Source organism: Photobacterium sp. ABD4_091, from assembly GCF_056160145.1.
This window is the reverse complement of record NZ_JBSWWQ010000001.1, coordinates 1,358,634-1,471,940: the sequence shown is the minus strand read 5'-3', so window position 1 is coordinate 1,471,940 and position 113,307 is coordinate 1,358,634. Positions and strand designations below refer to the sequence as shown.

Sequence of the window (113,307 nt, the reverse complement as noted above, 5' to 3'; positions counted from 1 at the left end):
CAACCGCCGCCGAACTGCAGGATAGCCACGCCATCTTCAGTGATTTCAGCCAGGGAAACATGGCCACCGTGGCCAGCTAGCTGTGGGTTAACCTGAGTTTGGATCACGTAGTCAACGCGTTCCATCAATGGTGCGTCATCAGATACTTTGCGTACCTTGGCATTTGGTGCCTTCAGCGTTAGCTGCGAGCCCATTTTGTCGGTAACAAAGTCAATCTCAGCATCTTCAAGGAAAGGTAAGCTTAGCTCATCAATGAAAGCAGAAAACAGTTCAAGTTTGATTTCGGTGTCACTGGCTTCCACTGCTTCCGGTGGACAGTAGGACACGCCGCACTCTGCATTTTGTGTTCCTGGGTTTACCACGAATACACGGATGTTAGTCCCTTCTGGCTGCTGGGCCAGAAGCTTGCCGAAGTGCTGTTGAGCATTCTCAGAAATAGTAATCATAGACACGACGTAATACCTGACTTATTTAGTAAGATTAATTCTATTCTACTCTTTGCTGCCCTTTCTATCACCCATTAATCGCAGCAACTATGATTTCGGCACGGATCTTGGCGGATTTTCTGCAGTTTTATCTGCCGGGGTAAAGCTCAGGCAGTATACATCTATCCGTTTTACACCTGCTTGTCGCAACAGTGTGGCGGCTTCTGCAACGGTCGAGCCGGTGGTGACGACATCATCGACAAGGGCAACATGGCTCGGCAACTTTTCACCTTTAAGTATAAATGCCTGCTCGAGGTTATGCTGGCGCTGCGCCTTGCTCAGGGTGTGCTGGGGTGGGGTGTAGCGCTGGCGTTTGAGTCGTCGGGTATCAAGCTGGCTTCCTGTCTGCCGGGCAACGGCCTGGGCTATGAGGCTGCTTTGGTTAAAGCCGCGTTGGAACAGGCGCAGGGGGTGCAAAGGGATAGGTAGCAGCAAGGGGGCGGGTTCATCGATCTGTTGTGCCATGAGTTCGCCAAGCGGTTGGGCCAACCAGAATTTACGCTGGAATTTCAGCTGGTGGATCAGGTGGCGCAGGGGGAACTGGTATTCCCCTAGGCGGTAGAAGCGCTGCCAGGGCCTAGGAGCTGTCAGGCATTGGCCGCAATGGTCAGCATCTGCTGCTAGTGTATTGCCGCAGTGGCGGCAATACGGTCGGCAGGGAAAGCGGGCAAGACAGTGGCTGCACCACAGTGGATGGGAGCCGTTAGCGGGCAGGTGGCATAACGGGCAGCGGTGGTAGCGGCGCAGAAAGTTGGTGAATTGGTCAAATAGCGATACCATCCGTGTTATCCCTGGTGGCAAATATAGGAAATATAGATGACAGCTGAGCTTCACTGGCAAACGCAAGGACAAGGTTCCGATCTACTTCTCATTCATGGCTGGGGAATGAACGGTGCCGTGTGGCAGCAGGTAGTGCCTGTGCTGGCACAGCACTACCGGGTGCACGTGGTGGATCTGCCGGGTTACGGCCACAGCCAACACCTCCCGGCTGCCGATGTTGATGAGATGGCCCGCCAATTATTGGCGCAGGCACCGGAGCAGGCAATTTGGCTTGGCTGGTCTCTGGGCGGTTTGGTGGCTAAGTCTGCCGCTCTGCAGGCGCCGGACAGGGTGAAACAACTCGTCACGGTGGCTAGCTCTCCTTGCTTTGCCGCGGAAAAAGATTGGCGTGGGATCAAACCGGCAGTGCTGGATGACTTTCGCAGCCAGCTTGATTCGGATTTCAGGGCGACTATCGAACGGTTTATGGCTTTGCAGGCGATGGGAAGTAGGACCGCCCGTCAGGATATCCGCCAGCTCAAGGAAGCTGTGTTATCCCGTCCCGAGCCAAATCCTGATGCGCTGGCCCTCGGGCTAGATATGCTAGGTCAGGTTGATTTACGCCCATTGCTAGCGACGATTTCCCAGCCTTGGCTGCGGTTGTATGGCCGGTTGGATGGCTTGGTGCCAGCCAAGGTTGCCCGCGAGCTTGATAAGCTTGCCCCGCAGTCGCAGCAACATGTGTTTGCAGGCGCTTCCCATGCACCGTTTATCTCCCATCCTGATGAATTTATCGATACGCTAAAAGCCTTTACGGGTTAATATGGGGATCTGCTGGTGAAACGCTGGCGCGAGAGCACGCGGCCTAAACTTATTCTGCTTTAGGCCGATAGCAATATTGAGACGTGAATTTCAATGCTAGGCGGAGAGGGAATATCAATATGACAGTTGGCACTATTAATCATTCGGCGACATACACCCCGGCGAGCTTGCAGCCTGCGGCAGCAAAGGCGGCTAGCCAATCAAATGATACGCCAGCAACTCAAACCCCAGCAGCTCAAATTCCAGCAACTCACGCCTCGACAGTGGAGACCAAGGTCTCCATCTCCGACGAAGCGCGCAAGCTCCAGGCTGATTATCGCGCGGCGCAGAATACCAAAACCCAGGGCGCCAAAGCCCCGGAAACAGAAAAAGACATGGGCGATAAGGCGGAAGCCTTTGCCTATGGCGCGCTGGGTATGGATCATCCGGAAGATGTGAAAGCCAACAGCGATGGTTTTTATAATGCAGGGCAGTGGCTGGCAGCAGCAGGCACAGTTGCGACCGTACTGCTCGCCGTTGCCTAATTTAGACAATTTGTAGGAGAGAGGCGCCAACATGCTTGTCACTCCCGTACAGGTGGGCGCACCAGCCGTGGCCCCGACGATAAACCCGCCCACCGAGCAGACGGCGCGGGATAATCGTGTACGTGAGAAAATTGTCCCTACCACTGAAATGCAGTCTTCAGCCCAGGAGCGTGCCCTGAGCAGCGAAGAGAAACAGCTCAAGAAACCTTCCTGGGACCCGTCCGAACACCCCGATTACCAGCAAGCTGTTGAAGAGAAGCATTACGGCTACCAGGAATCGATGGAGATGCTGGTCAAGGCACTGTCAGCCGAAAGCTATATGGCAGATGTCAGCGATCTCGGTTATTCCATGCACATCAAACTCCCGCGCGAGCTGCTCGAGGCGCTGGAGCAAATCAGCCAGTCGGAGCGCACCAAGGGTGTCGTTGCCCACAAGTATGCCCAGGCCACCGTGCCCAACCCGCCAACGGAGTATTTGGTGGTGTTGTAAACGGGCTGAAAGCCCTTAGGCTCTGGGAAGAGCGGGAACTGGGCCCTTGGAAAAGCAAGAAATGGACAAATTGTCACTAGAGAGCAATGACCTAAATGGTCTTGCAGAACCTAGAACCGAAAAACAAAAAGAGCCGGCATTAACGCCAGCTCTTTTTTGTTTAACAGGTTATCAACGCTTTACTTCTTCTTCGCGTTGGCAAACGCGGCGGCAAAGGCGCCACCCATCGCGCTGTTGCCGTTGCCCGACTGGCGGTCTTGGCGCTGACGCGGTTGCTGGTTGCGCTGGTTACCCTGAGGGCGGTTTTGCTGCGGCTTGCGGGCAGGCTTGTTGTCCTGGCCTGGCTCGTCGCTAAGGCGCATCGACATCCCGATACGGTTACGCTGCAGATCTACTTCCATCACCTTGACCTTGACGATATCACCTGCCTTGACCACTTCGCGTGGGTCGGAGACGAACTTGTCCGACAGGGCAGAGATATGCACCAGGCCGTCCTGGTGGACACCGACATCGACGAAGGCACCGAAGTTGGTGACGTTGGTGATCACCCCTTCAAGCACCATGCCCGGAATCAAATCTTTGACCTCGTTAACCCCTTCGGCGAAGGTCGCCGTCTTGAACTCCGGTCGCGGGTCGCGGCCCGGTTTGTCGAGCTCGCTGATGATATCGGTTACCGTCGGCAGGCCGAATTTCTCATCGGTATATTCCGCGGCCTTGATGCTGCGCAGGAACTCGGTGTTGCCGATGATAGCATCGAGCGCCTTGTCGTTGGCTGCGGCGATGTTCTTGACGACGGCGTAGGATTCCGGGTGGACCGCCGAACTATCAAGCGGGTTCTTGCCGCCCATGATACGCAGGAAACCGGCACACTGCTCGAATGCCTTTGGCCCGAGGCGGGCAACTTTCTTCAGAGTGGTACGGCTGTCGAAGCGGCCGTTCTCATCACGGTAGTTCACGATGTTCTGGGCGATGGTGCCGTTCAGGCCCGCTACTCGGGTTAGCAGCGCAGGAGAGGCGGTATTGACATCAACTCCGACGGCGTTTACACAGTCCTCGACCACGGCATCCAGGCGCTTGGCTAGCATGCTCTGGCTGACGTCGTGCTGGTACTGGCCCACACCGATCGATTTCGGGTCGATCTTCACTAGCTCTGCCAGTGGGTCTTGCAGGCGGCGGCCAATAGAGACAGCGCCGCGCAGCGACACATCCAGCTGCGGGAATTCGTTGGCAGCCAATTCTGACGCCGAGTAAACCGATGCGCCTGCTTCGCTGACCATCACGCTCTGGATCTTGAGATTATTGTCTTTGAGCAGGGTGGCAACAAAGCTGTCTGTTTCACGTGAAGCAGTACCGTTACCTATCGCTATCAAATCAACGTTGTGCTTGTTCAGCAGAGCCAGCAAGGTGGCTTCGGCTTCTGCCACGCGGGCACGGGCGGTGTGCGGGTAGATAGTAGCAGTATCGAGCAGCTTGCCGGTTGCATCGACAACCGCGACTTTACAGCCGGTACGCAGGCCCGGGTCAAGGGCCAGCGTGACGCGCGGGCCCGCCGGGGCGGCCATCAGCAAATCTTTCAGGTTATCGGCAAACACCTGCATCGCGCCGTCTTCGGCTTTTTCCTTCAGTGCTGCCATTAGCTCGGTTTCCAGATGCATGGCAATCTTGATGCGCCATGCCCAGCTGATCACTTGCTTGCGCCAGGTATCAGCGGCCTGGGTGCCGAGCTTCACACCAAGGTGGTCGGCAATCATCACTTCGCAGTAGGAGCCACGCACGCCTTCATCCTGGTTAGGATCGGCGTTAAGGCTGATCTGCAAAAAGCCTTCGTTGCGGCCGCGGAACAAGGCCAAAGCGCGGTGGGAAGGAATATTCTTGAAGACTTCGTTGTACTCGAAGTAGTCCTTGAATTTGGCGCCTTCCTGCTCCTTGCCTTCAACCACGCGTGAGGTCAGTTCGGCCTGGGACAGTAAGTGGCGGCGGATTTTCTCCAGCAGCGACGCATCTTCGGCAAAACGCTCCATCAAGATAGCGCGGGCACCGTCGAGCACGGCTTTGGTGTCGGCAAAGCCTTTGTCGCTATCGACGTAAGCCGCGGCGCTGTCTTCCGGCGTTTGGCTCGGGTCGTTCCACAGTGAGTCGGCCAGTGGTTCAATGCCTGCTTCAATAGCGATCTGGCCTTTGGTGCGGCGCTTGGGCTTGTAAGGCAGGTAGAGATCTTCAAGGCGGGTCTTGCTGTCGGCACCCGCGATGGCCGCTTCGAGCTCGGCCGTTAATTTGCCCTGCTCGGTAATGGATTTGATGATCACCTGGCGGCGGTCTTCGAGCTCGCGCAGGTAGCCGAGGCGAGATTCCAGGTTGCGGAGCTGGGTGTCATCCAGCCCACCAGTGACTTCCTTACGATAACGGGCCACGAAAGGCACGGTGTTACCATCATCGAGCAAAGTGATTGCGGCTGTGACTTGTTCCTGGCGAACATTCAGCTCAGTGGCAATCATCTGGTTGATCGTATTGCTCATCCGTTCATTTCTCTTGTTGTCTGGTATAGGCCCATTTTACGGGCGATTGGTATGCAGGCAAGGCATCGCGTGTTAGCGGACTGTCAGTAACTGACGGCGCTTTCACACCTTGGGGCTAAAGCCTCGCTTTATTGATAGCGAATGCTGTTGACGAACCACTCTTTCTTGCCAGCAGGTGTATTGACCTCGACGTCGTCATCGACTTCTTTTTTCAGCAGCGCCCGGGCCATCGGCGAGTCAATCGAGATGTAGTCGTTACGGCCGTAGATTTCATCCGGGCCGACAATGCGGAAGGATTTGGTTTCGCCGTCGTCGTTCTCGATTTCGACCCAGGCACCGAAGAACACCTTGCCATCTTGCTGGGGAGAGTAATCGACGACCTGTACCTGCTCGAGCCGTTTGCGCAGGTAGCGGACCCGGCGGTCGATTTCGCGCAGGCGTTTTTTGTTGTACTGGTAGTCGGCGTTTTCTGAGCGATCGCCGAGGCTGGCTGCCCAAGTCACCTTCTTGGTGACTTCGGGGCGCTCTTCCCTCCATAGGAAATCGAGCTCGTTTTTCAGTTTGTCATAGCCCTCGCGGGTAATGAGGTTGGTTTTCATCGCAGGATCCGGTTTCTATCGGGTTGCTGGAAGCTGAATGTCTCTGTTGCTGCCAATAGTCGTTCGGCACGAGGCACAGATCAAGTCTCAACCACTCAGAATGCGTATTGTTTTGGATAGTTCCTTGAATTTAGGTTAGTTTAAAGGGTAGGTAAACAAAGAATGTTGTCACACTCGCAGAGGGAAGCCAGGCGAAAACGGGCTATGCTGACATAAACGGTAACAATTTAGTGGTTATTTTAGCGGCAAATTTCAGCTAACCGCTGGGAACGTCGAGTAAAATACGCCCAAAGCACGATAACCTCAGTCGATGCAAGTAAGGTGAGATATGCAGGAAAATTATAAGATTCTAGTTGTTGATGATGACATGCGCCTGCGTGCGCTGCTGGAGCGTTACCTGTCTGAGCAGGGCTTCCAGGTGCGTAGCGTGGCCAACGGTGAGCAAATGGACCGCTTATTGTCCCGTGAAACCTTCCACCTGATGGTATTGGATTTGATGCTGCCGGGCGAAGATGGCTTGTCGATTTGCCGCCGCTTGCGTAATGCCAACAACATGCTGCCAATCCTGATGCTGACCGCCAAGGGTGACGAAGTAGACCGTATTGTTGGCTTGGAAGTCGGTGCTGACGACTACCTGCCTAAGCCATTCAACCCGCGTGAGCTGCTGGCACGTATCCGTGCTGTACTACGCCGCCAGACGGTGGAAGCGCCGGGTGCACCGAGTGTCGACAGCAAGATCATCGAGTTCGGCGAATTCCGCCTGAACCTGGGTACCCGCGAAATGTTCCGTGGCGAAGAGTCGATGCCACTGACATCGGGTGAATTTGCGGTATTGAAGGCACTGGTAACCAATGCCCGCGAACCAATGTCCCGCGACAAGCTGATGAACATGGCCCGTGGCCGTGAATACTCGGCGATGGAGCGTTCGATTGACGTTCAGATCTCCCGCCTGCGCCGGATGATCGAAGAAGACCCTAGCCGCCCACGCTACATCCAGACCGTATGGGGACTGGGCTACGTATTCGTACCGGACGGCAGCGAGGCGTAAGCCATGCGACTGTCACCACGCAGTACCTTTACCCGGACTCTGATCCTTCTGGCTGGCTTGCTGATAGCCAGCCAGATTTTTTCCTACTTGGCTGTCCTCAACTACGCTTTGCTGCCAAGCTTGCAGCAGTTCAACCGGATCCTCGCCTACGAGGTACGTTTGATGCTCAAGGAAGATGTTGAGCTCGCCGACGGTAACACCTTCCATCTTGATACTCCGCTGAGACGCCAGTTGCTCGAGCAGCTCGGGGTAACCCTGCATGCCGAGGACGGGAGTGATCCTGACCACGATGATGAGCTGCAGGAGTTCGCCAAAGCCACGGTGATTGAATACCTCAGCGAGGAGATGACCCAAGAGCTTGAGTCGCCAACCGAGGTGCGTTTGGTGCTGGGGGCCGACAGCTATGTGCTATGGCTCAGGAGTGAATCGATACCCGGTTTCCTGATGCGGATCCCGTTGTCTGAATTGCAGGAAGACGACTTCTCGCCGCTGTTCCACTACAGCCTGATTATCGCCTTTATGGTGATAGCCGGCGGCTGGTTGTTTATCCGGATCCAGAACCGCCCGCTGGTGGCACTGGAGCAAGCGGCCTTGCAGGTGGCGAAGGGAGAAACACCACCGGTATTGCCTGAACGTGGTGCGTCGGAAATTCGTGCGGTGACCAAGGCATTCAACCGGATGTCGGCGGGGATCAAGCAGCTCGAAGATGACCGCGCCCTGCTGATGGCCGGTGTCAGCCATGATTTGCGTACACCTCTGACCCGCATTCGCCTGGCAACCGAAATGATGTCGCCGGAAGATAGCTATTTGGCCGAGAGCATGATCAACGATACCGAAGAGTGTAACGAGATCATCAGCCAATTCATGGACTACCTGAAGTCGACCAAGAAGCAGGCGGAAGAAGAGCTTGAGCTCAACTATTTGCTGGAAGAGGTAGCTGAAGCCGAAGGTGGATACGAGCGCCAGATCGAGCTGGAGCTGGCGGATATCCCTGGTGTGATTATCGGCAACGGTGTTTCCATCAAGCGCTCTATCACCAACTTGGTGGTCAACGCCCAGCGCTATGGCAATGGCCTGGTCAAGATGTCCAGCGGTACCGCTGCAGACCGCAAGAGTGCCTGGTTCTGTGTCGAGGATGATGGCCCGGGTATCGACCCTGATCAGGTGGCGAGGATGTTCCAGCCGCTGACTCGCGGGGATACTGCCCGCGGTACTGATACCGAAGGTACCGGCTTGGGGCTGGCAATCGTCAAACGTATCATCGACCAGCATGAAGGGGTGATCCAAGTGTCCAACCGCCGTGAAGGTGGCCTTCGGGTACAGATCAGCTTGCCGCTGCATGCCAAGAAATAGCTTCTGAGCAAGCTTCTCCAATGATAAAAAAAGCGAGGCTGATGCCTTAATGCCGATCAGTTAAGCCTAAAATGATCGGTTGAACGATCCTTGGAGCATGTCAAAATCCGTGTGTATTCAATGCACTCGGATTTTTTTATGTTTCTCAGACAAGCACTCAATACTGTTCATAACTTCTCAACCGAACAGCTTTCAGGACTATCCGATCTTCTCTCTCCAGAAATGATTGATGAATGCCTCAAAGATACTGGTATCGCTACTATCAGAAAACGCCGTTTACCGATGGAGATGATGGTATGGAGTGTTGTCGGTATGTCTTTATATCGGCACTTATCTATGGAAAAAGTTGTCTCTCAACTCGATATTCTCCTTCCGGGTAAAAAGCCTTTTGTCGCACCGAGTGCGGTTATCCAAGCGAGAAAACGTCTGGGTTCAAATGTAGTCAAAGCGGTGTTTAACAAGACCCAGAAGTTATGGCATGCGAAAACGCCCCACCCAGATTGGCACGGCTTAACATTACACGCTGTCGATGGTGTTGTTTGGCGCACTCCTGAGACACCAGATAATGACCAGCACTTTGGTCGCACAGGAAATAAAACAACCATATCGGACTACCCGCAAGTTCGTATGGTCTGCCATATGGAACTCACCAGCCATTTACTGACAAGTGCCGCTTTCGACTCAGTATCAAGCAGTGAGATCGATTTAACCACTCAGCTTGTCGACCGTTCTCCGTCAAACAGCCTAACCATTTTTGACCGAGGCTTTTATGCTCTTGGTCTACTTCACCGTTGGCGAAGCAGTGGAGATGAGAAGCATTGGTTAATCCCGCTTCGTAAAGGAGCTCAATACACGACAGTAGCCAAGTTAGGGCGTGGGCAAGAACTTGTTGAACTCAAGTTATCACCTCAAGCCAGAAAGAAATGGTCGGATGCGCCGGAAACACTGCAAGCGCGGCTCATCACGAAGAACATCAAGGGTAAAGAAGTTCGCTTGCTTACATCAATGACAGACCCATTAAGATACCCGGGCGCAGACATCGCAGAGCTATACAGCCACCGTTGGGAAATAGAGCTAGGTTACAGAGAAATGAAGCAATACATGCTCCAAAATAACCTTACCTTAAGAAGCAAAACACCAGAACTAGTGACCCAAGAACTATGGGGAATGCTACTCGCTTACAACCTATTAAGGTTTTTGATGTGCCAAATGGCCTATGACCAGAAGAGCGTCATGCCATACCAAATCGGGTTCAAACAAGCCTCTTTGTTCCTAGTAGGCCAGCTTCAATTACTGCCCGCGGTGGCTCCTGGCAGAATCCCGGAGGTGATGAATTACATATTAGATATGGCAGAAAGTTTTACGCTGCCGGAGAGAAGGGAAAGAAGCTACCCAAGAGCAGTAAAGAAAAGGCCTAGCCGCTATACGACCAGGCCCCCAAAAAGGCGTTAAGTTATCTTAACTTACATGCATTAAGGCTGATGCCTCGCTTTTTTATTGCCTGCTTTCAGGGATTGGCCCTGTTTTTAAGCATTAGAATAGTTCTCCCGCTGGCCGAGCCAGCGGTCGATGATGGCCTTGGCGTTGTCCGGGTAGTTGTCGTGCAGGTAGCGGGCCAGCTTCTGGACTTGCGGGATCAGGTGCTGGTCACGGACCAGATCGGCAACCTTGAATTCGGCAATACCGGTCTGCTTGGTGCCCAGCAGTTCGCCGGGGCCGCGGATTTCCAAATCACGCTGGGCAATGACAAAGCCATCACTGCTCTCGCGCAGTACCCCGAGGCGTTTCTGCGCAGTTTTCGATAGCGGTGCATGGTAGAGCAGTACACAGTGGCTGGCGACGCTGCCCCGGCCAACCCGGCCGCGTAACTGGTGCAGCTGGGCCAGGCCGAGCCGCTCTGGGTTTTCGATCACCATCAAACTTGAGTTGGGTACGTCAACACCGACTTCGATGACGGTGGTGGCAACCAGCAGGTGCAACTCTCCATCTTTGAAGCGCTTCATCACTTCTTGTTTTTCAGCTGGCTTCATCCGGCCGTGAACCAGCCCGATATTAAGCTCCGGAAGCTGGGCGGTCAGCTCGTCGGCGGTATCGGAGGCAGCCTGTGCCTCCAGTACTTCAGACTCATCAATCAAGGTACAGACCCAATAGGCCTGGCGTCCTTCATTGAGGCAGGCCGAGCGGATGCGCTCGATGATTTCCTGGCGGCGCGAGTCGGGCAGGGCGACGGTTTGGATCGGGGTTCGGCCCGGTGGCAGCTCATCGATGACCGAGGTTTCCAGATCGGCATAAGCGGTCATTGCCAGGGTACGCGGGATCGGGGTGGCGGTCATGATCAGCTGGTGCGGGTAGCAGCCACCGTTGGCGCCTTTTTCGCGCAGCTCAAGGCGCTGGTGAACACCAAAGCGGTGCTGCTCGTCAATAATCACCAAAGCGAGGTTATCGAATACAACCTGCTCCTGGAACAGGGCATGGGTACCGACTACCATCTTGGCTTCGCCGCTTTCGATGCGTGCGAGCTCCTTGTCGCGGGCTTTGCCCTTGAGCTTGCCGGCCAGCCAGCCGACCTCAATCCCCAGCGGGTTGAGCCAGGCGGCGAAGTTGATGGCGTGCTGCTCGGCCAGCAGCTCGGTTGGCGCCATTAGCGCGACCTGGTAGCCATGTTCGATGGCACGCAGGGCAGCAAGTGCCGCGACGAGGGTTTTGCCCGACCCGACATCGCCCTGGACCAGGCGCATCATCGGGTGGGGTACGGCAAGGTCACGCTCTATATCGGCTACCACCCGCTGCTGGGCACCGGTCGGGCTAAATGGCAGGCTGGCCAACAGTTTGTCTTTGAGCGTATTGCTCGCGGCAAGCGGCCAGGCAGCATGGCGCTGGCTTTTGTGGCGTACTGCCAGCATCGACAGGTTCTGTGCCAGCAATTCTTCGAGGATCAGGCGTTGCTGGGCCGGATGCTTGCCTTCCTCGAGCTGGTCGAGGGAAACATCCGGTGTCGGCCGGTGCATCATATGCAGGGCCTGCGACAAGGTCATCTGGCGGTCGTACAAGCCTTCGGGCAGCAGCTCGCGCACCGCCGACCTGTCGAGCAGGCGCATGGCCTGGTCGGTCAGGTTGCGCAGGGTCAGCTGGCGCAGGCCGTCGGTGGTCGGGTAAACCGGTGTCAGGGTTTCCTCGGTGCTAAGCTCGGTCGGCTCAGAGAAGACTTTGTAGTCGGGGTGGATGATCTCCAGCCCGTACTTGCCGCGCTTGATTTCGCCATAGGCTTTGACCTGTTTGCCTTCACTGAGGCTGTTCTTCATCGCAGCATTGAAGTTGAAAAAACGCAGGGTAGCACTACCACTCTGGTCGCTGATCTTGACGGTCAGCATCCGGCGTTTGCCGAAAGTGATATTGCTGCTCAGCACTTCGCCTTGAACAGTGAGGTGCTGGCCCGCCATGGCACTGGCAATCGGCCAGATCCGGGTGCGGTCTTCGTAGCGGAGCGGCAGGTGGAAGAGCAGGTCCTGCACCGTATGCAGGCCGATTTTTTCCAGTTTTTCTGCCATTTTGGCACCAACACCCGACAGTTCGGTCAGGGCTATAGTATCGAGAAGTTGTCCGCTCATTACTACTCCATTATGGCCACATCCGTTATGGCTACATCCGTTTAAGGTAAGGTCTTTTTCTTTTTCGGCTCGGTCGCCTGCATGATGCTCCACCACTGTTCGTCAGCAGCGATCTGGCCGTGCTCGTCCAGCGGCGGGTAAGGCAGCCCCTTGCGGCGGGCAACTTTTGCCAGCACCGGGTGGCCGCGCTCGAACAGGATGCGGTGAACCACCTCGTCCGGCAGCAGGGTTTTCTCCCGGCTGTACATACCGGCGTTCTGGCGCTGGCGCTGTGCTTCGTACAGGATCAGGGCGCTGGCGACTGAGACATTCAATGACTGTACCATACCTACCATCGGGATGATGATATCCTGATCCGCCATCGACAGAGCTTCAGCGGTGATCCCGTTTTTCTCGCCGCCTAGGATAACCGCAGTCGGCTTGGTGTAATCCACCTCACGAAAATCAATCGCGGTGTCCGACAGGTTGGTGGCCAGTACCTGCATGCCCTGTGCCTTGAGGGTGCCGACCGCATTGACCATCGAGTCGTGGGTTTCCAGCTCAACCCAGTTGCGGGCGCCTGCCGAAGTGTTGCCCAGCATCCGCATACCGCTGCTTGGCCAGACGGCATGGACCTTGTGGATCCCGACGGCATCGGCGGTGCGGACAATGGCCGAGACGTTATTGGGCTTGTGGACTTCTTCCATGCACACCGTCAAGTCTGTCTGGCGGGTGGCAAGGACCTCATGGATACGTTGGAAGCGTTCTGGGCTCATGTTCTGTTACCTAAAGAAAACGCCCGCGAGCGGGCGTTTTGTATTCTGTGACGAACCAGTTTGATACTGGCGCGGTTTAGTTTTTCTGGCGAGAAACACGCACCACGTTGGGCATTACCCGGATCCGGCGCATGATATCGGCCAGGTGGATACGTCCCTTGGTGGTCAGGCGCACGGTAATGGTATACAGGCGGCCGTCTTTCTCTTCCGTTGCCAGCCCCTGGATATTCGACCCGGTAGCGGCAATGGTATTGGTCAAGTCTGCCAGTGCACCCTGGTGGTTCTGCATGTCTACCTTGAGTGAAGTGACGAATTCTTGCTCGAAGTCCTCGCTCCATTCTACCGCCATGTACTTGTCCGGCTCTTTTTGGTAGCCGCGGATGTTGGCACATTCTTCACGGTGAATAACCAGGCCTTTACCCGGGCTGACATGGGCCATGATTGGGTCACCGTGGATAGGGTGGCAGCAGTTGGCAAAGGTCAGAAGAATACCGTCGGCACCGCGAATAGGCAGGCGCTGGTCGGACTCCTTCGGCGTCAGTTCATCGGCACTGCCAAGCAGGCGGCGGGCAATCACTACACTCATCAGTTCACCGAGGCCAATCTCGGCCAGCAGTTCTTCGAGGCTGGTCAGACGCAGGTCAGTCAATACCTGCTGCAGGTTACCTTCATCGATCTGGTCGATGTTGATAGCCCCCAGGGCATGGTTGAGCAGGCGGCGGCCAAGGGTGATCGACTCTTCGCGACGCATGGTCTTGAGCACTTGTCTGATCTTGGTGCGGGCGCGGGAGGTCACCACGTAGTTGAGCCATGCCGCGTTCGGGCGGGCACCCGGCGCACTGATGATCTCAATGGTCTGACCGTTTTTCAGCGGCTTGCTCAGCGGATAAGGCTGGCGCTCGACCCGGGCTCCGACGCAGGCGTTGCCGACATCGGTATGTACGGCATAGGCAAAGTCGACCGCGGTAGCACCGACAGGGAGCTCGACAATCCGGCCCTTCGGTGTGAAGACATAGATTTCATCTGGGAACAGATCGGACTTAACATTCTCGATGAACTCGAACGAGCTACCGGCGCTCTGCTGCAGCTCAAGCAGGCTCTGCATCCAGCGCTGGGCCTTGACCTGCGCGGTGGTGCCTGAGCTTTCGCCATCTTTGTAGGCCCAGTGGGCCGCAACCCCTTTGTCAGCCATCTGATCCATATCTTCGGTACGGATTTGGACTTCGACGGGCACCCCATGCGGGCCGACCAGCGAGGTATGCAGCGACTGGTAGCCATTGGCCTTCGGGATAGCGATGTAGTCTTTCATCCGGCTCGGGCGGGGCTTGTACAGGTTATGGACCTGTCCCAGAACGCGGTAGCAGGTATCCAGATCCTTGACCAGCACGCGGAAAGCGTAGATGTCCATGATCGAGTGGAAGCGCTGCTCCTTGTTCTTCATCTTGTTGTAGATGGAGTACAGGTTCTTCTCGCGGCCTTGTACCGTGCCTTCGATCCCCGCGTCTTTGAGGCGGCCCTCAATTTCGGCGTGGATCTTGTTAATCATTTCTTTACGGTTACCCCTCGCGGCAGCCACCACTTCCTTCAACACACGGTAACGGTTTGGATACAGGGCTTCGAAACCCAGCTCTTCCAGTTCGGTTTTGATGTTGTGGATACCCAGGCGGTGCGCCAGCGGAGAGAATATCTCCAGCGTTTCGCGGGCAATACGGCGGCGCTTGTCCGGACGCAGGGCACCCAGGGTGCGCATATTGTGCGTGCGGTCGGCCAGCTTGATGAGGATAACGCGGATGTCATGGGCCATGGCCATGATCATCTTGCGGAAGTTCTCGGCTTGCGCTTCTTTGCGGTCGCGGAACTTCAGCTTGTCCAGTTTGGAGACTCCATCTACCAGCTCAGCCACGGTAGAGCCAAAGCGACTGTCGAGATCGTCTTTGGTGACCTCGGTATCTTCGATGACATCGTGGAGGAGGGCTGCCATTAAGGTTTCGTAGTCAAGGCGCATTTCGGCCAGGATACGGGCAACGGCAATGGGGTGGATGATGTAAGGTTCGCCACTGGAGCGGGTCTGCCCTTCGTGGGCATCGCGCGCAACGAGATAGGCCTGCCTGAGTGCCTCTATTTGGGGCTCAGGCAGGTATTCGATCGCGACTTCTTTCAGGCTATCAAAAAGATACAATTCGCCCGGTTCCCTGAATTAACGGTTGTCGCCGGCAATAGCGCTAACAGCTGCTAGCTCTGCTGCTTCTTGCTCTTGAAGTTCCTGACGCTCGCGAGCATCTAGGATATCTTTGGTGATCAGGCCTTCTTCGATTTCACGAAGCGCGATCACTGTGTACTTGTCGTTTTCTTCTGGAACCAGTGGATCCTTACCGCCAGTTTGCATCTGACGAGCGCGGCGTGAAGCAATTTGGATTAGATCGAAACGGTTGCCAATTTTATCAACAGCGTCTTGAACGGTTACGCGTGCCATGGAGGACTCCAGTGGTTATATAAATAAAGATGGAAAATTGTACAAAAATACTTACTGTTCTGCCAGTAGAGCATTGAGCATGCTGTTATATTTAGCAGCTTGCTTGTCTTGCTTCAATCGTTCTGCACGGATAATGGCTTTGAAATCCATTAGCGCAACATCGAAATCATCATTAACGATCACATAATCGTATTCGTTGTAATGGGAGATTTCTGAACGGGCTTCCTCCATGCGGCGGGCGATAACAGCATCGCTGTCCTGGCCACGGGCATTGAGGCGGCGCTCCAGCTCTTCTTTCGAAGGCGGCAGGATAAATAGGCTTTTTGCTTGTGGCATCTGCTTGCGGATCTGGCGGGCACCCTGCCAATCGATATCGAGGAATACATCGATACCCTTGTTCAGTTGCTGCTCGATCCAAGGGCGAGATGTGCCGTAGTAGTTGCCGAAAACTTCAGCGTGCTCAAGGAATGCACCTTGCTCTACTAGTTCTTGGAACTCTTCTACGCTAACGAAATTGTAATGAACACCGTGCTCTTCGCCCGGACGCATGCCGCGGGTCGTATGAGAGACGGATACTTTCATGTCATAGACCGGGTTGGTTTCCAACAGGGCGTTAATCAGACTGGATTTGCCTGCGCCGCTCGGGGCCGACACAATGTATAGAGTACCTTTGCTCATTGCCTATTTTCACTCAGTGATAGAAGGGCGCGCAGATTATCATGATCCGCGCGCAAAAGAAATTAGCTGGTTGCTTGAAAATTCAACTTTTTGCTCGAGTTAAAGTTAAGCCTAGTTGGAATTTATGATCATTTCATGCCAGTGCAATGATCACCCCGAGCTTTAGCGCTGCCCGGGGCGCAATGGGAGGTTACTCGATATTCTGGATCTGCTCGCGCATCTGCTCGATAAGCACTTTCAGCTCAACGGCAGCAGCAGTGATCTCGGTATTGATCGATTTCGAGGCCAGGGTGTTCGACTCGCGGTTGAATTCCTGCATCATGAAGTCCAAGCGACGGCCGCAGGCGCCGCCTTTTTTCATGATTTTCTGGGTTTCCTTGACGTGAGAGTCCAGGCGGTCCAGCTCTTCGGCGACATCGCTCTTTTGTGCCAGCATGATCAGCTCCTGCTCGACGCGGTTGGCGTCTAGCTCGACCTTAGCTTCTTCTAGGCGGGTCATGATACGCTCACGCTGCCAGTTCAGTACTTCCGGCATCATGCTGCGAACCTTGGTTGCCTCGACAGAGATCGCTTCAAGGCGCTGGTCGATAAGCGCTTTCATATTTTCGCCTTCGCTGGCGCGGGCGGCAATGAAGTCATCAACCGTGCTATCGAATGCAGCGAGCAAATCTTTGTTGATGGCATCGAGATCTTGCTCCGGCGCTTCCATCACACCCGGCCAGTTTAGGACCTGGAATGGGCCAACACTGCCTTCGCCAGAGGTTTCTTTGACCCACTTGGCAGCATTGATCACCTGTTTGGCCAGCTCTTCATTTATTTTCAGCTCGGTATTGGCCGCCGGGTTCACTTCGAAACGCAGGTTGCATTCTACCTTGCCGCGGGCCAGACGCTTGCGGAAACGCTCACGCAGAACAGGCTCCAGGCTGCGGAATTGCTCAGGCATACGCAGGTAGGTTTCAAGGTAGCGTTGGTTTACCGAGCGGATTTCCCAAACGGCTGTGCCCCAGTCGGCTTTGACTTCGCGACGGGCGTAGGCGGTCATGCTATGAATCATTGGCTAGTGGCCTCTAATAGTGGTGGTTGATAACTGCTTTGGGTGGAGTGCCTTGGGCAAGCCACCGTCATCGATGTGCAAGTGGTGCGCAGTTATCTGGATGTCACGATTATACTTAGCCTTAAGCATATACCCAAGTAACTTCAAGTGGTTTGGATCTGCAAGTGCCTCTTGATGGGGAGCTGGTGATTCTGCCAGCAGTCAGTGCCATTAACACCGTGCTGGTTGGGTTTCACGTGCACAACGGGTTGGTTGTGGCTATAATCGCCGGTTAATGTCATCCAGCCAGAGGGAGCCACTGATGCGTCCAAGCGGAAGAAGCAACAACCAAGTTCGTCCTATTACTATTACCCGCAATTTTACTGCCCATGCCGAAGGCTCGGTATTGGTAGAGTTTGGTGATACCAAGGTAATTTGTACTGCAAGTGTGGAAGAGAACGTGCCACGCTGGCTGAAAGGCAAAGGGCAAGGTTGGGTGACGGCAGAATATGGCATGTTGCCGCGTGCGACCCACTCGCGCAACCGCCGTGAAGCAGCTGGTGGCAAGCAGGGTGGCCGCACCATGGAAATCCAGCGCCTGATCGCCCGTAGCCTGCGTGCCGCGGTTGACCTAGAAGCGCTAGGCGAGCAGATGATCACGGTTGACTGTGATGTTATCCAAGCCGATGGCGGTACCCGCACTGCGTCTATTACCGGTGCGATGGTTGCCCTGGTTGATGCTATTAACTACATGCTGGAGAAAGGCATGCTCAAGGCCAGCCCGCTGAAAGGCATGGTCGCGGCAGTGTCGGTCGGTATCTACAATGGTGAAGCCATTTGTGATCTGGAGTATGTTGAAGACTCGGCAGCGGAAACGGACATGAATGTGGTTATGACCGAAGAAGGTAAGATGATCGAAATCCAGGGCACGGCAGAAGGCGAAGCCTTTAGCCACGAAGAATTGCTGGCGATGCTGGCTCTGGCGAAAGACGGCATTGCCGATATTGTTAGCGTTCAGAAGCAAGCGCTGGAAAGTTAGTTTTTTAAAGCGGTTCCTATTGGAGCCGCTTTTTTTTGGCCTGGGTTTCGTGTTGCCTGGCAATGCAGTCTAGGCCTTAGATTTAAATCGTGTAATCACAAGTTGCATCTAGTAAGGAGAAACCATGAAAGCATATCAGCGTCAGTTCATCGAATTTGCCTTGGAGAAAGGGGTACTGAAGTTTGGTGAGTTCACACTGAAATCTGGCCGCAAGAGCCCGTACTTCTTCAACGCGGGTTTGTTCAATACTGGTCGTGACCTTGCACGCCTAGGCCGTTTCTACGCTGAGGCTTTGGTTGATGCCGGTATCGAGTACGATGTGTTGTTCGGCCCTGCGTACAAGGGGATCCCAATCGCGACGACAACAGCGGTGGCACTGGCGGATCACCATGATGTGGACACCCCATACTGTTTCAACCGCAAGGAAGCCAAAGCCCACGGTGAAGGCGGCAACCTGGTAGGTAGCGCACTGGAAGGCCGCATCATGCTGGTTGATGATGTGATCACTGCCGGTACGGCCATCCGTGAGTCGATGGAAATCATCAAGGCTAACGGTGCTGACCTGGCTGGTGTATTGGTGGCCATCGACCGCCAGGAAAAAGGCAAGGGCGAGCTGTCTGCTATTCAGGAAGTCGAGCGTGACTTCGGCTGTGCGGTGATCTCTATCGTGTCATTGGGCGATGTGGTGAATTACCTAGCAGAGCAGGACGGTATGGAGCAGCACCTGGAAGCGGTGAAAGCGTACCGTGCAGAATACGGGGTATAAGGTTTTAGAACCTAGATCCTAGTTCCTTATATGGACTCCCTTGAGAAATCAACAAAGGAACAAAATCAAAACAAGGTATAGATGCGCACTTATATACGGGCTTCTTTGGGGAGCTACCCCGCCCTAAAATGTAGTCGCACCAGTAAGCTAACCCTAGAAAGCGGTATCTAAGCACCTCAGGAACCATCTAGCTTTTACTGGTCGGTCTTACCTGTTTTACATCGCTCTTTGTTGATTATGACCAGTGTACTAAGCCAATCCAACAGGCTGGTACACTGAGTCATTTTTTAATATCGCATACGCTGTACGCACTGTCTTATTGGCGAGGGCTACAGCAGCTATCTTCTGCCCCCTTCTCATGACTAATGCTTGGAGCCATTGCTCTTTATGCGTTCTTGCTGGGCGTTTCATTATCTGAGTAATGACTGAAAGCGCTCCTTGAAAAAGTGTTGAACGAAGTCGCTTGTCTGCACTGTACTTTGAGATATTACCTATCCGTTCTTGGCCACCAGAACTATGTTGCTTCGGAGTGAGACCTATATTGGCAGAAGCCTGCCTGCCGTTTGCAAAGTTCTCCCCTCGTCCTAGTTTTACTGCCAAACCTATCGCACTTATCGGCCCGACGCCTTCCAACTTCATCAGCTTCTGGCAAACATCGTTCGATTTTACCGCTGCTTCAAGCTGCTTTTCTAAGGATTCGGTATGCTCAATCTGGGCAAGGAAGTGCTCCCATAACCGGTGTAACATTTCCCTAAAACTACCAGGTAACCGGTTATCCCCATCTTCAAGGATATAGGGTATTTGCTCTCTCAAGCTTTTGAGCCCTTTTGGAACGACGATACCAAACTCGGCTAATAGCCCTCGAATTTGATTACTTTGTGCAATTTGATGGGAGGTTGCTAATTGGCGGGCTCGCTCTAAGGATTGCAGTGCCTGTTCATCGGCCGATTGGACACGGATATTAGGGATATGCTCCTGAGTAGCTGCAACAGCTATTGCCAATGCATCATTCTTGTCTGTTTTCTGCTTGATTTGGAAAGCTTTAACAGCCCTGGCATTAATGACTTTCACTTCATGCCCAAGCTCAACAGCATACCTCGCCCAATAATGGGAACTACAGCAGGCTTCCATTGCGACTAAAGCCCCTTTCTCTTTAGCAAGAAGCTCCTTAAGCTTTGTCCGGGTCATTTCCCGATTAAAGAAGACTTTGCCTTGCGGGCTTCGCTTGCAAACTTGGAAAACATTCTTTGCTAAGTCGATGGCCAATGTATTAAGGTCGTTCATGTATGGACTCCTTTTGGCTAATCTTTCGTCGGATTAAGACCGTAACTCCTCAGGGAGAGGGAGTCCATACATCTAGGAAGAGCGGGGCCTAGGAAAAGCAGAACCCATAGCTGCAGATAAAAAAGCGAGAGGTTTTCACCTCTCGCTTTTTTATGTTCGCTATTTCTAGGAATCAGGAACCAGGAACCAGGAACTAGGATCTCGTTTCCGCTCTTAACCTAGCTCTGCGCTCAGCAGGTGCCAGTAGTCGTCGAAGTTGGCGGTCGGTTTGTACTTGAAGTTCGAGCGGACAAAGCGGTTCAGGCTGCCTTCCACCTGACCCAGCAGCTGGGCGGCAAGGATAGACTCGTCAACCGGGAAGCCCTTGCCTTCTCGCAGCTTACGCTCGCGCAGGATCTGTCGCAGCTGGGTTTCGATGCGCTCGAACAGCTGGTTGATACGGGCCTGGAGGCGGTCTTGTTCAAACATCAGCGCGTGGCCGGTCATGATGCGGGTCAGGCCAGGGTTGCGCTCGGCGAAGCCGAGGATCAGCTGCAGCACCATGCGCAGGCGTTGCAGGGTGTCCTTCTCGTCATCAAGGATGCGGTTGATCCGGGTGGTGATGGCGTCTTCGATAAACTCGATTAGCCCCTCGAACATTCTCGCCTTGCTTGGGAAGTGGCGGTAGAGGGCGGCTTCCGAGACACCAACCTGGGCGGCCAGCTTTGCGGTAGTAATACGTTGGCTGCCTTGGGCAGATTCCAGCATTTGCGCCAGCGCTTGCAAAATTTCTTCGCGGCGGTTGTTTTTCTTGTTGCCAGCCATGAATAACCGTTCCTTTTCAAAATAAGACTGTCAATGGACAGGATGAAACCCGCCTATCTTAGCGGCGTAAACCTGCCGTGAAAAGCACTGCCCGCCGATACTGATCTCTTTATCGACAAAAAAAGCCCAACCTGAAGTATTGGGCTTTATATTTGATCTTATTCGGTTAATTCATCAGCAGCTGCGGGGGAGAAAACCTATTTCCCGGCTTTGTATAGCGAGACGATTTCGCTGACCAGCTGTGCGCCCAGCTCGGCCTTGGTGGTCAAAGGCAAGGCTTTGTCGCCTTGCGGCCAGAATAGGTGCAGGGCGTTTTGGTCGCTGTTGAAACCTTGCCCTTCGTTTGAGACATCATTGGCACAAATCAGGTCGAGGTGCTTGCGCGCCAGCTTGCCTCGGGCGTACTGCTCGACATCCTGGGTCTCGGCGGCAAAGCCGACGGTGAAGGGGCGCTGGTCATCAAGCGCTGCGACACTGGCGATAATGTCTGGGTTTTTCACCAAGCGGATCACCATGTCATCTTCACCGTCTTTCTTCTTCATTTTCTGATCGCTAACGTCTGCCGGGCGGAAGTCGGCGACAGCGGCACAGCCGATGAAAATATCACTCGTCGTGGCATGCTCCATCGCCGCCTGGTGCATTTGCTCGGCGCTGCTGATGTCGATGCGCTCGACGCCTGCCGGGGTGGCTAGGTTGGTCGGGCCGCTGATCAAGGTGACCGTCGCGCCGCGCTTGGCAGCCGCTTCGGCAATGGCATAGCCCATCTTGCCGGAGCTGTGGTTGGTCAGGTAGCGCACCGGGTCGATCGCCTCGCGGGTTGGCCCAGCGGTAATGGTCAGCTTGAGGCCCTCCAGATCGGCTGGCTTGAAGAAATCTTCAGCCATATGGACCAACTGCATTGGCTCGAGCATCCGGCCCGGGCCAACGTCGCCACAAGCCTGCTCGCCGCTGGCCGGGCCCCAGATATGGCAACCGCGGCGGGCAAGGGTGGCAATGTTTTCCTGGGTCGCCACATGGCGGTACATCTGCTGGTTCATCGCAGGCGCAACAGCAACTGGTGCGTCTGTCGCCAGGCAAAGGGTGGTCAGAAGATCATTGCCCATGCCTGCGGCCATGCGGGCAATCAAGTCGGCGGTTGCCGGTGCCAAAAGCACCAAGTCAGCCCATTTGGCGAGCTCAATGTGGCCCATTGAGGCTTCTGCTGCGGGGTCGAGCAAGCTGTCGGAGACCGGCCTGCCGGATACCGCCTGCATGGTCAGTGGGGTAATGAACTCCTTGGCGGCCTTGGTCATAACGACTTGTACTTGGGCACCGCGCTCAATCAGCCGGCGCGTTAGCTCTGCACATTTGTATGCCGCGATGCCGCCGCTGATCCCAAGGAGTATTTTTTTTCCTGCCAAAGTTTGCATCTTATTGCCTGCTCTCGATATCCGGAATGTTAATGCGCCACACCTTACCACCAAAAAATGCCAGCCACCAAAAAAAGCCGGCTTCCTTGCCCAGGATCAAAATTTAGCTGGGGGCCAAAGGGCAATAGGCAGTGGCACAATGCGAGCGGGTTGGCATTTCCCTGTTGGGTGCAACAGCCATGCCGGGATGTTTTGTGGTAAGGGCAGGAGAACGGGGGCTAGCTTTGGCAAACGGACGGCAAGCGGCCTAGTTTGGCCTCAGGAGGAAATGATATGTCGCTAAAGTTGTTGCCTGAGCAGTCCAGACCGAGGGAAAAACTGCTGGACCGTGGCCCGGGTGCGCTCTCGGATGCCGAACTGTTGGCTATTTTTTTGCGTACCGGCATCGCCGGGATGAATGCGATAGAGCTGGCGGCAGAGCTATTGGAACAGTTTGGTTCGCTGCGGGCGCTGCTGGCGGCGGACAGGGCGACGTTCTGCCAGTACAAGGGCTTGGGGCCGGCTAAATATGCTCAGCTGCAAGCGGTACTGGAGATGAACCAGCGCCATCTCGAGGAAACACTCAAGAAGGAGGATGCGCTGACAAGCCCTGCCCATACAAGACGTTATCTCACCCATGTACTGCGCGACCGCCAGCGCGAAGCGTTTTATATTTTGTTTCTCGACAACCAGCACAGGGTGCTCTGCGGCGAGGTGCTTTTCGAGGGAACCATCGATGCTGCGAGCGTTTATCCGAGGGAAGTTGTAAAAAGATCGCTAGAACTTAATGCAGCCGCGCTCATTTTAGCGCATAATCACCCGTCAGGCGTGGCAGAGCCAAGTCAGGCAGATCGCCGAATAACCCGCCGCATCAGTGATGCATTGGCGTTGGTGGATATTCGGGTTCTGGATCACTTTGTTGTCGGTGACGGAGAAATCACTTCTTTTGCAGAGCGAGGATGGCTATAAAATGGTCATTTTTTGCTTAAAAAGTTGAGAAAGGACTGCTCGGGACTTGAGCAACTGGTTTTGACTTAGTATAATGCGCGACCTTTGATAGCTGTGGTTGTATGTGAGAATTGTTTTTCACATTGAAATAGCCACGGTAGATATCGAGCTGAAACGATTTGGAGAAGACAGTAATGTCCCGAGTATGCCAAGTAACTGGTAAGCGTCCTGTAACGGGTAACAACCGTTCACACGCACGTAATGCCACCAAGCGTCGTTTTCTGCCGAACCTGCAAACTCATCGTTTCTGGGTAGAAAGCGAAAAACGCTTCGTTAAACTACGCCTTTCTGCGAAAGGTATGCGTATCATTGATAAGAAAGGTATCGACGCCGTTCTTACTGATATGCGTGCTCGCGGCGAGAACGTTTAAGAGGATTTGAACAATGGCTAAAGGCATTCGTGAGAAGATCCGTCTAGTATCATCTGCTGGTACAGGCCACTTCTACACTACCGACAAAAACAAACGTAACATGCCAGGCAAATTCGAGATCAAGAAATTTGATCCTGTAGTTCGCAAGCACGTTATGTACAAAGAAGCTAAAATCAAGTAATTGGTTATTCGCTTTTTTGATAAAAACCCAGTTTTCTAACTGGGTTTTTTTATACCTGAAATTCGCCTCCCGGTTCCGAAACCCGCTTTTCCCGCTGATTTCCTGCTTCAATATCCCTGCATTATTGCGTCCTAGGCGGTATAGTTTGTTCATTCATACTTTTCCGGACTTTCAAGGAGTGTTGCGATGAGGCTATCTCGCCGTGGCTGGAACAATGTGATTATCATCGCCGTGATCTGCTTCATCGCTGTGATCCAGCTACCCGAGCTGGTCAAACAGCGCTTTGGCGGTGAGGGCGGGGCCCAAATCCAACCCCAAGCAGGGATGACCGCATTGTTGCCAGCTCAGTCAGCTATCGAGCAGTTGCATTTACCTCTCACCAGCCTCAATCTCGAGGATAACAGCTGGCGGGCTAGGCCAAGGGTCGCACTGCCAGCTGAGCAGCTGGTTAGCCATTGGCAGTCGCTGGCTGGTACTGCCGTCAGCGATGAGATGGTCGGCAAGCTCAAGCCGACCTTGCCGCCACCGAGCAGTGTCGAAATATGGCTGGCAGATATAGAAGAGCCGATCAGGGTAACCGTCTACCAGCAGCCGCAGTTCTGGCTGATGAACAACTGGCAGGGGGAGTGGCTCGCGGTATCTGTGGCAGAAGCCTATTTGTTCCCGCCAGTGTTATAGTGGGTCAATAACTCGAACAATTATTGAGAAAGCCATGCCTGAATTACCTGAAGTTGAAGTCAGCCGGATGGGGATCGCCCCCCATGTCACCAACCAGACGGTGACGGAAATTATTGTCCGCAACCCCAAACTGCGCTGGCCGGTACCGGAGGAGATCAGCCAGATCGAAGGACAGGTGATCCGCCGGGTATCCCGCCGGGCGAAATACTTGATGCTCGAAACTGATGCCGGTTATGCCATCGTTCACCTGGGGATGTCCGGCAGCCTGCGGGTTCTGCCAGCGGGGATCCCGCCGGAAAAACACGACCATGTCGACTTGTGCCTGTCGAGCGGCGAAGTGCTGCGCTACAACGATCCCCGTCGCTTTGGCGCCTGGCTGTGGCAGGCCGATGACGGTGAGCATCCCGTACTGGCCAAGCTTGGCCCTGAACCGCTCAGCGAGGTGTTTACCGCGGATTACCTGAAGGAAAAAGCCAAAGGCAAACGCACGGCGGTGAAGCAGTTTATTATGGATAACCACGTGGTGGTCGGGGTCGGTAATATTTACGCCAATGAGTCCTTGTTTGCCGCGGGGATCCACCCCAAGCGGGAAGCCGGCAAAATTTCCGGCCCGCGCCTTGCGCTGTTGGTTGACGAAATCAAGTCGGTGTTGGCCTTCGCTATCAAGCAGGGCGGCACGACCCTGAAAGACTTCAAAAATGCTGACGGCAAGCCGGGGTACTTTGCCCAGGAGCTCCAGGTTTACGGCAAAGGCGGAGAGCCTTGCCCGCGTTGCGACAAGCCGCTTAGCGAGGTGAAGATCGGACAGCGGGCGACGGTCTACTGCAGTGGTTGCCAAAAATAGGGGCTGTGCTTGCCCTGGCCGATTCAGCCAGGCTGAACCTCGGTGTCAGTATTATTGACCAGGCTTTTGCTTTGCAGTGCTACCGTCGTTAGCACGCGGGTGCTATGATCCTGCCACGCATCGTTATACTAAGTATGGATAACGAATACATTTTGTAAGGTCTATGCAGATGAAGAAGTATTTGGTTACCGGCGCAGCCGGCTTTATCGGGAGTGCCGTGGTGGAGCGGCTGTGTGCCATGGGACACGAGGTGGTCGGGATTGATAATCTCAATGACTATTACGAGGTGTCACTGAAAGAAGCGCGCTTGGCGAGGATTGCCCACCCGCACTTTACTTTTACTGCGCTAGATCTGGCTGACCGCGACGGTATTGCCAACTTGTTCGCCGAACAGCAGTTTGACCGTGTGATCCACCTTGCGGCACAGGCCGGTGTCCGCTACTCGATCGACAACCCGCTGGCTTACGCAGACAGCAACCTGGTCGGTCACCTGACCATCCTTGAAGGCTGCCGCCACCATAATATTGAGCACTTGGTATATGCCTCTTCCAGCTCGGTCTATGGCCTTAACCAAAAGATGCCGTTCGATACCGCCGATAGTGTCGACCACCCAATATCCCTGTATGCAGCGACCAAGAAGTCGAATGAGCTGATGGCGCATACCTATTCGCACTTGTACGGTGTCCCGACAACGGGCCTGCGTTTCTTTACCGTATACGGCCCTTGGGGACGCCCGGATATGGCGCTGTTCAAGTTCACCAATGCCATTATTGAAGGGCGTGAAATCGATGTGTACAACAATGGTGACATGCGCCGAGACTTTACCTATATCGATGATATTGTCGAGGGGATCATCCGTATCCAGGATGTGATCCCAGCCAAGACGCCGGATTGGACAGTAGAAGCCGGTACCCCAGCCACCAGCTCGGCCCCTTACAATGTGTACAACATTGGCCATGGCAGCCCGGTCAAATTGATGGACTTCATCGAGGCACTGGAAGAAGCTCTGGGTATTGAAGCGAAGAAAAATTTCATGCCGATGCAGCCGGGCGATGTCTACGCCACATACGCGGATACTAAAGATCTGTTTGAAGCCACGGGCTACAAGCCGGAAGTGAAGGTGAAAGAAGGCGTGAAAGCCTTTGTTGACTGGTACCGTGAGTATTACCAACGCTGAAGCTAATTGCTGCCTTTGGGCAGCCTGAGTAACAAAAAGGAGGCTGCGGCCTGTCTCTTATACACAAGTCCCCCGCCTCATGGCGGGGGCTTTTTTTGAACTCTTTTTCTTTATTGCGATCCGATCTTACACAATATGAGTAAAGGTCATCATCATGATAGGGAATTCTACTTTAGAATGGGCTCAACAAACCTTTTCGCATGCCAAGCTTGGCGACTCTAGACGTACACAACGACTAGTCCAATTAGCCAGTGATATGGCATCTAATGTTGGAGTGTCTATTGTGCAAGCCTGCCCTAATCCCGCCTCTATTGAAGGGGCATATCGCCTCATCCGTAACCCTGATGTTGAAGCCAATGCGATAGCTGAAGCCGGTTTTGTGGCAACAACTAACGAGGCTGAAGCGCATGACTTATTACTTGCCCTTGAAGACTCCACCGCTCTAACCTACACGCATAAAAGCCTCTCCGATGAACTTGGTCACGTGAACTCGGGAAATCGAACCCGGGGGATGCTAGCTCACTCTGTTCTGTTGTTTGCACCACGCGAGCAAAAGGTTGTGGGGCTAATCGAACAACAGCGGTGGACGAGGGATATTGCGACTCGAGGCCGGGGACATAAGTTCGCCAAGCGACCGTATGAAGAGAAGGAGACCTTCAAGTGGCAACAGGCATCAACCGCAATGTCTGAACGTTTAGGTCAACTCCAAGCCCGAGTCATTTCAGTGTGTGATAGGGAGTCAGACATCTACGAATACTTACATTACAAGCTGACCAACCAGCAGCGTTTTGTTGTGCGCTCGACCTATAGTCGCTGCATTGAGGAAAGTGGTTATAAGCTCCATGATTATGCAAAGGAGTTATCCCCATCGGGACAACGAACTGTCCATATTGCTCAACGGGGTGGTCGCAAAGCGCGTAAAGCAACATTAGATGTATGCTTTGCTCCTATTACGATTAAGGTTCCAGCCAATAAGTGTGGCAAGTCACTTTCTCTGTATTATGTTGGTTGTAAAGAGCGAGGTGACAACAACGAAAAATTGGAGTGGCACTTACTGACTTCAGAGCCAGTGACAACGTTAGCGAAAGCCCAGGAGATAATCAGTTACTACGAACAGCGCTGGTTGGTTGAAGAGTTCCACAAGGCGTGGAAAAGTGATGGAACCGATGTCGAAGCACTGCAACTTCAATCAAAGGACAACCTGGAGAGAGTTGCCGTCATTCAAGCGTTTATCGCTATCCGCTTGTTACAACTTAGAGCAGAAAGCCGCGGACAAGAAACCAGTAGCTGTGAGTCTGTTCTACCCGGAATATGCTGGAAATTATTATGGGTCAAACAAGAAAATAAGCCCTTACCAACAACAGCTCCAGATCTGAAATGGGCTCGAGTTACATTAGCAAGGCTAGGCGGATGGTATGACAGTAAGCGAACAGGGCGGCCCGGTTGGGCCGCCCTATGGCGAGGCTGGTATAAATTAGCAGCAATTCAAGAAGGATACCTTATAGCCCAATCCTTTACCTCTGATGAGATGTGATCAAGAGACAGGCTGCGGCCTCCTTTTTTGTCTTTGCCTGCCGGTGTTATTTCTTACCGAGCTTTTCTAGCAGCGCCTTGCAGATCACCGGGTCGACGAACTGGCTGACATCGCCTTTGTGCAGTGCGACTTCCTTGACGATGGTGGAAGAGATGAAAGAGTTTTCTTCGGCTGGGGTCAGGAAGACGGTCTCCAGCTCTGGCATCAAGCGGCGGTTCATGTTGGCCAACTGGAACTCGTACTCGAAATCCGAGACCGCGCGCAGGCCACGTACTAGCACATTGGCTTGGTACTCTTTGGCAAAATCAACCAGTAATCCTGAGAAGCCGACAATATCGACGTTGGGCAAGTGCTGGGTGATTTGCTGCGCCAAATCAACACGCTCCTTTAGATCAAATAATGGTTTCTTGCTCGGGCTATAGGCAATGCCGACCACCACATGGTCAAACATGGCTGCCGCGCGTTCGATCAAATCGAGATGACCATTGGTGATAGGATCAAAAGTGCCGGGGTAAATAACGCGGGTTGTCATAGTCTATACCAGTCAGTAAAAATCAAATTAGGAAATCAGTTGGTCCAAAATAGCCGTGACATCATCAAGCTGGATGTCTTGCATCAGGGTGTCACCCTTGACCCGGGTGCCCCATGGCAATTCCGCCACTGGCTTGCCGTGCTGCTGCTCGGCATGTTGCTCGTAGGCGCTGGCGACATAGGCTAGGCTGTTGTAGGGGCCGGTTCGCTTTGGGTTGCTGTGGGCATACAGGCCAATAACCGGTGTCCCCTGGGTAGTAGCCAAGTGGGCCGGGCCAGTATCAGGTGCCACTACCACGTCGGCGGCGCCAAGCAGTGCAGTGAGCTGCTTGAGGCTGGTTTTGCCGATCAGGTTCACAGGAGCATGCTGGCAATGCTGGCTGATGGCTTCGCCCAGAGCGACCTCGCGCGGGGCCGGCGAGCCACACAGGATCACCTGCATCCCTTTCTCCGAGGCATAGTCGGCAAGCTGGCTGTAACGCTCGGTCAGCCAATTGCGCTCGTCCTTGCTCGCGGCTGGCGAGATGATAAGGGTTGGCTTGCCATTGGTTTGTTGCTGGGCAAAGGCTTGGTCATCGTCGCTCAGCGGAATGTTCCAGTGCGGGGCATCGAAAGGGACGCCGAGATAGCGGGCGAAGTCGGCAAAGTTATCCAGCACATGGACGCTGTCAGTATTAGGCAGGTGGCGGTTGGTGAACAGCCACTGGCCTTCTTTGGTGCGGTTTTTGCTAAAACCGATACGGTATCTTGCTTTGATCCCAACGGACAGGGCGCTGGCACGGAGCGCTGCCTGCATATGGAGCAGGGCATCGAATTTCTGGCCTTTGAGCGCTTGCCATACGGCCTTCATCCCGGCCCATCCCGCTTTCTTATCAAAGACCACTACCTTGATACCGGGCAGGTCGCCGATCAGCTGGGCTTCGATTTTCCCGCTCACCCAAGTGATCTCGGTAGAGGGCCAGTGGGCTTGTATAGCCTGCACGACAGAGATAGCGTGGCAGACATCGCCGATGGCAGATAGTCTGAGAATGCAAATTGAGCGTGGCGGGGCGGTAAATAACGCCATGACAAAGTCCTGTTAATCAATCAGAGATGAAATTATGCAGTTCAGGTAAGTGATTGTAAAATACTCTGTCCCTCAAGCTTGGAGATTAAGCGTGCAAGAATTAGCAAGCCGCAACCAGCGGATCTGGTTTGCCCCGGATTTACTGGCGGAAGACCCGCAACAGTGCTTCGACCCGTCCTTTTGGCAGCAGCAGGATTTGGTGATTGGCTCGGCCCAGGGGCGGGGGACGACCTGGTTTGTCAAAGGGACCCATCTCGAGATGGCACTGCGCCACTACCGCCGCGGTGGGCTGTTTGGCAAGCTGGTTGAAGATGCCTATTGGTTCACGGGGTGGGACAAAACCCGCTCGGTCGAGGAGTTTAGGCTGCTGGATAAGCTGGCCAGTGGCGGGGTGAGGGTGCCTCGTCCGGTTGCTGCCCGTGCGATCAAGCAGGGATTGACCTACCGTGCAGATCTCCTGGTGGAGAAAGTCCCTAATGCCAAGGATCTCGTCGCCCTGCTGGAAAAGGCTCCCTTACCGCAAGAGAACTGGCAGGCGATAGGGGGGATGGTCAGGCAAATGCACGACTTGCAGGTTTGCCATACCGATCTCAACAGCCACAACATATTGCTAGATAGCCAGCAGCAGATCTGGCTGATCGATTTTGACAAGTGCTATGAGAAAGAAGGCGAGGGCTGGAAGCAGGATAATTTGTCCCGCCTGCACCGCTCTTTTATCAAAGAGCAGGGCAAGCGGGGTATCAAGTTCACCCCGCAATGCTGGGAGTGGCTATTGGGGGGTTACCAAGCATTTGGCTAGCGCTTGGCTGATAGTTGCTGGTCGACTACCGCCAGCGTTTTTGCGACCGCGCCTTGGTTTTGCTTCACCACCTCAGCGCCAGCCTGGCCCATACGCTGGCATAGTGCAGAATCGGACAGTAATGCGCTGAGGCGCTCGCCTATTTCCCCGCCATCACTGCAGATCTCCAGTGCCCCGGCGGCTTCGAGCTGTTGGGTGATGTCGGTAAAATTGTAATAACTCGGCCCGGTCAGCACCGGTTTGGCCAGGGCAGCGGGCTCAAGCATGTTGTGGCCGCCGACCTTGTCGCCGATCAGGCTGCCGCACATCACGGTCACATCTGCCGCCCCCATCAGCAAGAGCATCTCTCCCATGGTATCGGCCAGGTACACATCGGTGTTGCTGCCAACATCTTGGCCAGACGTACGGCGGACGCAGCTCAGTTGCTGCGACAGGCACAGTTCGGCGACACTGTCGAAACGCTCAGGGTGGCGCGGGACCAATATCAGTAGGCATTCGGGGTGCTGTTGTTTGACGGCTTTGAAAGCCATAAGGATTTGCTCGTCTTCCCCCTTGTGGGTGCTGGCGGCAATCCATACCGGGCGCGTTTCTCCTAACTCTTGGCGTAATTGCTGGGATTGTTCAATCAGCGCAGGCTCTATCTGGATATCGAATTTGACCGAGCCGGTGACGCTGAGGCGGTCTGCCGGTATCCCCAAGTGGGCAAAGCGGTCGGCATCGTCTTGGTGCAGGCATAATAGGTGGTCAAGATTGGCAGCGATGGTATTGAAGACGGGCTGGAACTTGGCATAACGCCGGGCAGAGCGCTGCGACAGGCGGGCGTTCATCACGATCACCGGCACGCTGGCCTGGTGGACAGTAGCCAGGGTGTTGGGCCAGAGCTCGGTTTCCATGATCAGCATGGCCGAAGGGTTGATGGTTTTGAGGAATCCCCGCACGCACCAGGCGAAGTCAATCGGCATGTAGCGGTGTTCGACCAAATCGCCCAGCTTACTGATTTGCTCTGCCCCAGTGCTGGTCGTGGTGGTGACGACAATCGCCTGTCCGGGGTTTTCCGCCTTGATGGCCTTGATCACCGGCACGGCGGCAATCGACTCGCCTACAGACACCGCATGGATCCAGATAGGCTGGGCTTTAGGGGAGCCAGCAAGCGGTGGTGTGACACCGAAATGCTCTTTCCAGCGCGGGCCGAAAGCCGGTTTGTTGGGTCGGCGGCGGTAGAGGCCGAATAACAGTAAGGGAGATGAAGCTGCCAGTAGTACGGTATACAGGGCTCGGATAAACATACGATAGCTTATGAACTTGGGTTATTGGCATATTATAACGGTATCTATGACTGATAACAGGCTGGGAAATTTCCCATTTTTTTGCATGATTGCGATAGAATGCAGTCTAAATTTTGTAAATTGACGCTGAGGGTGGAGCCGTGAGCCAGCCGTGCAAACGCTATTTGATGTATGTTGCCCAGAACTATTCTTATGCCATGTTGCGCCCGCTGCAAGCTGCGATCCGTGAGCAGGGTGGTGAGGTATGCTGGTTTATTGAAGGTTGTGAAGCAGATCCAGGCTATATCAAGGGTGATGAAACACTGCTGACTTCTGTGGACGCGGTAAAGAAGTGGCGGCCAGACGCGGTTTTTGTTCCCGGTAATGTCGTGCCTAGTTTTATCCCTGGCGTAAAAGTGGGGGTTTTCCATGGTTTTAATGCTGGGAAACTGAACCGCCGTGGTCGTGAAGACCATTTTGAAATCCGCGGCTGCTTTGATCTGTATTGCACCCAAGGACCTGATACCACCGAAAGGTTTGAGCTACTTGCGAAAGAGCACGGCTTCTTCCGTGTTACTCAAACCGGCTGGCCTGCATTGGACCCCTTGTTTACGCCGATTCCCGATAACTCTTACTGCGCACCGCAAGATAAGCGACCTACAGTACTGATGTGCTCGACGTTTTCCCGTAATCTGACCTGTGCACCTATCCTTTACGATAAAATAAAAGCGTTGGCTGCCACTGGAAAATGGCGCTGGCTGATCCAGTTCCACCCGAAAATGGATCCGGCTATTGTTGAGCAGTATAAGCAATTACAAAGTAAAAATTTGCAATTTGTCGAGACAGATAATGTGTTGCCATTATTGCAGGCTGCTGATGTGATGCTCTGCGATACCTCTTCGATATTGTTGATGTTTTTGCTACAGCGCAAACCGGTAGTGACATTCCGAAACCAGGCGCCGGCTAGCCATTTGCTCAACGTAACCGAGGTTGAGCAGGTTGAGTCGGCTTTGGATCAGGCACTCCAGCGGCCATCGGGTTTGATGGCGCACATCGAACAATACTGCCAGACGATTCACCCGTATATGGATGGCCAATCGAGTTTGCGGGTATTGGAGGCAACCAACCTGTTGGTAGAAGGTGGCCGAGCTGGGTTGAAACCAAAGCCGCTGAACCTAGTGCGTCAATTTAAAATGCGAAAGAAGTTGGGCTATTGGAAATTGTAGGATCCGCGCTGTCAAAGTGCGGCGCATTGAGGAATAGAAGGTTATCGTATGAGAAAGCACTCACTCTCAGTGATTGTGATCACCAAAAATGAAGCCGATCGAATTGATGGTTGCTTGCGTTCTGTTGCCAAGATCGCGGATGAAATCATTGTACTTGATAGTGGCTCGACTGATGAAACGGTCGATATCTGCCGTCGTTATACCGATAATGTTACCGTGACCGACTGGCCCGGGTTCGGTAAGCAGAAGCAGCGTGCATTGGATAAAGCCAGCAGTGACTGGGTGTTATCCATCGATGCTGACGAAGCGCTTGATAATGAGATGCAGCAGGCATTGGTTGCCTTGCTAGAGCAAGATGTTATTGAGCATACGGCCTATCGCCTGCCGTGGGGAGTTACCCTATATGGAAAGACTCTTAAGTACGGCCGCAGTGCTCGCTCTGTGCTTCGCTTGTTTAAACGTGAGGGGGCGAAATTCACCCTTGATGAGGTGCATGAGACTGTTGTTCCTGCACCTGGCAGCAAGGGAGTGATGAAAGGGCTGCTTCTTCACTATACTCACCGTGATTACGGTCATGGCTTGGATAAGGCGGCTAAGTATGCTTGGCTTGGCTCGCAGAAGTACCATCGAAAAGGCAAGAAGTCATATGGATTGTTTCTGGCTTTATTGCGGGCTATTTGGACATTCTTCCTGATCTACGTGATCCGCCGAGGTTTCTTGGATGGGAGCGTCGGATTTATCGTTGCCATGACTTATGCTCAGGTAAACTTTAACAAGTATGTTGGTCTGTGGTTGCTGGAGCGGGAAAGGAGTGATTAATACACTAGAGTGAATAAATAGTTCACACTCCTCTTGGAGCAAGAAGCAATAGCTAATAAGTGTCTATTGCTTTTTGCTATTTGCCTGACAACGGTTATTTGGTATGCGGCTCGATTTTTTCTTTGATTAGCAAATGTAACCTTTTCGGGGCCTTTTTCCATGATTGCATTGTCTGCAGTGATTCGCCGATCTTATTTGTCTCAATTAGGTCTATTTTATTACATAGCTGCTCAAAGCCCATACCTGCCGAAGAGCAGATTGATAAGATCTGGACTTGTTTTGGGTAGCTTAAAAGCAGCAGCTCTAGAGGGAGCTTGGAAGGAGCCAGTTGTACATCGGGGTACCTGCTGCGGTAACTTTCTGGATCCTCTGCTGGGTGTGTTTTTATGACACAGTTTGCTCCGATTTTTTGCAGTTGAGCTATAACTTCACCATATATTTCAAAGTGATAATCGTCATCGAGCACGGGCTTATGGAACACAGGCTGCGTGGCGATGATAAAGGTATTGTCCTCTTTGCTCTGTTGCGGCTGGTAGCCGAAAAAACGGTTAAGAAAAAATATGTTGCTCGATTTCGCGATGAAATCCATTGGTTTGGCCTTTGAACGGATTTCTTCGGGAATAGCGTTCGGAGCAATTGCATAAATTGCTTTGCAGCGCTTGCTTTCACCATAAATGTAATAGGTGGGTGTCTTACCCAGCAGCAGACGGAAAAGCCACTTGGATTTATTTAATGTTATACGATAGTAGTTAGCAGTGCCGTCCTCTATCATTTGATACTCTGGTTTTAGCAAGCGAAAAAGGCGAGACATTTTATTATGTTCGTTAAAGACGAAAAGCTTGAAATCAGCATGGTTTAATGCATTGGCCAATGCCTGCCCATTTTGGCTTAATAATTCTGTGAAACCTGCCTTGAAGTTTGAAGGGAGAATAGCCCCTCGCATTGCAAGAAAGCGATAAACTCTCCCTTTCCAAGTTTGATTAAGTTGTTTACTTAATGATCGTCGGCTCAACAAACTAATAGTGATGTGTCCTGGTAGTACAGACGTGTCAAAGCTCGACGGATCAATATCTTGATAGTCGTAGAAGAAAACAATATGGCTTGGTTCAGCTTGCTCATTGGTTGCTTTGAGCAAGCTGAATAGCAAGTGCCGAACTGTTGAGCAAATATAGATAGTCATATTTGTCTAGCGAAGCCTTATAGGCTGTTTGTTTCTAGGGCACGGAAAAACGCCAGGTGTTTCTTGACGGTCTGCTGTGCATTAAACTCGTTATCGAGTTTCTCCTTTGCGGCCTGGCTGAAAGAGGCAATTTTCTCTCTATCGTTAATTAACTTGCTCATGGCTTCAGCTAGCGCCTTGGCATCATTGGTCGGTACGATGAAACCGGTCTTGCCATCATCGACAAGCTCAGGTGAACCACCTGTGGTAGTGACAACCGAAGTGGTGCCATTGGCCATGGCTTCGATGATGGTCCTTGGCAGTCCTTCGCCACTGACGGATGGCTGTATCTGAAAATCGGCCATCGCCATAATCGAAGGTACATCTTTGCGGTGGCCGACCAAATGAATACGCTCGGCCATCGGGCTGTTTTTGATTTCCTCTAAATGTGGCTCATAGCCACTGCCGACCAACAGCAGGTGGAAATTCGGATTGTCGATATAGTGTGTAGCCTGGGCAAGGACGGAAATCCCTTTGCTCGGGCGAACATGGGCAGCTGTGACGGCAATGATATGATCGTCATTTAAACCGAAGTCTTCCCGCTTGGTTGGCGGAACCAGGTACCAATCCAACTGGTGGCCTTTGTAAATAGTTTTGATCTGCTCTGGCTTTTTCCATACCCGTTTTATGACATCCTGGCGTACCGCCTCCGAGACACAGACAATACCATCGACCCGTGGATGAAGGTGGGTCAGGTAGGCGCTTGGGTCATGGCGGTAAAGCCCACCGGTTGTGCCGCGGTAGGTGATCAGTTTGGCGCGGGTACCGATACAGGCAAAAGCGGCATTGGGAATAGTTTTGGAATTGAAGGCGTAGCAAATATCATAATCGCCCTCTTTCAGCTCGCGATGAAGCGTGCGAATAGTGCCAAAGCAAATTTTGCCTTTCGGGTAGCAGTCAATCACCTTGACTCCGTGGTCGCGAAAGCGAGAGACATATTCCGCATCGCCCTGTGTCGCTACAGTCACTTCATGGCCCTGCTTGACCATCTCGATAAACATTTCAGCTTCCGGGCGGACACTGTTCCATGCGTGGTGATAGGAGCTGGCAATTAGGATCTTCATGGGTTTCACTTCTTAGAATTTTTTATTTTGAATCGAAGGTTATGTATTTCACGTTTGACGAGCTCGTTGAAATTGAACCACTCGCGCTTACAGCGGGTAAAAAAGCTGCGGGGTGGTTTATTGCTATAGCCAATGTCAGATTGTTCATCATCGTTATGCATCACACAAGGTGGAACGAGACCGTAGCATTCTACGTTTGTAGCCCAAAATCGATCCATCATAATGTCAACAGGAAAAGCCCATTCGGAAGAGGCGGTAATAAATTGTTGTGCAGCTTTGGGTGTCAGATAGTATCCTATCGTTCCCATGTGCCCTTTATTAAAGCGGTGAATGGTAATCCCATCTTTGTTGTAGACTTCAAACGATGAGAATCTTTTTCTTTGGTTTTCATGTAATCGAATAAAGCTCAGTTCTTTCGGGAGCTGCGAGATATGTAAGCAGAATGCCGGGAATAACTCAGAATCAAGTACAGCATCATCTTCTAGTATGATAATTGGCTTATTCAATTCCACACAGTGTTGCCATAATAGATAATGGCTTGCGTAGCATCCAAGTTGCCCTTTGTTTAGTGATTTTCCTTTATAACGGCGACTCAATATTTCGTTGTATTTATTGAGTAAAGGGTGGTTACTAATTCGTCCATCTATAGCTGAAAATATTTTATAATTTAAGCCTAATGATTCGAGCCGTTCAGAGATTTTAGAACGACGTTCTGGGGATGACTTTAGGTTAACAACAAAAATATCAATCATAATGGATTAGTGTTTTCTTTTGATTCTAAGTTATTGTTTATGATGCATATTGCTAGCATATAAAAAAGAGCTGTTTGGGCGTGATTGAAGGGCACATCAGTGAGGGATGCCACCGCAAATAAGATTACGATGCCATTGATGATCAAACGCCATTCAGCATTAACTTTTTGTGCTCTGATGCTAGGCACTATTAACAAGAGTAGTAATAAGGTAAAGCCGATTAAGCCATTTTTAATGAATCGGTCAATATATTGATTATGATAGTGCGAAGGATTGAGCTTGGCTAATTCAGCTGATACTTTTTCTTCTTTTACCAATACTTTTAGTTGTTCAGCATGTTTTGCTCCTTGCCCTACAATCCATTTATCACCAATTAGTTGAGGACTAGCAAGCCACATTTGAAAACGTAAGCCTATTGAGGAGCTTAAGTCCCCTTTACTTATTCTATGTATTTCTTCCCGCGTTTTTTCAATACGTTCAGATAATACTGGTTGTGCTGATGCTCCTATCACAGCTAAGAATAAAGCCGCAAAAGTTAGGTACTTAAAACTAAAAATTTTGCTCTTATTCAATGATAGAAGCAAAAAAAGTAAGGATACACAGTAAGCAAGCCAAATCCCTCGAGTCTGGCTCAACATAATTGCGCAGATGCTAAATGTAACCGTCAGTAAAGAAATAGCTTTTGCGAGCTTGGTTTCATCCTTTGAGAACAGCATAACGAAAGAGATGACACCTAATACTGCACTTGCTGTTGCCAATGGAATGGCATTGATTGGCCAATGTGCACGCTCTATTGATAAGTATTGACCATAATAGTATGTGGCTAGCAATGCGCAGATGCTACCAATGAGAGTCAGCCCACGCAGTAAATTGGTTGTGAGTAATGCTCTTGGAAAAAAGATCAAAAAAAGCGAGCCACTTAGTAGGGCTCTCACTTCACGCGAACTGAAGCCATGGTATTGGTAGCTAAACAGGGCATAGGCGGTCATTGCTAATATGACCCACAAGAACTTGTCTTGTTTGATATTGGTCTTAGCCGAGTTGACCCCGTAGCAGCATAGCGTCGTGATAAGGGAAATGACCACCATGGCCACCATGGGCTTGTCCCCTCCGCCCATGATTAACATTCCACTAAATAGCCAGTAGAGAGGCAATAAGATCAGGGTGTTGTAAATATTGCTTTTATTCATACTACTTCGTGCTGTACGGATTTTCCCCGCCGTCAGGCCGGGTTTTCAATAAACGTAGGATCCACATGTACTGCTCGGGCCGTTCGGTGACGTACTGCTCGATACACTGGTTCATCAAACGGGCATCTTGCTCCTCGGTTTCCAGCGGAAACGGAGAAAGCGGTGGATAGATATCTATCTCGTACTTGCCGGTTTCGCTGTTGTAAATCGAGTACAACGGCACAATTTTGGCACGGCTCAGCTTTGCCAGGCGGCCCAAGCCGGCAATGGTGGCCTTGGTGGTGGCAAAGAAATCGACGAACACACTGTGTTCGACCCCCAAGTCTTCATCCGGCAAATAGTAGCCCAAATAGCCCTCGCGGATAGACTTGATGAAGGGTTTGATCCCGCCACTGCGCTCATAAACACGGCCGCCGTATTGTACACGCTGTTTATGCATTAACCAGTCTGACACCACATTTTTCTGCTTTTTCGCCATTGCGGAGACAGGCAAACCGCGGGAGGCGAGTAAAACTGCTGGAATATCAATAGCCCAGGTATGGGGTACCAGTAAGATGGCACTGTCGCCATTTTCTTTCAAGGCTGTCAGGTGTTCTTCACCCCGGACAACGGTATTGTCTTCTAGCCATTGGCGGTTGCGCACGCTGAGGGCAGCAAAGCCCATCAGGAAACTGCCTGCGGTAATGTAGCTCTCCAGCAGCATCGCCTCGCGCTCAGCTTCGCTCTTGTCCGGAAAGCACATTTGCAGGTTTATCCGGGCACGCTGGTTAGCCTTGTTGTTGAACTTTACCGCGCGTTTGGCAAACACGCTTGCCATGGCACGGCGAATGCGGTGCGGTAGCAAGCACAGCAGGGCGGCAAAGACGACAGCCAGCCAAGTCCCCCAGTACTTCGGGTGGAGGAAGGCTTTGCTAAATTCCGGGTTGTAAGCTTGTTTATCGTAATGGTCTTTCATTTATTGTTTTGTCTGGTTGATACTTGCCATGTACTCGGCGACACCTTCGGCGACAGACTTGAATGAGTCTGTATAGCCTGCGGCTCGTAGTTTACTTAGATCAGCTTCGGTAAATGCCTGGTAGCGGCCTTTGAGGTGATCCGGAAATGGGATTTCTTCGATCTCACCCTTGCCATGGTGTTTGATCACCGCCTTGGCCACTTCACTGAATGGTTCAGCCTGGCCGGTGCCGCAGTTAAAAATCCCGGAGATGCTATTCTGCCAGAACCACAGGTTGACTTTGCAGACATCGCCGACAAAAACGAAGTCGCGTTTGAGGTTGTCCGAGCCTTCGAATAGTTTTGGGTTGTCACCCTGGTTGATCTGGTTGTTGAGGTGGAACGCTACCGAGGCCATGCTGCCTTTGTGCTGTTCGCGCGGGCCGTAGACATTGAAGTAGCGGAAACCGGTGATTTGCGACAGTGTTTCACCGTGTTCTTCAGCATCTTGCCACAGGCGGCGGACATAATTGTCAAACAGTTGCTTGGAGTAGCCGTAGACGTTGAGTGCACCCTCGTACTCGCGCTGCTCGATGAAGTCATGGTCGCGGCCGCCGTAGGTTGCGGCAGAAGAGGCATACAGGAATGGAATATTGCGCTCGAGGCAGAAGTGCAGCAACTCTTTGGAATACTCGTAGTTATTGAGCATCATGTACTTGCCGTCCCACTCGGTGGTGGATGAACAGGCTCCCTGGTGGAAGATGGCGTCAATCGGCCCGAACTCATCACCTGCCATGATTTGGGTGATGAAGTCTTCCTTGTCCATGTAATCGGCTATATCCAGGTCGACCAGGTTGGCGAATTTGGTGCCGTCTTTGAGGTTGTCGACCACTAAAATATCGTTGCGGCCCTGCTCATTTAGCGCTTTTACAAGATTGCTGCCGATCATCCCGGCACCACCAGTTACTATTATCATGGCTCTTCCAGTCTGTTGGGTAGATAACAAGGGTTAGACCCGCTGTTATAGAATAGGTTTATGATAGTATTAGCAGATTGCCATATTTTCTGGGCAGAGAAGTGAGAAGCAAATGAAAACCCGTGACAAAATTATCCTGGCTGCACTGGAGCTTTTCAACGAAAGCGGCGAGCCGAATATTACCACCAACCATATTGCTGCCCATTTAGGGATTAGCCCCGGTAATCTGTATTATCATTTCCGCAATAAGGAAGAGATTATACACAGTATTTTCGATCAATACGCGCATGATCTCAGTATTCACTTCCAACCCCTTGAACATGCTCAAATTACTGCTGATAACCTACTGGTATACCTGGATTCGGTATTCATGCTGATGTGGCGCTACCGCTTCTTCTACGCCAACCTGCCGGATATTCTGCAGCGTGATCCTGAGCTGCAGCAGAAGTACCTGGCGGCCCAAGAGGGCCTGCACAAGGATATCATGGCGATGATGGCCAGCTTCCGCAGCGGCGGCCTGCTGGACATCGAACAAGATGAACTCGAGAACCTGGCCACGACCCTCAAGCTGGTTGCCTCAAGCTGGATTTTCTACCAGACCACCCAGGCGCCGGGTGCCAAGATCACCAAGGCGGTGCTTTATCAAGGGGTATTGCACATTCTGGGGATTGTTAGGCCGCTGACAACTGCTGAGGGTAAAGCGCAAGTGCTGCAGCTCAAAGCGCACTACCGAGAGCAGATTGAAAAAGATACCTAGTCGCTTGGCTTGGCTTGGCTGGCGCTTATGCCGGCGGAGTGAGCTCGGATAGCCTGACTAATTGGATGCCTTGCGCTTCCAGCTGAGGCAGGAGCTGGCTGAGGACATCAAGGGTGACTGGGTAGGGGTGGCCGATGGCAATGGCATAGCCGGTTTTCTTGGCCTTGTGGACCGCCCTGGAAAGCTGCTGGGTGACGAACTTTTCTGTGCTCATATGGTCGAGGAAGATATGGCGGCGCAGGGCTGGGAGATGGTGCTGCCTTGCCCGCTCGAGAGCAACGGATTTGGCGGTAGTACGGCTATCGAGGAAAAATAGCCCCTGTTCAGCGAGTACCTCCATGACCCAATCCATCGCCTGCGGGCTTTGGGTCAAGGCGCTGCCCATGTGGTTGTTGACTGCAATAGCGTCTGGAACCCTTTGCAGCCCCCAGCGCAATACATTTTGCAGTGTTTGCTGATCCATATCCCGGGTGAGGGTGGCCATTTCAACCGGTGCCCGGTGCAGAGGCTCCATCGGCATGTGGAGCAGGACGTCACGTTGCTGCTGATGAGCCAGCTTACTGGTGGCTCGGTCATAAGGGGTATCAGGCAGGATAGAGATGCTTACCTGGGGCGGCAGTGCTGATAAGGCCGCTGGCATAGGCTGGTAGCCGAGATCGTCGATCACAATAGCTAGTTTAGCTGCGAGGGCTAGGCTGGAGCCTCCAAGGCTGATTATTGCGAGAACCAGGCTTGCGGCCCAGGTTCCCTTTCTACGACGTCTTGCCAAAAGCGGTTCCTTGCTAATCCGTTGCAATGAAAGCGTGTTGCTTAAGCGTATTTGAAAATGTCTCGTGGTTATCTCGCTAGCCAGCCGCGTGGGTTGGTCGGTGAGCCTTTGCGGCGGATCTCAAAATACAATGAGGATTGATCCTGGCCGCCACTGTCACCGATAAGGGCGATATTTTCGTTGGCCTGTACCGTATCGCCAACCTTTTTCAGCAGGGTCTGGTTATAGCCGTAAAAGCTCATATCCCCCTTGCCGTGATCGACGGCAAGCACCAAGCCGTAGCCACGCAGCCAATCGGCAAATACCACTTTACCCGGGTAAATGGCTTTGACTGGGCTACCAGCCGACTGGGCAATAACCATGCCCTTCCAGTGCAGTTCGCCTTGCTGGCTGGTGCCATAGTTATGCAGGATCTTGCCTTTGACCGGCCATGGCAGTTTGCCTTTTTGCTTCGCCAAACCGTCCATCGGCACCCGGCGGGCCGCTTCTGCTGCGGCACGGGCTTTTTCGATTTCTTTGACCAGACGCTGTTCGTTCTCTTTGAGCTCGGCCAGGTATTGGTTGTCGGTTGTCAGCTGGCTGCGCAGGCTCTTCACCGTTTTCTGGCGCTGGCTACGCTCTGATTCTAGCTGGCGTTTTTGATCATTGAGTTTGGCCAATAATACCTGCTGCTCTTTTTGCTGCTCACCTAATTGGTGTTGCTTTAGTTGCAACTCGGTGGTGGTGGCTGCCAGCTCGTCAAGCGCATGGCTGCGGGCTTGGCTAAGGTGTTCGGCATAGACGGTCAAACGGTCGAGTTGGCTGCTGTCCTCACCACTGAGCATCAAGGCCAACTGGCTTTGCTTGCCTTGTTTGTAATGGGCATTGAGCAGCTCTTTGAGTAGCTCTTGCTGGCCGAGCTGTTGCTGGCGCAATTGTTCGAGTTGTTGTCTCAGCGAGCGGATAGATGTTTCTAGTTCGCCGGAGCGCTTTTCGGCTTGGTGGATAGCTTTGGCGGTCTCGGCAATGCCGACTTCTTGCTGGCGCAGGCTTTTCTGAAGCTGGTCGACCTTCTTGCGGTTGCTGGCAACCTGGTTTTGTTGGCGTGAGATTTCCTGCTTGACCCCTTTGAGCTGGCCTTCATCGGCCAAGGCACTTGAGCCAAATAGCAGGCATAGAAAAGCGCCAGTGCAAAATGCACTGGCGCGAAGACTATGGTGTAGGTGTTTGATAACTTCCCGCATAGGGAGATTATTTCAGATCAAACAGCACCTGACCAGTCATCTCTGCAGGGATTTCCATATCTGTTAGGGCCAGCATAGTTGGCGCTAGATCAGACAGTTTACCGCCTTCTTTCAGGGTCAGCGCTTTGTCGCCCAAGTAGACCAGTGGAACAGGCAGGTTAGTGTGCGCAGTGTGGATACCGCCGGTTTCAGGGTTAACCATCATCTCTGCGTTACCGTGGTCGGCAGTGATCAGTAGCTGGCCGTCCATTTCACGGATCGCTTCCACTACGCGGCCAAGGCAGCCGTCAACCGCTTCGGTCGCTTGCACTGCTGCGTCGTAAACGCCAGTGTGGCCAACCATATCAAGGTTAGGGTAGTTACAGATGATCGTGTCGAACTCACCGCTCTTGATGGCAGCAACTAGCTTGTCAGTCAGTTCTGGTGCGCTCATTTCAGGCTGAAGATCGTAAGTTGCTACTTTTGGAGAAGCCACTAGTTGGCGCTCTTCGCCGTCGAACTCGTTTTCAACGCCGCCGTTGAAGAAGAAGGTAACGTGTGCGTACTTCTCAGTTTCAGAGATACGTAGCTGCTTCTTGCCTTTCTTCGATAGCCACTCACCTAGGGTGTTGACTAGGTCTGCTGGCGGGAAAGCGATAGGCAGGTTGATGTCTGCTGCGTATTGGGTCAGCATCACAACATCAGCAAGCGCAGGGAACTGGGCACGCTCGAAGCCAGCAAAGTCAACCTCGAAAGCACGGGTGATCTGGCGCGCACGGTCAGCACGGTAGTTCATGAAGATAACAGCATCGCCATCTTCCATTGCCGCAACGTCCTGGCCTTCGGCACGGATTTCAGTGGCTTTAACGAACTCGTCGTTTTCGTCACGGGCGTAAGCCGCTTCAAGACCTTCTACGGCAGACGCTGCATTGAACTCTGCTTTAGCCGCTGTCAGTAGGTTGTAGGCAACTTCAACGCGATCCCAGTTGTTGTCACGGTCCATTGCGTAGTAACGACCCACTAGGGAAGCAACACGGCCTTTGCCTAGCTCAGCAAATAGGGCGTCGAAACGCTCCAGGGATGCCTGTGCGCTACGAGGTGGCGTGTCACGGCCGTCAAGGAAGCAGTGTAGGTAGATCTTCTCAGCACCACGCTTGGCTGCCATTTCAACAGCAGCAGCGATGTGGTCTTCGTGGCTGTGAACGCCGCCCGGAGACATCAGGCCCATGATGTGAACAGCTTTGCCTGCGTTAACCGCTTTGTCGATAGCACCTGTCAGCGCAGGGTTTTCAAAGAAATCGCCGTCGGCAATTGACTTGGTGATGCGGGTTAGATCCTGGTAAACGATGCGGCCGGCACCAATGTTGGTGTGACCTACTTCAGAGTTACCCATCTGGCCGTCAGGCAGGCCAACATCCATACCTGATGCTGAGATCAGGGTATTTGCTTCGTTTGCCATCAGGCCGTCGATAACTGGTGTGTTGGCGTTAGCAATAGCGTTGTTGGCGTTGTCTTGGCGGTAACCCCAGCCATCTAGGATAACCAAAGCCAATGGCTTCTTAGCAGACATATGCTGTCCCTCGTATGTTAAAACCTGAAATGTAATTTCGATCAATTACCTTAGCCCTCAATACGCTAGGGCTAAGGTAATTGATCGCAGCGGCCGTAATTTTACTACAGTTTATGGCGAAAACTGTAGGTCAAGATCAAACTATGCTGTAAATAGATTGTTATCTTCCTACGGAAATATATTCATTTCTGCCTTTCAGTGTAAGCCCTGAAGCACAGTTTTTTTACTTTTTCTTGTGCTGCAATAATGCCCAAGCCAGTTAAGACTTATACTAAGGACGCCTGAGGCCAGTGAGCCGCCGCGCGGATTTATTGCATCTTGCTGTACAACTAGGCTGTCCCGGGTATACTCGGGGTCTTTGAATTTTGTCGACTCGGGCCTGGGTTAAAGCAGGCCGGTATTAGGAATATAGAGCGAAGGTCATGCAGCAATACATTGATTTTGTAACAAGTAACCCGATTATGTCACTGGTATGGGTTGGCTTGGTGGTGGCTATCATTTCGTCTTACGTCAAGCAAAAGACGGCAGGCTACAAGATTGTTACCCCGAATGAAGCGACCGTGATGGTCAACCGTGAAGATGGCGTGTTTGTCGATATCCGCAGCCGTGATGAATACCGCGGCGGCCATATTGCTGGCGCACTTCACATTTTGCCGAGCCAAATCAAAGAACAGAACCTGGCAGATCTTGAAAATTACAAGCAAGCCCCAATCATCGTAGTATGCAAGACAGGCCAGACAGCACAAGAGAGTGCTAACCTGTTGGCTAAAGCCGGTTTCGAGAATGTGAACCTGCTTAAAGACGGCTTGATTTCTTGGAACGAGGCTAACCTGCCGCTGATCCGCAGCAAATCAGGCAAGGCAAGAAAATAAGACTGCCGCCCCGCTGTTCGATATGGCGCAGTGGGGAACACTGAATTTTGTGCAGTTGTGATAGTTATCATGGTTGCGATATTGATAGGCTCACCTCTGTGGGCATGAGAGAAAAAGGACACTAACATGGCTGAAGCAGCAAACAACGAAGCACAGCAGAACTTCCAAATCCAGCGTATTTTCCTGAAGGATGTTTCTTTCGAAGCGCCTAACTCACCACAGATGTTCCAGAAAGAGTGGAACCCAGATGTGAAACTGGATCTAGACACCCAGAGCCGTGAGTTGGGTGAAGGTGTATTCGAAGTTGTTCTTCGTCTGACAGTGACAGTGAAGAACGAAGAAGAAACAGCATTCCTGTGTGAAGTTCAGCAGGGTGGTATTTTCTCTGTTGCCGGTATGGAAGCACCACAGCTTGCACATTGCCTAGGCGCATTCTGCCCGAACATCTTGTTCCCGTACGCTCGTGAAACTATTTCAAGCCTAGTGGTTAAGGGTACATTCCCTCAGCTGAACCTAGCACCGGTTAACTTCGATGCATTGTTCATGAACTACCTTCAGAACCAATCTCAAGCTAACCCAGAAAACACTGAAGCATAAGCTTTAGGGTGAATATGATGAATCCAGGCTCTGAACAAGCAATTTCCATGGCGGTGCTAGGCGCCGGTTCATACGGTACATCACTGGCTATCTCGTTGGCGCGAAACGGTGCCAATGTGATCCTGTGGGGCCATGAGCCAGAGCATGTGGCGCAGCTGGACATGGACCGTGCCAACGAGGCATTTTTGCCTGGCGTGGCCTTTCCTGACTCCCTGATCGTTACTGCTGACTTGGAGCAGGCGGTTAAGGCCAGTCGTGACTTGTTGGTCGTGGTACCAAGCCATGTGTTTGGCGAGGTGCTGGGTAATGTCAAACCGCACCTGCGTGATGACTCGCGTATCTGCTGGGCAACCAAAGGGCTGGAGCCGGAAACGGGCCGCCTGCTTAAGGATGTTGCCGTTGAAGCGCTTGGCGAGCATGTGCCGCTGGCAGTATTGTCAGGGCCGACGTTTGCCAAAGAGCTTGCTGCGGGTATGCCGACAGCCATTTCCGTTGCGTCGCCTGACGATGAGTTTGTTCGCGATCTCCAGGATAAAATCCACTGTAGCAAAACCTTCAGGGTTTACAGCAACAGTGACTTTACCGGTATGCAGCTGGGCGGCGCGGTCAAGAACGTGATTGCCATTGGTGCGGGGATGTCGGACGGTATTGGTTTTGGTGCCAATGCCCGTACTGCATTGATCACCCGTGGCTTGGCTGAAATGTCACGCTTGGGTGCCGCATTGGGCGCACAGCCGGAAACCTTTATGGGGATGGCCGGCCTTGGAGATTTGGTACTGACATGTACCGATAACCAATCTCGCAACCGCCGTTTCGGTTTGGCGTTGGGTCAGGGTAAAGACGTTGACCAAGCCCAGGAAGAGATCGGCCAGGTGGTCGAGGGATACCGCAATACCAAGGAAGTCTGGGTTCTTTCTCAGCGGATGGGGGTCGAAATGCCGATCACCGAGCAGATCTACCAGGTGCTGTACCAGGGCAAAGATGCCCGTGAGGCAGCCAAAGATCTGTTGGCTCGCGAGAAAAAAGACGAATAGCAGCTTGGACGCCACGGGCATCCAAATTGTGACTTAACGATGCAACGTAGGCTGCTTGGCCTGCGTTGTTTTTTTTTCAGGGCGCGTTAAAGTTAAAGCAAGCCGATACTAACAGTAACGATACCGAGGGTAATGTGAGGGAATGTCAACAATATGCCGTTTGGCAGGCAATCAAGCAGGAAGCAAGGGAGCAGTCAGAGCAGGAGCCAATGCTTGCGAGCTTTTACCATGCCACCATTATCAAGCACGATAACCTGGCCGCGGCGCTGAGCTATATTCTGGCCAACAAACTGGCGACGCCATCGATGCCGGCTATGGCAGTACGAGAAGTGATAGAAGAGGCTTTTGCCGCCGACTGTCTGATCACCGAAGCAGCTGCGTGTGATATCCGCGCCGTTGTCGAGCGCGATCCGGCGGTAGAGATGTTTTCTATCCCTTTGCTCTATCTTAAAGGTTTCCATGCCTTGCAGGGCTACCGGGTAGCCAATTGGCTGTGGAAGCAGAACCGCGTGGCACTGGCGGTGTATTTGCAGAATCAAATTTCGGTAGCGTGTCAGGTGGATGTCCACCCGGCGGCACGGATTGGTCAGGGGATCATGTTCGACCACGCGACCGGGATTGTAATTGGCGAAACGGCGGTTATCGACAATGACGTTTCTATCCTGCAGGACGTCACATTGGGCGGTACCGGCAAGGAAGGGGGTGACCGCCACCCGAAAATCCGCGAGGGGGTGATGATCGGCGCCGGTGCCAAAATCCTGGGGAACATCGAAGTGGGCGAGGGCGCCAAGATTGGCTCATGCTCTGTGGTCCTCAACCCGGTACCGCCGCATACCACGGTGGCCGGCGTACCAGCCAAGATCGTCGGCCGCCCCAGCAGCGATAAGCCGTCGATGGACATGGATCAGCAGTTCAACGGAACCAGCCAGACGTTTACCGCTGGGGATGGGATATAGCAAAGCGGGTTGCTAGATCCTTGTTCCTAGGAAGAGCGGGAAAAGCAAAAGCTTGACCGAATTTCATTGCTAGTAATGCTCCTGTCGGTCCCAGGACCCAGGACCCAGGACCCAAAACAAAAGCGAGAGCCAAGGCTCTCGCTTTTTTGTATTCAGACCCTGTCGGTATTCATACTGCCCCTTTGAAACCAAACTGGCGCCATGCCTCGTAGCCGATGATGGCCGCGGCGTTGGACAGGTTCAGGCTGCGGCTGTCAGGGTGCATTGGGATGCGCAGGCGCTGCTCGAGTGGCAGGCTTTCGATCAGCTCAGCGGGAAGGCCACGGGTCTCAGGGCCGAACAGCAGCACATCGCCTTCTTCGAACTTGGCGTTGGTATGGAAGTTGGTGGTCTTGGTCGTGCAGGCAAAGATCCGGCGCTCGCCGATGTAGGCAAGGAAAGCCTCGAAATTGGCATGGCGGTGGACATGGGCCAGATCATGGTAGTCCAAGCCGGCGCGGCGCAGTTTCTTCTCTTCCAGATCGAAACCCAGCGGCTCAATCAGGTGCAGGTTGGCCCCACAGTTAGCGCAGAGGCGGATGATGTTACCGGTGTTCGGGGCGATCTCCGGTTCGTAAAGGGCGATATCAAACATAGTAGACAATCCGTGGTGACAATCGCGCTATTGTAGCTGAAAAGGTGGCGGATGAGCACAACTGTCAGGACGAGGGGAAGAATGGCCCTCAATATCAGGTATCAGAATATTGAGGGCTATGGATAGGGAGGGCCTAGCTCGAGAGTGGCAAGGTAATCGTCACTTTGAGGCCGCCCAGCTTGCTGCGCGATGCCTTGATGGTGCCACTGTGCTGGCGGATGGCGCTTTCGGTGATGGCAAGGCCGAGGCCGGTGCCGCCACTGCTGCGGTCCCGGGCGGTCGAGACGCGATAGAACGGGCGGAAGATATCCCCCAGTTCATTGTCAGGAACGCCTTCGCCGTTATCCTCAACAGTGATACACAGGCGCATTGCCTGGGTAGTAAAGCGGATAGTGATCTTGTCATCGCCATATTTGATGGCATTGCGTACCACATTTTCCAGCGCGCTGATCAGCAAGTTGGGATTACCATGCAGTGGCCACTCTTCCAGCGAGGTATAGTTGAGCTGCTTGCCGCATTGCTCGGCCTCGAACCGGGCATCTTCCAGCATGTCATACCATAGCGAAGCTGCATCGGTTTGCTCCCGTTGCTCATGACTGTTGACCTGCATCCGCGACAACTCCAGCAGTTCGCCAATCATGTTTTCCAACCGCTCGGCCTCGGTATCGATGCGGGTCAGCTCGTTGCTCTCGCCCTGTTTGCGCTTGGCCAGTGCGGTAGCCATGCGCAGGCGGGTCAATGGCGAGCGCAGTTCGTGGCTGATATCGGATAGCAGGCGTTGCTGGCCACCTATCATATGGTTGATGGCCTGGACCATCTGGTTGAAGCTGGCACCGGCCTGCTTGAACTCCTTGGAGCCGGATTCGAGCTTGGGATCCGCCTCGAACTCCCCCTTGGCGACGCGCTCGGCAGCATTCTGCAGACGGCGAGCAGGCAGCGAAATCGCCCACGCCAGCCATAGCAGCAATGGAGTGCTGACTAGCATGGTCAGCAACAGGAGCTGGAAGGGTTTATCCAGAATTTGAATGAAAAACGGTGGAGGCTCCCTGACAATCCGACCTATGTACATCAGCAAGGTATCGCCCTTGTGCTTGACCTCGAATGGTCCAGCCATCATCCAGCGGCCGTAGAGTTTCTGTTTGGGGTTACTCGGACTGTCAGCCATGGTAATGAAGTTACGCAGCGCCTTGCTGTTGCGCCGCGGTGAGATCACATCACCATCGGTGGTGGTAAAATAGAGTTGGAACCCCTTGTGACGCTTGTCGTCGGTGAAGCGGCTGAGCTTCTTTTCCAGCGAGCCGCCATCGCGGGAGATTTGGCTGGAGATACTGGTTGCCGACTCTTGGAATCGCTCCTGCTGTGCCTGTGGGATCGTGTGCTGGGTCCGCGGGTCCAAATGGGGCAGCAATAGCAGTATCAACACCACCAATAACAGGGTGAGCCAGAACACTGCGAAAATACGGCCATAGAGGCTGGAAAAGCGCGGCAGCTTCATTATACGTCCTCGACCAGCAGGTAGCCTTTGCCCCGAAGGGTCTTGATCCATGGTTTGCCGTCGTCACGCTCAGGCAGCTTCTTGCGCAGGTTGGAGACGTGCATATCAATAGCGCGGTCGAACGGTGCCAGCCGTTTCCCTAGTACTTCTAGGCTGAGCTCGTTCTTGGCGATGATTTTGCCCGGGTGCTGGACAAAATAGCTCAGTAGGGCCAATTCAGTCCCTGTCATCTCAATCGGGTTGCCGTGGCAAATCACTTCCTGGCGGCCCGGATAAATTTCGATGTCTTGGTAGGTCAGGCACTCTGGGCCGGCTTTGGTGGTGGTGCCCTTGCCCTGGGTGCGGCGCAAGATGGCGCGGATACGGGCCAGTAGCTCACGGTCGCTGAACGGTTTGGGCATATAGTCATCGGCGCCAAGCTCGAGCCCGAGCACGCGGTCAATTTCTTCGCCCTTGGCAGTCAGCATCAATACCGGGGTCTCATGCTTTTCACGCAGGCGGCGCAGCATTTCGGTGCCATTCATCACCGGCATCATCACATCCAGTAAGATCAGGTCGATACTGTCGTCGACCTTGGCCAACCCTTGCTCGCCATTGTTGGCTTCGACTACCTCGAAGCCTTCCATATCGAGAATATCGGAAAGCAGGGAAGTCAGTTCGGTATCATCATCAACAAGAAGGATTTTGGCCATAGTGTCTACCTTTAATAAGCAACAGCGATAAGGTAAGTATCCCTAATCGCCGCAGGGTCGCCAAGTAAAACTGGTTTAGCTTTACGCAGTTTTACGTTTGCCAGACAGCCCTTTACCTTGCAGGGGGTAAGCTGTATCCGTACCTGAGATTACGGCGCTGCAAATGCAGCCTCTATTGGAGAAGAACATAATGATGACTTTCAAGAAAACAATGGCGCTAGCAATTGCCCTTCCTCTAGCCCTGGGCTCAGCCTCTGCACTAGCCTACGGTGGCGGTAAACACCACAACGGCCATGGTGGTAAAGGCTGCGGTATGGATGACAGCCGTATGTTCCGCCAACTTGACCTGACCGATGCACAGAAAACTGAGCTGAAAGAGCTGCGTCAAGCCAACAAAGAAAATATGCGCGGCAAGATGGGTGAGCGCCATACTGAAATGCGCGCCCAGCACCAAAAAATGCAGCAGCTGGTCTTGAGCGAGGACTTCAATGAGGCTGAGGTTCGCGCCCTGGCTGAAGAAATGTCCCAGCAGCAGGTGGAGCGACGCGTTGCCATGCTCAAACAGCGCCACGAAATGATGCAGGTGCTGACTGCCGAGCAGAAGACCAAACTGCAGGAGCTGCAGGCAGAGCGAGCTGAGAAATGCCAGGCCAAAATGGAAAAGCGCATGGAGCGCAAGCAGTCTAACTAACCAGTGACAACCGATTGATGAAAGCCGCCAAAGCATTTGGCGGCTTTTTTGTTGCCTGTTGTTGGCCGGGGCAGGTTTGCAAAACGTCGATTTGAATGATTTTGTTATTAATTTTCGTCATAAAACAGCTATACTGCGGGGTATTGCCCAGCCCTGTGCATTATGTCAGGTGTGATTATCATGGATGAGTTCACAGCCACCCGCGGTCTTCCTCCTCACTTGGCACAACTGGAGGCTCCGGTGCCAGCCGTTATACTGAATAAGTAAGGTATTTGGCTAAGCGCAACATTGCTTGCGGCACCAGCCCATAGGCTAACTGTTTTGCAGATCCCGGTAGCTCGGTGAGGCGGCGATCATTCCCGCGTCATGGTGAAGTTGCAGGCTATCGTGATATGAATCAACAAAATTTTTTATCAAAATTGTAATACTCCTACATTAGTAGGAAAGTTACAGTTTCGTGAGTCAGGGCCGTGGTGGCCCGTGTGCCGGGAGGGGAACCCCGGCCGCTCATGTCGGATTTGAATTTTCATTTCCCAAAGTCAGAGGGTAACCATGATTAAGAAGATTGGTGTATTGACCAGTGGTGGTGACGCACCTGGTATGAACGCGGCAGTTCGCGGTGTTGTTCGTGCAGCATTGTCTGAAGGCGTTGAAGTTTACGGTGTTTACGACGGCTATCAGGGCCTGCACCAGAACCGTATTGAAAAACTGACTCGCTCAAGCGTTTCAGATGTCATCAACAAAGGCGGTACATTCCTGGGCTCTGCGCGTTTTCCTGAGTTCAAAGAAGAGAAAGTGCGCCAGCAGGCTATCGAAAACCTGAAGATCCACGGCATCGACGCGCTGGTTGTGATCGGCGGTGACGGCTCGTACATGGGTGCGAAGAAGCTGACTGAAATGGGCTACCCATGTATCGGTCTGCCGGGTACGATCGATAACGACGTTGCAGGTACTGACTACACAATCGGTTACCTAACGGCACTGAACACGGTTATCGACGCGATTGACCGTCTGCGTGACACGTCTTCTTCACACCAGCGTATCTCTATCGTTGAGGTGATGGGCCGCCATTGTGGCGACTTGACGCTGATGTCGGCGATTGCTGGTGGCTGTGAGTACATCATCACACCAGAAACTGGCCTGAACAAAGAAGAGCTGCTAGCGAAGATCAAAGAAGGGATCTACAAAGGCAAGAAGCACGCTATCATTGCGCTGACTGAATTGATGACCGATGCCAACGAGCTGGCGAAGTACATCGAAGACGAAACAGGCCGTGAAACACGAGCTACAGTACTGGGCCACATCCAGCGTGGCGGCCAGCCAACAGCTTTCGACCGTATCTTGGCATCTCGCATGGGCGCATACGCGGTTGAGCTCCTTATGGAAGGTCATGGCGGTCGCTGTGTGGGCATCCAGAACGAGAAGATGGTTCACCACGATATCATCGACGCAATTGAGAACATGAAGCGCCCAGTTCGTAAAGATCTTTACGCACTGGCAGACAAGTTGTTCTAAGGGGTTTCCCTTAAAGAAAAAAACCGGCTGCGGCCGGTTTTTTTGTGCCTATTCTATTTCCGCAACCTAGCGGGAAAAGGCAATAAAAAAAGCTACCCGGGGGTAGCTTTTTTTCATCTAACTGTGTCAGCCAAAGAAGTGAATTACTTTTTCGCTTCAGCAGCTGCTTTTGCGATAGCCGCAAAGCTTTCAGCATTAAGAGCAGCACCGCCAACTAGCGCGCCGTCGATATCTGGCTGTGCGAAGTAAGCTGCAGCGTTTTCTGGCTTAACAGAACCGCCGTACTGGATCACAACTTTCTTAGCAACGTCTTCGCTCTTCTCAGCGATGTGAGCACGGATAGCTGCGTGGATGCGCTGTGCGTCATCAGCAGTTGCTGCTTTACCAGTACCGATAGCCCAGATTGGTTCGTAAGCGATGATCGCACCTTCAAGCGCTTCAACGCCTTGGGTGTTGATCACAGCGTCGATTTGACGCGCACAAACAGCGACTGTTTCGCCAGCTTCGTTTTGTGCTTCAGATTCACCGATACATAGTACAGGTGTTAGGCCGTGCTCTTTTAGGAACGCGAACTTCTTAGCAACAAACTCGTCTGACTCGTTGTGGTATTCACGACGCTCAGAGTGGCCGATGATGATGTGGCTTGCACCAAAGTCTTTCAGCATTTCTGGAGAGATGTCACCAGTGAATGCACCGCTAGCGTTTACGTCAACGTTCTGTGCACCTAGGATGATTTTGCTCTCACCTTTGCCGATCAGTTGCTCAGCCAGGTCAAGGTACATAGCTGGTGGCGCAACGGCAACGTCTACACCTTCAACGCCTTTAAGTTCAGCATCAAGGCCCTTAAGAAGGTTAGATACCATTTCTTTGCTACCGTTAAGCTTCCAGTTACCCATAACCACAGGATGGCGCATAGCTTTTCTCCATATCAAATTGACTTAAAAAATACTCAATAGCTTAGCATACAGCCCTCGGGAGTCTCCCGTCAGGCAGTGCTGAACACTAGGCTATAGAGTATCTCGGACAGTTTGGCCTGCGGCCTTGTCTGTTATGCCGCCAGCAGCGCCAACATTACCACAGCTTAGGAAATCAATTTCCTGTCCGAAATCATATCTGTGCTCGGTTGTACCCTTTTCCCCGGCAAAAGTGAACCGCTACGCGGGATTTTTTTTCACCTTGATGCCATTCCGGCCATAACGAAGAGAAAAAAGACAGTGATCCGTGATTGAAATATAGCCTGTATCTTTGGCGCTGTGGGATAAGATCCGCTAATGTTGAGGCCCATTTCAGGATAAAGCCATGCCAGGCATGGATTTTCCCGGCAATAATAAGTGAAGTGTAAGGCGCAAGGAGGAGCGGATGCCTAACTTAGTAATGGAATATGCCGAACCCGTTGTCGAGCGGGTCAATATCCCGGGTCTGTTGGACGACTTGCATACGGTTTTGCTCGAGTGCGGGGTCTTCGAGCCGGATTCGGTGAAATCACGCAGCTACCGCTGCCATAACTGGTTGGTGGGTGATAACCGCGATCTCAACACCTTTATCCACATTGAGCTGACTATGCTCTCGGGCCGCAGTGCCGAGACCAAACGCGAGCTTTCTCGTGCGCTGATGACGGTATTGGAGCAGCATGCCGGCACCATCAACAGCCTGACTATCGATATCCGCGATATGGACAGCGATTGTTTCCTCAAGGTCAGCTGCTAGGCTGATTTACCTTGCGGGTCCGGCCGGGCAAAGGGCTTTATTTCGGCCTGGTGCTCGGTCAGGGTCTCCGGCGCGTTGAGGGCTTGGGCAAACCGCTTGAGCTGCTGCTGCAGCTCGGCCATCAACATAATGTTGGTATGGTTTGGGTTCTTGCCTTTAGCGATCACTTGGTTGATGTGGCTCATCTGCGCCCGTAACCGCGGCTGCATGTCGGCGCTGGCATTGCCGATGATTTCCTCGCTCATTGCCAGTCGCAAGGCTTCGAGCTTCTCCGGCTCGTTTTCGGCCATGGCTTTCAATTCATCGAACGGTGGCAGTGTCTGCATCGTGCTTCCCCTTTTTCCGACCACTTTTGACTGACGGCATCCAGCTCGGATGCCATGCAATAAAGTTAGTTATCAATAAGCTCGGAAAGCTGACTCAGGAGTGAGACAAATGAAAGTTAACTCGCAGGCCTGATGAGGGGGAGAGTCTGTGCAGGCCCTAGAGCGAGCCTGCAAAGGGGGAACCGATAATCAGATTACCAGTAATGTTCCATGGTGATTTGCCCCGGCTTGCGGCGCAGGTTCTTGGTAAAGCCTTTCCCTTCTAATACCGCTTTGGTCTCCCTCACCATCTCCGGGTTGCCGCATAGCATGATTTGGCTTTGCTCCGGGGTAAGGGTCAGGCCGACATGGCGTTCCAGCATGCCGTCTTCGATGGCATGCGGGATCCGGCCCGGTAGCGCAGGAGGAGCGGGCTCACGGCTGACAAAGGGTTGGACAATCAGCTGTTCAGGGTATTGCTCTTTGAGTGCGTTGATTTCGGCTTGGTAGCTTAAATCGGCCGAATAGCGCACCGCATGGACCAGCACTATTTTGCGAAAGCGCTTCCAGGCACCGGATTCGCGTAAAATAGAGAGGTAGGGGCCGATAGCGGTGCCTGTCGCCAGCAACCAGAGCTGTTCGGCATCGGGGACCTCTTCAAGGGTGAAGTAACCGTTGGCACGGGCAGAGATATACACTTCCTGGCCCGGCTCAAGGGCATGCAGCCGGGGTGACAGCAGACCATCTGCTACCCTTGTGGCATAGACTTCGATTTGGTCGCTCGAGGGAGGGTTAACGAAGGAGTAGGCGCGCTGGATCATCTTGCCGTCGATTTCCAGCCCCAGCTTGGTGAACTGGCCAGCTTTGAACGGCTCAATGTTGGCTTGCAGCACGAGGCTGAACAAGTCATTGTTCCAGTGTCGATTGTTGATGACTTTCGCAGGGATCCAGTCAGCCATAATAGTCTCCTCGTTATGATTTTATTATTCGATACGCGCAGCGCCTCTCTCCGGCAATGATGTGCTCTTGCCTATTAACTTGGTATTCGTTGCCCAGTAAACGTTGGAAAACCGCCAGCTCAGACTGGCAAAGGGATGGGCAGCGTTGGGCCGCGTGGCAAATAGGGCAGTGGTTTTCGATCAGCACGAAATCTTCGCCATCCTGGTGGAGTTCGGCCATATAACCTTCCCGCTCCCTGAGTGTAGTCAGGATCTGCAGTTTTTCTGCGATATTTTCTACCCCGGCCAGCTGGGCTTGGTATTGTTCAAAGGTTTGATCCTCCCGCCGGTCGACAACCTTGCCCAGCCCTTCCTGGCCAAACAGCTCCTCGACAGAATCAAGCATTTGAATAATAAGATCGCCGTGACGGTCAGCAAAGCGGCGGTGGCCTTTCTGGGTCAGGTGCCAATGGCGGGTTGGCCGGCCGACTTTGGCCTTGATGTCCTCGAAGTCAACCAGGCCATCCTCTTCCAGCCCCTGCAGGTGTTGGCGCACCCCCATGGTGGTGAGCTGGAATTCCTCGGCCAGTATCTTGGCAGTGACCGGGCCTTCGCGCTTCATCCGGTAGAGTATTTTGTCGATGGTTTTCATAGTCACCTATGGTCACAAATTGGCTTAGTTAATTATGTAGCCAGCTTGCTAAATAAAGCAACAACTTTACAAAGTCAAAGTGTGCTTAAACTGAACCAGTCGATAGGAGAAGGGCATATGGCGCTGGGAAAGTGCAGTAAAACCGAGGCAAAAAAAAGCGCGCCAAGCGGCGCGCTATAGAATCAGTTCATTCAGCCCTTAAAGGATGTGGCCTTTGATAGCGTCGTCTTTGCGATCCAGGTAGTGGGTCGATTTGATACGGCGGATAGTACGGCACTTACCACGGATAAGCAGGGTCTCTGTGGTTGCGATATTGCCCTGGCGGCTGATGCCTTCTAGCAGGTCACCCTTGGTGATACCGGTGCCGGCGAAGATCACGTTATCGCTCTGCGCCATGTCTTCCATGCGCAGTACTTTGTTTGGCTCGATGCCCATCTCGCGACAGCGGTCGATTTCCATCTGGCCGTGTTCGCGGTTTTCCGGCGTGTCGCCCTTGACTTCGTGGCGAGGCAGCAGGCGGCCGTGCATGTCACCGCCCAGAGCACGGATGGCAGCGGCAGAAACAACGCCTTCCGGTGCGCCACCGATGCAGTACATGATGTCAACTTCGCTGTCAGGCATACAGGTCAGGATAGATGCTGCTACGTCGCCGTCTGGCACGGCGTAGACACGGATACCCATCGCCTGCATCTCGGCAATCACTGCGTCGTGGCGAGGTTTTGCCAGGGTGATCACAACCAGGCTGTCCAGCGTTTTGCCCAGGGCTGCTGCTGTTGCTTCCAGGTTTTCAGCCAGCGGCTTGCTCAGGTCAATCGCGCCTTTGGCACCCGGGCCGACAACCAGCTTTTCCATGTACATGTCAGGTGCTTTGAGGAACGAGCCCTTCTCGCCAGCAGCCAATACTGCCAGGGCGTTGTTCTGGCCCATCGCCGTCATGCGGGTACCTTCGATTGGGTCTACCGCGATATCTACCGCGTCGCCGCCAGTACCGACTTTCTCACCGATGTAAAGCATAGGCGCTTCATCAATTTCGCCTTCACCGATTACGATTTCACCTTCAATCTCGGTTTGGTTAAGCAGAGAGCGCATAACCTCAACCGCAGCACCGTCTGCTGCATTCTTGTCGCCACGGCCTAGCCATTTGTAGCCAGCCAGTGCAGCGCCTTCAGTGACACGAGAAAATGCCATCGCCAAATCGCGTTTCATGATTACTCCAGAAATAGAAATCAGTGGGCTAGGGCCTGTAGGCTACAGGCCCGAATAAATCTGGCGGCGATTCTAACACAGGTTGCAAGGAAACGTTTGCGTTAGCGCAAAAATGTTTATTTCTTGGCGGTTCGCTGCCAGTTGATGAAAAAAGCCTGCTTGCGCAGGCTTTGGTGGGGGAACTTGGGTAACGCTTGGAGCGTGTTTTATGGGGTGGGATTAGATGTCGTCTTCGACTGCCCAGCCCTTGGCACACTCGACCGCGCGCTTCCAGCCGTTGTAACGGCGGTTACGCTTGCCATCGTCGTTGCAGGCGGTGAACTTGCGATCCAATACCGCTTTGTCTTTCAGCTCATCAATGCTGCCCCAGAAGCCAACTGCCAAGCCGGCAAGGTAGGCAGAACCCAGTGCGGTCACTTCAGTCACTACCGGGCGGTGTACTTCGGTATCCAGGATGTCGGACTGGAACTGCATCAGGAAGTTGTTGGCAACGGCACCGCCGTCGACACGCAGGGTACCCAGCTTGATGCCGGAGTCAGCCTGCATCGCATCCAGTACGTCACGGGTCTGGTAGGCGACACTTTCCAGGGTTGCACGGATGATGTGGTTGCTGTTGACACCACGGGTCAGGCCGACGATAGCACCACGGGCATACGGGTCCCAGTATGGCGCGCCAAGGCCGGTAAATGCAGGAACGACATAGACACCATTGGCACTACCGACTTTCTCGGCGAAGTACTCGGAGTCTTTGGCATCATCCAGCAATTTCACTTCATCGCGTAGCCACTGGATAGAGGCACCGCCCATAAATACCGCCCCTTCCAAGGCATAAGCAACTTCACCTTTAGGACCACAAGCCAAGGTCGTCAGCAGGCCGTTGTGCGAGGTCACTTTTTCCTTACCGGTGTTCATCAGTAGGAAGCAGCCAGTCCCGTAAGTGTTCTTGGCCTGGCCTGGCTCCACACACATCTGGCCGAACAGGGCTGCTTGCTGGTCACCGGCAATACCGGCGATTGGGATACGAGTACCGCCTTTACCACCGATGTTGGTTTCGCCGTAGACTTCAGACGATGATTTCACTTCCGGCATCATAGAAAGCGGGATGTCCAGCGCTTTGAGGAGCTTCTCGTCCCACTCCAGGGTATTGATGTTGAATACCATGGTGCGCGAGGCGTTGGTGTAGTCAGTAACATGGACACGTCCCTGGGTCATTTTCCAGATCATCCAGGTATCAACGGTACCGAATAGCAAGTTACCGGCTTCGGCTTCTTCACGGGCACCTTCGACATTGTCGAGGATCCACTTGATTTTGGTGCCTGAGAAGTATGGGTCGACAACCAGGCCGGTGTTGTCGCGGATGTATTCTTCCAGACCGGCTTTTTTCAGCTCTTCACAGGTATCTGCGGTACGGCGGCACTGCCATACAATGGCGTTGTAAACCGGCTTGCCGGTGTTCTTGTTCCAGACAATGGTGGTTTCACGCTGGTTGGTGATACCGATACCAGCGACTTGGTCCGAGCGGATCCCGGCTTTGGCCAGGGCTTCAACCAGTGTTGAGCTCTGGGTTGCATAGATTTCCAGGGGATCATGCTCGACCCATCCAGCCTTAGGGTAAATTTGGGTGAATTCACGCTGTGACGAGCACACAATGTTGGCGTTGTGATCAAGCACCACGGCACGGGAGCTGGTCGTACCCTGATCGAGTGCAACAATGTACTTTTGCTCAGTAGTCATAACGGTTTCCTCTCATTGTCATTATATAAGGGTAGTAGAGTGTGGTGTTCGGATCGGCCTGTGCGGGACAGGCCGATAATGTTCTCTTTATATGAATTTGTTACTAGGCGTTAGCTTCTTCTGCCGTGTCTTCGCACTGGTTAGGCAGGGTGCAGCGGTTGCCCGGCAAGTAGGCGCCGATTGCTTTCGGGTATAGCCAGCCACCGAAGGCGGCACCCATGATTGGGGCAAGGATAGGCACAATCATGTACGGGATATCTTTACCGCCAGTCAGGGCCATATCACCCCAGCCAGCCAGAAAGGCGAAGAATTTAGGGCCGAAGTCACGGGCCGGGTTCATCGCAAAGCCAGTGAGTGGACCTAGCGAGCCGCCGATAACCGCAATCAGGATACCGATCAGCAGAGGCCCCATTGCGCCGCGTGGCGCGCCGTTTTTCTCATCGCCAATCGCCAGGATGGCAAACATCAGCACTGCGGTGATCACAAACTCCACTGCGAACGCACCGGCAAATGACAGTGCCGCATGTGGGTAGGTAGAGAAAATGCCGGCAGTTGCCAGGCTGGCTTCGCTACCACGGACGATACCGTTGGCTGCCTCGAACTCAACGAACAGGTTGCTGTACAGGCTGTAGATCAGCGCTGCGGTACAGAATGCACCTAGCAGCTGGGCAACGATATACGGCAGTACTTTACGCTTATCGAATCCGTGGAAAAGGGCAAGGGCAATAGTCACAGCCGGATTGATATGGGCGCCGGAGACGCCAGCGGTGCAGTAGATGGCGATGGCCACGCCAAGGCCCCACATAATACTGATCTCCCACTGGCCGAACTCGGCCCCGGTCAGTACTAAAGCGGCGACACAGCCGACGCCGAAGAAGATCAGGAGCCCGGTACCGATGAACTCGGCCAGGCATTCGCCGAGCAGGGTGTGTTGTTTTTGGGTAGTCATGTTCAGTCCTTTTGTCAATGTCGTAGGGGTATAGCTTTTTTTGTATTTATGTGGGGCTAATTTACTCGAATCTACAAAGAATAAAATTGAACCGAGCGAAAAGTGTGCGTTCGAGCATAAAATGATTTAATTATTTGCGCGTTCGCGCAAACGGTTGCGGTTTTGCGGGGAATTTTCCCATTGAGACTTGTTGCGTATGGTTTTGACTGGGGTAGGAATGTGCTTCGGGTGTATGTGTTTGTTTATAGAATAAAAAATCCGACCTAAAAAGGTCGGATGTGCCAGAGGGGCAAATTCTTGGAAAAATCCAAGAGAGATACGATCAAGGTAAAAATTAGCACGCTGCTGGTGCATTAAAATAGAGTTTGATCGCAATTCTACGCATTTGGCGGTGAGGCCGGGTGAATTTTGCACGGCTTGCACATTTCTTTTGCCATACGATTCCACTTTTGCCCATGGGGCTATGCAAGGCGATGGAAAGCAAGGATTTGATTAAATTCGTGCAAAATTTCCCCATTTACGACAAAGCATGGTAAATGTAGATGTCAGAAGGCGGTAGCCTCGTTAGAATAGGTGGTAATTAATCGTAAACGTGCCTGTGGGACGTTGCCTTAAACGGTTAGGGCAAACTGATAGGCTGAATACAGGTGGACAATATGTCATTAGAAATGTTGGAAAAGCTGGAAGCCAAAGTACAAATGGCTGTTGATACAATTTCTCTGCTACAGATGGAAATTGAAGAACTAAAAGAAAAAAATGATAGCCTAGCTGGTGAAGCTCAGGCACTGCGTTCAGGTCGCGAAGAGCTGGAGCAAGAGAACAACAAACTGCGTAATGACCACCAGGCATGGCAGGAGCGTGTTCGCACGCTACTGGGCAAAATGGACCACGTGGAATAAGCGTACTTTTGCTGGCAGGCATAGCCTGTTAACAGAAATAAAAGCAGAGCCGATTGGCTCTGTTTTTTTATATCTACGAGGCGCAATTACGGTAATCGCTAGTCGATATCCAGCGGCTCTGGTGAAAGGATCACCCCGGTATTGTCGGCATAGATATGATCTTCCGGCAGGAACGTCACCCCGCCAAAATTAACCGCGACATCCATTTCGCCAATGCCGTTTTCATCGGCTCCGACCGGGATAGAGGCCATTGCCTGGATACCGATATCCAGCTCGTCGAGATCATCGACGTGGCGGACACAGCCGTAAACAATCAACCCTTCCCACTCATTGTCAGCTGCCAGCTGTGCCAACTCGGCATCAACCAGAGCCCGGCGCAGCGAACCGCCGCCATCAACCAGCAATACCCGGCCAGCCCCGCCTTCTTGCAGCGCGTTGCGGATCAGGCCGCAATCCTCGAAGCATTTTACGGTGGTGACTTGGCCGCCGAAGGAGCTACGGCCGCCGTAGGAGCTGAACATGGGTTCGACGACGTCAACTTTGTCGAGATAGATATCGCATAACTCGGACGTATTGTATTCCATAAGCACGTTTCTTCTGTGGCAATTGAAAAGGGTTGGTTGGCCGCTAGTGAGAGCGGCCAAACTTAACTTGTTGAAAGTATAACCAGTTATTTTACCATCTTACAAGGTTATAACCCTGCAAACACCAGGGGCATCTAAGCTGCCGCCAGTACCACGCCGGCGGCGAACAGCAAATTAGTCAGCAATGCACACTTGACCATGGTCGCCATCATCGGGCGCAAGGCCGCTCCATCAGCAGAGTGCAGAACCTGCTTGCCGTGCTTGAACAGCAGCGGGGCGCTGAGGATAAACAACCAGCCGAACGGGGAATGCAGCTCCAGCATGGCAAAAAGGGCCAGGCAAAGCACGCTGCCAACCAGCAGGAACAGGTGGTACTTGCGGCCCCATTCCGGCCCCATGCGCACAGCCAGCGTCAGTTTGCCGCATTCACGGTCGTTGTCGATGTCGCGTAGATTGTTGATGTTGAGCACGCCGACGGCCAACAGGCCACAGGCGGTCGCCGGCAGCATGATGATTGAATCAATCTGGCCGGCTTGCAGGTAATAGGTGCCGGCAACACCCAGCCAGCCGAAGAACATCAATACTGACAGATCACCCAAGCCACGGTAGCCGTAGGGCTTGTTACCCACGGTGTAGGCAATGGATGCTGCTATCGCCATCAGGCCGAGCAGCATGAAACCCACCATATCCTGCAGGTTGTTGGTGGCCAGGAAGATCAGGCTCAGCCCGCTGATTGCGGTCAGGATGATATTGAGGATCATCGCCTTGCGCATGGCTGCTGGGGTCACGAGGCCAGACTGGATAGCACGCTGGGGTCCCAGGCGCTGATCATTGTCCGTCCCTTTCACCGCATCACCGTAGTCATTGGCGAGGTTGGAGAGAATTTGCAATAACAGTGCAGTCAGCAGGGCCAGCCCTGCAATAACCGCGGAGAAACTTCCTTGCCATCCTGCTACTGCACTGCCACAAACAATTGAGGCGATGGCTAGAGGCAGGGTTTTCGGTCTTGCTGCATCGAGCCAAATTGCGAGAGAAGATGATTTCATAATGTGATCTTAAACCGATAAACGAGTAGGTGCCTATTATGGCGTAACTGTAGCAGGGGGCAACTTTATCGCCACTTTGTTTGTTTAAGAACAAAAAAACGGCACCCGATTGGGTGCCGTTTGCGAAAAGATTTGAGGCCGGATTACAGGATAAAGCGGCTTAGATCTTCGTCTTCGACCAACTCGCCCAGGCGGGAAGTTACGTAGGCATCGTCGATCACAATCTTGTCGCCAGATTTCTCGGAAGCGTCATAAGACAGCTCTTCCATCAGGCGCTCCATCACCGTGTGCAGACGGCGGGCACCGATGTTTTCGGTACGCTCGTTGACCTGCCAAGCGGCGTCAGCCAGCTTGTTGATACCGCTTTCGGTGAACTCGATATCGACTGATTCGGTTGCCATCAGGGCCTTGTACTGCTCAGTCAGGGACGCATTTGGCTCGGTAAGGATACGCTTGAAGTCATGGCTGGTCAGGGCTTCTAGCTCAACACGGATTGGCAGGCGGCCTTGTAGCTCAGGGATCAGATCCGATGGCTTGGCAACCTGGAAGGCACCGGAAGCGACAAACAGGATGTGGTCGGTACGAACCATACCGTGCTTGGTCGAGACAGTGCTACCTTCAACCAGTGGTAGTAGGTCGCGCTGGACACCTTCGCGAGACACATCTGGGCCTGACGTATCGCCACGCTTACAGATCTTGTCGATTTCGTCCAGGAATACGATACCGTTGTTTTCAACTGCGAAGATAGCCTGTTCTTTTAGCTCTTCCTGGTTAACCAGTTTCGCGGCTTCTTCTTCGGTCGCGGCTTTCATCGCGTCCTTGATTTTCATCTTGCGCTTCTTGGTTGTGTTGCCTGAAAGGTTCTGGAACATGCCCTGAAGCTGGTTGGTCATCTCTTCCATGCCAGGAGGCGCCATGATCTCTACGCCCATCTGCGGCGCAGCGACATCAATCTCGATCTCTTTGTCGTCCAGCTTGCCTTCGCGCAGTTTTTTGCGGAATGACTGGCGAGCTGACGAGTTGTTGTCGGCTTCTTCATTTTGTCCCCAGGCATCGCGTGCTGGTGGCAGCAGGATATCGAGGATGCGGTCTTCAGCAAGCTCTTCGGCACGGAAGCGTACCTTCTCGGTTGCTTGCTGGTGGGTCATTTTCATCGCCACATCGGTTAGGTCGCGGATGATGGTTTCGACTTCTTTACCCACATAGCCCACTTCGGTGAACTTGGTCGCTTCAACCTTGATGAACGGCGCATTGGCCAGTTTTGCCAGGCGACGGGCGATTTCGGTTTTACCGACACCGGTCGGGCCGATCATCAGAATGTTTTTCGGGGTTACTTCTACACGCAGCTCTTCTGGTAGCTGCATGCGGCGCCAGCGGTTACGCAGGGCAATGGCCACCGCACGCTTGGCTTTGTCCTGACCGATGATATGGCGGTCAAGCTCGTGGACGATTTCGCGAGGAGTCATTTCAGACATAGCCATTCCTTATTATTCTTCAAGCTCTTCAATGGTGTGGAACTGGTTGGTGAATACGCAAATGTCACCGGCAATGGTCAGTGATTTCTCGGCGATTTCACGGGCGCTGAGGTCGGTATTCTCAAGCAGGGCAGTCGCCGCTGCCTGGGCAAAGTTGCCACCAGAGCCGATGGCGATCAGATCGTTCTCAGGCTGAACCACATCACCGTTACCTGTGATGATCAGCGAGCCCGTTTCATCGGCAACGGCCAATAGGGCTTCCAGTTTGCGCAGCATACGGTCGGTACGCCAGTCTTTTGCCAGTTCCACCGCAGCTTTAAGCAGGTGGCCTTGGTGCATTTCCAGCTTGCGCTCGAAACGTTCGAATAGGGTGAAGGCGTCCGCTGTGCCGCCGGCAAAGCCAGCCAGAACTTTGTTGTTGTATAAACGGCGCACTTTGCGGGCGTTACCTTTCATGACGGTGTTGCCCAGGGAAACCTGGCCATCACCAGCGATAACGACTTTACCGTTTCGACGAACAGATACGATAGTTGTCACGGTCTTACCTCTTTTGGTCTGCTCCGGCCAATATGCCGGTCTCGATATAATGCAGATCTGGGGACGGGGTGAAGAAGTTTCAAGGGGGAAAAGGATGCTGTGGTGGAATTTAGCGGCGGCTTGTAGCTGGATAAAATTTTAAGCTCTACCTGCCAGGGATGGCAGGTTGAAGCTACACGGATGTATTAATGCGTGATTAAAATTTTAATCCAGCTACTAGCGGGATTGGGTGACGCTGTTATTCCCAGAACCAGATCGCACACGGTTCGATACCGGCACGGCGCAGCTGGTTGCGATCGCTCTCTGCCTTGCGCTTTTGCGGATAAGGGCCAAGGACCACCCGGTACCAGTTGCCTTTTTCGCCCTGGCTGACTTTGATCTGGCTAGTCAGCCCCTGGAAGGCGATCATCGCCTTGCGCTCCTCGGCCTGGCTTTCGCTGCGGTAGGCACCGCACTGCATCAGGTATGGGCGGGTCGGGGCTTGTTCTTTTTTCGCTTCAACCTTTACTTCTTTGTTTTCCAGCTCTTCGATGTAACGCCATTTCTCTTCCGGCTTAGGCGGCAGTGGCTTGGCAGCCTTTGGCGGTGCCACTGGCTCAGGTTTGGCTGGTTTAACCGGCTCGGGCTTGGTCGCAGGCGTGCTGGGTTGCGGCTGCTGGGGAGCCGGGTTCGAAGACAGGAAGTAAAGCCCATAGCCCAAGGCACCGACCAAGCACAGGGCGATAGCTGCCCATTTGAACGGGAACCCATTGCTTGGAGCCTGGCTGCGGTTGCCTCTCGGCTTCTTGGCGGCTCGGCCGCGTTTGACGTAATCTTTGGTTGCCACGGTGTTGATCAGTATAAGGTGGTAAGAATGAACCTATGGTACAAACTTGCGCCAGCTCTGACCAGACCTTGCGATGCATCCTGACTGTGAGGTTGCACCGTAAGGCATGGATTCTGTGAGCTTGTCCCCATTATCGGGCAGAATGCCGCCGAATGGGTTAACTTGCTGGTGGCGCAGCGCTTTCCCTGATCACTAGCTTGGCGTCCAGTAGGCGGGAGCCAGAGGCAATCTCTTTGCCCTTGAGGGTATCGAGCAGCATCAGCATCGACTGGCGGCCGATTTCGTAACGAGGCTGGGAGACCGTGGTCAGTGGCGGATCGCAGTATTCGGCGAACTGGATATCATCGAAGCCGACTATCGACAGATCCTGCGGCACGCGGAAGCCCAGGCGCTTGGCCTGCTGCATGGCGCCGATGGCCATTACATCGTTATGGCACAGCAGGGCTGTTGGCGGCTCTGGCAGCGACAGCAGGGCGGTCACGGCGCGGGCACCACCGGCAAAGCTGAAGTCGCTCTTGACGGTATAAGCAGGGTTGAGTTCTGCCCCGGCACGGCGCAATGCCTGCTGGTATCCCTGGGAGCGGAACTGGCACAGGGCGGCACTGTCTGGCCCGGTGATCTGGGCTATGCGCTTGTGGCCCATTTGGGTCAGGTAGTTCACGGCCTCGAAAGCGGCGGTCAGGTTATCGATGTGGACGGTCGGCAGCTCGAGCTCTGGGGCGAACTCGCACGCCATGACCATCGGCGGCAGGTTTTTCTGCTCGGGTTTGCTGACATCAAAGGGAAGATCGGTGCCGAGCAGTAGCATACCGTCGGCTTGCTTGGTGAACACTAGGTTTACAAACGAATTTTCGCGGGTTTTCTGCTGCCCGCTGTCTCCCAGCAGGACCAGATAGCCATGTTCCATTGCCGCTTCTTCGATACCGCGGATGATCTCGGTGAAATAAGGATCACAGATATCGGGGACAATAGTGACGATGGTCTTTGATTCGTTGCGACGTAGATTCCTAGCCAGTGAATTGGGTGAATAGCCAGCATCCATGACAGCTTGTTCGACTTTTTTCCTGGTCGAGGCTGACACTTTTTCCGGGTTCATCAGGGCACGGGATACCGTGGCCGTCGAGACGCCGGCGAGCTGGGCAACATCCTTCATTGTCGCCATAGTTAAGGTTCCTCTCTATTATTTTTCTCTCTCTGCCGCTGGAGGACCATGGCCAAAACGACCGGTACCTAAGCCAGCGAGCTTGTTATTGTAGGCTGTCTGCAGGGGATTAAACATGCTTTAAACAGCATAAATTACATCCGAGATGTGACCTACGTCGCATTGTTCATTTTAAGTTAAATCCTGCGGTTCGACATCGATCGACCAGCGGATTTTCTTGGCGAGAGGAAGCAAAGCAATGGCTGGCTTGGCAATAGAAAGCCACTGCTGCAATACCCTGCGGCTCGGTGCTTGTAGCAGCAATTGCCAGCGGTAGCGGCCTGCCCGGCGAGATAGCGGGGCAGGGTTGGGACCCATCACCATCGTGTCTTGGCTGGCGACAGGGCTGGCCTCGAAAATGCCCCGGACTTGCTGCAGGAACTGCTCGACCAGCTCGCCCTGGTTAGCCTCGGCGCGCAGCAGGGCCAAATAGGTGAACGGCGGCAGCCAAGCCTGCTTGCGCTCGCTCAGCGCCCCGCTGGCGAAGTTGCCATACCCTTTATATAGCAGCGCTTGCAGCAGGGGATGTTCGGGGTGGTGGGTTTGCAGCACCACCTCGCCGGGTTTGCTCGCCCGCCCGGCGCGGCCAGCAACCTGGATAAATAACTGGGCAAGGCGTTCGCTGGCGCGAAAATCATTGCTGAACAAAGCACTGTCGACATCGAGCAGGGCTACCAGGGTCACATCGGGAAAATGGTGACCCTTGGCCAGCATCTGGGTGCCAATCAGTATCTGGTATTCGTTATTGCGGATCGCCTCGAGGTAATTTTCCAGGCTGCCCTTGCGTCGGGTACTATCGCGGTCGATGCGTACGGTTCTGTATGTTGGGAACAGGGCTTCGAGCTGTTGCTCGAGCTGCTCGGTGCCGACCCCCACCGCGTTGAGCTGGGTCGAGCCGCATTGGCCGCACTGGTGCATCATCGGGCGCTGTGTCCCGCAGTGGTGGCAGCGCAGCTCGCCGCTTTGCTGGTGGAAGGTGTAATAGGCATCACAGCGCTTGCACTCGGCCAGCCAGCCGCAGTCATGGCAGATCACCGCAGGCGAAAAGCCGCGCCGGTTGAGAAACAGCATGACCTGGTTGCCTGCATCCAAGTGCTGGCGCATAGCGGCGATAAGCGGGGCGGAGAGGCCCGCCTCGAGGTATTGCCCTTTGAGATCGAGCACGCCATGGCTGGCGGCCTGGGCGCTGCCGGCACGGCGCGACAGGATCAGGTGGTGGTATTTACCGCTTTTGGCGTTATACAGGGTTTCCAGCGCTGGAGTCGCCGAGCCGAGGATGATCGGGATATTGGCCTGGCTGGCACGCATGACGGCAAGGTCCCTGGCGTGGTAGCGGAGGCTATCCTGCTGTTTGTAGGAGGCATCATGCTCCTCGTCGACAATAATAATGCCGAGGTTGGCAAACGGGGTGAACAGCGCGGAGCGGGTACCGATGATGATCCCGGCTTGGTTATCGCGCCCGGCCAGCCATGCCGACAGCCGCTCGGTGTCGTTGAGCCCGGAATGGATAGTTTCCAATGGGACATTGAAGCGGCGGCGGAATCGGTTGATGGTCTGCGGGGTCAGGCCGATTTCCGGGACCAGGATCAACGCTTGCTTACCGGCTGCCAATACAGGCTCCAGCAGGTTGAGGTAGACTTCGGTTTTGCCCGAGCCTGTCACCCCTTCGAGCAGGTAGCAGCCGAAATCCGGGTTGGCATTGACGCTGGCAATTGCCAGTGCCTGCTCCTCGTTGAGCCGGGGCTTCTCTTCATTAATGGTAAACCCTGCCTGCCAGCTGCGGCTGGCCGGTGCCTGCTCAATCGCTTCGATCCAGCCTTTGTCAGCCAGTGTTTTCAGGGTTGCACTACTGACTTCTTCGGCAAGCAGGGCCTCGTGGCTCAACGCGCCTTGGCGCAGCATAGTCAGCGCTTGTACCTGGCGCGGTGCGCGCTTGAGGGCGGTCAAAGGCTGGTTGTGGCCAGGTTCGGTGAGCTGCCACATCTTCAATGCTGACGGGGCGGCTTCGCGGCCCTTCCTCAGCAAGGCGGGCATGGCATTGGCCAAGCTGTCGCCCAGCGGGTACTGGTAGTACTGGCTGGCCCAGGTCAGCAGCTTGAACAGGCTCGGCTCCCAAAGCGGGGCGTCATCCAGTACGGCGTTGATTGGCTTGAGCTGCTCAACGGGAAAGTCGGATGTTGTGGTTAGCGCCATCACTACCCCGACTAGCTGCTGGCGCCCGAACGGCACTTTGACCCGGCCGCCGACGGCAGGTTGCTGGCCAGGCTTGACCAAGTAATCAAATTGCTTGTCCAGGGGAACAGGAAGGGCCACTCGGGCAATGTTGGGCGTCATATCTAACCGCTAAATCCGCATGTACTAAGATAGAGAAGTGTACCTTGCCCAGCCTCGGGCGGCAAAGCGGCGAAAAAAGGCGCATATTGGTTGATCTGGGCAGAATGATTGATTACTATACGCCGCCTGAATTTGGCGTATTGGTAATGTAACCGTTACGCTCTGTTATTAACGACGTGTGGTGCCCGGCTTAGGATCGGGAGAGCGACACGGCCTTACTTTTGAGGTTATCCCATGAAACAAGGTATTCACCCAGAGTACACTGCAGTAAACGCTCGTTGTTCTTGCGGCAACACTTTCGTATTTAACTCTACTATGGGTAAAGACATCAACCTTGATGTATGCGACAAGTGTCACCCTTTCTACACTGGTAAGCAGCGTCAGGTTAGCTCTGGTGGTCGTATCGACAAATTCAACAAGCGTTTCGGTGCGCTTTCTAGCAAGTAATTTGCCAGATGAATTTCGAAAAAGGGGATGCGTAAGCATCCCTTTTTTTATGCCCGCGATAACCTTTCTTTTATTCCAGTGTTCTGCTTGTTTTATTCCCGATCTGTATACCAGAACCTGCCAGAGTGGCGAATCCGTCTTGCTGCTTCCGCTTCGGCCGCGCTATTCCCCATCGATGTTGAACATTCGCTCCGGGAATCATTGGATCGACCAGATGTTCGGTGCTAGGATTTTGTGCTGCCATAGAATATGATCTATGTCCAAATTCCAAAATAAAGTCACCTCCAGTCAGGATTTCGAACACTATGTCTGAAGATTTTCGCCAACAGGCCCTTCACTACCACGCATACCCAGTACCAGGAAAAATTGCTGTCGAGCTCACCAAGCCAGCCAATACCGTAGAAGATCTTGCCCTTGCTTATAGCCCAGGTGTGGCTGAGCCGGTACGTGAAATCGCGCAGAACTCTGAAAATGTCTACAAATACACTGGTAAAGGCAACATGGTTGCGGTTATCACCAACGGTACAGCAATTCTTGGCTTGGGTAACCTTGGCCCGCTGGCGTCAAAGCCTGTAATGGAAGGTAAGGCACTGCTGTTCAAGCGTTTTGCCGGCCTGGACTCGATTGATATCGAAGTTAAGCACCGTACTATCGACGAGTTTGTTGATACGGTAGCGAACATTGCTGATACGTTCGGTGGTATCAATCTGGAAGATATCAAGGCCCCTGACTGTTTCGAAATCGAAAAACGCCTGATTGAACGTTGCCATGTTCCTGTCTTCCACGATGATCAGCACGGTACGGCGATTGTGACTGCTGCGGGTATGCTCAATGCGCTGGAGCTTCAGGGCAAGAACATCAACGAAGCGGTGATTGTTTGTCTGGGTGCGGGTGCTGCGGCTGTAGCGTGTATGGAGCTGCTGATCAAATGTGGTGCCCAGCGCGAGAAAATCTACATGCTTGATCGCAAGGGCGTGATCCACACTCGCCGTGACGATATCAACGAGTACAAGCAGCTGTTTGCTAACAATACTGATAAGCGTACGCTGGAAGATGTGATTGAAGGTGCAGATATCTTTGTTGGTGTATCTGGCCCGGACCTGCTTGCGCCTGAAGCGCTGAAGCTAATGGCTGACAAGCCAGTCGTATTTGCATGTTCTAACCCAGATCCTGAAATCAAGCCTGAGCTGGCCCATGCGGTACGCGATGATTTGATCATGGGTACTGGCCGTTCGGATTACCCGAACCAGGTGAACAATGTTATCTGCTTCCCGTTCATCTTCCGTGGTGCACTTGATGTACGCGCCAGCGAAATCAATGACGAGATGAAGCTGGCCGCCGTTGATGCGATCCGCGCATTGGCCAAAGAGCCGGTACCGGCTGAAGTGGTTGCTGCTGCAGGTGCAGACAAGCTTGAGTTCGGCCCGGAATACATTATTCCTAAGCCAATGGACCCACGCTTGCTCCCTCGCGTTGCCAAAGCCGTTGCCCAGGCGGCAGTTGATTCTGGCGTAGCCCAAATCGAAATGCCGGTTGGCTACATGGAAGCGAAATAATTTTCGTATTGCGCCAAAGCAAATAAAAAAACCAGCCTCAGGGCTGGTTTTTTTGTCATAACACATTGGCATTATGATAGGTAGGCTGCCGTTGGGGCTTACTCGTTGATGTCTTCGTAAGTAATTCCCATCTCTTCCATTAGCGCCTTGGCTTCGGCTGGAAGATCGTCCGGACGGTCTTTGCGGATATCGTCATCGGTAGGGAGCGGCTGGCCGGTATAAGCGTGCAGGAAGGCTTCGCACAGCAGCTCACTATTGGTCGCATGGCGTAAGTTGTTGACCTGACGGCGGGTACGCTCATCGGTCAGGATTTTCAGAACCTTCAATGGAATCGAAACTGTAATTTTTTTTACTTGTTCGTTTTTCTTACCGTGTTCCGCGTAAGGGCTGATGTATTCGCCATTCCACTCTGCCATTTTTTACCTTCTCAGCGATATAAAAGTGATGAAATATAGTATGCCTGAATTTTAGCGGGATTTACTGCCATAAGCAAAGACATATAGACGTCTAGAAGTGTTGACGGCTGGCTTGTTTGTCGCTATGTTGTTGCATAAAAGTTATTCGCCAGGGCTACCCTGACAAGGAAAGTAAATATGAGTGACAAGAAGCTAGCCACCGTCGCTGTCCGCACCGGCATCGAATCCGATACCCAGTACAATGCTGTGGTACCTCCCCTCTATTTAACCTCGACCTACAGCTTTCCGCAATTGGGCGAGGTGCCAGAATTTGATTATTCTCGCTCAGGCAACCCGACCCGCAACACATTGGCTGATGCGTTGGCAGAGCTGGAAGGGGGGGCTGGCGCTGTGGTAACCAGTTGCGGGACGGCGGCAATCAACCTGCTGGCTTCGGCACTGGTCGGCCCGGACGATTTGATTATCGCACCGCATGACTGCTACGGCGGTACCTACCGCTTGTTTAATACCCGGGCCGGCAAGGGTGATTTCAAGGTGCGCTTTGTCGATCAGACCGATCCGGCAGCAGTAGCAGAAGCCCTGGCGCTCAAACCCAAGCTGATTTGGGTCGAAACCCCGTCAAACCCATTGCTGCGCATTGTCGATGTCGCCGAAATTTGCGCGGCAGCCAAGCAGGCTGGGGCGCTGGTAGCGGTAGACAACACTTTCCTGTCTCCGATCCTCCAGCAGCCAATTGCCCTTGGTGCCGATTTCGTTGTCCACTCCACGACTAAATACATCAACGGCCACTCCGATGTGGTGGGTGGCGTCCTGATCTCTAACAATGAACAACACGCAGAGGACATCGCCTGGTGGGCAAACTGTATCGGCGCCACCGGCGCGCCGTTTGATGCCTACATGACGCTGCGCGGGCTGCGTACACTGGCACCGAGAATGCGCATGCATGAGGAAAACAGCCGCCAGATCCTGGCTTACTTGCAGCAGCAGCCGCTAGTGGGGGCTATCTACCACCCGAGCCAGCCGGGGCACCCAGGCCATGACATTGCCCTCAAGCAGCAGAAAGGCTTCGGTGCCATGCTCAGTTTCGAGATTGCCGGCAGCATGGCCCAGCTTGAGGTGTTTGTTAAAACGCTAAACTGTTTCTCATTGGCAGAATCGCTAGGCGGTACGGAAAGCTTGATTTGCCACCCGGCAAGCATGACTCACCGTGCGATGTCTGACGAAGCCCAGGCCGAGGCGGGGCTCAAGCCGTCACTGCTGCGGCTGTCGGTTGGCCTTGAGGATCCCGAGGATTTGATTGCTGATCTGGAGCAGGCTTTCAGCAAAGCGGCGGAGGTAGCGTAAATGAGTTTACCTGTAACACGCCAGCTGCATAAGTTTGGCGGCAGCAGCCTGGCAGATCCTGAGTGCTACCTCAGGGTGGCCGAGATCCTGCGTGAGTATTCCAGCGAGAATGACCTGGTGGTGGTATCGGCGGCAGGCAAAACAACCAACCGTCTGATTGAATGGCTGGAACAGCTGGATAGAGACGGCCGGCAGGCCCATGAAACCCTGCAGTCCCTGCGCAGCTTCCAGCAGTCACTGATTGAATCGCTGCTCAGTGGCGAAGCGGCTGATGCACTGCTGACCCAGCTGCACCTTGAATTGGGTGCCTTGTCCAGCATGGCGGAAAAACCATTGAGCGAGGCCGAGCAGGCCAAGGTGCTAGGTCATGGCGAGCAGTGGTCAGCACGCCTGTTAGCGGCGCTGCTGACCAAGCAGCAGCTGCCTGCAGCCAGCCTCGATTCGCGCAGCTTCCTGCGGGCCGAGCGCGCAGCCCAGCCTGAGGTTGACCGTGCCCAGTCGTGGCCGCTGCTTAAGGAGCAGCTGGCACAGTACAATCACCAACGTGTTGTTATCACCGGTTTCATGGCGCAAAACAGTGAGGGCGAGACGGTGTTGCTCGGCCGCAATGGCTCTGACTATTCAGCGACCGTGATTGGTGCGTTAGCGGGTGTCGATAGGGTAACTATTTGGAGCGATGTGGCCGGTGTTTACAGCGCCGACCCGCGCAAAGTCGCCGATGCCTGCCTGCTGCCGCTGCTTCGCTTGGATGAGGCCAGCGAGCTAGCCCGCTTGGCGGCACCTGTATTGCATAGCCGTACTTTGCAGCCAGTGGCGCAAAGTGCGATTGATCTGACGCTGCGCTGCAGCCACCAGCCGGAGCAGGGCTCGACCCGTGTCGAAAGGGTGCTGGCATCGGGGCGCGGTGCCAAGATCATCACTTCGCTCGACGAGGTGTGCCTGATTGAGCTGTCTGTGCCCCGTGCCCATGATTTCGCGCCAGTTGCCTCGGATATCGAGCGCTTCCTGCAGCGCGCCCAGCTGCAGCCGCTGGCCAGCAGCTTTGAGCCTGACCAGGGACGGGTGCGGCTGGCTTACACCGCCGAGGTTGTGAATAGCGTGTTGGCCCAACTGCAGGACAGCGGCATTGTGGCCGATCTGCGCCTGCGCGAAGGTTTCTCTCTGGTGGCCGCAGTCGGTGCCGGTGTGGTGAACAATGCGGTGCATTGCTACGGGTTCTACCAGCAGCTCAGGGGCCAGGCTCTGGAGTTCATTGCCGAGTCCGATTCGGGGCTGAGCTTGGTGGCGGTATTGCGCCAGGCAGATACCGATAACCTGATCCGCAGCATCCACCAGAGCCTGTTCCAGGCCCAGAAGCAGATTGGTCTGGTGCTTTGTGGCAAGGGCAACATCGGTAGCCGCTGGCTGGAGCTGTTCGAGACCGAAAAGGCGACATTGGAAAAGCGCCATGGCATGAGCTTTACCTTGATTGGGGTGGTTGATAGCCGCCGTCACTGGATTGACTTTGAAGGTATTGATGCAGGCCGTGCCCAGCATAGCTTTAATGACGATTCGGTTGAATACAGTGGTGATGAGTGGCTGTCTGTGCTGGCCCACAGCACCTATGACGATGTGATTGTGCTAGATGTGACGGCCAGCAGTGAGTTGGCTGCGCGCTACCCGCAGATCGCAGAGTCAGGTTTGCACCTGATCTCGGCCAACAAGGTCGCAGGGTCGGCGTCGGGCGAGAGTTACCACCAGGTGATTGATGCGTTTGCCAAGAGCAGCCGCTTCTGGCTTTACAACGCGACCGTTGGGGCTGGCCTGCCGGTTAACCACACGGTGCGTGACCTGCGTGAAAGCGGTGATGAGATCATTGCCCTGTCGGGTATCTTCTCCGGCACGCTATCTTGGCTGTTCCAGCAGTATGATGGCTCGGTGCCATTCTCGCAGCTGGTTGAACTGGCCTGGCAACAGGGCCTGACCGAGCCGGATCCGCGCCATGATCTGGATGGCAGTGATGTGATGCGCAAGCTGGTGATCCTCGCCCGTGAATCTGGCTTGTCTCTTGAACCAGAGCAGGTCAAGGTGGAAACCTTGGTGCCAGACTCACTGGCAGCGCTTGGGGTGGATGACTTCTTCGAGCAATCTGCCGAGCTGGATGAGCTGCTCCATGAGCGCCTGCGCAAGGCGCAAAAAGAGGAGAAAGTATTGCGTTATATTGCAAGGCTGGATCGCCACGGCAAGGCGGTGGTTGGTATCGAGGCACTGCCCCGTGAGCATGCCCTGGCCAACTTGCTGCCGTGTGACAATATTTTTGCTATCGAGAGCCGGTGGTACCGCGATAACCCGCTGGTGATCCGCGGGCCGGGTGCAGGCCGTGATGTAACGGCAGGGGCCCTGCTTTCTGATATCAACCGCTTGGCGGCAATGCTATAAGTCGCATTTTCGGAGTGAGATCTTACGGACTTTATGTAGTGTAAATTACTGCCTTTCTTGTGATGTGCAGTGACTTAAACTGGGTGGTAATTAAATCGCCAGTATTAGCCTCTATGAGAATGCTCTATACCCTAAAAGCTCGCTATTAGCGGGCTTTTTTGTTATTTGCCAATGTTGAAGTTCTTGCAATTTGAAGTTGAAAAATATTCATGATCATCATGTTGACATTAAATTGGTTACAAGACATCCTGTAGACATATAGACGTCTAAACGGTTATTTGAATGACGTCAGTTTTAGGGAGCGGCCGAGAGCCAACAAGAGTAAGGAATGGATTATGGGGTATTCATACGCAAGCCACTTGGATTCACTGAACCAGAATATTGCAGACATTGACGGTAACATCAATGTGTCTTTTGAGTTCTTTCCGCCAAGCAGCGAGCAGATGGAGCAGACGCTGTGGAACTCCATTCACCGCCTGAAAACGCTGCAGCCTAAATTCGTCTCGGTGACCTATGGTGCCAACTCGGGTGAGCGTGACCGTACCCACTCGATTATCAAGGATATCAAAGATCAAACAGGCCTGGTTGCCGCGCCGCACCTGACCTGTATTGATGCGACACGTGACGAACTGCGCACTATTGCCCGTGACTACTGGAACAACGGCATCCGCGATATTGTTGCCCTGCGTGGTGACTTGCCTGAACAAGGTGTGAAGCCGGATATGTATGCGGCGGATCTGGTTGAGCTGCTGCGCTCGGAAGCCGATTTCGATATCTCGGTGGCAGCGTACCCAGAGGTTCACCCGGAAGCCAAGAGTGCCCAGGCTGATCTGATCAATCTCAAGCGCAAGGTCGATGCCGGCGCCAGCCGTGCCATCACCCAGTTCTTCTTCGATGTCGAAAGTTACCTGCGTTTCCGTGACCGTTGCGTTGCTGCCGGTATCGATGTTGAAATCGTGCCGGGGATCCTGCCGGTGTCCAACATGAAGCAAGCCAAGCGATTTGCCGATGCCAACAATGTGAAAATTCCAGGCTGGCTTGAAAAGCAGTATGAAGGGCTGGACGATGATCTGCTGAGCCGCCAGATGGTCGGGGCCAGCAATGCCATCGATATGGTGCGGGTATTGGGCCGAGAGGGAGTGAAGGACTTCCACTTCTACACCCTAAACCGTGCCGAGCTGACCTATGCCATCTGCCACACGCTTGGGGTTCGTGCTAAAGCGTGAGCACGCTTATCAGTATGGGTGTGCCGTACAGTTAAAAGAAAAGCCGCATTCAGCGGCTTTTTTTATGCTCTTTGGTTATGGCTTACAAGGCAACCGGGCTACCAGCAGAATCCATGTCCTTGAGCTCGGCCAATACTTCCTCTGCCCAGTCAATCCATGCCTGGCGGTTATGGATCGCGCGGCGAAGGGTAAGACGGTCAAGGCGGGATTGGCGATCTAGGTTTTTGTGGTCAGCAAAATGGATTTTTTCCATTTCGTTATAGTGATTAATGAGCGTATGAGACTCTTCAATTAGGCCTTCTAGCTGCTGCTGCATGGGCTCGGAGTTGTGCACACCGCAAACTACCAGCTTGGCAGAAAACTCATCGCGGATGGTTGGGTTGCGTGCAGGCTCCTGGAACCACTCAAACAGCGCCTGACGGCCAAGATCGGTAATGGAGTATACTTTACGATCCGGTTTACCCTCTTGCGGTTCAAGTTTACAGGTTACTTGGTTGTTGCCGGCCATCTTGTTCAGCTCGCGATACACTTGCTGGTGGCTGGCTTTCCAGAAATAACCGATGCTGTGGGAGAACTCTTTGGTGATATCGTAACCGGTGGCATCGCGGTTACTCAACACAGTTAAAATAACGTGTGGTAGTGACATCTCTTCTATCCGTTAAAATACTACAAAAAAATAAACTCAATCGGCATGGCCTATGGTGGCCGCAGCGTACCCTTCGCTCATTGGCGTTTTTATAATCGTGCTGTTGCAGTGCCTGATCGAGATCACGTAGCATACACATCAATGGACTAATTTTCGACATCAGAGACTAATATCGAGGAAAACTGGTGCAACCAATTGCCCGTGTTGTGATGCTGGTCTATATATTGCGTGTTAATTTCAATTTGTTCTTTGATGCAAAACGTTTTTGATCAAGTAATTTCACTGCATGCTGTTTAGAGTAGCTGACCGAGTCTTGCCGGGACTGTCTCAAAAGTGAGGCGGGAGTAAAATAAGCAGAAAAAATAAAGGGCTAGCGTTATTACGCTAGCCCTTTGTAGTTATTATAAGTCGGAGTTAGCCGGTGTTACGCATACCGGTGGCAATACCGGCAATGGTTACCATCAAGGCTTCTTCCATCATTGGGGAAGGAGTTTCCTGGCGACGGGTACGGTACAGCAACTCGGCCTGAAGCATGTTAAGCGGCTCGACATAGATGTTACGCAGGCGGATTGACTCGGCACCCCATGGGTTCTGCTCCATTAGGTGGGCGCTGTTTTCCACGTTAAGCACTGCTTTGATATCTTTTTGCAGCTGGTCACGCAGTTGTTGTCCCATCGGCCACAGTGACTTATCCGTCAGGCGTTGGTCGTAGTATTCCGCAATACCGATATTGGTCTTGGTGAATACCATCTCCAGCATACCCAGGCGGGTTGAGAAGAATGGCCACTCGCGGCACATTTCCTCAAGCTGGGCGGCATGGCCCTTGTCAATCGAGAACTGGATGGCTTCACCGGCACCCAGCCAGGCTGGCAGGATCAGGCGGTTCTGGCTCCAGGCGAAAATCCATGGGATCGCACGCAGACTCTCTACGCCGCCTTTCGGATTACGCTTGGCCGGACGTGAGCCCAGTGGCAGCTTGCCCAATTCAAGCTCAGGGGTCGCCGCGCGGAAGTATGGGACAAACTCCTCATTACCACGGACTACATCACGGTAAGCGTCGCAGGACACTTCTGACAGCACGTCCATCAGCTCACGCCACTCTTGCTTAGGCTGTGGCGGCGGCATCAGGTTAGCCTCCAAAATGGCGCTGGCATACAGGCTCAGGCTGTTTACAGCCACTTCTGGTAGGCCCAGCTTAAAGCGGATCATCTCGCCTTGCTCTGTTACACGCAGGCCGCCTTTCAGGCTGCGCGGCGGCTGAGACAATAGGGCAGCGTGTGCTGGGGCACCGCCACGGCCAATCGAACCGCCACGACCGTGAAACAGGGTCAGCTCGACGCCTGCCTCTTCACACACTTCAACCAGTGATTCCATGGCATGGTACTGGGCCCAGCCAGCCGCCATCACACCAGCATCTTTGGCGGAGTCAGAATAGCCGATCATGACCATCTGGTGGTTCTGGATATAGCCACGGTACCAGTCGATGTTCATCAACTGCTTGATCACGCTCTCGGCATTATTGAGGTCTTCCAGGGTTTCGAACAGCGGGCACACATCCATACGGAATTTGCAGCCGGCTTCTTGCAGCAGCAAGTGAACAGCCAGTACATCCGAAGCGGTGCGGGCCATGGAAATGACATACGCCCCCAAGGCTTCGCGAGGCTGGTCGGCGATAGCCTTGCAGGTGTCGATCACCTCTTTGACTTCGTCTGACGGTGCCCAGTCGCGCGGCAGCAACGGGCGCTTGGAAGAGAGTTCGCGGACCAGGAAGGCCACTTTGTCTTGCTCGCTCCACTGGTCGTAGTCACCAAGGCCCAGGTAGCGGGTCAGTTCAGAGATAACGTTTGAGTGGCGGGTGCTTTCCTGGCGGATATCCAAGCGAACCAGGTGGACACCGAAACACTTGATGCGGCGCAGCACGTCTAGCAGCAGGCCGTCGGCGATGATGCCCATGTCACAGTCGTGCAGCGAGCGGTAGCAGGCATAAAGCGGATCCCACAGCTGGCTGATATCGTCGATGATGCCGTAGCTTGGCGCGTCCAGACCCTTGATTTTGGCATCTAGCACATCACGGGTATTGGTCAGCTTGGCGCGGAGATCTTTCAGGATGGCACGGTAAGGTTCGTGTTCGTCACCGGCAAGATCACGGACTTCATCGTTGCACTTGACCATCGATAGCTCGCTGACCAGCTCCTTGACGTCCTGCAGGTAGAGGTCGGCTGCCTTCCAGCGTGATAGCAACAGTACTTCGCGGGTCACATGTGAAGTGACGAACGGGTTACCGTCACGGTCACCGCCCATCCAGGATGAGAAAGTGACAGGCGCGGCGTCGATTGGCAGGCCCTCACCTAGGTGGGATGTAAGTTTCTCGTCAAACTGGCGCAGGAACTCAGGAACGGCGTGCCACAGTGAGTTCTCAACTACGGCAAAGCCCCACTTGGCTTCATCGAGCGGAGTCGGGCGCTGCTTACGGATAACATCGGAATGCCATGCCTGGGCGATGAGCTGCTCGAGGCGGCGCTCAACTCGCTGGCGCTCGCTGTTGGACAGCTCGCTCAGCTCTAGCTTGGACAGGCATTTGTTGATCTGTACCAGCTTGTGGATCATGGTACGACGGGCAATTTCCGTCGGGTGGGCAGTCAAGACCAAATCAATATTGAGCTCACGGACTGCTTGGATCGAATCAAATTTGCTGATGTCCTGTTGGTCCAGCTTGGCAAACAAGGCATCAATCGAGTCTGGGCTGCAGATATGCTCTTCACTATGGCGCGAGACGGTATGGTACTGCTCGGCAATGTTAGTCAGGTTCAGGAATTGGCTGAAAGCCCGGGCAACAGGCAACAGCTGGTCGTCCGGCAGGTTCTGCAGCTCGTCGATCAGCTTGGCACGATCGTCTTGGCTCCCTGCTCGGGCGGACTTGGACAGTTTGCGGATGGTTTCTACTTTACCAAGTAGTTCTTCACCATGCGCATCCTTGATTGTCGTACCCAGCATGTGACCGAGCATACTGACGTTGCTTCTAAGCGCACTGTACTTTTCGTTCATATCGCATCCATCTCGTAAATTTATTACATCCAATTAACTCATTAGACAACAATCTAGCCGTGTTCAGGCTTTGAGGTCAACATTGATCGTCATAACTAGTAAGAAAACGACAGTGCATTGATTTTTATCATGTTATGAAACGGAGGGTGTAACAAAGTTTCTCTAAAATGGTCTTATAAGGCACAAAAACTGCGTGCTTGCTGTTCAATGTGTCGAGAAAGTTTTCATTTTCGGTGTGATTTAGAGCTTTGTGCTGCACGTTAAAAAGAATAAACAGGGTTAACCGCCGGCACCATACACCTTTTATTATTTTTTCCCGCTCAGGAGTTGACAGCAGGAGTAAATATCGGTAAACATATTAATTCAAAAGATGTGAATAAAAATATTGCATCAGGTTATGGTTAACAAACTAGGAATGTTAACCAAGCTGTATCAGAAAATGTAACGGAACTGAAATAGGTACGAAGCCCCATGAACCAAGCGACTAGCCAATCACAACACACCCTCCGACGACGCTGAGTTTCGCTTGGTGCCTCTGCGCACCCCATCCCGAGGCAGCCCTGCTGCTAGCTACACCCCTAAACCAAAGCACCCAAAACCAATAGACACGGATTGATTATGTTGAACACCTATATTATCGGTGCCAGCGGCTACACCGGCGCAGAGCTGGCCAAAATGGTACACCTACACCCAAAACTCAACTTGGCTGGGTTATTTGTTTCGGCCAACAGCCTTGACGCCAACAAGCCGATCAGTGAGTTGCACGGCCAGCTTAAGGGCATTGTCGACTTGCCATTGCAACCCCTTAGTTCACCGCAAGAGGTGGCTCAGCCTGGTGATATCGTATTGCTGGCAACCGCCCATGAAGTGAGCCATGACTTGGCGCCGGTATTCTTGGAGTGTGGCTGCCAGGTGTTTGACTTGTCCGGGGCGTTTCGGGTGCAGGGTGACGCGTTTTATACCCAGTTCTATGGCTTTGAACACCAGTTCCCGACGTGGTTGGAGCAAGCCGTATACGGCCTTGCCGAATGGAACCATGACGCGATTGCCAGTGCCCAGCTCGTTGCCGTACCTGGCTGTTACCCAACCGCTTCGCAGCTGACTTTAAAACCACTGCTAGAAAGCGGGCTCCTGGATCCCCAGCAATGGCCGGTGATCAATGCAGTCAGCGGTGTCTCCGGTGCAGGCCGCAAGGCGTCAATGACCAACAGCTTCTGCGAAGTCAGCCTGCAGGCATACGGTATTTTCAACCACCGCCACCAGCCTGAAATTGCTACCCACCTAGGCCAGGACGTTATCTTTACCCCCCACCTCGGCAACTTCAAGCGGGGGATCCTGGCGACCATCACAGCCAAGCTGGCCGACGGTGTTACCGCCGAGCAGGTAGAGGCAGCGATGCAAGCCGCTTACGGCGCTGACGGCGACAAGCATGCGGTTCGCCTGCTGGGCCAGCAGGCGGCGAAGCTACAGAGCGTGGTCGGTACCTGCTTCTGCGATATCGGCTGGCAGGTACAAGGTGGACACATTATTTTAACGTCTGCGATTGATAACTTGCTCAAGGGCGCATCGTCACAAGCGATGCAGTGCATAAATATTCGAAATGGTTTCCCTCAGCTTACAGCGTTGGTATAAAGGTTAGGAGAGTAGCGATGAGTCAGGTTCCTTTGGTAATTAAGCTCGGTGGTGCCGTACTGTCTTGCGGCGAGACCCTGGAAAAGTTGTTCGGTGCGATCAGCGCCTACCAGAAACAGGCGCAGCGCCCTTTGGTGCTGGTCCATGGCGGTGGCTACCTGGTAGATGATCTGATGGCCAAGTTGCAGCTGGAAACGGTAAAGAAAGAAGGGCTGCGCGTAACCCCGGCCGATCAAATCCCTTACATCGCCGGTGCATTGGCGGGAACTGCCAACAAGCTGCTGCAGGGGCAGGCACAAAAAGCCGGCGTTCCTGCCGTTGGCCTGAGCCTGGCTGACGGTGGCCTATGTAAGATCACCGAGCTGGATCCTGAACTGGGTGCGGTGGGCAAGGCCGAGCCGGGTGACAGTAGCTTGGTCAGCCAAATTATGGCTTCGGGCTTCTTGCCGATAATTAGCTCGATTGGCCTTGATGGCAACGGCCAGCTGATGAATGTCAATGCCGACCAGGCAGCCGTCGCTGTTGCGGCGGCGCTGGATGGTGAGCTGGTACTGCTTTCAGATGTTAGCGGCGTGCTGGACGGTAAGGGCAAGCTTATCAGCGAGCTAAACGAGCCACAGGCTGAAGCCTTGATTGCCCAGGCGGTGATCACCGACGGTATGGTGGTAAAAGTACGCGCAGCGTTTGAAGCCGCCAATGCCTTGGGGCGTTCGATTGAAGTGGCCACTTGGCGTTACCCGGACAAACTCGCGGCCTTGTTTGATGGCCAGAATATCGGCACCAAATTTTCCCCTCAGGCGTAAGGCCTGCGGTAAAGAACACACTTTTAGACACACGTTAGTACACACGGATTGAGATAGCGCCTGAGCGGGAAGACCGTCGAACAGGCAATCAGGAGAGAGTTATGAGCAAAGTAAATAAAGTAGTATTGGCTTATTCCGGCGGTCTGGACACCTCGGCAATCATTCCTTGGCTAAAGGAAAACTATGACTGTGAAGTCGTGGCATTCGTGGCCGATGTTGGTCAGGGTGAAGAAGAGCTGGAAGGCATCGAAGAGAAAGCGTTGGCTTCTGGTGCCTCTGCTTGCTACATCGCCGATCTGAAAGAAGAGATGGTCAAGGATTACATCTACCCGAGCCTGAAAACAGGTGCGGTGTACGAGGGTAAGTACCTGCTGGGTACCTCGATGGCCCGTCCGATTATTGCCAAGGCGCAGGTTGAGTGTGCGCTGGAAGTCGGTGCCGATGCCCTTTGTCATGGCTGTACCGGTAAGGGTAATGACCAGGTGCGTTTCGAAAGTGCCTATGCAGCGCTAGCCCCTCAGCTGGAAGTGATTGCCCCATGGCGTGAGTGGGACTTGCGTAGCCGTGAAGCCCTGCTGGATTACCTGGCCGAGCGTGATATCCCTTGTACGGCTTCGCTGGAGAAAATCTATTCCCGTGATGCCAATGCTTGGCATATCTCTACTGAAGGTGGCGTGCTGGAAGAGACTTGGAACCAGCCGAATGAACTGTGCTGGGTATGGACCAAGGATCCTGAAGACGCACCGGAAAAACCTGAGCAGGTTTCTATCCTGGTCGAGAAAGGCGAGATTGTGGCTGTTGACGGTGAAGCCATGTCGCCTTACAACGCGCTGGTTTACCTCAATCAGAAAGGTGCCGAGCACGGCGTTGGCCGTATCGATATCGTCGAGAACCGCCTGGTCGGGATCAAGTCCCGTGGCTGCTACGAAACCCCGGGTGGCACCATTATGAATGAAGCCCTACGTGCGGTAGAACAGTTAGTGCTGGACAAAGACTCGTTTGAGTTCCGTGAAAGTATTGGCCTGAAAGCCTCACACCTTATCTACGATGGCCGTTGGTTTACCCCGCTTTGCAAGTCTCTGCTGGCTGCTGCTGAAGAGCTGTCACAAGATGTGAGCGGCGAGGTTGTCGTTAAACTGTATAAAGGCCAAGCTACGGTAGTACAGAAGCGTTCGGCCAATAGCTTGTACTCCGAAGAGTTCGCGACCTTCGGTGAGGACGAGGTATACGATCACAGCCATGCTGGTGGCTTTATCCGCCTTTACTCGTTGGCAAGCCGTATCCGTGCGCTGAACGAACAAAAGAAATAACCCAGACCACGACATTATAAATAACGAGCAAGTCGAGCAAGATACATAGGAGAAAGGCCATGGCACTATGGGGCGGACGGTTCAGTCAGGCGGCTGACACACGGTTTAAGCAGTTCAACGACTCATTGCGTTTTGATTACCGTTTGGCGGAGCAGGACATCGTCGGCTCGATCGCCTGGTCGAAGGCGCTGCGCCAGGTCAATGTGCTGACGGACGAGGAGCAGCAGCGCCTCGAGTTGGCACTCAATGAGCTCAAGCTGGCAGTGATGGAGGATCCGAAGCAGATCCTGCGGTCTGATGCCGAAGATATCCATAGCTGGGTTGAGCAGCAGTTGATAGGCAAGGTCGGCGATTTGGGCAAGAAGCTCCACACGGGGCGTTCGCGTAATGACCAAGTCGCGACGGATCTCAAGCTATGGTGCCGCCAGCAGGGGCAGCAGTTGCTGCTAATGCTAGATCAGCTGCAGAACCAACTAGTGACTGTAGCCCGTCAGCATCAGGCAACCGTCCTGCCGGGTTATACCCATTTGCAGCGGGCACAGCCGGTGACCTTTGCTCATTGGTGTCTCGCTTATGTTGAAATGTTCGAGCGTGATTACTCGCGCTTGTCCGATGCGTTGGACAGGCTGGATACCTGTCCGCTGGGCTCGGGTGCGCTGGCCGGTACCGCTTACCCGATTGACCGTGAGGTGCTGGCCCACAGCCTGGGTTTCCAGCGTGCGACGCGTAACAGTCTGGATTCGGTGTCCGATCGTGACCATGTGATGGAGTTGCTGTCGACGGCGTCTATCTCGATGCTGCACCTGTCGCGGATGGCAGAAGATCTGATCTTCTACAACTCTGGTGAGTCCAATTTCATCGAGCTCGCTGATACGGTGACTTCTGGCTCCTCATTAATGCCACAGAAGAAAAACCCGGATGCGCTAGAGCTGATCCGTGGTAAGTGTGGCCGGGTCTACGGTGCAATGACCGGCATGATGATGACGGTCAAGGCGCTGCCGCTGGCCTATAACAAGGACATGCAGGAAGATAAAGAAGGCTTGTTCGATGCGCTGGACAGCTGGTACGAGTGTATGGAAATGGCTGCGCTGTGCTTTGAAGGCATCAAGGTCAACAAAGACAGGACGCTGGAAGCAGCGATGCAGGGTTACTCCAATGCCACCGAGCTGGCGGATTACCTCGTTGCTAAAGGGATCCCATTCCGTGAGGCCCACCATATTGTCGGTGTGGCGGTCGTCGCCGCCATCGAGAAGGGCTGTGCGCTTGAAGAGTTGTCACTGGCTGAGATGAAAGCCTTCTCCGAAGTGATTGATGAAGACGTGTATCCGATCCTGACTATCGAGTCGTGCCTTGAAAAACGCTGTGCGCTCGGCGGGGTTGCACCGAACCAGGTTGATTTTGCCATTGACCAGGCCGAGAAGCGCCTCGAGAAGCGCTACTCACCGGTGGTCAAGGTTCGCGGGGCACGCCTGACCGACCTCGATGCTATCGAAGGGATGGTGGCCTACTGGTCCGGCCTGGGTGAGAACCTGCCGCGGATGCGCAATGAGCTGGTGCGCGATATCGGCTCGTTTGCGGTAGCCGAGCACCACGGTACGGTCACCGGTTGCGCGTCGCTGTATGTGTATGATTCCGGCCTGGCCGAAATCCGCTCGCTGGGGGTGGAAGCTGGCTGGCAGCACCAGGGGCAGGGTAAGGCAATTGTCGATCATTTGATCGAGAAAGCCGGGCAGATGGCCATCAAGAAGGTGTTTGTACTGACCCGGGTACCGGAGTTCTTTATGAAGCAAGGCTTTGTACCGACCTCCAAGTCGCTGCTGCCTGAGAAGGTGATGAAAGATTGTGACCGCTGTCCGCGCCAGCACGCCTGTGATGAAGTGGCACTGGAAGTGCGGATGGATCAGGAGCAGGCGATCCCGACCGTGAATGTGGCATAAGCCGCTGCGGAGACACTGCGAAATAACAATTTAATTCTCTTAGTCTATTTGCCCGGCACTTATGTCGGGCTTTTTTTATTGGCCGGCTTTACACCAATTGCTTTTGTGCCCAGTTGCCAGGCGCGGATACCATGGGCAAGCAGCAGTAAAGTCATACTGCTGGCGGCAACAAACAGGGTGATGGCATCGATGGTGGTGGGGGAGTGGCGGTAGAAAATGAACCAGCTTGTCCAGCAGATAGGGCTTAATACCGATAACTGGCGGATACAGCGTCGGCAGCGGCCGAGTTTTTGCCAGAATTCAGAGTGAGTGCAGGCTTGGCATCCCATGTGGTTATTCTCCCTTATTGCCCCAAACAGTTTATCTTTGATGGCAGCAGCCGGAAACAAAAAAAGCCCTCATAAGGAGGGCTGGTCGTTAGTGCAAGGGAGAGTTCTTTTCAGTCAGGCCTTAGCAACCCGGGCCACAGTCAAGGCAGTGCTTGATCATTTCAGGGCCTAAGTGCAGTTTGGCGTTCAGGTCGCGCAGTGCAGTACGGACGCCTTCTTCGATAACCGGATGGTAGAAAGGCATATCCAGCATTTCGGCAACGGTCATCTTGTTCTGGTGGGCCCAGGCCAGGAGGTGCGCAAGGTGCTCGGCATTCGGGCCCATCATTTCGGCGCCCAGGAAGCGGCCGGTACCTTGCTCGCCGTAGACATGCAGCATGCCTTTGTTGCGTAGCATTACCCGGGAGCGGCCTTGGTTTTCGAATGAGACTTCACCGGTTTCGAAGCAACCGCATTGGCCCAGGCGCTCGGTGATTTCTTTGTAGGTTTCACCCACCATGGCAATCTGAGGATCCGAGAACACAGCAGAGATCTTCGAGCGGCGGTGGCCGGCACGGATATCCGGGAAGCGGCCGGCGTTGTCGCCTGCAATACGACCCTGGTCGGCAGCTTCGTGAAGCAGCGGGATCTGGTTGCTGGCATCACCGGCAACGAAAATCGACGCCACCGAGGTCTGCATCGTGTAGTAATCGGCTACCGGCACCCCGCGGGCATCCAGCTCCATGGTGGTGTTTTCGATATCCAGCTTGTCGACGTTCGGGCGGCGGCCGGTAGCGGCCAGTACGTACTCGACGTTGATGACTTGTAGGGCACCTTCTTTATCAAGGTATTGGATTTCGACTTCATCGCCGATACGCTTCATGCTCTCAACACGTACGTCGGCATCGAGGTAGAATTCTTCGTTAAACGCTTTGTCGGCGTAGGCCATCACTTCGGGATCCGTTAGCGGGCCGACCTGGCCACCCAGGCCGAACATCACCACCTCAACGCCAAGGCGCTTGAGTGACTGGCCGAGCTCTAGGCCGATAACGCCGGGGCCGAACACCGCGACCGCTTTTGGCAGGTCATCCCAGTTGAATACGTCATCGTTGATGATCAGGCGGTCACCCAACTCGTTCCATACGGCAGGGTAGGCCGGGCGTGAACCGGTTGCGATCACAATGCGCTTGGCATGGATGGTGGTATGGCCGTCAACAACCAGGGTGCTGTTGTCGATGAATTTGGCATAACCGGCAATTTTGTCTTCGGCTGGGATTTCGTCAACACCTTCCAGAACAAAGCCAACGAAACGGTCACGCTCGCGCTTGACACGGTCCATCACTTCCCGGCCATTGATGACGGTTTCACCTTGTGGGTGGATACCGAAACCAGGGGCTTTTTCGATCTGGTGAACGCTTTCTGCCGCTGCAATCAGCAACTTTGAAGGCATACAGCCGACGCGGGCACAGGTTGTGCCGTAAGGGCCGCCTTCAATCATCACAACGCTGTCGGTATGGGCTTTAGCGGCACGGTAAGCACCTAGGCCAGCGGTGCCACCACCGATCACTGCAACATCAACATTCAGGGTTTTCATATCTTCTCTCCATTCAGGCTTCGCCAGGTACACTCTGCCAGCCAAGCCCTGCAATCATTTTGCCGGTCTGGGCCTGTCAGGCAGGCCCTATTTGTTGTCTGTGGGTATTAGCCAAGAAACGCTTCTAGCTCTTCGCTACCGCCGATGTGCTTACCGCCGATGAATACCTGGGGTACCGTGCTGCGGCCTGAGATAGCGCGCAGGCTAACCGTGGTGGCATCTTTGCCCAGTACAACTTCTTCGTAGTTCAGCCCTTTGTCGATTAGGTTCTGTTTTGCTTTGGCACAGAAAGGACAGCCAGGTTTGGTAAATACCGTGATGGATTCTTGCAGCTTGTGTGCTGGCGCAATGTATCCCAGCATAGTGTCTGCATCAGAGACCTTGAACGGGTCGCCCGGCTCGTCGTTTTCGATAAACATTTTTTCGACGATACCGTTTTTCACCAGCATGCTGTAACGCCATGAACGGTCACCGAAGCCCAAGTCGTTTTTCTCGACCAGCATCCCCATTCCTTTCGAAAACTCGCCGTTACCGTCTGGAATAAAGGTGATGTTTTCGGCTTCCTGATCCGCTTTCCAAGCGTTCATCACAAAGGTGTCGTTAACAGACACGCACAGGATGTCGTCCACGCCGTGCTCGGCAAAGACCGACGCAAGCTCGTTGTAGCGAGGTAGGTGGCTCGAAGAGCATGTCGGGGTAAAGGCACCTGGCAGGCTGAACACAATCACAGTCTTGTCGGCAAATAGTTCTTGGGTCGTCACGTCTACCCACTGGTCGCCTTGGCGTGTGTGGAATGTCACTTGAGGGACGGCTTGGCCTTCTTTAGATGCGAACATAAAAATTTCCTTTGAATTAGTTAAGTTGTTTAGTGCAACTGGAGCGTATTCTGTCTGGCTCCCTGTTGATGTGATGATTATGCGATTTTGAGATTGATAGCTCTAATCGTTTGGTGCTATGGTTTTGATAGTTATTATCTATCAAAGTGGTAAGTGATGAATATTCGCGATCTTGAATATCTGGTGGCGCTGTCGGAGCACAAGCATTTCCGCAAGGCGGCTGAAGCCTGTTTTGTTAGCCAGCCGACGCTGAGCGGTCAGATCCGCAAGCTGGAAGAAGAGCTGGGTGTGGCACTGTTGGAGCGGACCAGCCGCAAGGTGCTGTTCACCGATGCAGGGTTGGCACTGGTGGCACAGGCGCAGAAGGTACTGTTGGAGGTCAAGGTGCTGACCGAGTTGGCCAGCCAGCAAGGTGGCAGTATGTCAGGGCCATTGCATATCGGTTTTATCCCGACGGTTGGGCCTTACCTGCTGCCGCATATTATTCCCCAGATAAAGGCCAGTTTCCCCGAGCTGGAGCTGTTCCTGCACGAAGCGCAAACCCATCAGTTGGTGCAGCAGCTAGAAGACGGCAAGCTAGATTGCATTATCCTGGCCGCGGTGAAAGAGAGCGAGCCGTTTATCGAACTGCCGCTGTACCATGAGCCGATGGTACTGGCGGTGCCGGAAGAGCACCCTTGGTCAGGCCGCCAGTCGCTGCCGATGGCAGAGCTGCATGGCCATACCTTGCTGATGCTGGGGGACGGGCACTGCCTACGTGATCAGGCGATGGGCTTCTGCTTTGCTGCTGGGGCTCAGGAAGACGGCAGCTTCAAGGCAACCAGCCTGGAGACTTTGCGAAACATGGTCGCAGCGGGGGGCGGGATCACCCTGATGCCGCAATTGGCGACCCCGAAAGAGCACCGCCGGGACGGGGTCTGCTACATCTCGGCTGAAGACCCGGTGCCGAGCCGACTTATTACTTTGGCGTACCGCCCGGGCTCGCCGCTCAAAGGGCGCTATGAAAAACTGGCTGAGTTGATCCAGGCACACCTGGAGGAGCAGCTTCCTGCGCCACAGTCAGCTTAAGTAATTGGTACCTGTAAACAAACAGAAACAAGAGAGATAAAAAAACAGAGCGCGATGCGCTCTGTTTTTGTTTTGGATTCAGGCTTTTTAGAACAGCTCGTCTGAGCTATCGGATTCGAAAATCCCCTCAGATGTTGAGTCACTGACCGACTCTGTTGGTTCGGTGCCTTCCTCGAAGTACTCAAACATCGACGTGAAATCGTTCTGGTTGCTAAGCTTGCCGCTGTCACGATCGATACGGACTTGGATGATGTCCTCAGGCAGTTGCTTGCGCTGGACGGGTACACCTTCCAGGGCAGTTTTCATGAACTCGATCCATGCTGGCTGGGCGGTTTTTGCCCCGGCCTCGGCGCCTGAGATCTGGTTCTTGTCCTGGTTGTTATTCCAGGCTGTGCGGCCTAGGTTGCGGCTGTGGTCATCGAAACCGACCCAAGCCGTCGCCACGATCCCCGGCGCGAAACCTGAGTACCAGGCATCTTTCGAGTCGTTGGTTGTCCCTGTCTTGCCACCGACATCACGGCGTTTGAGTACCTGGCCACGCCAGCCGGTACCGTTCCAGCCAGTGCCATGGCGCCAGTCACCGCCGCCCCAGATGTTGCTTTCCAGCATTTCACGTACCAGGAAGGCATTTTGCTCCGAGATCACCTGCTGGGCGTAGTGAGGGCCTTGCTGCTGCGGCTCGTCAACCAAATTCTCTTCGCTGATGGCAATATCGCTCAGGAAAGGACTCGAAGGCTGCTGCTGGGCGGTAAGGCCTTGCTGCTGCTGGCACTCGTCGTTGCACACCACAGTAGGGTTAGCCTGGAAGACCACGTTGCCGTAAGGATCCTCAACGCGATCGATAAAGTAAGGCTCGACGTAGTAGCCGCCGTTAGCGAACACGGCAAAGCCCTGTGCCACTTCCAGCGGGGTCAGGCTACCGGCACCCAGTGCCAAAGGCTCTGCGCGTGGCAGGTCTTTTTTCTTGAAGCCGAAGCGGGTCAGGAAGTCGATAGTTTCATCAAGGCCGACGTTTTGCAGGACGCGGACAGCCATGACGTTTTTCGACTGTGCCAGGCCGATACGCAGGCGGGTCGGGCCGTTGTATGTCGGTGGCGAATTCTTCGGACGCCATGCGGTACCCATGCTCTGATCCCAACGGTTGATCGGGGCATCGTTAACCATGCTAGCCAGCGTCATGCCGTTATCCAGTGCTGCTGAGTAGATGAATGGCTTGATGGCCGAGCCCACCTGGCGCACTGACTGGGTGGCACGGTTGAACTTGCTGTGGACGAAATTGAAACCACCGACCATTGCCTTGACCGCACCGTCTTGCGGCGAGACTGCCACAAACGCGGTATTGGCATCTGGTACCTGGCTCAGTACCCAGTTTTCGCCGCGCTGCTGAACCCAGATCTGCTGGCCGGCAGTCAGGATATCACTGGCGCTTTTCGGGGCCGGGCCCTGGCGGTTATCGGTAATGAACCTGCGGGCCCACTTCATGCCGTCCCACTCAAGGGTGTGCACGTCGCCGCCTTTAGCTTGTACGGTTGCGGTTTTGCCTTCCACCTGGGTGACTACTGCAGGGAGGAGCTGTCCGTAGGTCGGTTGCTTGGCAAGGTGGTCGTTGATTTGCTCGCCTGTCCATGCCGCTTGCTCTGGTTTCCACAGTGTTTCTACGGCACCGCGGAAACCGTGGCGCTGGTCGTAGCCTAGCAGGTTATCGATGGCTGCCTGCTGGGCAGCATTTTGCAGTTTCGGGTCAACCGTGGTGAAGACACGCATGCCGGAGGTATAAGCATCTTCGCCGTAGCGGTTGATCATCCAGGCACGGGCCTGTTCAGCAAAGTACGGGGCGCTAAGCTCAATTTCTGCGGTGTGGTAACGGGCAACCACAGGCTCGGCGCGGGCTTGGTCGAATTCGGCCTGGGTGATGTGGTTTTCAGCCAGCATACGCCCTAGGACAACATTACGGCGGGCTGTTGCGCGGCTAACCGAATAGAGCGGGTTCATGGTCGACGGGGCTTTTGGCAGGCCGGAAATAACGGCAATCTCGCTCAGTGTCAGCTGGCTGACCTCTTTGCCGTAATACACCTGTGCCGCGGCACCGACACCATAGGCGCGGTAGCCAAGGTAGATTTTGTTCAGGTACAGCTCGAGGATCTCATCTTTGGTCAGCAGCTGCTCGATATGGATAGCGATGAAGATCTCTTTGATCTTACGCATTATTTTCTTCTCGTTGGAGAGGAAGAAGTTACGCGCAAGCTGCTGGGTGATGGTACTTGCACCTTGCTTGGCCGAGCCAGAAGTTGCAACAACAAAGGCGGCACGGGCAATACCAATCGGGTCAATACCTGGGTGGTCATAATAGCGGCTGTCTTCAGTTGCCAGTACCGCATTGATCATCTGCGGTGGGATCTCATCAAGCGTGAGCGGGATCCTGCGCTGTTCGCCAAACTGGGAGATCAGCTTGCCATCCGCACTGAACACCTGCATAGGTGTCTGTAATTCTACATTTTTCAGGGTCGCTACATCAGGCAGTTCGGGCTTTACGTACAGGTAAAAACCAAAAATTGTAGTGACTCCAAGAATAATGCAAATCAATGCAAAAGTTAGTAATCGCTTTATGAACTTCACTTGAGATTTCCCGTTACACCAGTATTCATGCGTTTATTCGCTTTCCGCCAGTAGTATAAAGGTAACTTATGGAAAATTAACGCTAAAAAAGCTGGTGTTTGTTTTAAATAAGTAAATTGCTTTTCTGTCTAAAGGGAGCATAGCACGGTATGTTTCGTAACCCACTAACTATTGGGGTTGATATTGGTCATCACAGCATTAAAGCCGTGGTATTACGCCAGAAGAAGTCGGCCATGGAGCTTGTTGCTTTTGCCGAAGTTGTCTTACCCGCACCTGTACTGAATAAGCAGCATAACGTAAATGCCCCTGTTTTGTTGTCAGCGATGCGTAAATTAAAAAAAGCGCTGCCGTTTGGCGCCAGAAATGCAGCCTTGGCACTGCCTGACAGTGCTGTTATCAGCAAGGTGATCCAGCTAGACAGCCACCTCACCGATGATGAGTCGGTATTTGCCGTAGAGCAGGCCATCAGCGCCTCGTCCCCCTTCCCGGTCGAAGAGCTTCGGCTGGATTTTTTCCCAATGGTCGACGAGGTCTATAGCGAAAAGGTGCAGACCCAACCGGTGCAGGTTTATGCCACCCGCAAGGATACGGTAGACAGCCGGGTTGAGGTGATGCGCCAGGCCCGGTTCGAGCCGACTGTGATGGAGCTTCAGGCCCATGCGCTGGTGTGGCTCGAGCAATACCTGGCGGGGCAGCAAGGTGGCGAAGGAAACTGGGGAATTGTTGACATCGGCCACAGCACGACAGCTATCGGTATTAAGGGGCCGGCCGGGACGGTCTATCGCCGGGAAGTCTCTTTTGGCTGTGAAGAGGTGGTGGAGCAGGGAGAGCCAGTGATGTCCGTTGACGGAGGCAACACCGCTCGGGCTGAACAGTTTACCAAGTTATTGGCGGATAACTTGAAACGGCAGCTACAGCTCTATCGCACCACATACCCACGCTCAACCCTGGAGGGGATCTGGCTGGCGGGCGGCGGGCAAAGCCTGGTGCTTGAAGATATGTTGGCCAGGATGTTGTCGCTGTCGGTACGCAAGATCCATCCGCTGGCGGGGTTTCAGCGTTCGGCCAAGCTGGATCAAGCCCTGGAGGAAACGGCTTGCGGACAATATGCCGTGGCCGCTGGGCTAGCCATTCGGGGAGCCAGTCTATGATAGCCAAGGTAAATTTGCTGCCGTGGCGGGATGAAGGCAAAAAGCGCTACCGCCAACGGTTTGGCCTGATGCTATTCGGCACCGTTGCGACGGCGCTAGCGGCGGTCGGCGGCGGTGGCTGGCTGCTTGATTGGCAGCAAGATATTCAGTCAGCCCGCAATGCCCGGATCAGCCAGGAGGTGGCAGTGCTCGAGCAAAAACTGGCTTTGCTGCCGGAGATGGATTCCCAGCGTGAGGCCCTGATCCAGCGCTTGTCGGTGATCACTGATATCCAAAAAGGGCGCAACCATATTACCCAGCTGCTGAGTCTATTGCCCGGCCTGGTACCCCAAGGGGTATATCTCAACGAGATCGCCCTGACAGGCAATCACGTCAAGTTCAGCGGCACGGGAGAGTCAAACGGACACTTGGCCACTTTGCTGGCCAACGCCGAACAGTCCGTATGGATAGAAGGGATCACTATGCATTCGATAGTGCGTGCCGAGGAGGAGCAACCTTTGATCAACTTCAAGGCTTCCTTTGTGCTCAATTCGGTCCAGCCCGCCCACAACAACGAAAGGGCTGCCCAATGATTGACTGGAGAGAGCTGGAATTCGACGAAATGCCGGACTGGCCGGTGGCAGCCCAGGCCCTGGTGGCAGGCTTGCTGGCGGCGCTGGTGTTGCTAGCAGGGTATTGGTATTGGCTCACGCCAAAGCAAGCTGGGCTTGAGCAGCTGAAATATCAGGAGCAGGAGCTAAGGGTTCACCTTGCCCGCCGGGCCAACCAGGTTGCGGCGTTGCCAAAAGTGAGGGATCAGGTGGTAATCCTACAGGACCGCTACCAGCAGGTGGTGAAGCAGCTGCCTGAAGAAGACGAACTGTCCAGCTTGCTGGCGAGCGTGAATGATATCGGAGTGAGCAATGGGTTGGTGTTCCAGCGTATCGAATGGGCACCGAGAATAGAACGCCCGTTGTATTTTGAACTGCCGATCCACATCAATGTCACTGGCCACTACGAGGATATCGGGCGCTTTGCTGCTGATATTGCACACTTGCCCCGGGTGGTCTTGCTCAAGGATATCGACCTGCGCCGGAGCGAGCCGGATCAGGCCCAGCTGCAGCTCAAAGTATCCGCAACAACCTTCCGGTTCAAAACGCCGCCGATGGAGGGGAGCTGATGAGTCTTAAACCTGTGTTTCTAGTGGCGGCGGTGATTGGTCTGGCAGGATGCCAGGCGAATGAAGGCTCCGTCGAACAGTTTATCAACCAGACACACCTTCATGCCGTGGCCCAGGTGGAGCCGCTGGACGAGCAGGCGGTATTTGTTGCCGAGAAATTCGTCATGAGCCGCGACAGGGTGCCGTTCTTGCTACCCCAACCTGAAGTCGGGGTGATAGCGCAGGGGGAAGGCCGGGCCTGTTGGCAACCCTCAGCCCGCAAATACACGTCCTCCCTAGAGAATTACGCGCTAGAACAGCTGAGCATGAGGGGGGTGATCGGTGCCCCAAGCAACAAGGAATGGGCGTTGATTTATACCCCTCAAGGAGCCTTGGTCCGGGTGCAGGAGGGCAGTTACATCGGCCGCAATCACGGCCGGGTGCTGGAGATCATGCCTGATAAGGTCGCTATCGAAGAAATTATGCCAGACGGTGACGGGTGCTGGCTAAGAATACCCGCCACCCTGAAGCTGGCGTCGAAATAAGCACAAGAATTAGAGATGGAAGTAATGACAAGGAATCTGTTGCAAGTTCTGCGATTGATAGGCTGGCAATCACTGGCGAGAGCCGGCATCGTGTGGGCTGGATTGCTATGTAGTTATGTGGCGGCCGCCGCCTCACAGCCCCTGGTAACTAACATTGACTTCTCCCGCGGTGAGCAGGGGGCTGGGGTACTGGAGGTTGAACTGGCCTACGGGGAGATAGAAGTCGGTGCCAGAAGGCTGGAAAACCAGCTGATACTTGAAATCCCCAACGTAGAGCTGCCATCGGAGATGGTCTATGTGCTAGACGTCAAGGACTTTGCGACCCCGGTGCTGTCGGTTGAGACCTACCGGAGCGATAGCGGCGCTCGATTGGTACTGTCGGTCGAAGGGGGCTACAGCTATGACTACAGCGCCAAGGGAGCGGTATTGTCGGTATCGGTGCAGCCGGTCCGGCGGCTTACGAGCGACTCTGGGGCAAATCCCGAGATCAGCTATGACAGCAAGCCGATTTCCCTTAACTTCCAAGACGTCCCGATCAGGAATGTATTGCAGCTGGTGGCTGAGTACAATGACTTCAACTTGGTGGTATCAGACTCGGTTCAGGGCAACTTGACCCTGAGGCTGGAGGATGTGCCTTGGGAGCAGGTGTTGGATATTATTCTCCGGGCAAAGGGGCTGGACAAGCGTGAGCAGGGCTCCGTTTTGCTGGTTGCTCCGAAGGAAGAGCTAGCACGCAGCGAGCAGCAGGTGATGGAATCCAAACGCAAGGCGGAGGAGATCGCTTCCCTGCGCTCAGAAATTTTCAAAATAAACTATGCCAACGCCCTTGAGCTCGGAGAGCTGCTGCAGGGAACCAACGACGGCATTAGCATGCTATCCGCCCGCGGCTCACTGCACATTGATGAGCGGACAAACTCGCTGGTTATCAATGATATTGCTGACAGCCTGGCCAATATCCGCGACATTATTGCGGCGCTCGATATTGCCGTCCAGCAAGTTGAGATCGAAGCCAGGATTGTGATGGTCAGCGAAGGGGACATTGATGAGCTGGGCGTGCGCTGGGGGATCCTCAATACCAACGGCAGTTCGACGGTGGGGGGATCCATTGAAAGCAATCTCAATTCGGTCGGGCTGCTGAGCGAGGAAGCGACGGTTAGCGATTTTCTTAATGTGAATTTGGCTGCCACCAAGCCTGGGGCATCGAGTATTGCTTTCCAGGTGGCAAAAGTGGGCGATATTCTGCTGGATTTGGAGCTGTCGGCACTGCAATCGGAGCAGAAGGCGGAAATAATCTCCAGCCCGAGGCTGATGACCACCAACAAAAAGACCGCCTACATTGAGCAGGGTACTGAAATCCCTTATCTCGAGGCGGCTTCCAGCGGTGCGGTATCAGTGAGCTTCAAAAAAGCGGTCCTGAGCCTGATGGTGACCCCGCAGATCACCTCGGACGGCAATTTGGTCCTGGATTTAGTGGTCACGCAGGACAAGAAAGGGGAAGTGGTGCAAACGGGGACGGGTGAAGCCGTGGCTATCGATACCCAACGGATTGGCACCCAGGTGCTGGTGGCGAACGGCGAGACTGTTGTGCTTGGCGGGATTTACCAGCATGCAATCAATAATGCAGTACGCAAGGTACCGCTATTGGGCGATCTCCCGGTGCTAGGGGCCTTGTTCCGCCATAAGCTTGAAGAGTTGGAAAAGAAAGAACTGTTGATTTTTGTCACGCCCAAAATTGTTCAGCAGTAATCGATTTGGCTTTGTGCTGGGGCAATAATCGTCCCAGCATTGCGCCAGAACTGAATAAATCCCTACCTAGCTATTGCCAACAGCGGCCCAGTCCTGAGATAATTTTCGATCTTATCACGAATTAAATGTGAGGAAGTTGGCGCCTCGGGCTTGATTTATAGAAGCCTGCGGGCGGTGTCGTTTTATTAACCGCGCGTAAATATTGCTAAAAATGGCTGAAAAACGAAATATTTTCCTGGTCGGCCCGATGGGTGCCGGCAAAAGTACTATCGGTAGACACCTTGCACAGCAGCTGCATATGGAGTTCTTTGATTCAGATACTGTGATTGAAGAGCGTACCGGTGCCGATATTAGTTGGGTATTCGATGTGGAAGGTGAAGAGGGTTTCCGCGTTCGTGAAGAGAACGTGATTGACGATCTGACCCAGAAGCAGGGGATTGTACTGGCTACGGGTGGCGGCTCAGTGAAGAGCAAAGAAAGCCGTAACCGTCTGTCTGCCCGTGGTATCGTGGTCTACCTTGAGACAACTATCGAGAAGCAGCTGGCACGTACTCAGCGCGATAAAAAGCGTCCACTACTGCAAACTGATACGCCTCGCGAAGTGCTGGAATCACTTGCAGGCGAGCGCAATCCATTGTATGAAGAAGTTTCAGACTATGTGGTTCGTACTGATGATCAGAGTGCCAAGGTCGTTGCTAACCAAATCATCAAAATGCTAGAAGAGCGCTAATCAAAAAAGAGAGCTGGCCATGGAACGGATCAACGTCAATCTTGGTGACAGAAGTTACCCAATCTCAATCGGCGCCGAGTTATTCGATAACCCGGCGCTATTTTCCTCTGCCATCCAGGCAGGCCGACGCGTTGTTGTGGTCAGTAATGAAACGGTAGCCCCGCTGTATGCCGAGCAGATCATCGGGACTATCCGTTCGCTGCAATGCGAAGTTTCCTTGCTGTCATTGCCTGACGGCGAGCAATACAAAACCCTTGATACCTTCAATCAAATCATGACCTTCCTGCTGGAAGGCAACTATGGCCGCGATGTGGTTTTGGTTGCCCTTGGCGGCGGTGTGATTGGTGATGTGGTTGGTTTTGCCGCTGCCAGCTTCCAGCGCGGGGTGGACTTCGTACAAGTCCCAACCACACTGTTGGCACAGGTCGACTCCTCGGTCGGTGGCAAAACAGCGGTCAACCACCCGCTGGGCAAGAATATGGTAGGGGCCTTCTACCAGCCGAAAGCGGTAGTTATCGACAACCACTGCCTGCGGACTTTGCCAGCCCGTGAGTTTGCAGCCGGTATGGCGGAAGTGATCAAATACGGCATTATTGCCGATGGCGATTTCTTTGTTTGGCTCGAGCAAAATATCGATAAGCTTCAAGCCCTCGATAATGATGCCTTGAGCTATGCCATTGGCCGCTGCTGCCAGATCAAGGCCGATGTGGTTGCCGCTGACGAAAAAGAATCTGGGGTAAGGGCGTTGCTTAACCTTGGCCATACCTTTGGCCATGCTATCGAAGCTGAAATGGGTTACGGCAATTGGCTGCACGGCGAAGCGGTTGCCGCTGGTACCGTCCAGGCTGCCCGTACGGCACAACTACAGGGGCTTATCGGCTCTGAAGAGGTTGAACGTATCATTCGCTTGTTGGAAAAAGCCAACCTGCCGGTCCAAGGTCCGGAAGGCATGGATTTTGACGCTTATATGAAGCATATGATGCGTGACAAGAAGGTGCTTTCAGGTCAGCTTCGCTTGATCCTGCCGACCGGTATTGGCAGTGCAGAAGTCGTTGCTGGGGTACCGGAAGACGTGCTGCGCCAAGCGGTACAAGCCTGATCCTGTAGGTTGCCTATGAGCCGCGGCCTGCATCTGAACCCGCTGGATTTGGACTCCCAAATCCAGCTTCTTTCCCGATTACAATTCCTGACCCGCTTTAGCTCTAACCTTATACAGGTAACGGGCGCCGAGGGGACAGGCAAGACCTGGCTCTCCCAACGTTATCTCGAACACTGGGCCGGCGACTCCCACCAGTCCTTATTGCTGTGCCACCCGAACCAGCAAGACGGCCAGCACCGTTCAATCATCCTGCAGCAACTTGCTCCCAAAGCCGTTTTCAATGAACAGGATCCGCTTGGGCAAAGTCTCGAACGCTTATTCGAGCAGCAGCCCGTCAACGCCTTGATCGTGGTGGATGATGCGCATTTGCTAAGCCAGGAGCTGGTGGCAGAGCTGTGGGGCGTGGTGCAGCAGGCTCGCCTGTATCCAGGCTGGCAGGTTAATGTCCTGTTGTTCAGTCACAGTGGCCGGCTGGATAAATATCTTGGCCAGTTGGTCCAGGGGCAGGGGAATGCACCGCTGGAGGTGGAAATCGGCTTGCTGTCGGAACAAGAAGCCCAATTGATGGTCGAAATGATGTTCGATGGCGAACAGCTTGATGCGCAGGGAAGGCGTCGGATCCGAGAGCATGCATCAGGCTGCCCTCCTGTTCCGGGGGAGTTGCTAAAGCTTGATTTAACTGAGGATAAGGATATGGCCGAAAGTAAATTGCGCCGCGTGCCACCGTTGGTACTACTGGTCGGGTTGGTTGTGGTGGCAATGGCTGCGATAGGCTGGTGGTTTGTGCCGACGGCAGAGGATACTGCGGCAGGCGGGATCCCGCAGGCGCAATTGGATAACCTGCCGGATGAACCTGCCGAGGTGGATGCGGCTAGTAGCAATGCGACAAGCAGCACTGCGCCTGGTGGAATTTCGCCAGAAAACAATAAACCGGGTGCGCCAGTGGTCTTCGAGGATGATGGTGATGCCTTGCCACCGGATGTGTCGGTCGAAGGCTTGACTGTCGGGCGGCGTGACAGCAATACCACCCCCAGGGTGGTGGTACCTTCCGATGTGGTCGATGCCATGCTAGATGAGCAGCAACTGGGCGGGACTGGCGAGCAAGCTGTCGCTGAGCGTCAGGAGAGCCTACAGCCGGATTTGCCGGAAGGGCAACCAGTAGTGCTGCCAGAGACTGGGCTGGAGAATGGGAGCCAAGCTGCCGAGGCAGCTAATGTGCTGCCGGATTCTGCCGCGGTATCAGGTACGGAAGGTGAAGTAGCATCTGCTTCTGCCTCAAGCTCTACGTCGGTCTCTGTTACTGAAACTGAAGTTGCGGCTCAGGCGACTGAAACTGCCGGTGCTGGGTCAACCGCCGAGGAGCTAGGCAGCAAGCTGCGCGGTGTTGCGCCGGAACACTATGCCCTGCAGTTGGCAGCGATGCGCTCATTGCCGACAGCCAAGCAGTTTATTCTCGACTATCAAATCGAATCCTTGGCTGAAGTGTATGAAACCCGCCGAAACGGTGTTGCCTGGTATATTATCGTCACCGGTGATTACCCGGATGTGCAGTCGGCGCGTATCGCCGAAACTCGCTTGCCCTCGCAGCTGCAGTCGGTTGACCCGTGGGTAAAATCTTACCGCCAGATCCATACCGAAATGGATCGGGCCAAATAACCCGTTTCTTTGCCAGATATTTCCCTCAAGCGGTACAGACACAGATTGAAATGGTGTACAATCCGCCACCTTTCGTTACAAAGTCGGTATTGGTGGTCAGCTGAATGAAAAAGCATCGTGCATTCCTGAAATGGGCTGGAGGTAAATATTCTCTGGTCGAGGAGATCGAGCGCCACTTGCCGCCAGCACGAAAGCTGGTTGAACCTTTTGTCGGTGCGGGTTCGGTATTTCTCAATACCAACTTCGAGCAGTACCTGTTGGCTGACATCAATCCAGATCTGATCAACCTCTACAATATCCTCAAGGACAACCCCGAGCAGTACGTTCGAGACTCCAAGGCAATGTTTACTCCTGAATATAACCAGAAGGGCGCGTACCTTGAGATCCGTGAGGCGTTCAATAATACTCAGGATCCGTACCTGCGCTCCCTGTATTTCTTGTATATGAACCGCCATGGTTTCAATGGCCTGTGTCGTTATAACAAGAAAGGGGGGTTTAACGTCCCGTTCGGCTCGTACAAAAAGCCTTACTTCCCGGAAGATGAGCTGTATTTCTTTGCCGAAAAAGCCAAGCGTGCGACTTTTGTCTGCGAAGGCTACCACCAGACATTCTCTCGCGCTCGCAAGGGCAGTGTCATCTATTGCGATCCGCCGTATGCGCCGTTATCAACCACGGCGAACTTCACCTCTTATGCAGGCAATGGCTTTAGCTTGGATGATCAGGCTGCGTTGGCCGATGCAGCCGAGAGAGCGGCGACCGAGCGTGATATCCCGGTGCTGATTTCCAACCACGATACAACCTTGACCCGCCGCCTGTACCACGGTGCAGAGCTATCTGTGGTCAAGGTCAAGCGGACTATCAGCCGCAATGGCGGTGGTCGCAACAAGGTTGATGAGCTACTAGCCTTGTTCAAGCCGTCACAAGACTAAGTACAGCCTGCTGGCCTGCTAGCCACTCGTTACTAGCTGGCTAATAGCGACCAATACCCCGACAAACAGCGCGATAGCAGCGATACCAGCCACTATGAATGGCAGCGGGCGCTGCTGGCTGAAATCTATCTCCCTGTTTTTCTCCGACTGCACCCCAAATAGTGCCCCGGCAATGCTTTTTACTAAGTTGGGGCGGGGCGGTTTGCGCTCAGCCATGGTTTATCTCCGTATATACCTTATAAAACCATCAACGTGGTTGGCCATATTTATGGCTCGCCGCATATGGCTGCCTGAGGGTAAGTGTAGCCGCCCTGTGGCACACCATGTTGAAATCCGGTAAGACATCATCCTGATGATCGGGTAGAATTGCGCCGACTTCCGATAACGTTTTCGTTTGTACCGTATAGAGGCTGAACATGAAGGACTTTTTGATCGCTCCATCTATCCTGTCTGCAGATTTTGCTCGTCTTGGCGAGGATGTAGAGAAAGTATTGGCAGCAGGTGCCGATGTTGTGCACTTTGACGTGATGGACAACCACTACGTACCGAACCTGACTTTCGGTGCCCCGGTGTGTAAGGCCCTACGTGACTACGGTATTACTGCGCCGATCGACGTACACCTAATGGTGAAGCCGGTGGATCGCATTATCCCTGACTTTGCCAAAGCTGGCGCAACCATGATCACCATCCATGCTGAAGCAACTGAACACCTGGATCGCTCACTGCAGCTGATCAAAGAACACGGTTGCCAAGCTGGTGTGGTATTTAACCCGGCGACTCCATTGCACTACCTTGACTACATCATGGACAAGGTCGACATGATCCTGCTGATGTCGGTGAACCCTGGCTTCGGCGGTCAGTCGTTCATCCCTGCGACATTGGACAAGCTACGTGAAGTACGCAAGCGCATCGACGCTTCTGGCCGCCAGATCCGTCTTGAAATCGATGGTGGTGTGAAGGTCGACAATATCCGCGAGATCGCTGAAGCCGGAGCCGATATGTTTGTAGCGGGCTCGGCGATTTTCAGCCAGCCTGATTACAAAGCCGTGATTGATGAAATGCGTGCTGAGCTGGCCAAGGTTGAGCGCTAATGGACCAGTTGAGCGATATTGATTTTATTGCTTTTGACCTCGACGGTACGCTACTCGACAGCGTGCCGGACTTGGCCGATGCAGCTGATAAGACCATGCGTGCCCTTGGCCGCGCGGGTGTGACGGTTGAGCAGGTTACGACTTGGATTGGCAACGGGGCGGATATCTTGATTGGTCGCGCCCTGAGCCAGAGCGTTGATGTTGACCCGGATCTCGACCCAGCTTTGCACCGTGAAGCAAGGGCGCTGTTTGACCGCTTCTACGAAGAAGGCGGCCATGAAAAGAGCGCACTGTATCCCGGGGTAAAGGAAACACTGGCGGGATTCCATGAAGCCGGGATCCCGATGGCTATCGTGACCAACAAACCAGCCCAGTTCGTGCCGCATTTGCTTGAAGAGCACGGCATCGCTGATTTTTTTGTCGATGTCATCGGTGGTGATACCTTCCCACTGAAAAAACCGGATCCATATGCCTTGAATTGGTTGCTGGATAAACACCAGCTTACGGCCGAGAAAATGCTGATGGTCGGTGACTCCCGTAACGATATCTTGGCGGCGCAAGCGGCGTCATGTTATGTTGTGGGGCTAACTTACGGCTACAACTATGGCCAGCCGATCAGCGAAAGTAACCCAGATATTGTACTGGATCACTTCAGTCATCTGGCAGAAGTAGTTAAACTAGGTAGCTAGTACGTTCGGCCTTTTGCCGGGCATGGATTGATATAGTGTCTGCGGCAGATTGCCGCAGCTTTTTTGTGACATAGGAAAATCTCATCATGACCAAACCCATTGTATTGAGTGGCGTACAGCCTTCAGGTGAATTAAGTATCGGTAATTATCTGGGTGCGCTGCGTCAGTGGGAACAGATGCAGGATGATTATGATTGTCAGTACTGTGTCGTAGACCTGCACGCCATTACTGTGCGTCAGGATCCAAAAGCGCTACATGAAGCAACGTTGGATGCATTGGCAATTTGCTTGGCTGTCGGCGTTGATCCGAAGAAGAGCACCTTGTTCGTACAGTCGCATGTACCTGAGCATGCCCAGCTAGGCTGGTTGTTGAACTGCTACACCCAGATGGGTGAGCTGAGCCGTATGACCCAGTTTAAGGACAAGTCACAGCGCCACGCCAATGATGTCAACGTTGGCCTGTTTGGCTACCCGGTACTGATGGCGGCTGATATCCTACTGTACGGTGCCCACCAGGTGCCAGTAGGTAGCGATCAGAAACAGCACTTGGAGCTGGCGCGTGATATCGCGACCCGTTTCAACAACATCTACGGTGATGGTGAAGCGATCTTCCAGGTGCCGGAGCCATACATCCCGACCGTCAACGCACGAGTGATGAGCCTGCAGGACGCGACCAAGAAAATGTCGAAGTCGGATGATAACCGTAAGAACGTGATCACCTTGCTGGAAGAGCCGAAGTCGATCATCAAGAAGATCAACAAGGCCCAGACCGATACCGAGACACCACCGCGTATCGCCCACGATATCGAGAACAAAGCCGGTATCTCCAACCTGATGGGTCTGTACTCGGCGGCAACCGGCAAGACCTTTGCTGAAATCGAGGCGCAATACCAGGGTGTTGAGATGTACGGCCCGTTCAAGAAAGACGTGGGTGAAGCGATTGTGGCTATGCTGGAGCCAATCCAGTCTGAATACCACCGTATCCGTGCTGACCGTGCCTTCCTTGATGAAGTGATGAAAGCCGGTGCCGAGAAAGCGTCTGCCCGCGCAGCTGAAACGCTGAAGAAAGCGTACGCAGCGGTAGGTTTTGTTGCTCGCCCATAAGCTGAGCACTGCTGTAAACACCGAAAACCGGCCTCTGGCCTAACACCGATCAGTTAAGCCATTGATCAGTTGAATGATCCTACGGTTGAGTGAAAATACCCCCAGACATTAAGTTTGGGGGTATTTTTTATGTTGGCACATTGGCTTATAGATGTTGATGATTTTGCTTCACCTGACTCACTCTCTTTGTTTCAGAAAGAGTTGCCGCTTGAGTGGATTCAGCAGGCACTCGATGACACCAATAAAGCAAGCTTGAGGCGACGGAAGTTACCGGCTGAGCTTGTGGTCTGGCTCGTTGTCGGGATTGGTTTATACCGCGATAGACCGATTACCGATGTACTTGATAAGTTAGATCTGAAGCTTTCCAGTTCTCTAGGTGAATCCATTGCTCCAAGTGCGATCCCCCAAGCAAGAAAACGGTTAACGGCTAAGCCTCTCGAAGCTTTATTTACATTAACTGCACAACATTGGGCACAAACAGAAGATAGTGATGATACATGGTTCGGATTAAAGCTTTTCTCTGTTGATGGTACGCAATTTAGAACCCACGATACCCCAGCTCTTGCAGAGCATTTTCAATACGTTAAGCACAGTAAAACACGCCATACTGAATACCCAGTTGTAAGGCTATGTGCACTTTGCTCCCTTCGAAGTCGCCTAATCCATAATGTCGCTTTTGGCCCTAGCTACAACGGTGAAGAAAGCTACGCCAAGCAACTCATTTCCTCTGCAACGGCCAACTCTCTTACTATTTTCGACCGATGTTATTTAGGTGCGGAGTTAATGATTAACTGGCAAAACCAACATGGTTCTAGCCACTGGATGACCCCCATAAAATCCAATACAAAGTACACAATCATAGAGCAGTTAGATGAAGACGGGCGTGACTTGATAGTCGAAATGAATGTTTCTCAACACGCTCGCAAAAAAGATCCTCATCTGCCTGAAAAGTGGCAAGCTAGGCTTGCGCTTTATCCAGAAAAAGAGCAACCCAATCATATAAAAGGGGTTTTGACGTCCCTAACAGACAAAAAATATGACCTGCAATCCTTACTTGATGTTTACTTCGAACGATGGGAAATCGAAAACAGTTATGGGGAGATAAAGCATGACATGCTTGAAGATGAGATCCTACTCCGTAGTCAATCAATCGAAGGTGTTGAGCAGGAGATCTGGGGCATTTTAATTGCTTATAACCTAGTCCGGTTGGAAATAAGCAGGATAGCAAAAGAAGCTAAAGTGTCGCCTTTACGGATCAGTTTCATGATGGCGTTGAGGGATATCCAGGATGAACTAATGTGGTGTGCAATCGCATCGCCCGGTTCAATACCCAAGAAGTTAAGGGCAATGCGGGAAAGAGTGAAACGTTATATTTTGCCGGAACGAAAAAAACGGCCCAAATCAAGGACCGTTCGTATCAGTAAAACCCGCTATGTGGTTCGCTCCAAACATCTTAATTGATAGGAGTTAGGCCTCTGGCCGGTTTTTTTTCGTCTGTGCTTGCCTTTCTGCTGTCCTGCTGCACAATAGGCCGCTGTAATTTCCAGGGAGCAGAAGTACCCATGCTATTGATGATCGACAACTACGACTCGTTTACCTACAACCTCTACCAGTATTTCTGTGAGCTGGGCGCCGAGGTGAAGGTGGTACGTAATGACGACATCGACATTGCTGGCATTGAGGCCCTGGCACCGTCCCACCTGGTGATCTCACCGGGACCCTGCACCCCGAACGAAGCGGGGATCTCGCTGGAGGCGATCCGCCACTTTGCCGGCAAGTTGCCTATTCTTGGGGTATGTCTCGGCCACCAATCCATCGCCCAGGTATACGGCGGCGATGTGGTCCGTGCCCGCCAGGTGATGCATGGCAAGACATCGCCGGTAACCCACACCGATAGCAGCGTTTTTTCGGGCTTGAACAACCCGCTTACTGTGACCCGCTACCATTCGCTAGTGGTTAAAGCTGACACCTTGCCTGACTGCTTTGAAGTCACGGCATGGACGGAAAAAGACGGCGAGCGGGATGAAATAATGGGGATCCGCCATAAGACTTTGCCTATCGAAGGGGTGCAGTTCCATCCGGAAAGTATCCTGACCGAACAAGGTCATCAACTGCTGGCGAACTTCCTGCGCCGCTGAGCCTGAAGGCATAAGGGCAGCACGAAATGCTGCCTAGTTCTGCCAAACCCCCACTTTACGCCAATCTAACTCGCCTTGAGCCAGGCAAAAAACGCCTTCCCCTGTGAGTTTGCTGCCTCATTCCCGCGATCCTTGTCACCTTTTTTAACATTTGTGCATCTTTTTTGATTTTTTTGGCACGGAAAGATTATGCACCCTGGTGGCCGAAAGTTGCTTTATTTCCTTGCAGGAAAAACACCTTTTAGCAATTGGGGCTTAATAAGTTTTCCTGAACCACGCATAAATATGTATTTTGTAGGAGATTAACCGTTAATGGATAGGGAATAAAAAAATATTCTGCTATTGGAAATGGTTAATAAAATGTAAATACTATGCTTAGGGCAAAAACATTAGAAGGAAACGACAATGGCAAAGGAGTATAAAGTCGATCGTCAGGTGTTCGATGAAGTGATGGTGCCGTGCTACGCGCCGATGCAGGTTATCCCGGTGAAAGGGAAGGGCGCACGGGTGTGGGATCAGGATGGCCGTGAGTATATTGACTTTGCGGGCGGTATCGCAGTGAGTTGCCTAGGCCACTGCCACCCGGTCATGGTTGAGGCGCTCAAGGCGCAGGCCGAGCAGATCTGGCACCTTAGCAATGTCATGACCAACGAACCGGCATTGCGACTGGCCAAACTGCTCACTGAGCACAGCTTTGCCGACAAGGTCTTTTTTGCCAACTCCGGTGCCGAGGCCAACGAGGCCGCACTAAAACTGGCCCGCCGTTATGCGGCAGACAAGTTTGGCCCGGAGAAGTCTGAGATTATCTCTTTCAAGCAAGGCTTCCACGGCCGGACTTTCTTCACCGTGACGGTCGGCGGCCAGGAAGCTTATTCCGATGGCTTCGGGCCGAAGCCGGGGGCGGTAACCCATCTTGCCTACAATGATTTGGCCAGCCTGGCCGAGCACATGTCAGAGCGGACATGTGCAATCATGATGGAACCGCTTCAGGGCGAAGGCGGTATTGTCTCGCCAACCCCTGAGTTTGTTCAGGGTGTCCGTGAGCTGTGTGACAAACACAACGCCTTGCTTATTTTCGATGAAGTTCAAACCGGTAACGGTCGTACCGGCGATTTCTATGCCTACCAGGGGCTGGGCGTGACGCCGGATATCCTCAGTACAGCGAAGTCGCTCGGTGGCGGTTTCCCTATCGGTGCCATGCTGACCACCACAGAGCTGGCTACCCACTTGAAGATCGGTACCCATGGTTCAACCTACGGCGGTAACCCACTGGCATGTGCGGTGGCTGAAGCGGTCGTGAGTGAAGTGAGCAAGCCGGAAGTGCTGGCAGGCGTCAAGCAGCGCGAGCAATGGTTCCGCGAGGCGCTGGAGGCGATCAATGCCAAGTACCCGGTATTTGCCGAAATCCGCGGCAAGGGGCTATTGCTTGGTGCCGCGCTTAATGACGAGTGGCAGGGCCGGGCGAGGGATATCTTGCTGGCGGCGGGTGAAGAAGGCTTGATGGTGCTGGTTGCCGGTACCAATGTGGTTCGATTTACCCCGTCCTTAGTGATTGACAAAGCCGATATCGACGAGGGTATGGCTCGACTCGAGCGCGCTATCGCCAAAATCTATTCATAAATTTGTTTAACTGGATGCGGCCGGCAGGAGCGTGGCCGCAGCCTCCGGCCCTGTGCCGGTCTTATCAATAGTTGGCAGCCAAGCTGCAGCTTGCATCAGGAGGGAGTTCGATGCTGGTTATACGTCCTATTACTGCCGCGGATTTGCCGGCACTGCTACAGTGTGCCGAAGAGTCGGGCCATGGTTTCACTTCGCTACCGGTTAACGAGGAAATCCTCGCCAACCGCATTCAGCATTCCGAAGAAAGCTTTGCCAAAGCGGTTACCCAACCGGGCTCGGAAGGTTACCTGATGGTGGCGGAAGATACCGAGACCGGGGAAATTGCAGGGACGACGGCTATCGAGGCCGCGATTGGGTTGGATAACCCGTTTTACACCTACCACTTGAGTACAGTGGTGCATTCGTCACGCCGGCTCAATGTCCACAACGTGGTGAAAGTGCTGACCTTCGGCAATGACTACACCGGCGTGAGTGAGCTTTGTACTCTATTCTTGCGCCCTGAATGGCGTCAGGGGCTCAATGGCCGTCTGTTGTCCAAATGTCGTTTCCTGATGATGGCACAGCACCCGGAGCGATTTGACAATACCGTGATTGCCGAGATGCGCGGGGTGTCAGATGAAGAAGGTAACTCACCATTTTGGGAGTGGCTCAAAGAGCACTTCTTCTCGATTGACTTTACCTTGGCTGATTACCTTACCGGTATCGGCAAGAAAGGCTTTATTGCCGATCTGATGCCGAAGTTGCCTATTTACGTCAACCTACTCAGCCCAGAAGCACAGGCGGTGATCGGCCAGGTGCATGAGAAAACCCGCCCGGCACTGCGCTTACTGGAGAAAGAAGGGTTCACCTGCCGCGGTTATGTCGATATTTTCGATGCCGGCCCGACAGTTGAATGTGACGTGAGAAATGTCGAGTCTGTCCGCCATTCCCAGCTGTGCCGGGTGGAAATCGGCCAGCCGACAGGCCAAGCCGATAGTATTGTCAGCAATACCTCGTTTACCCATTTCCGTGCGGTTGTCGATAAGGTCGATGTGTTAAATGGCACGGCATTGATCAGTGCGGAAGCGGCCAAGGCGCTGGACGTTAAACAAGGGGATCAGGTACGCCTGATCGTCCAATAAAGGAGAACACCATGACCCAATGGATAGCAGGACGCTGGCTGGACGGCGATGGACAAGCAATGCAGTCGCTCAATCCCTACACCAGTGAAGTGGTGTGGCAAGGGCTGTCAGCCACTGCTGAACAGGTAGAGCAGGCCGTATCAGCGGCAAGGGGGGCATTGGCTAGCTGGCGCAACACACCATTTGCCGAACGCCAGGCGGTTGTCGAGCGATTTGCCGAGCTAGTCAAAGCGCACAGCGAAGCCATTGCTGTGGTGATTGCCGAGGAGACAGGTAAGCCGTTGTGGGAAACCCGCACTGAAGCTGGTGCTATGGTCGGCAAGATTGCAATATCGTTGCGTGCCTACCAGGAGCGTACCGGCGAGAAGCAAAAAGACATCGCCGGCACCCAGGCTGTGCTTCGCCACCGTCCATTGGGGGTCATGGCAGTATTTGGTCCTTACAACTTCCCGGGCCACTTGCCCAACGGCCACATTGTCCCGGCGTTGTTGGCTGGCAACACTGTGGTATTCAAGCCATCAGACCTGACCCCTAAGGTTGCCGAAGAGACCATGAAGCTATGGCAGCAGGCAGGTTTGCCTGATGGCGTGATCAATTTGGTCCAGGGTGCAAGGGCGACCGGAGAAGCTTTGGCGGGTGCCAAGGGCATCGACGGCTTGCTGTTTACCGGCAGTGCCAATACCGGCCATTTGCTGCACCGCCAGTTTGCTGGCCAGCCAGGCAAGATGCTGGCACTCGAGATGGGCGGTAACAACCCTATGGTGATCTCCCGTCACTATGGCGAGTTGGATGCCACTGTCTACACTATTATTCAGTCTGCCTTTATCAGCGCCGGCCAGCGTTGTACCTGCGCCCGTCGTTTATACCTGCCGCATGGTGCGGAAGGGGACCGCATTCTGGCCCGCTTACTTGAACTAACAAGCCAGATCCGTGTCGGTGGTCAGTTTGACGAGCCGGCCCCGTTTATGGGGGCGCAAGTCTCGGTCCAGGCCGCAGACAACATCATGCAGGCCCAGTCGCAGTTGGTTGAGCTTGGCGGTGAAGCATTGCTAGCGGCCACCCGTGGCCAGGGGGCAATTGTCACCCCGGGGATCATCGAAGTCAGCCAGATTGCCGAGTTGCCGGATGAGGAATACTTTGGCCCGCTGCTGCAGGTTGCTCGCTACCACGAGCTAGATGAGGCGGTTGAGAAAGCCAATGATACCCGGTATGGCTTGTCTGCCGGTTTGGTATCGACCGATGATAGCGAATGGCAGTACTTCATCGAGCATATCCGGGCCGGGATTGTGAACCGCAACCGCCAGCTAACCGGAGCCAGTGGTGATGCGCCATTTGGTGGGCCGGGGGCGTCAGGCAACTTGCGGCCGAGCGCGTATTACGCGGCAGACTATTGTGCGTACCCGATGGCATCAATGGAAGGTGAGCAGGCTGAGCTTCCCGCCCAGCTATCACCGGGCATCACGCTTTGATGGCCGTCAATCAATCACCAGCCAAAGAGGATAGCGAGCACATGGAAAGGGTAGAGCAACTATTTTCCGGGCTATGGCAGGATTATATCCAGCGCCTGTGCCCGTCAGCCGCTCAGGTTCATGATCTGCTGACCGAAGAGGAGCCGCTGCTCAATGATCATATTGCGCTGCGGACATTCAACCTGCCGAAGGTCGGGCTTGACCGTCTGGCAGCCCCGTTCATTGCAATTGGCTATAAGCCTTGCGGCCGCTATCACTTTGAGGCCAAGAAGCTGTATGCCGAGCACTTTGAGCACCCCAACCCGCTGGCGCCTAAAGTGTTTATCAGTGAGTTGATGGTCGGGCAGTTCAGTTCTCTGTTGCAACAGACCGTGAGGGATCTGGTCGACCAGGTTCCCGAGCAGGCGATGCATGATCCGGCCTTCCTCTATGGCGGGCGGCTATGGGATTTGGATTATGCGGCCTACGAGTTGTTGGTGGCAGAAAGCGAATACGCAGGCTGGCTTGCCGCCCATGGCTTCGGTGCCAACCACTTTACTGTCAGCCTCAACCAGCTTGAGCAGTTCACCGAAGTGGCCGAGGTCAATCACCTGCTGCGACACAATGGGTTTGACATCAACAGCTCTGGTGGGGAGGTCAAAGGTAGCCCTGAAGTGATGCTCGAGCAGTCATCGACCATGGCTGACAGGGTGGAGGTGGGCTTTACCGATGGGGTCTATACCATCCCCGGTGGCTTCTATGAGTTTGCCAAGCGTTACCCGAAAGAAGACGGTGAGCTATATACCGGCTTTGTCGAAGCGTCGGCAGATAAGATTTTCGAAAGCACCGACGTTAGCTAGTCCAGCTACCTCAGCAGGGGGGACGGTGATACTGGCAAGGACGAAGCTCTAGCTCTCAAGGCCTCTGGCAATGACTGCCACAGGCCTTTTTAAAATCTGGCACCTAGCGTTTAGAGCCTAGCATTTAAAACCTGCATTAATGCTTGAAGCTGTCGAGCGGGTAGCCCAAGTGGGATTCTGGCGGATGGCGTTTCACCTTATCGTGTTGCTCTAAGTAGTGGCGGCTGTCACTGAACCCGGTCATTTCAATGGTATCGGGAAGGGGCGAAATGACGCCGCGGTGCAAGTGATGGGTGCTATGTGGTGAAAAGCGTTCGATGTCCATACCGGTATTCCATTACAGGTGCTGTGGATGATATGCACAATGTAGCACTAAGTGGGGTAGATACAAGCACAAAAACAGTGATGCCGTAGACATTAATACCCTTAAAGCATGAAATGTGAATGTTGAAGCGGGAATACTGGAACGGGCGTGTTGCGGAGAATAAAAAAGCCGCACGAAGCGGCTTTTGGGGATCGGTGTGTATTACGGCTAGCTAATGGCTTAGCGAGTACCGTAAACAACAATGGTTTTGCCGTGGGCAGAAATCAGGTTCTGCTCTTCCAGCATCTTCAAGATACGACCTACAGTCTCACGGGAACAGCCAACGATTTGGCCGATTTCCTGGCGAGTGATCTTGATCTGCATACCATCAGGGTGTGTCATTGCATCCGGCTGTTTAGCCAGGTTCAATAGTGTCTGTGCGATGCGGCCTGTTACGTCCAGGAATGCCAAGTCACCCACTTTCTGGCTTGTCACCTGCAGGCGGCTAGCCATTTGCGCAGATAGGCGCATCAGGATGTCTGGGTTAACCTGGATAAGCTGGCGGAACTTCTTGAAAGAAATCTCAGCGACTTCACAAGGGGTCTTAGCACGAACCCAGGCAGTACGCTCCTGGCCTTCTTCAAATAGGCCTAATTCACCGATGAAGTCACCTTGGTTTAGGTAAGACAGGATCATCTCCTTACCTTCTTCATCCTTGATCAGGACCGCAACAGAACCTTTGACGATGTAGTAGAGCGTCTCTGCTTTTTCACCCGCGTGGATCAAAGTACTCTTTGAAGGGTATTTGTGAATGTGGCAATGGGAAAGAAACCACTCTAGAGTTGGATCTGTTTGAGGTTTACCTGGAACCATATTACTAACTTCCTCTGCGTTTGTTGCCCAACAACGACGTCCTTCAAAATGCGGCTGGGCCTAACCATAATTAGTTCGTCGTTTAGGATATTCAGTCAACCGCTGGGCTGCAAGCTCACGTGAATAATTAGTTCAGATTTTATCTTTTTTCGGCGCGCTTTTCTTGATATTGATCTATGTGAAAAGGCCATTTTGTAGTCATAAGTGTGCACATGATCACACAGTTGCTAGATAGTGCCGAAAGCCCGTAAAAGTTGTAAGGAGAAAGCAATGCAATCACGAGTCAAATGGGTCGAAAATATGACCTTCCTGGGACAGTCAAATTCCGGCCATAGCGTGGTCATGGACGGTAATGGTGGCGAAAAAGCACCAAGCCCGATGGAGCTGGTTTTGATGGCAGCTGGTGGCTGTAGCTCGGTGGATGTGGTTGACGGGCTCAAGTCAGCGGGACAGAAAATTACCGGCTGTGAGGCGCAGATCAACTCGGTTCGCCGCGAGCAGGCACCGCGTATTTTTACTACCGCCAACCTCCACTTTGTGGTCACCGGTGAAAACCTGGACGAATCTGTTGTGGCAAAAACTGTCGCCGATTCGCTGGAAAAGTACTGCTCGGTATGTCTGATGCTGGGC

At 53.6% G+C, this 113,307-nt stretch carries 108 protein-coding genes (2 of these 108 running past the window's edge); 56 read left to right on the top strand and 52 right to left on the bottom strand.

Annotated features, from left to right (window positions below; all coding sequences use genetic code 11):
* Together nfuA and ACXAGQ_RS06845 are read right to left on the bottom strand one after the other, a co-directional pair.
* Window positions 1–446: the 5' portion of a Fe-S biogenesis protein NfuA gene (nfuA, locus tag ACXAGQ_RS06850; RefSeq protein WP_107298944.1), read on the bottom strand. 133 nt of this gene lie to the left of the window's left edge; 446 of the gene's 579 nt are visible here — the first part of the coding sequence; it begins with the start codon at window positions 444–446; the stop codon falls past the left edge of the window.
* 87 nt (window positions 447–533) lie between these two features.
* On the bottom strand, window positions 534–1,265 hold the full coding sequence (locus tag ACXAGQ_RS06845) for a phosphoribosyltransferase family protein (protein WP_475252767.1): 732 nt from the start codon (window positions 1,263–1,265) through the stop codon (window positions 534–536).
* Between the two features lie 36 nt (window positions 1,266–1,301).
* Here ACXAGQ_RS06845 and bioH point away from each other — a divergent pair, with 36 nt between their 5' ends.
* The 3 genes from bioH to ACXAGQ_RS06830 all read left to right on the top strand — a co-directional run bounded on the left by bioH (window position 1,302) and on the right by ACXAGQ_RS06830 (window position 3,080).
* A complete protein-coding gene (gene bioH, locus ACXAGQ_RS06840) occupies window positions 1,302–2,066 on the top strand; it encodes a pimeloyl-ACP methyl ester esterase BioH (RefSeq protein WP_475252765.1) in 765 nt (254 codons plus the stop codon).
* A gap of 119 nt (window positions 2,067–2,185) precedes the next feature.
* Complete coding sequence (locus tag ACXAGQ_RS06835) at window positions 2,186–2,590, top strand: hypothetical protein (protein WP_475252763.1); 405 nt, start codon at window positions 2,186–2,188, stop codon at window positions 2,588–2,590.
* Window positions 2,591–2,621: 31 nt separating this feature from the next.
* Complete coding sequence (locus ACXAGQ_RS06830; RefSeq protein WP_475252761.1) at window positions 2,622–3,080, top strand: ATP-dependent Lon protease; 459 nt, start codon at window positions 2,622–2,624, stop codon at window positions 3,078–3,080.
* Window positions 3,081–3,259: 179 nt separating this feature from the next.
* Here the strand turns inward: ACXAGQ_RS06830 and ACXAGQ_RS06825 are convergent, their stop codons facing one another.
* Window positions 3,260–5,596 carry a Tex family protein gene (locus ACXAGQ_RS06825; protein ID WP_475252759.1) on the bottom strand — a complete coding sequence of 779 codons (2,337 nt, stop codon included), beginning with the start codon at window positions 5,594–5,596 and terminating at the stop codon, window positions 3,260–3,262.
* Window positions 5,597–5,724: 128 nt separating this feature from the next.
* Window positions 5,725–6,195, bottom strand: coding sequence for a transcription elongation factor GreB (gene greB / locus ACXAGQ_RS06820; protein WP_475252757.1), 471 nt, complete (start codon window positions 6,193–6,195; stop codon window positions 5,725–5,727).
* A 328-nt stretch (window positions 6,196–6,523) separates the two neighbouring features.
* Here greB and ompR point away from each other — a divergent pair, with 328 nt between their 5' ends.
* From ompR to ACXAGQ_RS06805, 3 genes are all read left to right on the top strand, one after another.
* A complete protein-coding gene (gene ompR, locus ACXAGQ_RS06815; RefSeq protein WP_039457175.1) occupies window positions 6,524–7,243 on the top strand; it encodes an osmolarity response regulator transcription factor OmpR in 720 nt (239 codons plus the stop codon).
* Window positions 7,244–7,246: 3 nt separating this feature from the next.
* Complete coding sequence (gene envZ / locus ACXAGQ_RS06810) at window positions 7,247–8,596, top strand: two-component system sensor histidine kinase EnvZ (protein WP_475252755.1); 1,350 nt, start codon at window positions 7,247–7,249, stop codon at window positions 8,594–8,596.
* A 138-nt stretch (window positions 8,597–8,734) separates the two neighbouring features.
* Entirely contained in the window at window positions 8,735–10,048 is a 1,314-nt protein-coding gene (locus tag ACXAGQ_RS06805; RefSeq protein WP_475251427.1) for an IS4 family transposase, read from the top strand.
* A 74-nt stretch (window positions 10,049–10,122) separates the two neighbouring features.
* Here ACXAGQ_RS06805 and recG read toward each other — a convergent pair whose 3' ends face one another.
* The 6 genes from recG to ACXAGQ_RS06775 all read right to left on the bottom strand — a co-directional run bounded on the left by recG (window position 10,123) and on the right by ACXAGQ_RS06775 (window position 17,164).
* Window positions 10,123–12,204, bottom strand: coding sequence for an ATP-dependent DNA helicase RecG (recG, locus tag ACXAGQ_RS06800; RefSeq protein ID WP_475252753.1), 2,082 nt, complete (start codon window positions 12,202–12,204; stop codon window positions 10,123–10,125).
* 41 nt (window positions 12,205–12,245) lie between these two features.
* Complete coding sequence (gene trmH / locus ACXAGQ_RS06795; RefSeq protein WP_475252751.1) at window positions 12,246–12,959, bottom strand: tRNA (guanosine(18)-2'-O)-methyltransferase TrmH; 714 nt, start codon at window positions 12,957–12,959, stop codon at window positions 12,246–12,248.
* A gap of 76 nt (window positions 12,960–13,035) precedes the next feature.
* Window positions 13,036–15,138 (bottom strand): bifunctional GTP diphosphokinase/guanosine-3',5'-bis pyrophosphate 3'-pyrophosphohydrolase, encoded by a 2,103-nt coding sequence (gene spoT / locus ACXAGQ_RS06790; protein WP_475252749.1) that lies wholly within the window; start codon window positions 15,136–15,138, stop codon window positions 13,036–13,038.
* 18 nt (window positions 15,139–15,156) lie between these two features.
* Complete coding sequence (gene rpoZ, locus ACXAGQ_RS06785; RefSeq protein ID WP_107349751.1) at window positions 15,157–15,432, bottom strand: DNA-directed RNA polymerase subunit omega; 276 nt, start codon at window positions 15,430–15,432, stop codon at window positions 15,157–15,159.
* A 51-nt stretch (window positions 15,433–15,483) separates the two neighbouring features.
* Complete coding sequence (gene gmk / locus ACXAGQ_RS06780) at window positions 15,484–16,110, bottom strand: guanylate kinase (protein WP_107298955.1); 627 nt, start codon at window positions 16,108–16,110, stop codon at window positions 15,484–15,486.
* A 190-nt stretch (window positions 16,111–16,300) separates the two neighbouring features.
* Window positions 16,301–17,164 (bottom strand): YicC/YloC family endoribonuclease, encoded by an 864-nt coding sequence (locus ACXAGQ_RS06775; protein WP_475237871.1) that lies wholly within the window; start codon window positions 17,162–17,164, stop codon window positions 16,301–16,303.
* A gap of 301 nt (window positions 17,165–17,465) precedes the next feature.
* Here ACXAGQ_RS06775 and rph point away from each other — a divergent pair, with 301 nt between their 5' ends.
* Both rph and pyrE read left to right on the top strand, forming a co-directional pair.
* Entirely contained in the window at window positions 17,466–18,182 is a 717-nt protein-coding gene (gene rph, locus ACXAGQ_RS06770; RefSeq protein ID WP_107298957.1) for a ribonuclease PH, read from the top strand.
* 124 nt (window positions 18,183–18,306) lie between these two features.
* Window positions 18,307–18,948 carry an orotate phosphoribosyltransferase gene (gene pyrE / locus ACXAGQ_RS06765; protein WP_475237874.1) on the top strand — a complete coding sequence of 214 codons (642 nt, stop codon included), beginning with the start codon at window positions 18,307–18,309 and terminating at the stop codon, window positions 18,946–18,948.
* Between the two features lie 249 nt (window positions 18,949–19,197).
* Here pyrE and ACXAGQ_RS06760 read toward each other — a convergent pair whose 3' ends face one another.
* The 3 genes from ACXAGQ_RS06760 to coaBC all read right to left on the bottom strand — a co-directional run bounded on the left by ACXAGQ_RS06760 (window position 19,198) and on the right by coaBC (window position 22,445).
* A complete protein-coding gene (locus tag ACXAGQ_RS06760) occupies window positions 19,198–20,232 on the bottom strand; it encodes an IS110 family RNA-guided transposase (RefSeq protein ID WP_475252402.1) in 1,035 nt (344 codons plus the stop codon).
* A 213-nt stretch (window positions 20,233–20,445) separates the two neighbouring features.
* Complete coding sequence (gene slmA, locus ACXAGQ_RS06755) at window positions 20,446–21,036, bottom strand: nucleoid occlusion factor SlmA (RefSeq protein WP_044622315.1); 591 nt, start codon at window positions 21,034–21,036, stop codon at window positions 20,446–20,448.
* Window positions 21,037–21,233: 197 nt separating this feature from the next.
* Complete coding sequence (gene coaBC, locus ACXAGQ_RS06750; protein ID WP_475252747.1) at window positions 21,234–22,445, bottom strand: bifunctional phosphopantothenoylcysteine decarboxylase/phosphopantothenate--cysteine ligase CoaBC; 1,212 nt, start codon at window positions 22,443–22,445, stop codon at window positions 21,234–21,236.
* A 273-nt stretch (window positions 22,446–22,718) separates the two neighbouring features.
* Here coaBC and radC point away from each other — a divergent pair, with 273 nt between their 5' ends.
* The 7 genes from radC (at window position 22,719) to ACXAGQ_RS06715 (ending at window position 28,217) form a co-directional block, all read left to right on the top strand.
* Window positions 22,719–23,393: a RadC family protein gene (radC, locus tag ACXAGQ_RS06745; RefSeq protein WP_475252745.1), complete on the top strand. Its 675-nt coding sequence runs from the start codon at window positions 22,719–22,721 to the stop codon at window positions 23,391–23,393.
* A gap of 173 nt (window positions 23,394–23,566) precedes the next feature.
* Window positions 23,567–23,803 carry a 50S ribosomal protein L28 gene (gene rpmB / locus ACXAGQ_RS06740; RefSeq protein WP_036818767.1) on the top strand — a complete coding sequence of 79 codons (237 nt, stop codon included), beginning with the start codon at window positions 23,567–23,569 and terminating at the stop codon, window positions 23,801–23,803.
* Window positions 23,804–23,816: 13 nt separating this feature from the next.
* Window positions 23,817–23,984 (top strand): 50S ribosomal protein L33, encoded by a 168-nt coding sequence (gene rpmG / locus ACXAGQ_RS06735; protein ID WP_004405486.1) that lies wholly within the window; start codon window positions 23,817–23,819, stop codon window positions 23,982–23,984.
* 186 nt (window positions 23,985–24,170) lie between these two features.
* Window positions 24,171–24,662 carry a hypothetical protein gene (locus ACXAGQ_RS06730; protein ID WP_475252743.1) on the top strand — a complete coding sequence of 164 codons (492 nt, stop codon included), beginning with the start codon at window positions 24,171–24,173 and terminating at the stop codon, window positions 24,660–24,662.
* Window positions 24,663–24,696: 34 nt separating this feature from the next.
* Window positions 24,697–25,506: a bifunctional DNA-formamidopyrimidine glycosylase/DNA-(apurinic or apyrimidinic site) lyase gene (gene mutM, locus ACXAGQ_RS06725; protein ID WP_475252741.1), complete on the top strand. Its 810-nt coding sequence runs from the start codon at window positions 24,697–24,699 to the stop codon at window positions 25,504–25,506.
* Between the two features lie 169 nt (window positions 25,507–25,675).
* Window positions 25,676–26,683 (top strand): NAD-dependent epimerase, encoded by a 1,008-nt coding sequence (locus tag ACXAGQ_RS06720; RefSeq protein ID WP_475252739.1) that lies wholly within the window; start codon window positions 25,676–25,678, stop codon window positions 26,681–26,683.
* 154 nt (window positions 26,684–26,837) lie between these two features.
* Complete coding sequence (locus tag ACXAGQ_RS06715) at window positions 26,838–28,217, top strand: IS4 family transposase (protein ID WP_475251517.1); 1,380 nt, start codon at window positions 26,838–26,840, stop codon at window positions 28,215–28,217.
* Between the two features lie 46 nt (window positions 28,218–28,263).
* Here the strand turns inward: ACXAGQ_RS06715 and coaD are convergent, their stop codons facing one another.
* Window positions 28,264–28,749, bottom strand: a complete 486-nt coding sequence (coaD, locus tag ACXAGQ_RS06710) for a pantetheine-phosphate adenylyltransferase (protein ID WP_475252737.1) — start codon at window positions 28,747–28,749, stop codon at window positions 28,264–28,266.
* Window positions 28,750–28,776: 27 nt separating this feature from the next.
* Window positions 28,777–29,814, bottom strand: a complete 1,038-nt coding sequence (locus ACXAGQ_RS06705; protein WP_475252735.1) for a glycosyltransferase family 9 protein — start codon at window positions 29,812–29,814, stop codon at window positions 28,777–28,779.
* Between the two features lie 91 nt (window positions 29,815–29,905).
* Between ACXAGQ_RS06705 and ACXAGQ_RS06700 the strand changes: the two genes are divergently transcribed.
* Window positions 29,906–30,613: a 3-deoxy-D-manno-octulosonic acid kinase gene (locus ACXAGQ_RS06700; RefSeq protein WP_475252733.1), complete on the top strand. Its 708-nt coding sequence runs from the start codon at window positions 29,906–29,908 to the stop codon at window positions 30,611–30,613.
* On the opposite strand, the gene waaA is transcribed toward ACXAGQ_RS06700, so the two are convergent.
* On the bottom strand, window positions 30,610–31,899 hold the full coding sequence (waaA, locus tag ACXAGQ_RS06695; protein ID WP_475252731.1) for a lipid IV(A) 3-deoxy-D-manno-octulosonic acid transferase: 1,290 nt from the start codon (window positions 31,897–31,899) through the stop codon (window positions 30,610–30,612). The genes ACXAGQ_RS06700 and waaA overlap by 4 nt on opposite strands.
* Before the next feature lie 140 nt (window positions 31,900–32,039).
* Here waaA and ACXAGQ_RS06690 point away from each other — a divergent pair, with 140 nt between their 5' ends.
* Both ACXAGQ_RS06690 and ACXAGQ_RS06685 read left to right on the top strand, forming a co-directional pair.
* The gene (locus ACXAGQ_RS06690; protein WP_475252729.1) at window positions 32,040–33,104 is read left to right on the top strand and encodes a CDP-glycerol--glycerophosphate glycerophosphotransferase; all 1,065 of its coding nucleotides are present in this window, start codon (window positions 32,040–32,042) and stop codon (window positions 33,102–33,104) included.
* A 48-nt stretch (window positions 33,105–33,152) separates the two neighbouring features.
* A complete protein-coding gene (locus ACXAGQ_RS06685; RefSeq protein ID WP_475252727.1) occupies window positions 33,153–33,923 on the top strand; it encodes a glycosyltransferase family 2 protein in 771 nt (256 codons plus the stop codon).
* A gap of 94 nt (window positions 33,924–34,017) precedes the next feature.
* Here the strand turns inward: ACXAGQ_RS06685 and ACXAGQ_RS06680 are convergent, their stop codons facing one another.
* From ACXAGQ_RS06680 to rfaD, 6 genes are read right to left on the bottom strand one after another with little or no spacing between them, the layout of a single operon-like run.
* The gene (locus ACXAGQ_RS06680) at window positions 34,018–35,103 is read right to left on the bottom strand and encodes a glycosyltransferase family 52 (protein WP_475252725.1); all 1,086 of its coding nucleotides are present in this window, start codon (window positions 35,101–35,103) and stop codon (window positions 34,018–34,020) included.
* Between the two features lie 17 nt (window positions 35,104–35,120).
* Window positions 35,121–36,206 (bottom strand): glycosyltransferase family 4 protein, encoded by a 1,086-nt coding sequence (locus ACXAGQ_RS06675; RefSeq protein ID WP_475252723.1) that lies wholly within the window; start codon window positions 36,204–36,206, stop codon window positions 35,121–35,123.
* A 5-nt stretch (window positions 36,207–36,211) separates the two neighbouring features.
* Entirely contained in the window at window positions 36,212–36,958 is a 747-nt protein-coding gene (locus ACXAGQ_RS06670) for a glycosyltransferase family 25 protein (RefSeq protein ID WP_475252721.1), read from the bottom strand.
* The gene (locus ACXAGQ_RS06665; RefSeq protein WP_475252719.1) at window positions 36,955–38,148 is read right to left on the bottom strand and encodes an O-antigen ligase family protein; all 1,194 of its coding nucleotides are present in this window, start codon (window positions 38,146–38,148) and stop codon (window positions 36,955–36,957) included. The genes ACXAGQ_RS06670 and ACXAGQ_RS06665 overlap by 4 nt, the downstream gene beginning before the upstream one ends.
* Window position 38,149: 1 nt before the next feature.
* On the bottom strand, window positions 38,150–39,103 hold the full coding sequence (lpxM, locus tag ACXAGQ_RS06660; protein WP_475252717.1) for a lauroyl-Kdo(2)-lipid IV(A) myristoyltransferase: 954 nt from the start codon (window positions 39,101–39,103) through the stop codon (window positions 38,150–38,152).
* Window positions 39,104–40,057, bottom strand: a complete 954-nt coding sequence (gene rfaD, locus ACXAGQ_RS06655; RefSeq protein WP_475252715.1) for an ADP-glyceromanno-heptose 6-epimerase — start codon at window positions 40,055–40,057, stop codon at window positions 39,104–39,106. It abuts the gene before it with no gap.
* A 112-nt stretch (window positions 40,058–40,169) separates the two neighbouring features.
* Between rfaD and ACXAGQ_RS06650 the strand changes: the two genes are divergently transcribed.
* The gene (locus tag ACXAGQ_RS06650) at window positions 40,170–40,814 is read left to right on the top strand and encodes a TetR/AcrR family transcriptional regulator (protein ID WP_475252713.1); all 645 of its coding nucleotides are present in this window, start codon (window positions 40,170–40,172) and stop codon (window positions 40,812–40,814) included.
* A 25-nt stretch (window positions 40,815–40,839) separates the two neighbouring features.
* On the opposite strand, the gene ACXAGQ_RS06645 is transcribed toward ACXAGQ_RS06650, so the two are convergent.
* The 3 genes from ACXAGQ_RS06645 to gpmM form a co-directional block, all read right to left on the bottom strand.
* The gene (locus ACXAGQ_RS06645; protein ID WP_475252711.1) at window positions 40,840–41,583 is read right to left on the bottom strand and encodes a divergent polysaccharide deacetylase family protein; all 744 of its coding nucleotides are present in this window, start codon (window positions 41,581–41,583) and stop codon (window positions 40,840–40,842) included.
* Between the two features lie 68 nt (window positions 41,584–41,651).
* On the bottom strand, window positions 41,652–42,806 hold the full coding sequence (locus ACXAGQ_RS06640) for a peptidoglycan DD-metalloendopeptidase family protein (RefSeq protein WP_475252709.1): 1,155 nt from the start codon (window positions 42,804–42,806) through the stop codon (window positions 41,652–41,654).
* A gap of 7 nt (window positions 42,807–42,813) precedes the next feature.
* Window positions 42,814–44,355, bottom strand: coding sequence for a 2,3-bisphosphoglycerate-independent phosphoglycerate mutase (gene gpmM, locus ACXAGQ_RS06635; RefSeq protein WP_475252707.1), 1,542 nt, complete (start codon window positions 44,353–44,355; stop codon window positions 42,814–42,816).
* 422 nt (window positions 44,356–44,777) lie between these two features.
* Between gpmM and ACXAGQ_RS06630 the strand changes: the two genes are divergently transcribed.
* From ACXAGQ_RS06630 to cysE, 4 genes are all read left to right on the top strand, one after another.
* Window positions 44,778–45,227, top strand: a complete 450-nt coding sequence (locus ACXAGQ_RS06630) for a rhodanese-like domain-containing protein (protein WP_475252705.1) — start codon at window positions 44,778–44,780, stop codon at window positions 45,225–45,227.
* A 126-nt stretch (window positions 45,228–45,353) separates the two neighbouring features.
* Complete coding sequence (gene secB / locus ACXAGQ_RS06625; protein WP_107298984.1) at window positions 45,354–45,824, top strand: protein-export chaperone SecB; 471 nt, start codon at window positions 45,354–45,356, stop codon at window positions 45,822–45,824.
* A gap of 17 nt (window positions 45,825–45,841) precedes the next feature.
* Window positions 45,842–46,858, top strand: a complete 1,017-nt coding sequence (gpsA, locus tag ACXAGQ_RS06620; RefSeq protein WP_475254682.1) for an NAD(P)H-dependent glycerol-3-phosphate dehydrogenase — start codon at window positions 45,842–45,844, stop codon at window positions 46,856–46,858.
* A 134-nt stretch (window positions 46,859–46,992) separates the two neighbouring features.
* Entirely contained in the window at window positions 46,993–47,814 is an 822-nt protein-coding gene (gene cysE / locus ACXAGQ_RS06615; RefSeq protein WP_475237919.1) for a serine O-acetyltransferase, read from the top strand.
* Window positions 47,815–47,983: 169 nt separating this feature from the next.
* On the opposite strand, the gene trmL is transcribed toward cysE, so the two are convergent.
* From trmL to ACXAGQ_RS06600, 3 genes are all read right to left on the bottom strand, one after another.
* Entirely contained in the window at window positions 47,984–48,448 is a 465-nt protein-coding gene (gene trmL / locus ACXAGQ_RS06610) for a tRNA (uridine(34)/cytosine(34)/5-carboxymethylaminomethyluridine(34)-2'-O)-methyltransferase TrmL (RefSeq protein WP_475254680.1), read from the bottom strand.
* A gap of 133 nt (window positions 48,449–48,581) precedes the next feature.
* Window positions 48,582–49,943: an envelope stress sensor histidine kinase CpxA gene (gene cpxA, locus ACXAGQ_RS06605; RefSeq protein WP_475252703.1), complete on the bottom strand. Its 1,362-nt coding sequence runs from the start codon at window positions 49,941–49,943 to the stop codon at window positions 48,582–48,584.
* Window positions 49,943–50,635, bottom strand: a complete 693-nt coding sequence (locus ACXAGQ_RS06600) for a response regulator (RefSeq protein ID WP_475252701.1) — start codon at window positions 50,633–50,635, stop codon at window positions 49,943–49,945. The genes cpxA and ACXAGQ_RS06600 overlap by 1 nt, the downstream gene beginning before the upstream one ends.
* Window positions 50,636–50,825: 190 nt before the next feature.
* Between ACXAGQ_RS06600 and ACXAGQ_RS06595 the strand changes: the two genes are divergently transcribed.
* Entirely contained in the window at window positions 50,826–51,326 is a 501-nt protein-coding gene (locus ACXAGQ_RS06595) for a CpxP family protein (RefSeq protein ID WP_475252699.1), read from the top strand.
* Between the two features lie 552 nt (window positions 51,327–51,878).
* Complete coding sequence (pfkA, locus tag ACXAGQ_RS06590; RefSeq protein ID WP_107298990.1) at window positions 51,879–52,841, top strand: 6-phosphofructokinase; 963 nt, start codon at window positions 51,879–51,881, stop codon at window positions 52,839–52,841.
* Between the two features lie 143 nt (window positions 52,842–52,984).
* Here pfkA and tpiA read toward each other — a convergent pair whose 3' ends face one another.
* Window positions 52,985–53,755: a triose-phosphate isomerase gene (gene tpiA / locus ACXAGQ_RS06585; protein ID WP_475252697.1), complete on the bottom strand. Its 771-nt coding sequence runs from the start codon at window positions 53,753–53,755 to the stop codon at window positions 52,985–52,987.
* Window positions 53,756–54,200: 445 nt separating this feature from the next.
* Here tpiA and ACXAGQ_RS06580 point away from each other — a divergent pair, with 445 nt between their 5' ends.
* Complete coding sequence (locus tag ACXAGQ_RS06580) at window positions 54,201–54,548, top strand: 5-carboxymethyl-2-hydroxymuconate Delta-isomerase (RefSeq protein WP_475252695.1); 348 nt, start codon at window positions 54,201–54,203, stop codon at window positions 54,546–54,548.
* On the opposite strand, the gene ACXAGQ_RS06575 is transcribed toward ACXAGQ_RS06580, so the two are convergent.
* The 6 genes from ACXAGQ_RS06575 to ACXAGQ_RS06550 all read right to left on the bottom strand — a co-directional run bounded on the left by ACXAGQ_RS06575 (window position 54,545) and on the right by ACXAGQ_RS06550 (window position 60,332).
* Window positions 54,545–54,874 carry a DUF3135 domain-containing protein gene (locus ACXAGQ_RS06575; protein WP_475252693.1) on the bottom strand — a complete coding sequence of 110 codons (330 nt, stop codon included), beginning with the start codon at window positions 54,872–54,874 and terminating at the stop codon, window positions 54,545–54,547. The genes ACXAGQ_RS06580 and ACXAGQ_RS06575 overlap by 4 nt on opposite strands.
* A 194-nt stretch (window positions 54,875–55,068) precedes the next feature.
* On the bottom strand, window positions 55,069–55,812 hold the full coding sequence (locus ACXAGQ_RS06570; protein ID WP_475252691.1) for a ferredoxin--NADP reductase: 744 nt from the start codon (window positions 55,810–55,812) through the stop codon (window positions 55,069–55,071).
* Between the two features lie 13 nt (window positions 55,813–55,825).
* Window positions 55,826–56,443: a helix-turn-helix transcriptional regulator gene (locus ACXAGQ_RS06565; RefSeq protein WP_107298995.1), complete on the bottom strand. Its 618-nt coding sequence runs from the start codon at window positions 56,441–56,443 to the stop codon at window positions 55,826–55,828.
* A gap of 198 nt (window positions 56,444–56,641) precedes the next feature.
* Window positions 56,642–57,649, bottom strand: coding sequence for a class II fructose-bisphosphatase (gene glpX / locus ACXAGQ_RS06560; RefSeq protein WP_475237941.1), 1,008 nt, complete (start codon window positions 57,647–57,649; stop codon window positions 56,642–56,644).
* Window positions 57,650–57,868: 219 nt separating this feature from the next.
* Window positions 57,869–59,383, bottom strand: coding sequence for a glycerol kinase GlpK (gene glpK / locus ACXAGQ_RS06555; protein WP_475252689.1), 1,515 nt, complete (start codon window positions 59,381–59,383; stop codon window positions 57,869–57,871).
* 103 nt (window positions 59,384–59,486) lie between these two features.
* Complete coding sequence (locus ACXAGQ_RS06550; RefSeq protein ID WP_475252687.1) at window positions 59,487–60,332, bottom strand: MIP/aquaporin family protein; 846 nt, start codon at window positions 60,330–60,332, stop codon at window positions 59,487–59,489.
* A gap of 656 nt (window positions 60,333–60,988) precedes the next feature.
* On the opposite strand from ACXAGQ_RS06550, the gene zapB reads away from it, so the two are divergent.
* Complete coding sequence (gene zapB / locus ACXAGQ_RS06545; protein ID WP_475252685.1) at window positions 60,989–61,231, top strand: cell division protein ZapB; 243 nt, start codon at window positions 60,989–60,991, stop codon at window positions 61,229–61,231.
* A gap of 98 nt (window positions 61,232–61,329) precedes the next feature.
* On the opposite strand, the gene rraA is transcribed toward zapB, so the two are convergent.
* The 7 genes from rraA to priA form a co-directional block, all read right to left on the bottom strand.
* On the bottom strand, window positions 61,330–61,815 hold the full coding sequence (gene rraA, locus ACXAGQ_RS06540) for a ribonuclease E activity regulator RraA (RefSeq protein WP_475252683.1): 486 nt from the start codon (window positions 61,813–61,815) through the stop codon (window positions 61,330–61,332).
* A gap of 134 nt (window positions 61,816–61,949) precedes the next feature.
* Window positions 61,950–62,861: a 1,4-dihydroxy-2-naphthoate polyprenyltransferase gene (locus tag ACXAGQ_RS06535; protein ID WP_475252681.1), complete on the bottom strand. Its 912-nt coding sequence runs from the start codon at window positions 62,859–62,861 to the stop codon at window positions 61,950–61,952.
* A gap of 143 nt (window positions 62,862–63,004) precedes the next feature.
* Window positions 63,005–64,336, bottom strand: coding sequence for an HslU--HslV peptidase ATPase subunit (hslU, locus tag ACXAGQ_RS06530; RefSeq protein WP_475252679.1), 1,332 nt, complete (start codon window positions 64,334–64,336; stop codon window positions 63,005–63,007).
* 12 nt (window positions 64,337–64,348) lie between these two features.
* Window positions 64,349–64,873: an ATP-dependent protease subunit HslV gene (gene hslV / locus ACXAGQ_RS06525; RefSeq protein WP_107299002.1), complete on the bottom strand. Its 525-nt coding sequence runs from the start codon at window positions 64,871–64,873 to the stop codon at window positions 64,349–64,351.
* Between the two features lie 238 nt (window positions 64,874–65,111).
* Complete coding sequence (locus tag ACXAGQ_RS06520) at window positions 65,112–65,699, bottom strand: SPOR domain-containing protein (RefSeq protein ID WP_475252677.1); 588 nt, start codon at window positions 65,697–65,699, stop codon at window positions 65,112–65,114.
* A 157-nt stretch (window positions 65,700–65,856) separates the two neighbouring features.
* Window positions 65,857–66,861: a DNA-binding transcriptional regulator CytR gene (gene cytR, locus ACXAGQ_RS06515; RefSeq protein ID WP_475252675.1), complete on the bottom strand. Its 1,005-nt coding sequence runs from the start codon at window positions 66,859–66,861 to the stop codon at window positions 65,857–65,859.
* 171 nt (window positions 66,862–67,032) lie between these two features.
* Window positions 67,033–69,234 carry a primosomal protein N' gene (gene priA / locus ACXAGQ_RS06510; RefSeq protein WP_475252673.1) on the bottom strand — a complete coding sequence of 734 codons (2,202 nt, stop codon included), beginning with the start codon at window positions 69,232–69,234 and terminating at the stop codon, window positions 67,033–67,035.
* Between the two features lie 234 nt (window positions 69,235–69,468).
* Here priA and rpmE point away from each other — a divergent pair, with 234 nt between their 5' ends.
* Together rpmE and ACXAGQ_RS06500 are read left to right on the top strand one after the other, a co-directional pair.
* A complete protein-coding gene (gene rpmE / locus ACXAGQ_RS06505; protein ID WP_008988141.1) occupies window positions 69,469–69,681 on the top strand; it encodes a 50S ribosomal protein L31 in 213 nt (70 codons plus the stop codon).
* A 305-nt stretch (window positions 69,682–69,986) separates the two neighbouring features.
* Window positions 69,987–71,237, top strand: coding sequence for a malic enzyme-like NAD(P)-binding protein (locus ACXAGQ_RS06500; RefSeq protein WP_475252671.1), 1,251 nt, complete (start codon window positions 69,987–69,989; stop codon window positions 71,235–71,237).
* A 98-nt stretch (window positions 71,238–71,335) separates the two neighbouring features.
* Here ACXAGQ_RS06500 and metJ read toward each other — a convergent pair whose 3' ends face one another.
* Entirely contained in the window at window positions 71,336–71,653 is a 318-nt protein-coding gene (metJ, locus tag ACXAGQ_RS06495; protein ID WP_068330548.1) for a met regulon transcriptional regulator MetJ, read from the bottom strand.
* A gap of 177 nt (window positions 71,654–71,830) precedes the next feature.
* Here metJ and ACXAGQ_RS06490 point away from each other — a divergent pair, with 177 nt between their 5' ends.
* From ACXAGQ_RS06490 to metF, 3 genes are all read left to right on the top strand, one after another.
* A complete protein-coding gene (locus ACXAGQ_RS06490; RefSeq protein ID WP_475252669.1) occupies window positions 71,831–72,997 on the top strand; it encodes an O-succinylhomoserine (thiol)-lyase in 1,167 nt (388 codons plus the stop codon).
* Window positions 72,998–75,415: a bifunctional aspartate kinase/homoserine dehydrogenase II gene (locus ACXAGQ_RS06485; RefSeq protein WP_475252667.1), complete on the top strand. Its 2,418-nt coding sequence runs from the start codon at window positions 72,998–73,000 to the stop codon at window positions 75,413–75,415.
* Window positions 75,416–75,750: 335 nt separating this feature from the next.
* Window positions 75,751–76,641: a methylenetetrahydrofolate reductase gene (gene metF, locus ACXAGQ_RS06480; RefSeq protein WP_475252665.1), complete on the top strand. Its 891-nt coding sequence runs from the start codon at window positions 75,751–75,753 to the stop codon at window positions 76,639–76,641.
* A gap of 82 nt (window positions 76,642–76,723) precedes the next feature.
* On the opposite strand, the gene ACXAGQ_RS06475 is transcribed toward metF, so the two are convergent.
* Both ACXAGQ_RS06475 and ppc read right to left on the bottom strand, forming a co-directional pair.
* Window positions 76,724–77,287 (bottom strand): PadR family transcriptional regulator, encoded by a 564-nt coding sequence (locus ACXAGQ_RS06475; RefSeq protein ID WP_039469043.1) that lies wholly within the window; start codon window positions 77,285–77,287, stop codon window positions 76,724–76,726.
* A gap of 414 nt (window positions 77,288–77,701) precedes the next feature.
* Window positions 77,702–80,332 (bottom strand): phosphoenolpyruvate carboxylase, encoded by a 2,631-nt coding sequence (gene ppc, locus ACXAGQ_RS06470; protein WP_475252663.1) that lies wholly within the window; start codon window positions 80,330–80,332, stop codon window positions 77,702–77,704.
* 618 nt (window positions 80,333–80,950) lie between these two features.
* Here ppc and argC point away from each other — a divergent pair.
* The 4 genes from argC to argH all read left to right on the top strand — a co-directional run bounded on the left by argC (window position 80,951) and on the right by argH (window position 86,014).
* The gene (gene argC, locus ACXAGQ_RS06465; protein WP_475252661.1) at window positions 80,951–81,964 is read left to right on the top strand and encodes an N-acetyl-gamma-glutamyl-phosphate reductase; all 1,014 of its coding nucleotides are present in this window, start codon (window positions 80,951–80,953) and stop codon (window positions 81,962–81,964) included.
* 17 nt (window positions 81,965–81,981) lie between these two features.
* On the top strand, window positions 81,982–82,767 hold the full coding sequence (gene argB, locus ACXAGQ_RS06460; protein ID WP_475252659.1) for an acetylglutamate kinase: 786 nt from the start codon (window positions 81,982–81,984) through the stop codon (window positions 82,765–82,767).
* 101 nt (window positions 82,768–82,868) lie between these two features.
* Window positions 82,869–84,077, top strand: coding sequence for an argininosuccinate synthase (locus tag ACXAGQ_RS06455; protein ID WP_317524066.1), 1,209 nt, complete (start codon window positions 82,869–82,871; stop codon window positions 84,075–84,077).
* Window positions 84,078–84,136: 59 nt separating this feature from the next.
* Complete coding sequence (argH, locus tag ACXAGQ_RS06450; RefSeq protein WP_475252657.1) at window positions 84,137–86,014, top strand: argininosuccinate lyase; 1,878 nt, start codon at window positions 84,137–84,139, stop codon at window positions 86,012–86,014.
* Between the two features lie 59 nt (window positions 86,015–86,073).
* Here argH and ACXAGQ_RS06445 read toward each other — a convergent pair whose 3' ends face one another.
* The 3 genes from ACXAGQ_RS06445 to ACXAGQ_RS06435 form a co-directional block, all read right to left on the bottom strand.
* On the bottom strand, window positions 86,074–86,343 hold the full coding sequence (locus tag ACXAGQ_RS06445) for a DUF3624 domain-containing protein (RefSeq protein WP_475252655.1): 270 nt from the start codon (window positions 86,341–86,343) through the stop codon (window positions 86,074–86,076).
* Window positions 86,344–86,464: 121 nt separating this feature from the next.
* Window positions 86,465–87,916 carry a dihydrolipoyl dehydrogenase gene (locus ACXAGQ_RS06440; RefSeq protein WP_475252653.1) on the bottom strand — a complete coding sequence of 484 codons (1,452 nt, stop codon included), beginning with the start codon at window positions 87,914–87,916 and terminating at the stop codon, window positions 86,465–86,467.
* Window positions 87,917–88,023: 107 nt separating this feature from the next.
* Entirely contained in the window at window positions 88,024–88,752 is a 729-nt protein-coding gene (locus ACXAGQ_RS06435) for a glutathione peroxidase (RefSeq protein ID WP_475252651.1), read from the bottom strand.
* A 156-nt stretch (window positions 88,753–88,908) separates the two neighbouring features.
* Here ACXAGQ_RS06435 and oxyR point away from each other — a divergent pair, with 156 nt between their 5' ends.
* Complete coding sequence (gene oxyR / locus ACXAGQ_RS06430; protein WP_475252649.1) at window positions 88,909–89,820, top strand: DNA-binding transcriptional regulator OxyR; 912 nt, start codon at window positions 88,909–88,911, stop codon at window positions 89,818–89,820.
* Window positions 89,821–89,907: 87 nt separating this feature from the next.
* Here oxyR and ACXAGQ_RS06425 read toward each other — a convergent pair whose 3' ends face one another.
* Window positions 89,908–92,436 carry a penicillin-binding protein 1A gene (locus ACXAGQ_RS06425; protein WP_475252647.1) on the bottom strand — a complete coding sequence of 843 codons (2,529 nt, stop codon included), beginning with the start codon at window positions 92,434–92,436 and terminating at the stop codon, window positions 89,908–89,910.
* 149 nt (window positions 92,437–92,585) lie between these two features.
* Here ACXAGQ_RS06425 and pilM point away from each other — a divergent pair, with 149 nt between their 5' ends.
* The 9 genes from pilM to dam all read left to right on the top strand — a co-directional run bounded on the left by pilM (window position 92,586) and on the right by dam (window position 101,430).
* Window positions 92,586–93,587 (top strand): type IV pilus biogenesis protein PilM, encoded by a 1,002-nt coding sequence (gene pilM, locus ACXAGQ_RS06420; protein WP_475252645.1) that lies wholly within the window; start codon window positions 92,586–92,588, stop codon window positions 93,585–93,587.
* The gene (locus tag ACXAGQ_RS06415; RefSeq protein ID WP_475252643.1) at window positions 93,584–94,159 is read left to right on the top strand and encodes a PilN domain-containing protein; all 576 of its coding nucleotides are present in this window, start codon (window positions 93,584–93,586) and stop codon (window positions 94,157–94,159) included. The genes pilM and ACXAGQ_RS06415 overlap by 4 nt, the downstream gene beginning before the upstream one ends.
* A complete protein-coding gene (locus ACXAGQ_RS06410) occupies window positions 94,156–94,746 on the top strand; it encodes a type IV pilus inner membrane component PilO (RefSeq protein WP_475252641.1) in 591 nt (196 codons plus the stop codon). The genes ACXAGQ_RS06415 and ACXAGQ_RS06410 overlap by 4 nt, the downstream gene beginning before the upstream one ends.
* The gene (locus ACXAGQ_RS06405; protein WP_475252640.1) at window positions 94,746–95,270 is read left to right on the top strand and encodes a pilus assembly protein PilP; all 525 of its coding nucleotides are present in this window, start codon (window positions 94,746–94,748) and stop codon (window positions 95,268–95,270) included. The genes ACXAGQ_RS06410 and ACXAGQ_RS06405 overlap by 1 nt, the downstream gene beginning before the upstream one ends.
* 24 nt (window positions 95,271–95,294) lie before the next feature.
* A complete protein-coding gene (locus ACXAGQ_RS06400) occupies window positions 95,295–97,016 on the top strand; it encodes a type IV pilus secretin PilQ (protein ID WP_475252638.1) in 1,722 nt (573 codons plus the stop codon).
* 211 nt (window positions 97,017–97,227) lie between these two features.
* Window positions 97,228–97,746, top strand: a complete 519-nt coding sequence (aroK, locus tag ACXAGQ_RS06395) for a shikimate kinase AroK (RefSeq protein WP_475252636.1) — start codon at window positions 97,228–97,230, stop codon at window positions 97,744–97,746.
* A gap of 19 nt (window positions 97,747–97,765) precedes the next feature.
* Window positions 97,766–98,845, top strand: a complete 1,080-nt coding sequence (gene aroB / locus ACXAGQ_RS06390; RefSeq protein ID WP_475252634.1) for a 3-dehydroquinate synthase — start codon at window positions 97,766–97,768, stop codon at window positions 98,843–98,845.
* 15 nt (window positions 98,846–98,860) lie between these two features.
* Complete coding sequence (locus ACXAGQ_RS06385; protein WP_475252632.1) at window positions 98,861–100,501, top strand: AAA family ATPase; 1,641 nt, start codon at window positions 98,861–98,863, stop codon at window positions 100,499–100,501.
* A 104-nt stretch (window positions 100,502–100,605) separates the two neighbouring features.
* Window positions 100,606–101,430 (top strand): adenine-specific DNA-methyltransferase, encoded by an 825-nt coding sequence (dam, locus tag ACXAGQ_RS06380; RefSeq protein WP_475252630.1) that lies wholly within the window; start codon window positions 100,606–100,608, stop codon window positions 101,428–101,430.
* An 18-nt stretch (window positions 101,431–101,448) separates the two neighbouring features.
* Here the strand turns inward: dam and ACXAGQ_RS06375 are convergent, their stop codons facing one another.
* Window positions 101,449–101,646 carry a DUF2970 domain-containing protein gene (locus tag ACXAGQ_RS06375; RefSeq protein WP_475252628.1) on the bottom strand — a complete coding sequence of 66 codons (198 nt, stop codon included), beginning with the start codon at window positions 101,644–101,646 and terminating at the stop codon, window positions 101,449–101,451.
* Window positions 101,647–101,846: 200 nt separating this feature from the next.
* Here ACXAGQ_RS06375 and rpe point away from each other — a divergent pair, with 200 nt between their 5' ends.
* From rpe to ACXAGQ_RS06330, 9 genes are all read left to right on the top strand, one after another.
* A complete protein-coding gene (rpe, locus tag ACXAGQ_RS06370) occupies window positions 101,847–102,521 on the top strand; it encodes a ribulose-phosphate 3-epimerase (RefSeq protein WP_039469006.1) in 675 nt (224 codons plus the stop codon).
* Window positions 102,521–103,210, top strand: coding sequence for a phosphoglycolate phosphatase (locus ACXAGQ_RS06365; RefSeq protein WP_475252626.1), 690 nt, complete (start codon window positions 102,521–102,523; stop codon window positions 103,208–103,210). Before rpe ends, ACXAGQ_RS06365 begins: the two co-directional genes overlap by 1 nt.
* An 86-nt stretch (window positions 103,211–103,296) precedes the next feature.
* Window positions 103,297–104,313 (top strand): tryptophan--tRNA ligase, encoded by a 1,017-nt coding sequence (gene trpS / locus ACXAGQ_RS06360; protein WP_187461868.1) that lies wholly within the window; start codon window positions 103,297–103,299, stop codon window positions 104,311–104,313.
* 129 nt (window positions 104,314–104,442) lie between these two features.
* Window positions 104,443–105,774: an IS4 family transposase gene (locus ACXAGQ_RS06355; protein WP_475251668.1), complete on the top strand. Its 1,332-nt coding sequence runs from the start codon at window positions 104,443–104,445 to the stop codon at window positions 105,772–105,774.
* Window positions 105,775–105,875: 101 nt separating this feature from the next.
* A complete protein-coding gene (locus ACXAGQ_RS06350; RefSeq protein WP_475252624.1) occupies window positions 105,876–106,451 on the top strand; it encodes an aminodeoxychorismate/anthranilate synthase component II in 576 nt (191 codons plus the stop codon).
* 405 nt (window positions 106,452–106,856) lie between these two features.
* Window positions 106,857–108,071, top strand: a complete 1,215-nt coding sequence (locus tag ACXAGQ_RS06345) for an aspartate aminotransferase family protein (protein ID WP_475252622.1) — start codon at window positions 106,857–106,859, stop codon at window positions 108,069–108,071.
* A gap of 110 nt (window positions 108,072–108,181) precedes the next feature.
* Entirely contained in the window at window positions 108,182–109,192 is a 1,011-nt protein-coding gene (gene astA / locus ACXAGQ_RS06340; protein ID WP_475252620.1) for an arginine N-succinyltransferase, read from the top strand.
* Between the two features lie 11 nt (window positions 109,193–109,203).
* On the top strand, window positions 109,204–110,661 hold the full coding sequence (astD, locus tag ACXAGQ_RS06335; protein WP_475252618.1) for a succinylglutamate-semialdehyde dehydrogenase: 1,458 nt from the start codon (window positions 109,204–109,206) through the stop codon (window positions 110,659–110,661).
* A 41-nt stretch (window positions 110,662–110,702) separates the two neighbouring features.
* Window positions 110,703–111,500, top strand: coding sequence for a 2-oxoadipate dioxygenase/decarboxylase family protein (locus ACXAGQ_RS06330; protein ID WP_475254678.1), 798 nt, complete (start codon window positions 110,703–110,705; stop codon window positions 111,498–111,500).
* A 136-nt stretch (window positions 111,501–111,636) separates the two neighbouring features.
* On the opposite strand, the gene ACXAGQ_RS06325 is transcribed toward ACXAGQ_RS06330, so the two are convergent.
* Together ACXAGQ_RS06325 and crp are read right to left on the bottom strand one after the other, a co-directional pair.
* Window positions 111,637–111,825 (bottom strand): hypothetical protein, encoded by a 189-nt coding sequence (locus ACXAGQ_RS06325; RefSeq protein WP_475252616.1) that lies wholly within the window; start codon window positions 111,823–111,825, stop codon window positions 111,637–111,639.
* A gap of 219 nt (window positions 111,826–112,044) precedes the next feature.
* Window positions 112,045–112,677, bottom strand: coding sequence for a cAMP-activated global transcriptional regulator CRP (crp, locus tag ACXAGQ_RS06320; protein ID WP_036801200.1), 633 nt, complete (start codon window positions 112,675–112,677; stop codon window positions 112,045–112,047).
* 270 nt (window positions 112,678–112,947) lie between these two features.
* Here crp and ACXAGQ_RS06315 point away from each other — a divergent pair, with 270 nt between their 5' ends.
* Window positions 112,948–113,307, top strand: the 5' portion of a protein-coding gene (locus ACXAGQ_RS06315) for an OsmC family protein (protein ID WP_475252614.1). Its footprint extends 48 nt past the window's final position; 360 of the gene's 408 nt are visible here — the first part of the coding sequence; the start codon lies at window positions 112,948–112,950; the stop codon falls past the right edge of the window.

Coding starts and splice junctions, on each gene's coding strand:
- ACXAGQ_RS06845 (WP_475252767.1), bottom strand. CDS start 1,265: ATGGTATCGCTATTTGACCAATTCACCAACTTTCTGCGCCGCTACCAC.
- bioH (WP_475252765.1), top strand. CDS start 1,302: ATGACAGCTGAGCTTCACTGGCAAACGCAAGGACAAGGTTCCGATCTA.
- ACXAGQ_RS06835 (WP_475252763.1), top strand. CDS start 2,186: ATGACAGTTGGCACTATTAATCATTCGGCGACATACACCCCGGCGAGC.
- ACXAGQ_RS06830 (WP_475252761.1), top strand. CDS start 2,622: ATGCTTGTCACTCCCGTACAGGTGGGCGCACCAGCCGTGGCCCCGACG.
- ACXAGQ_RS06825 (WP_475252759.1), bottom strand. CDS start 5,596: ATGAGCAATACGATCAACCAGATGATTGCCACTGAGCTGAATGTTCGC.
- greB (WP_475252757.1), bottom strand. CDS start 6,195: ATGAAAACCAACCTCATTACCCGCGAGGGCTATGACAAACTGAAAAAC.
- ompR (WP_039457175.1), top strand. CDS start 6,524: ATGCAGGAAAATTATAAGATTCTAGTTGTTGATGATGACATGCGCCTG.
- envZ (WP_475252755.1), top strand. CDS start 7,247: ATGCGACTGTCACCACGCAGTACCTTTACCCGGACTCTGATCCTTCTG.
- ACXAGQ_RS06805 (WP_475251427.1), top strand. CDS start 8,735: ATGTTTCTCAGACAAGCACTCAATACTGTTCATAACTTCTCAACCGAA.
- recG (WP_475252753.1), bottom strand. CDS start 12,204: ATGAGCGGACAACTTCTCGATACTATAGCCCTGACCGAACTGTCGGGT.
- trmH (WP_475252751.1), bottom strand. CDS start 12,959: ATGAGCCCAGAACGCTTCCAACGTATCCATGAGGTCCTTGCCACCCGC.
- rpoZ (WP_107349751.1), bottom strand. CDS start 15,432: ATGGCACGCGTAACCGTTCAAGACGCTGTTGATAAAATTGGCAACCGT.
- gmk (WP_107298955.1), bottom strand. CDS start 16,110: ATGAGCAAAGGTACTCTATACATTGTGTCGGCCCCGAGCGGCGCAGGC.
- ACXAGQ_RS06775 (WP_475237871.1), bottom strand. CDS start 17,164: ATGATTCATAGCATGACCGCCTACGCCCGTCGCGAAGTCAAAGCCGAC.
- rph (WP_107298957.1), top strand. CDS start 17,466: ATGCGTCCAAGCGGAAGAAGCAACAACCAAGTTCGTCCTATTACTATT.
- pyrE (WP_475237874.1), top strand. CDS start 18,307: ATGAAAGCATATCAGCGTCAGTTCATCGAATTTGCCTTGGAGAAAGGG.
- ACXAGQ_RS06760 (WP_475252402.1), bottom strand. CDS start 20,232: ATGAACGACCTTAATACATTGGCCATCGACTTAGCAAAGAATGTTTTC.
- slmA (WP_044622315.1), bottom strand. CDS start 21,036: ATGGCTGGCAACAAGAAAAACAACCGCCGCGAAGAAATTTTGCAAGCG.
- coaBC (WP_475252747.1), bottom strand. CDS start 22,445: ATGCAAACTTTGGCAGGAAAAAAAATACTCCTTGGGATCAGCGGCGGC.
- radC (WP_475252745.1), top strand. CDS start 22,719: ATGTCGCTAAAGTTGTTGCCTGAGCAGTCCAGACCGAGGGAAAAACTG.
- rpmB (WP_036818767.1), top strand. CDS start 23,567: ATGTCCCGAGTATGCCAAGTAACTGGTAAGCGTCCTGTAACGGGTAAC.
- rpmG (WP_004405486.1), top strand. CDS start 23,817: ATGGCTAAAGGCATTCGTGAGAAGATCCGTCTAGTATCATCTGCTGGT.
- ACXAGQ_RS06730 (WP_475252743.1), top strand. CDS start 24,171: ATGAGGCTATCTCGCCGTGGCTGGAACAATGTGATTATCATCGCCGTG.
- mutM (WP_475252741.1), top strand. CDS start 24,697: ATGCCTGAATTACCTGAAGTTGAAGTCAGCCGGATGGGGATCGCCCCC.
- ACXAGQ_RS06720 (WP_475252739.1), top strand. CDS start 25,676: ATGAAGAAGTATTTGGTTACCGGCGCAGCCGGCTTTATCGGGAGTGCC.
- ACXAGQ_RS06715 (WP_475251517.1), top strand. CDS start 26,838: ATGATAGGGAATTCTACTTTAGAATGGGCTCAACAAACCTTTTCGCAT.
- coaD (WP_475252737.1), bottom strand. CDS start 28,749: ATGACAACCCGCGTTATTTACCCCGGCACTTTTGATCCTATCACCAAT.
- ACXAGQ_RS06705 (WP_475252735.1), bottom strand. CDS start 29,814: ATGGCGTTATTTACCGCCCCGCCACGCTCAATTTGCATTCTCAGACTA.
- waaA (WP_475252731.1), bottom strand. CDS start 31,899: ATGTTTATCCGAGCCCTGTATACCGTACTACTGGCAGCTTCATCTCCC.
- ACXAGQ_RS06685 (WP_475252727.1), top strand. CDS start 33,153: ATGAGAAAGCACTCACTCTCAGTGATTGTGATCACCAAAAATGAAGCC.
- ACXAGQ_RS06680 (WP_475252725.1), bottom strand. CDS start 35,103: ATGACTATCTATATTTGCTCAACAGTTCGGCACTTGCTATTCAGCTTG.
- ACXAGQ_RS06675 (WP_475252723.1), bottom strand. CDS start 36,206: ATGAAGATCCTAATTGCCAGCTCCTATCACCACGCATGGAACAGTGTC.
- ACXAGQ_RS06670 (WP_475252721.1), bottom strand. CDS start 36,958: ATGATTGATATTTTTGTTGTTAACCTAAAGTCATCCCCAGAACGTCGT.
- ACXAGQ_RS06665 (WP_475252719.1), bottom strand. CDS start 38,148: ATGAATAAAAGCAATATTTACAACACCCTGATCTTATTGCCTCTCTAC.
- lpxM (WP_475252717.1), bottom strand. CDS start 39,103: ATGAAAGACCATTACGATAAACAAGCTTACAACCCGGAATTTAGCAAA.
- rfaD (WP_475252715.1), bottom strand. CDS start 40,057: ATGATAATAGTAACTGGTGGTGCCGGGATGATCGGCAGCAATCTTGTA.
- ACXAGQ_RS06650 (WP_475252713.1), top strand. CDS start 40,170: ATGAAAACCCGTGACAAAATTATCCTGGCTGCACTGGAGCTTTTCAAC.
- ACXAGQ_RS06640 (WP_475252709.1), bottom strand. CDS start 42,806: ATGCGGGAAGTTATCAAACACCTACACCATAGTCTTCGCGCCAGTGCA.
- gpmM (WP_475252707.1), bottom strand. CDS start 44,355: ATGTCTGCTAAGAAGCCATTGGCTTTGGTTATCCTAGATGGCTGGGGT.
- ACXAGQ_RS06630 (WP_475252705.1), top strand. CDS start 44,778: ATGCAGCAATACATTGATTTTGTAACAAGTAACCCGATTATGTCACTG.
- secB (WP_107298984.1), top strand. CDS start 45,354: ATGGCTGAAGCAGCAAACAACGAAGCACAGCAGAACTTCCAAATCCAG.
- gpsA (WP_475254682.1), top strand. CDS start 45,842: ATGAATCCAGGCTCTGAACAAGCAATTTCCATGGCGGTGCTAGGCGCC.
- trmL (WP_475254680.1), bottom strand. CDS start 48,448: ATGTTTGATATCGCCCTTTACGAACCGGAGATCGCCCCGAACACCGGT.
- cpxA (WP_475252703.1), bottom strand. CDS start 49,943: ATGAAGCTGCCGCGCTTTTCCAGCCTCTATGGCCGTATTTTCGCAGTG.
- ACXAGQ_RS06600 (WP_475252701.1), bottom strand. CDS start 50,635: ATGGCCAAAATCCTTCTTGTTGATGATGATACCGAACTGACTTCCCTG.
- ACXAGQ_RS06595 (WP_475252699.1), top strand. CDS start 50,826: ATGATGACTTTCAAGAAAACAATGGCGCTAGCAATTGCCCTTCCTCTA.
- pfkA (WP_107298990.1), top strand. CDS start 51,879: ATGATTAAGAAGATTGGTGTATTGACCAGTGGTGGTGACGCACCTGGT.
- tpiA (WP_475252697.1), bottom strand. CDS start 53,755: ATGCGCCATCCTGTGGTTATGGGTAACTGGAAGCTTAACGGTAGCAAA.
- ACXAGQ_RS06580 (WP_475252695.1), top strand. CDS start 54,201: ATGCCTAACTTAGTAATGGAATATGCCGAACCCGTTGTCGAGCGGGTC.
- ACXAGQ_RS06575 (WP_475252693.1), bottom strand. CDS start 54,874: ATGCAGACACTGCCACCGTTCGATGAATTGAAAGCCATGGCCGAAAAC.
- ACXAGQ_RS06570 (WP_475252691.1), bottom strand. CDS start 55,812: ATGGCTGACTGGATCCCTGCGAAAGTCATCAACAATCGACACTGGAAC.
- ACXAGQ_RS06565 (WP_107298995.1), bottom strand. CDS start 56,443: ATGAAAACCATCGACAAAATACTCTACCGGATGAAGCGCGAAGGCCCG.
- glpX (WP_475237941.1), bottom strand. CDS start 57,649: ATGAAACGCGATTTGGCGATGGCATTTTCTCGTGTCACTGAAGGCGCT.
- glpK (WP_475252689.1), bottom strand. CDS start 59,383: ATGACTACTGAGCAAAAGTACATTGTTGCACTCGATCAGGGTACGACC.
- ACXAGQ_RS06550 (WP_475252687.1), bottom strand. CDS start 60,332: ATGACTACCCAAAAACAACACACCCTGCTCGGCGAATGCCTGGCCGAG.
- zapB (WP_475252685.1), top strand. CDS start 60,989: ATGTCATTAGAAATGTTGGAAAAGCTGGAAGCCAAAGTACAAATGGCT.
- rraA (WP_475252683.1), bottom strand. CDS start 61,815: ATGGAATACAATACGTCCGAGTTATGCGATATCTATCTCGACAAAGTT.
- ACXAGQ_RS06535 (WP_475252681.1), bottom strand. CDS start 62,861: ATGAAATCATCTTCTCTCGCAATTTGGCTCGATGCAGCAAGACCGAAA.
- hslU (WP_475252679.1), bottom strand. CDS start 64,336: ATGTCTGAAATGACTCCTCGCGAAATCGTCCACGAGCTTGACCGCCAT.
- cytR (WP_475252675.1), bottom strand. CDS start 66,861: ATGGCGACAATGAAGGATGTTGCCCAGCTCGCCGGCGTCTCGACGGCC.
- priA (WP_475252673.1), bottom strand. CDS start 69,234: ATGACGCCCAACATTGCCCGAGTGGCCCTTCCTGTTCCCCTGGACAAG.
- rpmE (WP_008988141.1), top strand. CDS start 69,469: ATGAAACAAGGTATTCACCCAGAGTACACTGCAGTAAACGCTCGTTGT.
- ACXAGQ_RS06500 (WP_475252671.1), top strand. CDS start 69,987: ATGTCTGAAGATTTTCGCCAACAGGCCCTTCACTACCACGCATACCCA.
- metJ (WP_068330548.1), bottom strand. CDS start 71,653: ATGGCAGAGTGGAATGGCGAATACATCAGCCCTTACGCGGAACACGGT.
- ACXAGQ_RS06490 (WP_475252669.1), top strand. CDS start 71,831: ATGAGTGACAAGAAGCTAGCCACCGTCGCTGTCCGCACCGGCATCGAA.
- ACXAGQ_RS06485 (WP_475252667.1), top strand. CDS start 72,998: ATGAGTTTACCTGTAACACGCCAGCTGCATAAGTTTGGCGGCAGCAGC.
- metF (WP_475252665.1), top strand. CDS start 75,751: ATGGGGTATTCATACGCAAGCCACTTGGATTCACTGAACCAGAATATT.
- ACXAGQ_RS06475 (WP_039469043.1), bottom strand. CDS start 77,287: ATGTCACTACCACACGTTATTTTAACTGTGTTGAGTAACCGCGATGCC.
- ppc (WP_475252663.1), bottom strand. CDS start 80,332: ATGAACGAAAAGTACAGTGCGCTTAGAAGCAACGTCAGTATGCTCGGT.
- argC (WP_475252661.1), top strand. CDS start 80,951: ATGTTGAACACCTATATTATCGGTGCCAGCGGCTACACCGGCGCAGAG.
- argB (WP_475252659.1), top strand. CDS start 81,982: ATGAGTCAGGTTCCTTTGGTAATTAAGCTCGGTGGTGCCGTACTGTCT.
- ACXAGQ_RS06455 (WP_317524066.1), top strand. CDS start 82,869: ATGAGCAAAGTAAATAAAGTAGTATTGGCTTATTCCGGCGGTCTGGAC.
- argH (WP_475252657.1), top strand. CDS start 84,137: ATGGCACTATGGGGCGGACGGTTCAGTCAGGCGGCTGACACACGGTTT.
- ACXAGQ_RS06445 (WP_475252655.1), bottom strand. CDS start 86,343: ATGGGATGCCAAGCCTGCACTCACTCTGAATTCTGGCAAAAACTCGGC.
- ACXAGQ_RS06440 (WP_475252653.1), bottom strand. CDS start 87,916: ATGAAAACCCTGAATGTTGATGTTGCAGTGATCGGTGGTGGCACCGCT.
- ACXAGQ_RS06435 (WP_475252651.1), bottom strand. CDS start 88,752: ATGTTCGCATCTAAAGAAGGCCAAGCCGTCCCTCAAGTGACATTCCAC.
- oxyR (WP_475252649.1), top strand. CDS start 88,909: ATGAATATTCGCGATCTTGAATATCTGGTGGCGCTGTCGGAGCACAAG.
- pilM (WP_475252645.1), top strand. CDS start 92,586: ATGTTTCGTAACCCACTAACTATTGGGGTTGATATTGGTCATCACAGC.
- ACXAGQ_RS06415 (WP_475252643.1), top strand. CDS start 93,584: ATGATAGCCAAGGTAAATTTGCTGCCGTGGCGGGATGAAGGCAAAAAG.
- ACXAGQ_RS06410 (WP_475252641.1), top strand. CDS start 94,156: ATGATTGACTGGAGAGAGCTGGAATTCGACGAAATGCCGGACTGGCCG.
- ACXAGQ_RS06405 (WP_475252640.1), top strand. CDS start 94,746: ATGAGTCTTAAACCTGTGTTTCTAGTGGCGGCGGTGATTGGTCTGGCA.
- ACXAGQ_RS06400 (WP_475252638.1), top strand. CDS start 95,295: ATGACAAGGAATCTGTTGCAAGTTCTGCGATTGATAGGCTGGCAATCA.
- aroK (WP_475252636.1), top strand. CDS start 97,228: ATGGCTGAAAAACGAAATATTTTCCTGGTCGGCCCGATGGGTGCCGGC.
- aroB (WP_475252634.1), top strand. CDS start 97,766: ATGGAACGGATCAACGTCAATCTTGGTGACAGAAGTTACCCAATCTCA.
- ACXAGQ_RS06385 (WP_475252632.1), top strand. CDS start 98,861: ATGAGCCGCGGCCTGCATCTGAACCCGCTGGATTTGGACTCCCAAATC.
- dam (WP_475252630.1), top strand. CDS start 100,606: ATGAAAAAGCATCGTGCATTCCTGAAATGGGCTGGAGGTAAATATTCT.
- ACXAGQ_RS06375 (WP_475252628.1), bottom strand. CDS start 101,646: ATGGCTGAGCGCAAACCGCCCCGCCCCAACTTAGTAAAAAGCATTGCC.
- rpe (WP_039469006.1), top strand. CDS start 101,847: ATGAAGGACTTTTTGATCGCTCCATCTATCCTGTCTGCAGATTTTGCT.
- ACXAGQ_RS06365 (WP_475252626.1), top strand. CDS start 102,521: ATGGACCAGTTGAGCGATATTGATTTTATTGCTTTTGACCTCGACGGT.
- trpS (WP_187461868.1), top strand. CDS start 103,297: ATGACCAAACCCATTGTATTGAGTGGCGTACAGCCTTCAGGTGAATTA.
- ACXAGQ_RS06355 (WP_475251668.1), top strand. CDS start 104,443: ATGTTGGCACATTGGCTTATAGATGTTGATGATTTTGCTTCACCTGAC.
- ACXAGQ_RS06350 (WP_475252624.1), top strand. CDS start 105,876: ATGCTATTGATGATCGACAACTACGACTCGTTTACCTACAACCTCTAC.
- ACXAGQ_RS06345 (WP_475252622.1), top strand. CDS start 106,857: ATGGCAAAGGAGTATAAAGTCGATCGTCAGGTGTTCGATGAAGTGATG.
- astA (WP_475252620.1), top strand. CDS start 108,182: ATGCTGGTTATACGTCCTATTACTGCCGCGGATTTGCCGGCACTGCTA.
- astD (WP_475252618.1), top strand. CDS start 109,204: ATGACCCAATGGATAGCAGGACGCTGGCTGGACGGCGATGGACAAGCA.
- ACXAGQ_RS06330 (WP_475254678.1), top strand. CDS start 110,703: ATGGAAAGGGTAGAGCAACTATTTTCCGGGCTATGGCAGGATTATATC.
- ACXAGQ_RS06325 (WP_475252616.1), bottom strand. CDS start 111,825: ATGGACATCGAACGCTTTTCACCACATAGCACCCATCACTTGCACCGC.
- crp (WP_036801200.1), bottom strand. CDS start 112,677: ATGGTTCCAGGTAAACCTCAAACAGATCCAACTCTAGAGTGGTTTCTT.